Origin of the sequence: Acidiphilium sp. JA12-A1, from assembly GCF_000724705.2 — a bacterium.
Taxonomy (GTDB): Bacteria; Pseudomonadota; Alphaproteobacteria; order Acetobacterales; family Acetobacteraceae; genus Acidiphilium; species Acidiphilium multivorum.
Genome location: NZ_JFHO01000015.1, coordinates 1 through 88,926, shown reverse-complemented (window position 1 = coordinate 88,926; position 88,926 = coordinate 1). Strand labels below are relative to the sequence as shown.

The 88,926-nt window shown below is 68.2% G+C and carries 94 protein-coding genes; 22 read left to right on the top strand and 72 right to left on the bottom strand.

What is annotated here, in order from left to right:
- Nucleotides 1-80: 80 nt before the first annotated feature.
- Together RT91_RS03425 and RT91_RS03420 are read right to left on the bottom strand one after the other, a co-directional pair.
- On the bottom strand, nucleotides 81-1,511 hold the full coding sequence (locus tag RT91_RS03425; RefSeq protein ID WP_007423898.1) for an HlyD family type I secretion periplasmic adaptor subunit: 1,431 nt from the start codon (nucleotides 1,509-1,511) through the stop codon (nucleotides 81-83).
- The gene (locus tag RT91_RS03420; RefSeq protein WP_035185741.1) at nucleotides 1,477-3,705 is read right to left on the bottom strand and encodes a peptidase domain-containing ABC transporter; all 2,229 of its coding nucleotides are present in this window, start codon (nucleotides 3,703-3,705) and stop codon (nucleotides 1,477-1,479) included. The genes RT91_RS03425 and RT91_RS03420 overlap by 35 nt, the downstream gene beginning before the upstream one ends.
- Before the next feature lie 256 nt (nucleotides 3,706-3,961).
- Between RT91_RS03420 and RT91_RS03415 the strand changes: the two genes are divergently transcribed.
- The gene (locus RT91_RS03415) at nucleotides 3,962-4,465 is read left to right on the top strand and encodes a GNAT family N-acetyltransferase (RefSeq protein WP_007423896.1); all 504 of its coding nucleotides are present in this window, start codon (nucleotides 3,962-3,964) and stop codon (nucleotides 4,463-4,465) included.
- A 6-nt stretch (nucleotides 4,466-4,471) separates the two neighbouring features.
- Here RT91_RS03415 and motA read toward each other — a convergent pair whose 3' ends face one another.
- The 9 genes from motA to dapA form a co-directional block, all read right to left on the bottom strand.
- Complete coding sequence (motA, locus tag RT91_RS03410; protein WP_007423895.1) at nucleotides 4,472-5,341, bottom strand: flagellar motor stator protein MotA; 870 nt, start codon at nucleotides 5,339-5,341, stop codon at nucleotides 4,472-4,474.
- 39 nt (nucleotides 5,342-5,380) lie between these two features.
- On the bottom strand, nucleotides 5,381-6,496 hold the full coding sequence (locus tag RT91_RS03405) for a flagellar motor protein MotB (RefSeq protein WP_012039705.1): 1,116 nt from the start codon (nucleotides 6,494-6,496) through the stop codon (nucleotides 5,381-5,383).
- 68 nt (nucleotides 6,497-6,564) lie between these two features.
- Nucleotides 6,565-7,548: a threonine/serine dehydratase gene (locus RT91_RS03400; RefSeq protein ID WP_013640448.1), complete on the bottom strand. Its 984-nt coding sequence runs from the start codon at nucleotides 7,546-7,548 to the stop codon at nucleotides 6,565-6,567.
- Nucleotides 7,545-8,975, bottom strand: coding sequence for a glycosyltransferase family 39 protein (locus tag RT91_RS03395; RefSeq protein ID WP_035185740.1), 1,431 nt, complete (start codon nucleotides 8,973-8,975; stop codon nucleotides 7,545-7,547). The genes RT91_RS03400 and RT91_RS03395 overlap by 4 nt, the downstream gene beginning before the upstream one ends.
- 100 nt (nucleotides 8,976-9,075) lie before the next feature.
- Nucleotides 9,076-10,173 carry a glycosyltransferase family 2 protein gene (locus RT91_RS03390; RefSeq protein ID WP_013640450.1) on the bottom strand — a complete coding sequence of 366 codons (1,098 nt, stop codon included), beginning with the start codon at nucleotides 10,171-10,173 and terminating at the stop codon, nucleotides 9,076-9,078.
- A 10-nt stretch (nucleotides 10,174-10,183) separates the two neighbouring features.
- Nucleotides 10,184-10,669 carry a peroxiredoxin gene (locus tag RT91_RS03385; RefSeq protein WP_007423393.1) on the bottom strand — a complete coding sequence of 162 codons (486 nt, stop codon included), beginning with the start codon at nucleotides 10,667-10,669 and terminating at the stop codon, nucleotides 10,184-10,186.
- A 75-nt stretch (nucleotides 10,670-10,744) separates the two neighbouring features.
- Nucleotides 10,745-11,434 carry a sulfite oxidase-like oxidoreductase gene (locus RT91_RS03380; RefSeq protein ID WP_007423392.1) on the bottom strand — a complete coding sequence of 230 codons (690 nt, stop codon included), beginning with the start codon at nucleotides 11,432-11,434 and terminating at the stop codon, nucleotides 10,745-10,747.
- Between the two features lie 68 nt (nucleotides 11,435-11,502).
- Nucleotides 11,503-11,982, bottom strand: a complete 480-nt coding sequence (gene smpB, locus RT91_RS03375; RefSeq protein ID WP_007423391.1) for an SsrA-binding protein SmpB — start codon at nucleotides 11,980-11,982, stop codon at nucleotides 11,503-11,505.
- A complete protein-coding gene (gene dapA / locus RT91_RS03370; RefSeq protein WP_007423390.1) occupies nucleotides 11,982-12,860 on the bottom strand; it encodes a 4-hydroxy-tetrahydrodipicolinate synthase in 879 nt (292 codons plus the stop codon). The genes smpB and dapA overlap by 1 nt, the downstream gene beginning before the upstream one ends.
- A 100-nt stretch (nucleotides 12,861-12,960) precedes the next feature.
- Here dapA and RT91_RS03365 point away from each other — a divergent pair, with 100 nt between their 5' ends.
- The 4 genes from RT91_RS03365 (at nucleotide 12,961) to RT91_RS03350 (ending at nucleotide 17,767) form a co-directional block, all read left to right on the top strand.
- A complete protein-coding gene (locus RT91_RS03365; RefSeq protein WP_240314172.1) occupies nucleotides 12,961-14,985 on the top strand; it encodes a lytic transglycosylase domain-containing protein in 2,025 nt (674 codons plus the stop codon).
- A complete protein-coding gene (locus RT91_RS03360) occupies nucleotides 14,982-15,449 on the top strand; it encodes a phosphatidylglycerophosphatase A (RefSeq protein ID WP_231295247.1) in 468 nt (155 codons plus the stop codon). The genes RT91_RS03365 and RT91_RS03360 overlap by 4 nt, the downstream gene beginning before the upstream one ends.
- Nucleotides 15,446-15,919, top strand: a complete 474-nt coding sequence (locus tag RT91_RS03355; RefSeq protein WP_035185738.1) for a CinA family protein — start codon at nucleotides 15,446-15,448, stop codon at nucleotides 15,917-15,919. Before RT91_RS03360 ends, RT91_RS03355 begins: the two co-directional genes overlap by 4 nt.
- Before the next feature lie 183 nt (nucleotides 15,920-16,102).
- Nucleotides 16,103-17,767, top strand: a complete 1,665-nt coding sequence (locus RT91_RS03350; protein WP_012039712.1) for an EAL domain-containing protein — start codon at nucleotides 16,103-16,105, stop codon at nucleotides 17,765-17,767.
- Nucleotides 17,768-17,795: 28 nt separating this feature from the next.
- Here RT91_RS03350 and RT91_RS03345 read toward each other — a convergent pair whose 3' ends face one another.
- Together RT91_RS03345 and RT91_RS03340 are read right to left on the bottom strand one after the other, a co-directional pair.
- Nucleotides 17,796-18,308, bottom strand: coding sequence for a chromate transporter (locus RT91_RS03345; protein ID WP_007423461.1), 513 nt, complete (start codon nucleotides 18,306-18,308; stop codon nucleotides 17,796-17,798).
- Nucleotides 18,305-18,850: a chromate transporter gene (locus RT91_RS03340; RefSeq protein WP_013640454.1), complete on the bottom strand. Its 546-nt coding sequence runs from the start codon at nucleotides 18,848-18,850 to the stop codon at nucleotides 18,305-18,307. Before RT91_RS03340 ends, RT91_RS03345 begins: the two co-directional genes overlap by 4 nt.
- A gap of 63 nt (nucleotides 18,851-18,913) precedes the next feature.
- Between RT91_RS03340 and RT91_RS03335 the strand changes: the two genes are divergently transcribed.
- From RT91_RS03335 to pstA, 4 genes are all read left to right on the top strand, one after another.
- Complete coding sequence (locus RT91_RS03335) at nucleotides 18,914-19,438, top strand: hypothetical protein (protein WP_240314171.1); 525 nt, start codon at nucleotides 18,914-18,916, stop codon at nucleotides 19,436-19,438.
- 115 nt (nucleotides 19,439-19,553) lie between these two features.
- Entirely contained in the window at nucleotides 19,554-20,633 is a 1,080-nt protein-coding gene (pstS, locus tag RT91_RS03330) for a phosphate ABC transporter substrate-binding protein PstS (protein WP_007424204.1), read from the top strand.
- Nucleotides 20,634-20,714: 81 nt separating this feature from the next.
- Nucleotides 20,715-21,689: a phosphate ABC transporter permease subunit PstC gene (pstC, locus tag RT91_RS03325; protein WP_007424203.1), complete on the top strand. Its 975-nt coding sequence runs from the start codon at nucleotides 20,715-20,717 to the stop codon at nucleotides 21,687-21,689.
- Nucleotides 21,673-22,542: a phosphate ABC transporter permease PstA gene (gene pstA, locus RT91_RS03320; RefSeq protein ID WP_007424202.1), complete on the top strand. Its 870-nt coding sequence runs from the start codon at nucleotides 21,673-21,675 to the stop codon at nucleotides 22,540-22,542. The genes pstC and pstA overlap by 17 nt, the downstream gene beginning before the upstream one ends.
- Here pstA and RT91_RS03315 read toward each other — a convergent pair whose 3' ends face one another.
- From RT91_RS03315 to RT91_RS03120, 40 genes are all read right to left on the bottom strand, one after another.
- Nucleotides 22,543-23,019 carry a YbaK/EbsC family protein gene (locus tag RT91_RS03315; RefSeq protein ID WP_007424201.1) on the bottom strand — a complete coding sequence of 159 codons (477 nt, stop codon included), beginning with the start codon at nucleotides 23,017-23,019 and terminating at the stop codon, nucleotides 22,543-22,545. It lies immediately after the preceding gene.
- The gene (locus RT91_RS03310; protein ID WP_007424200.1) at nucleotides 23,016-23,414 is read right to left on the bottom strand and encodes an MAPEG family protein; all 399 of its coding nucleotides are present in this window, start codon (nucleotides 23,412-23,414) and stop codon (nucleotides 23,016-23,018) included. Before RT91_RS03310 ends, RT91_RS03315 begins: the two co-directional genes overlap by 4 nt.
- A 71-nt stretch (nucleotides 23,415-23,485) precedes the next feature.
- On the bottom strand, nucleotides 23,486-25,150 hold the full coding sequence (locus RT91_RS03305; RefSeq protein WP_035185736.1) for a M3 family oligoendopeptidase: 1,665 nt from the start codon (nucleotides 25,148-25,150) through the stop codon (nucleotides 23,486-23,488).
- A gap of 106 nt (nucleotides 25,151-25,256) precedes the next feature.
- Complete coding sequence (gene rplQ / locus RT91_RS03300) at nucleotides 25,257-25,697, bottom strand: 50S ribosomal protein L17 (RefSeq protein ID WP_007424198.1); 441 nt, start codon at nucleotides 25,695-25,697, stop codon at nucleotides 25,257-25,259.
- A gap of 50 nt (nucleotides 25,698-25,747) precedes the next feature.
- Nucleotides 25,748-26,767 carry a DNA-directed RNA polymerase subunit alpha gene (locus RT91_RS03295; RefSeq protein WP_007424197.1) on the bottom strand — a complete coding sequence of 340 codons (1,020 nt, stop codon included), beginning with the start codon at nucleotides 26,765-26,767 and terminating at the stop codon, nucleotides 25,748-25,750.
- A 134-nt stretch (nucleotides 26,768-26,901) separates the two neighbouring features.
- Nucleotides 26,902-27,294, bottom strand: coding sequence for a 30S ribosomal protein S11 (gene rpsK / locus RT91_RS03290; RefSeq protein WP_007424196.1), 393 nt, complete (start codon nucleotides 27,292-27,294; stop codon nucleotides 26,902-26,904).
- A gap of 78 nt (nucleotides 27,295-27,372) precedes the next feature.
- Entirely contained in the window at nucleotides 27,373-27,750 is a 378-nt protein-coding gene (gene rpsM, locus RT91_RS03285) for a 30S ribosomal protein S13 (RefSeq protein ID WP_007424195.1), read from the bottom strand.
- A 200-nt stretch (nucleotides 27,751-27,950) separates the two neighbouring features.
- Nucleotides 27,951-28,625 carry an adenylate kinase gene (locus tag RT91_RS03280; RefSeq protein ID WP_012039716.1) on the bottom strand — a complete coding sequence of 225 codons (675 nt, stop codon included), beginning with the start codon at nucleotides 28,623-28,625 and terminating at the stop codon, nucleotides 27,951-27,953.
- Nucleotides 28,622-29,971: a preprotein translocase subunit SecY gene (gene secY / locus RT91_RS03275; protein ID WP_007424193.1), complete on the bottom strand. Its 1,350-nt coding sequence runs from the start codon at nucleotides 29,969-29,971 to the stop codon at nucleotides 28,622-28,624. Before secY ends, RT91_RS03280 begins: the two co-directional genes overlap by 4 nt.
- A 137-nt stretch (nucleotides 29,972-30,108) precedes the next feature.
- Nucleotides 30,109-30,594, bottom strand: coding sequence for a 50S ribosomal protein L15 (gene rplO, locus RT91_RS03270; protein WP_007424192.1), 486 nt, complete (start codon nucleotides 30,592-30,594; stop codon nucleotides 30,109-30,111).
- Nucleotides 30,594-30,788, bottom strand: coding sequence for a 50S ribosomal protein L30 (gene rpmD / locus RT91_RS03265; protein WP_007424191.1), 195 nt, complete (start codon nucleotides 30,786-30,788; stop codon nucleotides 30,594-30,596). The genes rplO and rpmD overlap by 1 nt, the downstream gene beginning before the upstream one ends.
- Nucleotides 30,781-31,350 (bottom strand): 30S ribosomal protein S5, encoded by a 570-nt coding sequence (gene rpsE / locus RT91_RS03260; RefSeq protein ID WP_007424190.1) that lies wholly within the window; start codon nucleotides 31,348-31,350, stop codon nucleotides 30,781-30,783. The genes rpmD and rpsE overlap by 8 nt, the downstream gene beginning before the upstream one ends.
- Nucleotides 31,351-31,360: 10 nt before the next feature.
- On the bottom strand, nucleotides 31,361-31,723 hold the full coding sequence (gene rplR / locus RT91_RS03255; RefSeq protein WP_007424189.1) for a 50S ribosomal protein L18: 363 nt from the start codon (nucleotides 31,721-31,723) through the stop codon (nucleotides 31,361-31,363).
- Nucleotides 31,723-32,256, bottom strand: a complete 534-nt coding sequence (gene rplF / locus RT91_RS03250) for a 50S ribosomal protein L6 (protein WP_007424188.1) — start codon at nucleotides 32,254-32,256, stop codon at nucleotides 31,723-31,725. Before rplF ends, rplR begins: the two co-directional genes overlap by 1 nt.
- A 12-nt stretch (nucleotides 32,257-32,268) precedes the next feature.
- Nucleotides 32,269-32,667 (bottom strand): 30S ribosomal protein S8, encoded by a 399-nt coding sequence (rpsH, locus tag RT91_RS03245; RefSeq protein WP_007424187.1) that lies wholly within the window; start codon nucleotides 32,665-32,667, stop codon nucleotides 32,269-32,271.
- Nucleotides 32,668-32,678: 11 nt separating this feature from the next.
- Complete coding sequence (rpsN, locus tag RT91_RS03240) at nucleotides 32,679-32,984, bottom strand: 30S ribosomal protein S14 (RefSeq protein WP_007424186.1); 306 nt, start codon at nucleotides 32,982-32,984, stop codon at nucleotides 32,679-32,681.
- 77 nt (nucleotides 32,985-33,061) lie between these two features.
- Nucleotides 33,062-33,619: a 50S ribosomal protein L5 gene (rplE, locus tag RT91_RS03235; protein WP_007424185.1), complete on the bottom strand. Its 558-nt coding sequence runs from the start codon at nucleotides 33,617-33,619 to the stop codon at nucleotides 33,062-33,064.
- A 10-nt stretch (nucleotides 33,620-33,629) separates the two neighbouring features.
- Nucleotides 33,630-33,950, bottom strand: a complete 321-nt coding sequence (gene rplX / locus RT91_RS03230; RefSeq protein ID WP_012039719.1) for a 50S ribosomal protein L24 — start codon at nucleotides 33,948-33,950, stop codon at nucleotides 33,630-33,632.
- A 1-nt stretch (nucleotide 33,951) separates the two neighbouring features.
- Nucleotides 33,952-34,320 (bottom strand): 50S ribosomal protein L14, encoded by a 369-nt coding sequence (rplN, locus tag RT91_RS03225; protein ID WP_007424183.1) that lies wholly within the window; start codon nucleotides 34,318-34,320, stop codon nucleotides 33,952-33,954.
- Nucleotide 34,321: 1 nt separating this feature from the next.
- Nucleotides 34,322-34,594 carry a 30S ribosomal protein S17 gene (gene rpsQ / locus RT91_RS03220; RefSeq protein WP_007424182.1) on the bottom strand — a complete coding sequence of 91 codons (273 nt, stop codon included), beginning with the start codon at nucleotides 34,592-34,594 and terminating at the stop codon, nucleotides 34,322-34,324.
- A gap of 13 nt (nucleotides 34,595-34,607) precedes the next feature.
- Nucleotides 34,608-34,814, bottom strand: a complete 207-nt coding sequence (rpmC, locus tag RT91_RS03215; protein WP_007424181.1) for a 50S ribosomal protein L29 — start codon at nucleotides 34,812-34,814, stop codon at nucleotides 34,608-34,610.
- 1 nt (nucleotide 34,815) lies between these two features.
- Nucleotides 34,816-35,232: a 50S ribosomal protein L16 gene (gene rplP, locus RT91_RS03210; RefSeq protein WP_007424180.1), complete on the bottom strand. Its 417-nt coding sequence runs from the start codon at nucleotides 35,230-35,232 to the stop codon at nucleotides 34,816-34,818.
- Nucleotides 35,233-35,247: 15 nt separating this feature from the next.
- A complete protein-coding gene (rpsC, locus tag RT91_RS03205) occupies nucleotides 35,248-35,925 on the bottom strand; it encodes a 30S ribosomal protein S3 (RefSeq protein ID WP_007424179.1) in 678 nt (225 codons plus the stop codon).
- On the bottom strand, nucleotides 35,925-36,386 hold the full coding sequence (rplV, locus tag RT91_RS03200; RefSeq protein WP_007424178.1) for a 50S ribosomal protein L22: 462 nt from the start codon (nucleotides 36,384-36,386) through the stop codon (nucleotides 35,925-35,927). The genes rpsC and rplV overlap by 1 nt, the downstream gene beginning before the upstream one ends.
- 1 nt (nucleotide 36,387) lies before the next feature.
- On the bottom strand, nucleotides 36,388-36,666 hold the full coding sequence (rpsS, locus tag RT91_RS03195; protein WP_007424177.1) for a 30S ribosomal protein S19: 279 nt from the start codon (nucleotides 36,664-36,666) through the stop codon (nucleotides 36,388-36,390).
- 5 nt (nucleotides 36,667-36,671) lie between these two features.
- Nucleotides 36,672-37,505 (bottom strand): 50S ribosomal protein L2, encoded by an 834-nt coding sequence (gene rplB, locus RT91_RS03190; RefSeq protein ID WP_007424176.1) that lies wholly within the window; start codon nucleotides 37,503-37,505, stop codon nucleotides 36,672-36,674.
- Between the two features lie 14 nt (nucleotides 37,506-37,519).
- The gene (locus RT91_RS03185; protein WP_172637351.1) at nucleotides 37,520-37,816 is read right to left on the bottom strand and encodes a 50S ribosomal protein L23; all 297 of its coding nucleotides are present in this window, start codon (nucleotides 37,814-37,816) and stop codon (nucleotides 37,520-37,522) included.
- Between the two features lie 41 nt (nucleotides 37,817-37,857).
- Entirely contained in the window at nucleotides 37,858-38,508 is a 651-nt protein-coding gene (gene rplD, locus RT91_RS03180) for a 50S ribosomal protein L4 (RefSeq protein ID WP_007424174.1), read from the bottom strand.
- A 10-nt stretch (nucleotides 38,509-38,518) separates the two neighbouring features.
- On the bottom strand, nucleotides 38,519-39,193 hold the full coding sequence (rplC, locus tag RT91_RS03175) for a 50S ribosomal protein L3 (RefSeq protein ID WP_007424173.1): 675 nt from the start codon (nucleotides 39,191-39,193) through the stop codon (nucleotides 38,519-38,521).
- Between the two features lie 15 nt (nucleotides 39,194-39,208).
- Nucleotides 39,209-39,517, bottom strand: a complete 309-nt coding sequence (rpsJ, locus tag RT91_RS03170; protein WP_007424172.1) for a 30S ribosomal protein S10 — start codon at nucleotides 39,515-39,517, stop codon at nucleotides 39,209-39,211.
- 131 nt (nucleotides 39,518-39,648) lie between these two features.
- Nucleotides 39,649-40,836 carry an elongation factor Tu gene (tuf, locus tag RT91_RS03165; RefSeq protein WP_007424171.1) on the bottom strand — a complete coding sequence of 396 codons (1,188 nt, stop codon included), beginning with the start codon at nucleotides 40,834-40,836 and terminating at the stop codon, nucleotides 39,649-39,651.
- Between the two features lie 66 nt (nucleotides 40,837-40,902).
- A complete protein-coding gene (gene rpsG / locus RT91_RS03160; RefSeq protein WP_007424170.1) occupies nucleotides 40,903-41,379 on the bottom strand; it encodes a 30S ribosomal protein S7 in 477 nt (158 codons plus the stop codon).
- Between the two features lie 11 nt (nucleotides 41,380-41,390).
- Nucleotides 41,391-41,762, bottom strand: a complete 372-nt coding sequence (gene rpsL / locus RT91_RS03155) for a 30S ribosomal protein S12 (RefSeq protein WP_007424169.1) — start codon at nucleotides 41,760-41,762, stop codon at nucleotides 41,391-41,393.
- Between the two features lie 388 nt (nucleotides 41,763-42,150).
- Nucleotides 42,151-46,317: a DNA-directed RNA polymerase subunit beta' gene (gene rpoC, locus RT91_RS03150; RefSeq protein ID WP_012039721.1), complete on the bottom strand. Its 4,167-nt coding sequence runs from the start codon at nucleotides 46,315-46,317 to the stop codon at nucleotides 42,151-42,153.
- Nucleotides 46,318-46,387: 70 nt separating this feature from the next.
- Complete coding sequence (gene rpoB / locus RT91_RS03145) at nucleotides 46,388-50,590, bottom strand: DNA-directed RNA polymerase subunit beta (protein WP_012039722.1); 4,203 nt, start codon at nucleotides 50,588-50,590, stop codon at nucleotides 46,388-46,390.
- Between the two features lie 221 nt (nucleotides 50,591-50,811).
- A complete protein-coding gene (rplL, locus tag RT91_RS03140) occupies nucleotides 50,812-51,195 on the bottom strand; it encodes a 50S ribosomal protein L7/L12 (RefSeq protein WP_012039723.1) in 384 nt (127 codons plus the stop codon).
- Between the two features lie 72 nt (nucleotides 51,196-51,267).
- A complete protein-coding gene (rplJ, locus tag RT91_RS03135; protein WP_012039724.1) occupies nucleotides 51,268-51,792 on the bottom strand; it encodes a 50S ribosomal protein L10 in 525 nt (174 codons plus the stop codon).
- Nucleotides 51,793-52,049: 257 nt separating this feature from the next.
- Entirely contained in the window at nucleotides 52,050-52,742 is a 693-nt protein-coding gene (rplA, locus tag RT91_RS03130; protein ID WP_007424164.1) for a 50S ribosomal protein L1, read from the bottom strand.
- Nucleotides 52,743-52,744: 2 nt separating this feature from the next.
- Complete coding sequence (gene rplK / locus RT91_RS03125; RefSeq protein WP_007424163.1) at nucleotides 52,745-53,179, bottom strand: 50S ribosomal protein L11; 435 nt, start codon at nucleotides 53,177-53,179, stop codon at nucleotides 52,745-52,747.
- Between the two features lie 209 nt (nucleotides 53,180-53,388).
- On the bottom strand, nucleotides 53,389-54,042 hold the full coding sequence (locus RT91_RS03120) for an OmpW family protein (protein WP_240314170.1): 654 nt from the start codon (nucleotides 54,040-54,042) through the stop codon (nucleotides 53,389-53,391).
- A 194-nt stretch (nucleotides 54,043-54,236) separates the two neighbouring features.
- Between RT91_RS03120 and RT91_RS03115 the strand changes: the two genes are divergently transcribed.
- Nucleotides 54,237-55,217 (top strand): aldo/keto reductase, encoded by a 981-nt coding sequence (locus RT91_RS03115; protein ID WP_007424161.1) that lies wholly within the window; start codon nucleotides 54,237-54,239, stop codon nucleotides 55,215-55,217.
- A gap of 82 nt (nucleotides 55,218-55,299) precedes the next feature.
- Here the strand turns inward: RT91_RS03115 and gltX are convergent, their stop codons facing one another.
- From gltX to RT91_RS03090, 5 genes are all read right to left on the bottom strand, one after another.
- Nucleotides 55,300-56,700, bottom strand: a complete 1,401-nt coding sequence (gene gltX, locus RT91_RS03110) for a glutamate--tRNA ligase (RefSeq protein ID WP_013640466.1) — start codon at nucleotides 56,698-56,700, stop codon at nucleotides 55,300-55,302.
- A gap of 39 nt (nucleotides 56,701-56,739) precedes the next feature.
- Nucleotides 56,740-57,582, bottom strand: a complete 843-nt coding sequence (locus RT91_RS03105; protein WP_007424159.1) for a TIGR01459 family HAD-type hydrolase — start codon at nucleotides 57,580-57,582, stop codon at nucleotides 56,740-56,742.
- Nucleotides 57,579-58,643 carry a quinone-dependent dihydroorotate dehydrogenase gene (locus RT91_RS03100; RefSeq protein WP_035185734.1) on the bottom strand — a complete coding sequence of 355 codons (1,065 nt, stop codon included), beginning with the start codon at nucleotides 58,641-58,643 and terminating at the stop codon, nucleotides 57,579-57,581. The genes RT91_RS03105 and RT91_RS03100 overlap by 4 nt, the downstream gene beginning before the upstream one ends.
- Nucleotides 58,643-59,086, bottom strand: a complete 444-nt coding sequence (locus tag RT91_RS03095) for a hypothetical protein (protein WP_007424334.1) — start codon at nucleotides 59,084-59,086, stop codon at nucleotides 58,643-58,645. Before RT91_RS03095 ends, RT91_RS03100 begins: the two co-directional genes overlap by 1 nt.
- A 168-nt stretch (nucleotides 59,087-59,254) precedes the next feature.
- Nucleotides 59,255-60,100: a fumarylacetoacetate hydrolase family protein gene (locus tag RT91_RS03090; RefSeq protein ID WP_007424336.1), complete on the bottom strand. Its 846-nt coding sequence runs from the start codon at nucleotides 60,098-60,100 to the stop codon at nucleotides 59,255-59,257.
- A 195-nt stretch (nucleotides 60,101-60,295) separates the two neighbouring features.
- Here RT91_RS03090 and RT91_RS03085 point away from each other — a divergent pair, with 195 nt between their 5' ends.
- Together RT91_RS03085 and RT91_RS03080 are read left to right on the top strand one after the other, a co-directional pair.
- Entirely contained in the window at nucleotides 60,296-61,621 is a 1,326-nt protein-coding gene (locus RT91_RS03085) for an aspartate aminotransferase family protein (protein WP_012039728.1), read from the top strand.
- A gap of 37 nt (nucleotides 61,622-61,658) precedes the next feature.
- Nucleotides 61,659-63,089, top strand: coding sequence for an NAD-dependent succinate-semialdehyde dehydrogenase (locus RT91_RS03080; protein WP_007424338.1), 1,431 nt, complete (start codon nucleotides 61,659-61,661; stop codon nucleotides 63,087-63,089).
- 22 nt (nucleotides 63,090-63,111) lie between these two features.
- On the opposite strand, the gene RT91_RS03075 is transcribed toward RT91_RS03080, so the two are convergent.
- From RT91_RS03075 to RT91_RS03065, 3 genes are read right to left on the bottom strand one after another with little or no spacing between them, the layout of a single operon-like run.
- Nucleotides 63,112-63,909, bottom strand: coding sequence for a S49 family peptidase (locus tag RT91_RS03075; RefSeq protein WP_035185733.1), 798 nt, complete (start codon nucleotides 63,907-63,909; stop codon nucleotides 63,112-63,114).
- Nucleotides 63,906-64,331 carry a DUF1489 family protein gene (locus RT91_RS03070; RefSeq protein ID WP_007424340.1) on the bottom strand — a complete coding sequence of 142 codons (426 nt, stop codon included), beginning with the start codon at nucleotides 64,329-64,331 and terminating at the stop codon, nucleotides 63,906-63,908. Before RT91_RS03070 ends, RT91_RS03075 begins: the two co-directional genes overlap by 4 nt.
- The gene (locus RT91_RS03065) at nucleotides 64,328-66,640 is read right to left on the bottom strand and encodes a xanthine dehydrogenase family protein molybdopterin-binding subunit (RefSeq protein ID WP_035185732.1); all 2,313 of its coding nucleotides are present in this window, start codon (nucleotides 66,638-66,640) and stop codon (nucleotides 64,328-64,330) included. Before RT91_RS03065 ends, RT91_RS03070 begins: the two co-directional genes overlap by 4 nt.
- Before the next feature lie 186 nt (nucleotides 66,641-66,826).
- Between RT91_RS03065 and RT91_RS03060 the strand changes: the two genes are divergently transcribed.
- Entirely contained in the window at nucleotides 66,827-67,489 is a 663-nt protein-coding gene (locus tag RT91_RS03060) for a cupin domain-containing protein (RefSeq protein WP_035185731.1), read from the top strand.
- Nucleotides 67,490-67,493: 4 nt separating this feature from the next.
- Nucleotides 67,494-68,591 carry an FAD-dependent oxidoreductase gene (locus RT91_RS03055; RefSeq protein WP_035185729.1) on the top strand — a complete coding sequence of 366 codons (1,098 nt, stop codon included), beginning with the start codon at nucleotides 67,494-67,496 and terminating at the stop codon, nucleotides 68,589-68,591.
- Here RT91_RS03055 and RT91_RS03050 read toward each other — a convergent pair.
- From RT91_RS03050 to RT91_RS03030, 5 genes are all read right to left on the bottom strand, one after another.
- Nucleotides 68,588-69,796, bottom strand: coding sequence for a sugar ABC transporter permease (locus tag RT91_RS03050; protein WP_007421962.1), 1,209 nt, complete (start codon nucleotides 69,794-69,796; stop codon nucleotides 68,588-68,590). The two genes, RT91_RS03055 and RT91_RS03050, sit on opposite strands and share 4 nt — an antisense overlap.
- The gene (locus tag RT91_RS03045; RefSeq protein ID WP_007421963.1) at nucleotides 69,793-70,602 is read right to left on the bottom strand and encodes an ATP-binding cassette domain-containing protein; all 810 of its coding nucleotides are present in this window, start codon (nucleotides 70,600-70,602) and stop codon (nucleotides 69,793-69,795) included. The genes RT91_RS03050 and RT91_RS03045 overlap by 4 nt, the downstream gene beginning before the upstream one ends.
- 64 nt (nucleotides 70,603-70,666) lie before the next feature.
- Nucleotides 70,667-71,776 carry a sugar ABC transporter substrate-binding protein gene (locus tag RT91_RS03040; protein WP_035185727.1) on the bottom strand — a complete coding sequence of 370 codons (1,110 nt, stop codon included), beginning with the start codon at nucleotides 71,774-71,776 and terminating at the stop codon, nucleotides 70,667-70,669.
- Between the two features lie 164 nt (nucleotides 71,777-71,940).
- Nucleotides 71,941-72,180 (bottom strand): hypothetical protein, encoded by a 240-nt coding sequence (locus RT91_RS03035; protein ID WP_007421965.1) that lies wholly within the window; start codon nucleotides 72,178-72,180, stop codon nucleotides 71,941-71,943.
- A gap of 48 nt (nucleotides 72,181-72,228) precedes the next feature.
- A complete protein-coding gene (locus RT91_RS03030) occupies nucleotides 72,229-74,100 on the bottom strand; it encodes an ABC transporter ATP-binding protein/permease (protein WP_007421966.1) in 1,872 nt (623 codons plus the stop codon).
- A gap of 34 nt (nucleotides 74,101-74,134) precedes the next feature.
- Between RT91_RS03030 and RT91_RS03025 the strand changes: the two genes are divergently transcribed.
- On the top strand, nucleotides 74,135-74,992 hold the full coding sequence (locus RT91_RS03025) for an NUDIX hydrolase family protein (protein WP_035185725.1): 858 nt from the start codon (nucleotides 74,135-74,137) through the stop codon (nucleotides 74,990-74,992).
- 21 nt (nucleotides 74,993-75,013) lie between these two features.
- On the opposite strand, the gene RT91_RS03020 is transcribed toward RT91_RS03025, so the two are convergent.
- Nucleotides 75,014-75,682, bottom strand: coding sequence for a glutathione S-transferase family protein (locus RT91_RS03020; RefSeq protein WP_007421968.1), 669 nt, complete (start codon nucleotides 75,680-75,682; stop codon nucleotides 75,014-75,016).
- A gap of 181 nt (nucleotides 75,683-75,863) precedes the next feature.
- Here RT91_RS03020 and RT91_RS03015 point away from each other — a divergent pair, with 181 nt between their 5' ends.
- Nucleotides 75,864-77,114, top strand: coding sequence for a molybdopterin-dependent oxidoreductase (locus RT91_RS03015; protein ID WP_035185723.1), 1,251 nt, complete (start codon nucleotides 75,864-75,866; stop codon nucleotides 77,112-77,114).
- A 16-nt stretch (nucleotides 77,115-77,130) separates the two neighbouring features.
- Nucleotides 77,131-77,481 (top strand): hypothetical protein, encoded by a 351-nt coding sequence (locus RT91_RS03010; RefSeq protein WP_007421970.1) that lies wholly within the window; start codon nucleotides 77,131-77,133, stop codon nucleotides 77,479-77,481.
- A 6-nt stretch (nucleotides 77,482-77,487) separates the two neighbouring features.
- Here RT91_RS03010 and RT91_RS03005 read toward each other — a convergent pair whose 3' ends face one another.
- Nucleotides 77,488-79,299 (bottom strand): cation:proton antiporter, encoded by a 1,812-nt coding sequence (locus tag RT91_RS03005; RefSeq protein ID WP_035185722.1) that lies wholly within the window; start codon nucleotides 79,297-79,299, stop codon nucleotides 77,488-77,490.
- Between the two features lie 216 nt (nucleotides 79,300-79,515).
- On the opposite strand from RT91_RS03005, the gene gorA reads away from it, so the two are divergent.
- Genes gorA through RT91_RS02990 form a run of 3 tightly spaced genes read left to right on the top strand, consistent with a single transcriptional unit; the run spans nucleotide 79,516 to nucleotide 83,508 of the window.
- Nucleotides 79,516-80,901 carry a glutathione-disulfide reductase gene (gene gorA, locus RT91_RS03000; protein ID WP_007421972.1) on the top strand — a complete coding sequence of 462 codons (1,386 nt, stop codon included), beginning with the start codon at nucleotides 79,516-79,518 and terminating at the stop codon, nucleotides 80,899-80,901.
- 48 nt (nucleotides 80,902-80,949) lie between these two features.
- On the top strand, nucleotides 80,950-82,356 hold the full coding sequence (locus tag RT91_RS02995) for a class II 3-deoxy-7-phosphoheptulonate synthase (RefSeq protein WP_035185721.1): 1,407 nt from the start codon (nucleotides 80,950-80,952) through the stop codon (nucleotides 82,354-82,356).
- A complete protein-coding gene (locus RT91_RS02990; RefSeq protein WP_007421974.1) occupies nucleotides 82,357-83,508 on the top strand; it encodes a nicotinate phosphoribosyltransferase in 1,152 nt (383 codons plus the stop codon). It begins immediately after the preceding gene.
- Nucleotides 83,509-83,529: 21 nt separating this feature from the next.
- On the opposite strand, the gene RT91_RS02985 is transcribed toward RT91_RS02990, so the two are convergent.
- Both RT91_RS02985 and RT91_RS02980 read right to left on the bottom strand, forming a co-directional pair.
- Complete coding sequence (locus RT91_RS02985) at nucleotides 83,530-83,877, bottom strand: YidB family protein (protein WP_035185719.1); 348 nt, start codon at nucleotides 83,875-83,877, stop codon at nucleotides 83,530-83,532.
- Between the two features lie 90 nt (nucleotides 83,878-83,967).
- On the bottom strand, nucleotides 83,968-84,294 hold the full coding sequence (locus tag RT91_RS02980) for a hypothetical protein (RefSeq protein ID WP_007421976.1): 327 nt from the start codon (nucleotides 84,292-84,294) through the stop codon (nucleotides 83,968-83,970).
- Nucleotides 84,295-84,465: 171 nt separating this feature from the next.
- Here RT91_RS02980 and RT91_RS02975 point away from each other — a divergent pair, with 171 nt between their 5' ends.
- Nucleotides 84,466-86,130 carry an NAD+ synthase gene (locus tag RT91_RS02975; protein WP_205408950.1) on the top strand — a complete coding sequence of 555 codons (1,665 nt, stop codon included), beginning with the start codon at nucleotides 84,466-84,468 and terminating at the stop codon, nucleotides 86,128-86,130.
- Here the strand turns inward: RT91_RS02975 and RT91_RS02970 are convergent, their stop codons facing one another.
- Both RT91_RS02970 and RT91_RS02965 read right to left on the bottom strand, forming a co-directional pair.
- Nucleotides 86,131-87,630 carry a Hint domain-containing protein gene (locus RT91_RS02970; RefSeq protein WP_035185715.1) on the bottom strand — a complete coding sequence of 500 codons (1,500 nt, stop codon included), beginning with the start codon at nucleotides 87,628-87,630 and terminating at the stop codon, nucleotides 86,131-86,133.
- Between the two features lie 325 nt (nucleotides 87,631-87,955).
- Nucleotides 87,956-88,225, bottom strand: a complete 270-nt coding sequence (locus RT91_RS02965; RefSeq protein ID WP_007421979.1) for an HU family DNA-binding protein — start codon at nucleotides 88,223-88,225, stop codon at nucleotides 87,956-87,958.
- Between the two features lie 279 nt (nucleotides 88,226-88,504).
- Between RT91_RS02965 and RT91_RS02960 the strand changes: the two genes are divergently transcribed.
- On the top strand, nucleotides 88,505-88,926 hold a 422-nt coding region (locus RT91_RS02960), incomplete at its 3' end, for a DUF6444 domain-containing protein (protein WP_240314169.1).

Genomic DNA, 88,926 nt, shown 5'->3' with positions numbered 1-88,926 from the left:
CGCCGCGCCCGGCGGAGGGCCCTGGGCGGCGAAAGCGCCGCCAGATGGTCCAGCAGTCGCATCGGCGCGGGATGCCCCCCTCAGGGCTCGCGCATGCTGTCGGTCGCGACCGGCAGCAGCTTGGTCATGAAATAGGAGAGGATGGTGCGCCGGCCGGTCTTGATGTCGGCGGTGAGCGGCATGCCAGGGGTGAGGCGGAAGCTGGGCGGCACGCCGTGCAGCATCAGCCTGTCGATCGAGATGCGGGCCTTGTAGTAGAGGCCGCGCGGCCGGTTGGGCAGCGGCGAGGCGCCCTCCGCCGGCGGCTGGTCGGAGCTGAAACTGTCGGCGCTGACCGAACGGAGCGTGCCGCGGGCGGTGCCGTAGCGTAGGTAATCGAAGGTGGCGAATTTCACCGTGACCGGATCGCCGACATGGACATGGCCGGATTCGGCGCCGCTGATATCGGCCTCGACCTCGAGCGGGGCGTCCAGCGGCACCAGGGTGATGAACTTGGCCCCCGACCGCAGCACCGAGCCGACCGAGACATGGGCGACGGTGAGCACGATGGCGTCGCGCGGCGCGCGCATCACCACGAGCTGGCTCTGCAGCCGCGCCTTGGCGAGGTCCTGCTCGGTGGCGATCAGCTTGCTGTCGGTCTCGGCGAGTTTCTCCCCGACATCGGCGATCCATTTCTTTTCATAGGCGTCGCGCTCGGCCTGCTGGGCGGCGAGGTCGCGCTCGCCGGCGGCGGCGGTGGCCAGCGCGCTGGAGAGCGAGCTGGACACGGTCAGCCGGTCGTTCCGGGCAAGCAGGGAGTTGAGCTTGCTGCCGACCTGCATGCGCTGGAGCTGGTCGCGCATGTGCTCGACATCCTTCGCCACGCCGACCTGCTTGCGGTAGAACCCCGCCTCGCTGTCGCTCTTGGCGATGATCATGCGCAGCTCGGCGATCTTCTGGTCGTAATTCTCGATCGTGTAGATGCGCTCGGCCTTGCGGCTCTGGAAGATCGCGGCCTGGAGACGCTGCGCCGCGTTGGGATGCGCCGGCGCGTAGGTGGTGCCGCCCGCCTCGGCGGCGAGACGGTCGCGCCGGGCGGCGAGCTGGATCACCTCGGCGCTCAGCGCGCGCAGATTGGCGCTGGCGAAGGTGGGGTTCAGCTTCGCCAGGATCTCGCCCTTGTGGACGATCTCGCCCTCGTGGACGTCGATCGCCTGGACGATCGAGGTGTCGAAGGGCTGGAGCAGGACGTTCGGGGCGGTGGAGACCAGCCGGCCGGGCGCCGAGACCACCTTGGGGATGCGCACGACGGCCGCGACGGCGATCAGCGTCGCCACCAGGGCGGTGACGAGCAGCATGGTGTAGCGCGAGACGATCGACACCGGCGTCGCGATCACCGCCGCCGTCGGCGACTGGAATTCCAGCAGCGGCAGCGGCAGGTCCGACAGCGAGGCGGGATCGGCCAGGGCGAGGCTGCCGCCGGAGGGCGGCAGCCGGTCAGTCGCCTTGCGCGAGGGTCGGGGTCGGCGCATGGCGGCCTCCTTCGGGATTCATGTGGCGGTTCTGCTGGAGCCAGAGATGGCGGTAGATCGCGCAACGCTCGACGAGATCGGCGTGCCGGCCGATATCGACGACACGGCCGGCATCCATGACCAGGATCATGTCGCAATCGACCAGCGAGGCGAGACGGTGGGAGACGATCACCATCGTCCGGCCGCGGGCGATGCGCAGCAGGTTGGCGTTGATCAGCGCCTCGCTTTCGGGGTCGAGCGCGCTCGTCGCCTCGTCGAGGATGAGCAGGCGGGGGTCGGCGATCAGGGCGCGGGCGATGGCGAGGCGCTGCTTCTGGCCGCCCGAGAGGTTGGGCGAGCCCTCCTCGACGAAGGTTTCGTAGCCCTGGGGCAGGCGCTCGATGAATTCCTCGGCGCCGGCGAGGCGGGCGGCGCGGATCGCATCCTCGAAGGTGAGGCCGGGACGGCCGGCGAAGATGTTGTCGCGCACCGAGCCGCGGAAGAGGAAATTGTCCTGCAGGACGACGCCGAAGCTCTTGCGCAGATGACGGAGATTGATCTCGCGCAGTTCGGTGTTGTCGATCTTCACGGCGCCGAGATAGTCGCGGTTGATGCCCTGGAGCAGGCGCGTGATGGTCGACTTGCCCGAGCCGGAACGGCCGACGATGCCGAGCATGGTGCCCTCGGGGATCGAGAAGCTGACCTTGTTCAGCGCCGGCGTCTTGCCGCCCTCGTAGGTGAAGGTGACCTCCTCGAAGGCGACGGCGCCGCGGAAGGCGGGGCGCAGGCCGGTGTTCATCGCGCGGCGCTCGGTCGGCCGGTTCAGCACCTCGCCGACGATGCCGACGGCGGCGCGGGCCTCCTGCGCGTCCTGCACGAGGCGGGCGAAGGAGATCAGCGGGCCGGCGACGCGGCCGCCGAGCAGCATGAAGCCGACCAGCGAGCCGGCGGCGAGCGGGTTCTGCGAGGTGAGCGCGACATAGCCGCCGAGCAGCAGCACGCCGATCGTCGCGTAGCGCTCGAGCGGCAGCGACAGCACCTGCGGCCAGGCGGAGAGCCGGCCCATCTCGAGATTGAGCTGGCTGGTGAGCGCCACCCGGCCGTCCCAGTCATCGGAGCGGACCTTCTCGAGCGCCAGCGCCTTGACCGTGCGCACGCCGTAGAGGCTTTCGACCAGCACCGCGCCCTTCCGGCTCTCGGCCTCGATGATGCGGCCGGTCAGCCGGGCGAGCGCGGGCAGGAAGGCGGTGATGATGACGGCGATGGTGGCCGAGGCGATCAGCACCGTCCAGGCGAGGAAGGCGTTGAGGTAGAACAGGATCGGCAGGACCAGCGCGATCATGAAGATGTTGATGAAGGTGGTCAGCAGCCGGCCGGTGATGAAGTCGCGCACGCGGTAGATCTGGCCGACCTTGTAGCCGATCTGGCCGGCCTGGTTGCGCTCGAAGAACTCGATCGGGATCGTCATCAGCCGGTCGAAGATCATCAGGTTCAGCCGGGCGTCGAGCCTGGTGGAGAGCATCACCAGCATCATCTGCCGGCCCCAGGTGAGCACCGCCTCCCAGAGGATGGCGATGACGAAGACGATCGAGATCAGCGCCAGCGTGTTCATCGCGTGGTACTCGATCACCGAGTTGAGCACGACCATGACCAGCAGCGCCGGGATCACCTGCAGCACGGTGAGCGTGACCGAGCTGATCGCGATGTCGCGCAGGATGCGCTTCTCGCGCCAGACCATGCGGAAGAGGAGCGCGAAGTTGAAGACCGGCTCGGCATCGTCCTCGCCGCGCTCGCCGCGGACGAGGAGCACCGTGCCGTCCCACAGCTGGCCGAGCTGCAGCTCGTCGACCGGGACGGGCGCGGTACCCTGCGGGGCGCGGGGGTCGCGCAGGAACACGACGGCGCGCTCGCGGTCGGCGGCGACCATGATCGCCGCGCCGCCATCCTTCAGCAGCAGGATGACCGGCGCCGTCGTCTCGATCTTGAGGAGCTGGCGGAAATTGGCGCGGATCGCGCGGGCCCAGAGCCCGGCATCGCGCGTCCATTCGACGAGACCGGCGGAGGATGGCGGCGCGCCGCCGCCCTCCTTGCGCAGGAGTTCAGGATCGAGGTCGATTCCGTGGAACCGGGCCGCGGCCCTGACCGCCAGCACGCGCACGTGAAGCTCCCTGCCGCCATCCGGCGCGGCATCCACCGGCTCGATTGTCTCGCTCATCAGACAAGATCTTTCCCCGTTGCGATAGATCTTTCGTCCGGGGCGCGCCTGCCGGTCTGCCACGCCGTGAACCGGCGCCGCGGGGTGCCAAAACCGCACCCGGTTACGAAATCAAATATCAAATCAAACATTCAACACTCCGTTAGCACATGTGCGGACGCTTTTTCCATAGATTTGAACCCGCCGCGAAACGGGTCTTGCGTTTCGGCCCCGGCGGTGCTGGATCAGGCAGCGATCTGCCAAGGAGCACGCGACCATGGATATCCGCCCCGCCGCCCCGGAAGACCTGCCCGCCTGCCAGGCGATCTATGCCCATCACGTGCTGGAGGGGACCGGAACGTTCGACGAGGTGCCGCCCTCCCTCGAAGCGCTGACGGCGCGGTTTCGCGAGGTCACCGGCGCGGGACGCGCCTGGGTGGTCGCCGCCGATGCGACGGGCATTCTCGGCTTCGCCTATTTCGACCAGTACCGCGCCCGCTCGGCCTACCGGTTCACCGCCGAGGACAGCGTCTATGTGCGCGAGGACGTGCGCGGCCAGGGGGTGGGCAAGGCGCTGGTCGCGCGGCTGCTCGACGAGGCGCGCGCCGCCGGATTCCGGGAGATGCTCGCCGTGATCGGCGATTCGGAGAATGTCGGCTCGATCGGGGTGCATGCCAGTCTCGGTTTCCAGCGGGTGGGGACGCTCCGCGATGTGGGGTTCAAGTTCGGCCGCTGGATCGACGTGGTGATCATGCAGCGCCATCTCGGCGGCCAGGGTTGAGGACGGTCAGGCGGCGATCTTGAGGGACTCCACGGATTCCTCCAGTTCCTGGAAGGTCGGCATGAACAGGTTGGGCACCATCTTGCGGCCGACCTCGACGCTGACCTGCGGCGCGTTGCCGTGCAGATGCGCGACCAGCACCGCGCGGATCACCTCGAAATAACGGGAATCCTCCTCGACCACGCCGCGCAGCCGCACCGAGAGCGGCCCCACCACGCCATAGGCGAGCAGCACGCCGAGGAAGGTGCCGGTCAGCGCCTCGCCGATCATTTCGCCGAGCACGGCGGGCGGCTGGCTGATATGCGCCATCGTCTTGATCACGCCGAGCACCGCGGCGACGATGCCGAGCGCGGGCAGGCCGTCCGCCATCGTCTGCAGCGTGTGGGCGCCGTGCAGCTCCTCGGCCAGGGTCTTGCGCAGTTCGCGGGCCATCACGTCCTCGATCTGGTGCGGATCGTCGGCGTTCATGCCGACCATCCGCAGATAGTCGCAGATGATCGCGGTGGCTTCCTCGTTCTTGAGGATGGCCGGGAAGTGCTTGAAGACCGGGCTTTCCTCCGGACGCTCGATATGCGGCTCCAGCGCCATGGCGCCGCGCGTCGCGGCGAGGCGGACAAGGTAGAACAGCAGGCACAGCAGGTCAGTGTAGTCGGCCTTCTTGAAGGCGCCGCCGCGCAGCACCTTCTTGAAGCCGGCCAGCGTGTGCTTGATGTCGTGCATCGAGTTGCCGGCCACGAAGGTGCCGACCGCGGCGCCGCCGATCGTGATGAGTTCGAAGGGCATCGATTTCAGCAGCGGACCGATCGCCCCGCCCGTCACGATAAAGACGCCGAACACGCAGACGAGCAGGAATGCAACGCCTCCCAAAGTGAGCATATTTCACCGAAATCTCAGAACATTGCATCTCCGTTCGGGTCATGGCGCCTTGGCACCATCTGTTTTGACCCCTTCCGGCAGTGCCGGACGCACCACCAGTATTCCCACCCGCCGATTGGCTGCCGCCAGCGGATTGGATGGGATGAGCAGCTTGCGGTCGGCATAGCCGCTCACGCGCGCGATCAGCCGCTTCGGAAAGCCGGCCTTGACCAGGACCGCGCGCGTCGCGTTCGCGCGCTCGACGGACAGGTCCCAGTTGTCCTTGGGACCGGCGACATAGGGCCGGGCATCGGTGTAGCCGGCGATGCGGATCCGGTCGCCCAGCCGGGACAGGATCGGCGCGATCTTGGTGAGCAGTTCCAGCGTCATCGGGTTCGGCCGGGCCGAGCCGAGCGCGAACATCGGCCGCTTGTGCGCGTCCATGATCTGGATGCGCAGGCCCCGCGGCGTGACGTGGACGCTGACCTGTTTCGAGAGCGACGCCAGATCCGGGTCCTGCGCCATCATCTGCCGGATCTCGGAACCCGCGGTCCTGAAGCGGGCTTCGCCGAGATTGCCGGGGGCGAGGCCGCCGATGGCGCCGCCGGTGCCGGCGGCGGCCTTCTCGCCGGACGGCGCGGACCGCGCCCCGGCGGCGGGCGAAGCGGGCTTCTGCAACTCGGGCGCGGGCTTCGGCGCCGCGTTCGACGCGGTGGCGCCGGAGGCACGCGGCTTGTGGCCGGCGCCGGGCGAGGTGTTCACCATGTCGTTGCCGGTGGGATGATCCGGGCGGATCTGCTGGCCCTGCGGCGTGTGCGGCACCTGGTAGGAGACCGGGTTGTGGCCGACGGTGACGCGCACCGCCCCGCGATCCGACGAGAGGGCGCCCTTGTCGAACGGGGTGCTGCCGCCGAACGGCTTGCCCTCGCCGGAGGCGGCGCGGTTGAGCACGTTGGCCTGGCTGAAATAGTCGGCGAGGCCGACGCGCTGCGCCTCGGTCGTCGCGTTGATCAGCCACATCAGCAGGAAGAAGGCCATCATCGCGGTCACGAAGTCGGCATAGGCGACCTTCCAGGCGCCGCCGTGATGGCCGCCCTCGACGATCTCCTCGCGGCGGATGATCAGGTTGACCGCCTGATCGCCCCCCTTGCCGCCCTTCTTCTTGCGCTGCGCCATGAACCCCTTGCCACCTTTCGGGGCGGAGTATCGGGGGTGGGGGTTAAAAAAGGCTGAATCGGAGACCGTCAGCAGGTGACTTCGAGGGCGCGGGCCAGCGTTCCGGGATCGGCATTGCCGCCGGAGAGAACGACTCCCACCGCCAGGCCGTCGAGCGGCAGCGCCTCGGCCAGCACCGCCGCCAGCGCCACCGCGCCGCCGGGCTCGACCGCGAGCTTGAGATGGCGCAGCGCGAAGCCCATCGCGGCGAGCACCTGCGACTCGCCGACGGCGACGGCGCCGGCGAGGCGGGGCGCGTTGAGCGCGAAGGTGAGTTCGCCGGGCGTCATCGCCATCAGCGCGTCGCAGAGCGCGGAGCCCGCGCCGTCGTTGGCGAGGCGGGTGCCGGCGGCCAGCGAGCGGCCGGTATCGTCCCAGCCCTCGGGCTCGACGGCGATCAGCCGGGTCGCGGGCGAGGCGTGTTCGAGGGCGAGGGCGCAGCCGGCGGTCAGGCCGCCGCCGCCGGTGCAGACGAAGACGAGATCGAGTTCGGCGCCCGCTGCCCGCGCATCCTCCACCAGTTCGAGGGCGAGGGTGCCCTGCCCGGCGATCACGTCCGGATGGTCGTAGGGGGGGATCAGGGCGGCGCCGGTGCGGGCGGCGATGGCGGCGCCGATCGCCTCGCGGTCCTCGGTGCGGCGGTCGTACTGCACGATGTCGGCCCCCCAGGCGGCGGTCGAGTCGCGCTTGATGGCGGGGGCGTCGCGCGGCATCACGATGGTGGCGGGAATCCCGAGGGCGGCGGCGGCGCAGGCCACCGCCTGGCCGTGATTGCCCGAGGAATAGGCGACGACGCCGGCCGCGCGCGCCGCGGGGGCGAGCCGCAGGATCGCGTTGGTCGCGCCGCGCAGCTTGAAGCTGCCGGTGCGCTGCAGCGGCTCGGCCTTGATGAACACCTCCGCGCCGGTCCGCTCGTCGAGCGCGGGAGAGCGCAGCGCCGGGGTGCGGACGATGTGCGGGGCGATGAGGGCGCGGGCGGCGAGAACATCCTCGGCGGTGGGCAGGCGGGTCATTGCTTGGGCCTCATGAGTGCGGCGGGGGCGGCGGCGAGCCGGGCGGCGGACAGGACGTAGGATTCGATCGCGACGCCGGCGCGGCGGCGGGCGGCATGGCCGGCGGGGACGGCGGCGGCGACCTCGCTTGCGGCGAAGCCGGCGAGCCAGGACGGTTCGACCAGCAGGACCGGCGTGCCCGGCGCGGCCGGCGGGGCGGCGAAGAAGCGCCAGCGCGGGCCGAGTCCGACCACGGCGAAGCGGGGCGGCAGGTCGTGCGCGAGTTCGGACAGGGTGCTGTAGTCGGTGCTGGCGATCACGGTGAGGTGGCGCGACGCGGCGGCGCGGGCGACCTCGCGCGCCAGCGCCTTCCAGCCGGCGAGGCGGATCGCGGTCGGGTCGCGGTGCGGGGGCAGCGGGAACGGAGCGGCGGCGGCCTGGAGCCAGACGATCGCGGCGAGCAGGAAGCCGAGCGCCGCGGCGGCCCGCAGCCAGGCGCGGGCGATGCGCGGGGCGATGGCGCCGGCGGCGAGGGCGGCGCCGGGGTAGAGGATGGCGGGCCAGTTCGCCTGCACCGGGCCGGAGAGCGTGTGCTCGACAAAGACGGCGGCGGGCACCAGCACGGCGAGCAGGACCAGGCGGGCGGGGGCGGAACGGTCGCGCCGCAGCGACCAGACGCCCCAGGCCATCAGGCCGAGGACGATCGGGGTGGCGAGGCCGGCCTGCCCGCCGATCAGCCCGAGCAGGTGGCCGGGCGTCCCGGCCAGGTCGAGATGCGCGGAGCGGCCGCCCTGCTTGGCGAAGCTCGCCCAGCCATGCGCCGCGTTCCACAGGACCACCGGCAGCATCGCCAGCAGGCCGAGCAGCAGCCCGAGCCAGGGCAGCGGTCGGCGTAGCCCCGCCCTGCCCTCGCGCGTGGCGAGCATGAACAGGCCGATGGCGACGAAGAGCAGGGCGGCGGTATATTTGGCCTCGAAGCCGAGCCCCGCGGCGAGGCCGGCGGCGAGAAACCAGCGGTCGTCGCCGGTGGCGAGCCAGCGCGCCATCGCCCAGATCGCAGCGGTCCAGAACAGCAGGAGCGGCGTGTCCGGCGTGGTGATGATGGCGCCGGCATTCAGCACCAGGGTGGCGTTGAGCAGGAGCGCGGCGGTGAGGCCGGCGCGGCGGTTGGGAAAGAGATCCTCGCCGGCGCGCCAGAGCAGCAGCGTGCCGATCGCGGCGGAGAGCGGCGAGAGCAGGCGGATGCCGAGCGCGCCGTTGCCGGCGATGAACGTGCCGGCCCGGATCCAGAGCGCGATCAGCGGCGCGTCGTCGTAATAGCCGGTGGCGAGGTGCCTCGACCACAGCCAGTAATAGGTCTCGTCCGGGGAGAGCGGGATGAGGGCGGCGAGGACGAGGCGGAGGAGGGTAAGGCCGGCCAGGGCCGCCAGCCAGGCCTGGCGGCTCATCGCCCGGACCGGTCCGGCGCGCTCATCGCACGCATCGGTTCTGCGCGCTCATCGCACGCACGGCTTTTGCGCGCTCATCGCACGCACGACTTTTGCGCGCTCATCGCACGCGCCAGACCAGGGTGGCGGAGACCGCGTAGTTCCAGACCACGCCGATCGCCGAGCCGGCGGCGCTGGCGGCGAGGCCGTTGGCGTCGCCCCGATGATAGAGCGCGCCGGCGATGCCGATATTGGCGATGGCGCCGAGGCCGCAGACCAGCATGAACAGCACGAGACCCTGCCAGTAGCGCACGCCGCGCAGCTTCATCGTGCGGTAGGTCAGGCGGTTGTTCAGCTCGAAATTGGCGACCATGGCGACGATGGTGCCGAGCGTCTGCGCCGGGCCGAAACCGAGCCCGGCGGCGCGGCTCGCCTGCATTGCCGCGAGGTTCACGAAAATGCCGAACAGGCCGACCAGGGCGAAGGCGATGAAGCGCAGCGGCACCATGCCGCCGAGCGCGCGGTCGACGAACTGGCCGGCGAACTGGACCATCACCAGGATGTCGAGCTTGCTTTCGCCGGCGGCGCGGGGGCGGAAGCGGTAGGGGAGTTCGGCGACCTTCAGCGGGGTCGGCGCGGAGAGCAGCAGGTCGAGCAGGATCTTGAAGCCCTGCCCGTTCAGCCGGTGCGCCAGGTCCTCGAACAGCGACTGGCGGAGGAGGAAGAAGCCGCTCATCGGGTCGGAGATCGCAACACCGGCGAGTTTCCGGGCGAGGCCGATGCCGGCGGCGGAAAGGCGCTGGCGCAGCGGCGAGGCGAGGCCGGCGGCGTCGCCGCCGCCGACATGGCGGCTGCCCACCGCGATGTCCGCCCCCGCGCGCACGGCGTCGAGCATCGCGGGGAGGATGGTCTCGTCGTGCTGGAGGTCGCCGTCGATCACCGCGACGAAGGGGGCGGAACTGGACAGCGCCCCCTCGATGACGGCCGAGGACAGGCCGCGGCGGCCGACGCGGCGGAGGCAGCGGACGCGGGTGTCGGTCCGCGCCAGGGCGCGGGCGGCGTCGGCCGTGCCGTCGGGGCTGTCGTCGTCGACGAAGATCACCTCCCAGTCGATGCCGGCGAGGGCGGCATCGAGGGCGGCGACCATGGGGGCGACGTTCGGCTCCTCGCGATAGCAGGGAACGACGACGCTGAGGACAGGGCTGCGGCAGGCCGTCACGCGGGCAGGCTCAGCCGCCGAGCGCCTCCAGCACCGCCTCGGCCCGGCTGACCTCGAAGCCGCCCGGTTGCTCGATGGCGAGATGCGTCACCAGCCCGTCCTGCGCGACCAGGGCATAGCGCTGGCTGCGGACGCCGAGGCCGCGGGCGATGAGGTCGAGCTCGAGGCCGAGGGCGCGGGTGAAGGCGCCGGAGCCGTCGGCGAGGAAGGTGATCTTGCCGCCGGCCTTCTGGCTCTCGGCCCAGGCGGTCATCACGAACACGTCGTTCACCGCGATGCAGGCGATCTCGTCGACACCCTTCGCCTTCAGCGCGTCGTAATGCTCGAGGAAGCCGGGAACGTGCTTCGCGCTGCAGGTGGGGGTGAAGGCGCCGGGAACGGCGAAGAGCACCACCGTCTTGCCGGCGAACAGCTCGCCGGTGTCGATCTCCTGCGGTCCCTCGGCGCCGGGGGTCATCAGCTTCATGGCCGGGAGCCTGTCGCCCACCTTGATCATCGCGTCTCTCCTGATTGGATGGCCTGTTCGAGCAGACTGGTAGCCGAAGCCGGGCCGCGCGTGAAGGCGGGCGGTTCAGGCGTAGCGTTCCTCGGCCCAGGGATCGGCGTTGTTGTTGTAGCCGCGGGTTTCCCAGAAGCCCTTGCGGTCGGCCGTCGCGAAGGTGATGCGGCGGACCCATTTGGCGGATTTCCAGAGATAGTAGCGCGGCACCAGCACCCGCACCGGGCCGCCGTGCTGGCGGGTCAGCGGCTTTCCCTCCCAGCTGTGCACCAGGTAGCAGTCCTCGGCGGCGAACTGGTCGAGGCGGAGATTGGTCGTGTAGTCGTCATAGGATTCGAAGAGGACGTGGGTCGCCTCCGGGTGCGGCCGCACCAGGTCGAGGATGGTGCGGATCGACACGCCGCGCCAGTGATTGTCGTAGCGCGACCAGGTGGTGACGCAGTGCATGTCCGACACGCTGTCCTGCTGCGGCAGGGCCATGAACCCGTCCCAGTCGAGGGTGACGGGATTGGCGACGGCGCCGTCGATCGCGAGGCGGAAGGCGGCTTTCGGCACCTCGGGCTGGACGCCGAGATCGAGCACCGGCCAGTCGGTGACGAGGCGCTGGCCGGGCGGGAGGCGCTGCGCCGGCGGCGCGGTGGCGCCGGTCAGGCCCCGCCCCTCGCGCGACCAGTCCTGCTTGCGGCCGATCAGCTTGTCGCGGATCTGGCCGATCAGGCTGATTTCCGGTCCGTCGTTTCCCTGCTTGTCCGCTTCGTCCATCGCCGTTCTCCTTCCGGGCCGGACGATGATATGGGGTGAAGGGGCGCGCGGTCCAGCGCGCGGCGGGGTCAGCGGTTCTTGAGGATGCGGGCCTTGTCGCGTTCCCAGTCGCGCTTGGCGATGGCCTGGCGCTTGTCGTGCTGCTTGCGGCCCTCGGCGATGCCGAGCGTGACCTTGGCGAGGCCGCGCGGGTTGAAATGCACGTCGAGCGGGACGACGGTCGAGCCCTGGCGGGCGATGGCGCCGAGGAGCTGATCGATCTGCTTGCGCTTGAGCAGCAGCTTGCGCGGGCCCTTGGTGTCGAAGCGGGAGAGCACGCCGCCCTGGTATTCGGGGATGTACATGTTGAAGAGATACATCTCGCCGTCGCGCTCGCCGGCGAAGGCCTCGGACAGCGTGGCGCGGCCCATGCGCAGCGACTTCACCTCGGCGCCGCGCAGCACGATTCCCGCCTCGACCGTGTCCTTGATCGTGTAGTTGAACCGGGCCTTGCGGTTCTGCGCCGCGATCCCGTGGGAGATCAGCCCGGATTTCCGGGGCTCGGCCATCAGGCGAGCAGCCCGAGCCCGGTCATCGCGGCGCGCATCTGCGCCTTCGTCGCCTCGGCGAGCGGGGCGAGCGGCAGGCGGCAGAATTCCGAGCCGAATCCGAGCAGGGAGGCGGCGTATTTCGCCGGGGCGGGATTGCTCTCGGCGAACATCGCATCGTGCAGGGGCAGCAGGCGGGACTGGATCGCCATCGCGGTCTTCAGGTCGCCGGCGCGCCAGGCCGCCTGCATCTCGGCGCAGAGGCGCGGGGCGATGTTGGCGGTCACCGAGATGCAGCCGACGCCGCCGGCGGCGAGGAAGGCGAGCGCGGTGTGATCCTCGCCCGAGAGCTGGCAGAACGACGCGCCGCAGGCGGCGGTGGTGTGCAGCGGGCGGGTGAGGTTCGCCGTCGCGTCCTTCACGCCGACGATGTTGGGGTGCTGCGCGAGGCGCGCCATCGTCGCCACGCTCATGTCGATCACCGAGCGGGGCGGGATGTTGTAGATGATGAGCGGAATGCCGATCGCGTCGGCGACCGCGGTGAAGTGGCGGAGCAGGCCGTCCTGCGTCGGCTTGTTGTAGTAGGGGGTGACGACGAGAACGCCGTCGGCGCCGACGGATTCGGCGTGCTTCGCGAGGCCGATGGCCTCGCGCGTGGCGTTCGAGCCGGCGCCGGCGATCACCGGGACGCGTTTCCTCGCCACCTCGACGGTGATCTCGACCACACGCTTGTGCTCGTCATGGCTGAGCGTGGGGGATTCGCCGGTGGTGCCGACCGGGACGAGGCCGTTGGTGCCCTCGGCGATCTGCCATTCGATGAAACGTTCGAGCGCCGCCTCGTCGATGCGACCGTCTTCGTGCATCGGGGTGACCAGCGCGACCAGTGAGCCGTGAAACATTGTGTTCTCCGTGAGTGCGCGTAACCTATTCGCAGCATTCGGCGGCGGCAAGGTATGGGAGCGCGGGAGCAGTCCTGCTATTGGTTCGCGCATGGTCCGGATGTTGCTGCTGCTGACGTCCCTGCTCGCTCTCGGCGCCGCCCCCGCGCCGCTGGGCGCGGTCGCGATCGCCGCCCCGCTGCAGCCCGCCCCCGCCCTCGCCCGGATCATGAACGACATCCGCGCCAATCACTGGACCGAGGCGGAAACGCTGGCCGCCGCCCAGCCGGACCGGCTGGTGGCGCGGCTGGTGACCTATTACCGGGTGCTCGACCCCGGGGCGGCGAGCGAGACCGAGATCGCCGCGTTCATGGCCAGATATCCCGACTGGCCGGAGCAGGGAATCCTGGCGCGGCGGTGGAACGAGGCGCTGGCCGCCGACCCGGACGACGCCACGGTGCGGCGCGAATGCCGCACCCGGCTGCCCGAGACCGCCGCCGCCAATGCGCGCTGCGCCGCCGCCCTCGACCAGGTGGCGCCGCGCGAGGCGGCGCGCTTCGCCCGGCGCGCCTGGATCGACGGGTTCGACAGCCCGGCCGGCGCGGCGACGTTCGAGGCGAAATACGCCGCGCTGCTGACGCCGGAGACCAACTGGGCGCGGTTCTCGCGCCTCGCCATCGCCGGGAAGCTCGACGTGGCGACGATGCTGCTCGACCAGTTGCCGGCGGGCGAGGCCGCGACCGCGCGCGCCTTCATCGCCCTCGCGCATGGCGGCAGGCAGGCGCAGGCGGCGGTCGCGGCGCTGACCACGGCGCAGCGGGCGACGCCGTTCCTGTTCTTCGCGGAACTCGCCGCGGCACAGGATCAGGCCGCGCGGCTCGCGCTGTGGCAGGCGCTGGGGGCGGAGGCGGAGAAGCAGGCGACGGGGCTGGCGCGCGCGCTGCTCTGGCGGCGGCGGGAGAGTTTCGCGCGCGACCTGCTCGCCGCCGGCGATGCGAAGGACGCCTATGCGCTGGTCGCCGCCGCGCGGCCGCCGGGCGAGGACGCGCGGGCCAGCCGCGACTTCCTCGCCGGGTTCATCGCCCTGCGGATGCTGCACGAGCCGGCCGCGGCGCGGCCCTGGTTCGTTCGGCTGCGCGGGCTTTCGACCGCGGTGATCACCCGCGCCCGCGCCTTCTACTGGCTGGCGCAGACCGAGAGCGGCCAGGCGGCGCGGGCCGACCTGCTGCGCGCCGCCGCCTGGCCGGACACGTTCTACGGCCAGTTGGCCGCCCTTCAGGCGGGGGAAACGCCGGCGCAGCTGGCGGCGCGGATCCGCGCCCTCGGCCCGCCGCGGCTGACGACGGGGCAGGCCACCGCCTTCGCCGAGCGCGAATTGCCGCAGGCCGCCGTGCTGCTGGCCGAGATGGGCGCGCCGCGCCGGGCGCGGGCCTTCCTGCTGCGGATGGCCGAACTCAGCCCGAGCCTTGCCGACCGCTATCTCGACGCGCGGCTGGCCGACGGGATCGGCCAGGTTTCGGCCTCGGTGATGGTGGCGCGGATGGCCGGGACGGCGGGGGACATGCTGGTGCATCTCGGCTGGCCGATCCCGCCGGGGCTGCTGCCGGCGCCGGGGCAGCCGCGCCTCGAACCCGCCGCGGCCACGGTTCCGCCGCCGCCGGCGCCGCCGCCGCGCAGCGTGATCCTGTCGCTGATCCGCCAGGAGAGCAGTTTCGATCCGCGCGCGACCAGCCCCTCGGGCGCGGAGGGGCTGATGCAGCTGATGCCGGGGACGGCGCGGGAGGTGGCGCGGCAGTCCGGACTCGCGCTGCCGCCGGGCGCGCTGGTCGATGACCCGGCGCGGAACGTCGCCCTCGGCTCGGCGTATTTCGCCCGTCTGCTGCAGCGCTTCGGCGATTGCCTGCCGCTCGCGATCGCGGCCTATAACGGCGGGCCGCGCAACGTCGAGAAATGGATCGCCGCCAATGGCGACCCGCGCATGCCGAAGGCGCAGGGCGGCGTCGATCTCGTGACGTGGATCGAGGAGATCCCGTTCGGGGAGACGCGCAACTATGTGGAACGGGTGACGGAGGGGATCGTGATCTATCGCGCGCTGGAAGGGAAGCCGGCGACCGATCCGGTGGTGCGGTGGACCGCGTCGCGGTGAGCGCATCGGACGTGCTGGGAAGGGCGGTGGCCTCGGGCCTCGGCATCGGCTTCGTGCCCCGCGCGCCGGGCACCGCGGGCGCGCTGCTCGGGCTGCTCGCCGGCGGCATACTTTATACTTACGGCACCGTCGCGCTCGCCGCCGGGATCGTGATCGCCAGCGCGGCGGGGATGATCGCGATTCCGCGGACCGGCATGGCGGGGCGCGACCCCGGCTGGATCGTGATCGACGAGGTCGCGGGGCAGATGATCGCCCTGCTCGGCCTGCCCTGGCTGACCGGCTCGGGCGTGCTGCTCGCCTTCCTGCTGTTCCGCGTCTTCGACATCCGCAAGCCCTGGCCGATCAGCCTGGCCGATGCGCGGCACGACGCGCTGGGGATCATGGCGGATGACTGGATCGCCGGCGCATTCGCCGCGATCGTGCTGGCGGCGCTGCGCCTCGTCTGGCCGGGGACGGGGCTGTGAACCCGAGGGCGGCAGCCGTGATCGGGCGGGCGCGGGAGGCGGGGCGGACGATCGCGACGGCGGAGAGCTGCACCGGCGGGATGATCGCCGCGGCCCTGACCGACATCGCCGGCGCGTCCGCCGTGTTCGGCCACGGCTTCGTCAGCTACGCGAACGACGCGAAGGTGGCGATGCTCGGCGTCGAGCCCGGGCTGATCGCGCGGGAGGGCGCGGTGAGCGAGACGGTGGCGCGGGCGATGGCCGAGGGCGCGCGGGCGCGGGCGGGGGCCGATCTCGCGGTGGCGGTGACGGGGATCGCCGGGCCGGAGGGGGGATCGGCGGAGAAGCCGGTCGGCACGGTCTGGTTCGGCGTCGCCCGGAAGGACGGCGCGACGCTGGCCGAGCGGCGCGTCTTCCCCGGCGGCCGCGACGCGGTGCGGCGGGCGACGGTGGACCACGCGCTCGACCTGCTGGCCGCGGCGCTGGGATAGGGCATCGTCCGGTCGGACAAGGATGCTCTGGTGATCCTGTCGACCGGGTAGAGCGCTACGTCCGGTCCGGGAGGATCGGAACGCGCTCCGGATTGTTTCGATTTACTCGGGATTAACCGGAGTTCCGGATAGTGCGGCGAGATGCCGCCGCCTGGCGACGGCCTGGGCGGAGTTGGAACCGGGATGCTGAATACCGAAGCCGCCACGACTGCGCTGCGGCTGGAGCGGGACAGATACGCGCTGCTGGCGTTCTGCTGGGGCGACCTGCTTCTCACCCTCGATCCGCGCCTCAGGATCGAGACCGCCTCCGGCGCGAGCGAGGCGCTGACCGGACTGCCCGAGCAGGCCTGGACCGGCCGGAACCTCACCGACCTGATCGCCGCACAGGACCGCGGCCGCATTGCCGCGGTGCTCGAGTCGCTGACGCCGACGCGCCGGGTGCTGGCGGGGACGATCCGCCTCGCCGGGCGGGACGGCGCCGTGGGGGCGCGGGTGAGCGTCGCGGCGCACCGGCTGGATACCGCGCGGGATGCGATCTACGTGTCCATGCGCAAGCTGGCGGAGGACGCGCCGGACGAGCCGGAAGAGATCGAGGAGGTGCCGCGCCTCGCCGAACGCCTCGCCGCCGCCGGCGCGCAGGGGGCGGAAATGACGCTGTTCGCGATTCCGGGGATCGCGCAGGAGGGCGGCCAGCCGCTCGGCGAGACGCTCGGCGACCTGCTGCGCGCCCATTCGCTCGGCGGCGACACGGCGATGCGGCTGGATTCGGGGCATTATTCGGTGCTGCACGAGGCGGGACGGACCTTCGGCGCGGTGATCCACCAGATCGAGGCGATGATCCATGCCGCCGATCCGACGGCGCCGCCGCCGCGGATCGAGTCGATGACGCTGCCGATGCAGGCGGAGGGGATGAGCGAGGGCGACCTCGCCCGCGGGCTGGTCTATGCGATGCACCGGTTCGGCGAGGGCAGCGAACTGTCGCTGCACGAGGCGGGGCAGCGGCTGCGCGAGCGGCTGAGCGACGCGATGGGCAGCGTGACGCGGCTGCGCCGCGCGATCGATGACGGGGTGTTCGGCATCGCCTTCCAGCCGATCGTCGATATCCGCAGCGGCGCGATCCATCACTTCGAGGCGCTGACCCGGTTCGACGAGGCGGGCACCGGCTCGCCCTTCGAGACCATCCTGCTGGCCGAGGAAACCGGGCTGATCGAGGAATTCGACCTCGCGATGGCGCGCAAGGCGGTGTCCTGGCTCGGGACGCTGCCGCTGAACGACGAGCATGTCTGCATCGCGGTCAACATTTCCGGCCGGTCGATCAACAGCGCCGCCTATGCCGAGGGGCTGCACCGGCTGCTGGAGGAGAATATCTGGCTGCGCCGCCGGCTGTCGTTCGAGATCACGGAGAGTGCGCAGATCGCCGATCTCGACGCGGCGAACGGCTTCATCCAGGGGCTGCGGCGGCGCGGCTTCGGCGTGACGCTCGACGATTTCGGCGCCGGCGCCGCGTCGTTCCGCTATCTCTCGGTGCTGGAGGTCGACGCGGTGAAGTTCGACGGCGCGGCGATCCGCCACGCCCAGCGGGCGCAGAAGGGGCGCGCCTTCCTCAGCGCGCTGACCGAACTGTGCCGGCGCATGGGGATCTCGACGATCGCCGAGATGATCGAGACGCCGGAGGCGCTGGCCTTCGTGCGGGAGTGCGGCTGCAATTTCGTGCAGGGCTACCTGTTCGGCCAGCCGGCGGCGGATATCGGCCGGTTCGCGCAACTGCCCAATCGCGGCCTGCTGGTGCCGCCGCGCCGGGACCCGGTGGGCGCGGCCAAGGCAACGGCGCGCCGGGGGCGGCCGTAGAGCACTCTCCGATCCTTCCCGAGAGGCCCTAAAACAGCAGCGTGCCCAGGGCGGCGGCGACGGCGAGCAGCGCCAGCGGGTGCAGGCGGAAGCGGAGCGCCGCCAGCATGACACCGAGCGTGAGCGCCCAGGCCGGCGGCCCGCGATCCGCTGCGCGGACGACGACGGAGGCGGCGGCAAGGATCAGCCCGCCGGAGACCGGCGTGATCGCCGCCTGCAGGAGCAGCCGCCAGCGCGCGGTGCGGAACCGCTCCCACACGCCGGAGACCAGCACCGTCAGCACGCTGGACGGGCCGATCATCCCCAGCGTGGCGACCAGCGCGCCGGCGAGGCCGGCGACGTGCAGGCCGATCAGCGTGACGACCAGCATGTTCGGCCCCGGGCTAGTCTGGGCAAGACCGAACAGGGCGGCGAATTGCGGCGCGGTCATCCAGTGATGGGCGACGACGGCGCGGGCCATCGCCGGCAGGGTGCTGGCGACGCCGCCGATCGCGATCAGGGAGAGGCCGGCGAACAGGCCGAGTAGGACCAGCAGGATCATGCCCTGAACCGCCAGGCCAGCAGCACGGAGAGGGGCGTGGCGATGCCGATCACCACCGGCAGGGCGAGATGCAGCACGCCGAACAGGACGAAGGCGAGGCCGACGATGGCGGCACGGGCGGGGCGGTGCAGCACGGGCCAGGCGATTCGCAGCGCGGCGGCGGCGAACAGGCCGGCGGCGCCGGCGGCGAGGCCGAGCAGGGCGTGATGGACGAGGGGGATGCCGCCGATCCGCTCATAGACCGCACCCAGCGCGATGACGATGACGACCGGCGCCGCGAGCAGGCCGGCAATGGCGACCACCGCCCCCTTCGGGCCGCGCTGGCGGGCGCCGAAGGCGGCGGCGAGGTTGACCACGTTCGGGCCGGGCAGGAACTGGCAGAGGCTGAACAGGTCGGCGAACTCGGCCCCGGTGAGCCAGCCGCGGCGCTCGACCATGATGCGGCGGGCGAAGGGCAGCACGCCGCCGAAACCCGACAGGCCGGCCGCGAAGAAACCGGCGAAGAGTTCGGCAAGGCCGGGGCGGGGCGACTCGGGGTCCATCGCCGTTACTATGCCCCGGGGGGGATGATCGACAAACCGGCGGCGCTCCGGCAATTTGCGCAGATGAGCGATGACGGGAGCGACGATCGGAACCTGCTGGAGGACGACCTCGCGCTGCGCGCGGGGCCGGCGAAGACCAGCCCGCCCCTGCCGGTGGCGCTGATGATCCTGCTGCTCGGCCTCGCGGCGCCGTTCGTGTTCGTGCACACGGCCAGGCCCAGCCCGTTCCTGACCGCGATGGCGCTGCTGCTGCCGCTGTCGGGCACGATCGCGGTGATCGGCTCGGTCGAGTCGATGCGGCGGCGGCATGGCGACCGGGCGGTGCGGACGCGCGCGGTGATCGGGGCGGACGGCGTCGCGCTGCTGCGCCGGCCGGCGGAGACGGAGCACCATGTCTGGGCGGACATCGCCGCCGCCGAGGTGACGCCGACGACGCTCACGCTTCAGGTGCGCGGCGAGGATGGCAAGCGGCTGCGGCGGGCGATCCGCTACGCGGGACTGGAAACACCGGTTGAGATGCTGCGCGGACGGATCGCGCAAGGGTTGAAAAACGGCACCGCTGTCACAAAGGGCGATCGGTTGTCATAAAAGCTTAACCGACAGCCGGTCGCCTTGTCACACAGGATCATCTAGAGGGCGCGTCAGGACGCAGCGATGCGTTCAACCCACCTGCTGCCCATCGCAACCGACAGGGAGATCCATCGTGCGATCAGACAACAAACTTCGGCGCTCCGTCCTTCTGCGCTCCGGCGCCGCGGCGCTGCTCGTCGCCGGCATCGGCGCCGGCGTCGCCTCTGCCGCGCAGACCGTCACGCTGACCGAGACCGGCTCCACGCTGCTCTACCCGCTGTTCAACATCTGGGTGCCGCATTTCGAGAAGGCGCATCCGGGCATCCGCGTGACGACCCAGGGCACCGGCTCGGGCACCGGCATCGCGCAGGCGATCAAGGGTCTCGTGCAGATCGGCGCGTCCGACGCCTACATGTCGAACGGCCAGCTGAAGCAGAACCCCGGCATCCTGAACATCCCGCTGGCGATCTCGGCGCAGTCGATCAACTACAACATCCCCGGCCTGAACGGTCACCACCTGGTGTTCTCCGGCCCGGTGCTCGCCGACATCTATTCCGGCAAGATCACCAACTGGGATTCGCCGGCGATCGCGAAGCTGAACCCGGGGGTGAAGCTGCCGAACCACAAGATCATCCCGGTGCACCGCACCGACGGTTCGGGTGACACCTTCATCTTCTCGCAGTATCTGAGCTTCTCGACGCCGGAGTGGAACAGCAAGGTCGGCTACGGCACCAGCATCTCCTGGCCGGCGGTGCAGGGCGGGCTCGGCGCACAGGGCAACCCCGGCATGGTCGAGGCGCTGAAGGGCAACAAGTTTTCGATCGCCTATGTCGGCGTCAGCTTCACCAAGCAGATCGACGCGGCGAAGCTCGGCACCGCGAAGCTGGTGAACCGCGCGGGCAAGGCGCTGCTGCCGACCGCCTCGACGATCAGCGCCGCCGCCGCCGCGCTGGGCGACAAGACGCCGGCGGACGAGCGCATCAGCCTCGTCTTCGCGCCGGGGGCGAACAGCTACCCGATCATCAACTACGAATATGCGATCGTGAACAAGAAGCAGCCGAACAAGGCCACCGCCGATGCGGTGAAGACGCTGCTGACCTGGGCCTCGAACGAGGGCAACTCGGAGCAGTATCTGAAGCAGGTGCATTTCAAGGCGCTGCCGAAGAAGATCCGCGAACTCTCGGCGAAGCAGATCGCCCAGATCGGCAGCTGATCCGGGCGGCCGCAGGCCGGAACAAGCCTACCCTGCCCTTCCGGCTTCGCCGGGAGGGCAGTTTCGTGTAAAGGCACCCGCATGTCGAAGGTGAAACCGTTCAGGCTGGCCATGGCGGCGGTCGCCCTGGTGATTCCGCTCGCCCTTGCCGCCATCGTCTTCTTCCTCGCGCGCTATTCGTGGCAGGCGATCGGGTTCAACGGGCTGCGCTTCCTGTGGACGATCAACTGGAATCTCGGAAATCTCTACGGCAACACGGTGATGCGCCATGGCTACGAGGTGCCGCCGGGAGCGAATTACGGGATTCTCGCCTTCATCGTCGGCACGCTGTTCTCCTCCTTCCTCGCGATCCTGTTCGCCGTGCCGGTGAGCGTCGGCGCCGCGATGTTTCTTTCGGAAAAGGCGCCGGCGCGGATGCGGCCCTGGCTGACCATGCTGGTCGAGCTGGTCGCCGTGGTGCCGAGCGTGGTGTTCGGCCTGTGGGGCATTTTCGTGCTGGTGCCGCTGATCGCGAACTGGATCAGCCCGGCGATCACCGCGACGCTCGGCTTCATCCCCTTCTTCAACATGAGCAACAGCACCGGCAGCGGCTACGGGCTGCTCGCCGCCTCGATCGTGCTGGCGCTGATGATCACGCCGATCATCACCACGACGCTCTACGACGCGCTGAACCAGGTGCCGCGCGAGCTGCGCGAATCGGCCTATGCGCTGGGGGCGACGCATTTCGAGGTGGTCACCAGCACCATGCTGCCGACCGCGCGCGTCACGCTGATCGGCGGCATCGTGCTGGCGCTCGGCCGCGCGCTGGGCGAGACGATGGCGGTGCTGATGGTCTCGGGCGGCGCGCTCAACTACCTGCCGGGGACGATCTTCACCCCGATCAGCACGATGGCCGCCTTCATCCTCTCGCAGCTCGACAGCGCGTTGCAGGACCCGAGCAACATGGCGGTGAAGTCGCTCGCGGAAATCGCGCTGGTGCTGTTCGTCATCACCGTGCTGGTGAACGCCGCGGCGCGGCTGCTGGTCAGGAGGACGATCAATGTCCGCAATGCATGACGCCGCGCCGGCGCGGCTGACCACGCTGGAGCGGCGGCGCTACGCGACCAATATCGTCGGGTGGGGGCTGTGCACCCTCGCCTTCCTGCTGATCGCGGTGCCGCTGCTCGACCTCGTGCTGACGGTGACGCTCAAGGGGGCCTCGGCCTTCTCGATCGAACTCTTCACCACCTCGACCAACGGGGTGACCGGCGGGCTGCAGAACGCGATCATCGGCACGCTGGTGCTCTCGCTCGGCTCGCTCCTGATCGCCACGCCGATCGGGATCGGCGCCGGGATCTATCTCTCGGAATACGGCTCGAACCGCCTCGCCGCGACCGTGCGATTCCTGGCCGACACGCTGACCGGCACGCCCTCGATCGTGCTCGGCTATTTCTCCTACATCACGATGGTGATCGGGCTGGGCTGGAAGTTCTCGGCGCTGGCCGGGGCGATCACGCTCGCCATCATGGTCGTGCCCTATCTGGCGCGGATCACCGAGCTGTCGCTGCGGCGGGTGCCGACCAGCATGCGCGAGGCGGCCTACGCGCTGGGCGCGCGGGACCACACCGTGGCCTCGCGCATCGTGCTGGCGGCGGCGGCGCCGGGGGTGATCACCGGCGTGCTGCTCTCGCTCGCCATCTCGGTCGGCGAGACGGCGCCGTTGATCTATACCGCCGGGTGGTCGAACTATCTCTGGACCGGGAAGCTCACCAACGAGCCGATCGGCTACCTGACCTACGTGATCTGGACCTTCATCAACGAACCGAACCCGGAATCGCACGCCCTCGCCTTCGCCGCGGCGCTGCTGGTCATGCTCGTCGTGCTGGCGATCAATATCGGCGTGCGGATGGTGATGCGGCGCGATCCGTGATCAGCCCTCCTGCCTGATGTCGGCGACCAGGCCGCCAGTCAGGCGGACCAGGCCGTCAGGTGTGACCGGAAAGACGTGACGGGGCGTGCCGGCCGCGGCCCAGACCTCGGCGAAGGCGAAGAGATCGCGGTCGATGACGATGCGCATCGCCGGGTCGTGGCCGGCGGGGGACACGCCGCCGGGCGCGAAGCCGGTGGCATCGCGCACGAAATCGGGGCTGGCGGGGGCGAGTTTCGCGCCGAGGACGGCGGCGAGGCGGCTCTTGCCGACGCGGTTCGCCCCGGAGGCGATCGCGAGCACCGGCGCATCGCCGGCGCGGAAGACGATCGACTTGGCGATCGCGGCGACATCGCAGCCGAGGGCGGCGGCGGCATCGGCGGCGGTCGCGGTGCCGGCGGGGAATTCGCGGATCAGGCCATCGGCGAGGCCGGCGGCGCGCAGGGCGGCGCGGACCCGGGCCAGGGCGGCATCGCTCATCGCAGGCGCGCCAGCAGCAGGATCGCCTCCGCGCCGAGGACGAGCCAGGTGATGAGCGCGCCGGGCGCGCGGCAGAGGAATTGCTGCGGCGAATTCTCCGGCGCGATCATGCCGAACGGGTGGATGATGCGCGCGACCAGCAGCGGGAAGAGCAGCGCGTTCATCTCGAGCCGCCCGGCCCCGCTCGCCTCCAGCAGGGCGGCGAGGAGAAGGATCAGCGGGACGTATTCGGCGAAATTGGCATGGGCGCGGATGCGGCGGGCGAGGCGATCGTTGCCGCCATCGCCGTGGATCACCCGGAAGCCGAAGCGGCCGAAGCCGACCCAGAGCGAGAGGACGAGGTAGATCAGGGCGAGCAGGGCGCCATAGCCGGCGGCGACGGTGGGGAAGGTCATTCTTCGGCTCCCGGTCTGGAGCACTTTCCGGTCCTTCCGGATCGGATGTCGTGCTCCATCATGTTGATGCTCTATGACAGATCCAGCGCCTGCGCGGCGGCGCGCACGGCATCGCGCAGGGCGCCCGGGGTGAAGGGCGAGACGAGACCGGCGGCGGCCACGAGACCGCCGAAGGGGCGCGAGCCGCCGAGGGCGCAGAGGTTCACATAGGTGTCGAAGGCGGCGCGCTCGTCGCGCTGCGAGGCGACCCAGAACTGCAGCGCGCAGCACTGCGCCAGGGTGTAGTCGATATAGTAGAAGGGCGAGCGGTAGATGTGCATCTGCGCCTGCCAGCGGCCGCCTATCGCCGGATAGGCGAGGTCGCCCCAGTCCCGCCAGGGCAGATAGAGCTGTTCGAGGCGGCGCCAGATGGCGTGCCGATCGGCCGGCGTGAGATCGGGATCGGCGTAGATCTCGTGCTGGAAGTGATCGACGCAGACGCCGTAGGGCAGGAATTCCAGCGCGCCGATCAGGTGCATCCGCCGGTAGCGTGCGGTGGCGGCGCCGAACATCGGCGCGATATGCGGATGGGCGAGGAATTCCAGGCTCATCGAATGGATTTCCGCGGCCTCCATGGTCGGCCAGAAATAGTCGGAGACCGGCTGTTGCCGGCTCATGTAGTTCTGGAACGCGTGGCCCATCTCGTGGGTGAACACGTCGACATCGTGATGCGTGCCGTTGAAGTTGGCGAAGATGAACGGCATGCCGATGCTGGGAAAGCTGGTGCAGAAGCCGCCGCCGGCCTTGGCGGGGCGGTTGTCGAGATCCATGAAGCCGCCCTCGCGCATCGCGCGGTAGAAGGCATCAAGGCGCGGGTCCATCGCCGCGAACATCTCGGTGGCGGCCTGCTCCAGCACCGCCCGGCCGCCGACGGGTTTCGGATTGCCCTCGGGGTCGATCATCGGCTCGTCCCAGGCCATCAGGCGGTCGAGCCCGTTTTCGGCGCGGCGGCGTTCCATCAGCCGGGCGACGAGGGGGACGACGTGGCGGCGGACTTCCTCGCGATAGGTCGCGACCTCGGCGGGGCCGTAGTCGAGCCGGCCCATGCGGCGATAGGCGAGCGCGGTGAAGCTGGCGTCGCCCAGGGTGCGGGCGATGCGGTGGCGGAGCTTCACCAGCCGGTCGTAGAGGTCGTCGAGCGTGGCGCCGTGCTCGGCGAAGAAGGCCCAGCGGGCGGCGGCGGCATCGTGGCGGACCGCGCGGTCGGGGCTTTCGGCATAGGGGCCGAGGCCGGAGAGGTTCAGCGTCTGGCCGTCGAACGCGATGCGGGCACTGGCGAGCAGCGCCGTGTAGTCGGCGGCGAGGCGGGATTCGGTTTCGAGATCGGCGGCGATTTCGGGGCGGAAGGTGGTGACGTCGTTGCGCCACATCGCCAGCGCGTGGGCGCCGAAGCGGGCTTCGAGCGGGGCCGGATCGAGGCCCAGCAGGCGGGCCTTGAACGTCGTCTCGTGATCGGCGACGACGGGGCCGAGCGCATCGGCGAATTCCCGCGCCGCCTTGCGGGCCGGATCGGCGGTGTCCTGCGAGAAGCGCAGATGGACGAGGCTGGACCAGGTGCCGTGGTCCCGGCGCAGGGCCTCCCAGGCGTCGATCGCGGGGCCGACGGCGCCGGCGTCGAGCTCCGCGTGGAGCGCCCGGTAGGCGGCGGCGAGGCCGGACTCGGTCGGGGTTTCGGCGGTGATCTGGTCGAATCGCATCGTCACTCCGTGTCTGGATGTCGGGATGTGATGTGGGGCGACCGCGGAACGAAAAAAGGCGCGGCTGGCGCCGCGCCCTTCATCCGGACCGGAAATGCGGCGGCGATCAGGCCGCGGCCGCCTCGCCGGCTTCGTCCTCGTCGGAGGCAACCTCGGGCTTCGGCCCGCTGTCCTGCCCCTTGGCGGCGGGATCGCGGTCGACCAGTTCGATCACGGCCATGTCGGCCGCGTCGCCATAGCGCATGCCGGCCTTCAGGACGCGGGTGTAGCCGCCCTGGCGTTCCTTGTAGCGGTCGGCTAGCGAGTCGAAGAGCTTGGCGACGATGACGTCGTCGCGCAGCAGCGCATGGGCCTGGCGGCGCGCATGCAGGCCGCCGCGCTTGCCAAGGGTGATCAGCTTCTCGGCAACGGGCCGGAGCTCCTTGGCCTTGGGCAGCGTGGTGGTGATCTGCTCGTGCTTGAGCAGGGCGACCGCCATGTTGCGGAACATGGCCGCGCGGTGGGACGCGGTGACGCCGAGTTTACGTCCTGCAAGGCCGTGACGCATGGGAGTGACTCCGGATCAGTAAAGACGAAAAGCGTTGTGTGGAAAGGCGATCAGAACGGGTTGTCGGAGCGTTTGACCAGCTCCTCGATGTTTTCGGGCGGCCAGTCCTGCACAACCATGCCGAGGCCGAGGCCCATGGCGGAGAGGACTTCCTTGATCTCGTTCAGCGACTTGCGGCCGAAATTCGGCGTGCGGAGCATTTCCTGTTCGGATTTCTGCACGAGGTCGCCGATATAGACGATGTTGTCGTTCTTGAGGCAGTTCGCCGACCGGACCGAGAGCTCCAGCTCGTCGACCTTGCGGAGCAGGTTCGGGTTGAACGGCAGCTCGGGGCGCGGCTCCTCGGCGCGGAGGCGCTGCGGTTCCTCGAAGTTGATGAACATGCCGAGCTGGTCCTGCAGGATGCGGGCGGCGAGGGCCACTGCATCCTCCGGCGTGACGGCGCCGTTGGTCTCGATGTTCAGGATCAGCCGATCATAGTCGGTCACCTGGCCGACGCGGGTCGGCTCGACGCGGTAGGACACGCGGCGGACCGGCGAGTAGATCGAGTCGACCGGGATCAGGCCGATCGGCGCGTCTTCCGGGCGGTTGGCGGCGGCGGGGACGTAGCCGCGGCCGGACTCGACCGTGAATTCCATGCCGAGCGTCGCGCCATCGTCCAGCGTGCAGATCACCAGCTCGGGGTTCATGACCTCGATGTCGTGTCCGGTCTGGATCATGCCGGCGGTCACCTCGCAGGGGCCGGTGGCGGAGACGGTCATCCGCTTCGGACCGTCGCCATGCATGCGCACGGCGATCTGCTTGATGTTGAGCACGATGTCGGTCACATCCTCGCGCACGCCGGCGATCGAGGAGAATTCGTGCAGCACGCCGTCGATCCGCACCGAGGTCACGGCGGCGCCGTGCAGGGACGACAGCAGGACGCGGCGCAGGGCGTTGCCGAGGGTCAGGCCAAAGCCGCGCTCGAGCGGCTCGGCAATGATCGTCGCGACGCGCGTGTCGTCTGCGCCGGGTTCGATATCCAGTTTTTCCGGCTTGCGCAGCGACTGCCAGTTCCGCTGCAAGGCCAAGTGCGTGTCTCTCAACATCAGTCCCTCCGGTCGGGCGGCGATGCCACCCTCACCCCATCCAAAAACGTGCCGACTCTCCGGCGGCGCGGTGGAGCCGCGCGCTCCGGGCCGGGCCGCCGACGCGGCCCGCGCGGTCAGACGCGACGGCGCTTGCGCGGGCGGCAGCCGTTATGCGGAATCGGGGTCAGGTCGCGGATCGCGGTGATCGAGAAGCCGATCGTCTGCAGGGCGCGCAGCGCGCTCTCGCGTCCGGCCCCGGGGCCGCTCACTTCGATTTCCAGCGTCTCCATGCCATGTTCGCGCGCCTTGCGGCCGGCATCCTCGGCGGCAACCTGGGCGGCGTACGGGGTCGACTTGCGGCTGCCCTTGAAACCCTGGCTGCCGGCGGAGGACCACGAGATCGCGTTGCCCTGGGCGTCGGAGATCGTCACCATCGTGTTGTTGAAGCTCGCGAGCACGTGAGCGACGCCCGAGGAAATGTTCTTGCGTTCCTTGCGGCGGGGACGCGTGGAGGCTGCTTTGGCCATGGATAATCCTGTCTCTGTCTCGATACGCCGGCCCGTGGGCGGGCGGCGCGGTCAGTCGGTAGGGCGCGGCGGAAGGGCTTAGCGGGTCGCCTTCTTCTTGCCGGCGATCGCGACCGCCTTGCCCTTGCGGGTGCGGGCGTTGGTGTGGGTGCGCTGGCCGCGGACCGGCAGGCCCTTGCGATGGCGCAACCCGCGATAGCAGCCGAGATCGACCAGCCGCTTGATGTTCATGGCGACTTCGCGACGCAGGTCACCCTCGACGCGATAGTCCCTGTCGATCAGCTCGCGGATCTTCATGATCTCGTCTTCGGAGAGCTGGTTCACGCGCTTGTCTTCGCCGATCTCGAGGGACTGGCAGATTTCGCGCGCCTTGGCGGGCCCGATGCCGTAGATGTAACGCAGGCTGATCAGCACGCGCTTGTTCGAAGGAATGTTTACGCCGGCAATACGCGCCACGGTCTGCTCCTTAGATCGCCGCCGGATCGCGCCGGCGGCAGGGAAGATCATCCAACGGAAGGCGAAGCACGGGCCCGGCGGGCCGGCATCGCCTGAACAAAGTGCGGCGCCCCGCCAGGGAGCGCCGCAAGACTGGTTGTCTAAAGCCCGACCCGGTCAGAGTCAATCGACCTTGATCAAATTTGCGTGATCGGGGCCGTTCATGCCGTTGCCGGCGCGGCGACCCCGGCGCGGCGCAGCGCGCCCTCGATCTCGGCCGTCACCTGATCCATCGCGGCCATCCCGTCGACGACGTGAAGTCGGCCCTTCTGCTCGTAATAGGGCAGGATCGGCGCGGTCTGCGCATTGTAGGCGACCAGGCGGTCCTTCACGACCTCGGCCTTGTCGTCCGGCCGGCGGACGAAATCATGGCTGCCGCATTTGTCGCACACGCCGGGGACGCCGGTCGGGTGGAACTTGTCGTGATAGCCGGCGCCGCAATGCGCACAGGTGAAGCGGCCGGAAATGCGCTCGACCAGCACCGCCTCGTCGACCTTGAGCAGGATGACGGCGTCGAGATCGAATTTCTGCTCGGCGAGCATCGTGTCCAGCGCCTCGGCCTGCGGCACCGTGCGCGGAAAACCGTCGAGGATGAAGCCGTTGCGGCAGTCCGGCTGGGACAGGCGGTTGCGCAGCATGCCGATGATGATCTCGTCCGAAACCAGCGCGCCCGACTCCATCACCGCCTTCGCCGCGCGGCCCAGCTCGGTGCCCGCCTTCACCTCGGCCCGCAGCATGTCGCCGGTCGCGATCTGGGCAACACCGTAACGATCCTGCAGGATCTTGGCCTGGGTGCCCTTGCCGGCACCGGGTGGTCCCAAAAGAATGATGTTCATCGACCGCGTGTTCTCCCTCGGCCTTTTCGGATCAGGCCTTCATACTGGTGTGCCAGAAGGTGCGACTGGATCTGCGCTACCGTGTCCATCGTAACAGATACCACGATGAGCAGCGAGGTGCCGCCGAAATAATATCCCGCTGCAAGGTCGAACTGGCCGATCAGGAACTGTGGAATGAGACAGACGATCACGAGATAGGCCGCGCCGATCGTGGTGAGGCGCGTCAGCACCGTGTCGAAATATTTGGCTGTATTTGCGCCTGGGCGGATTCCTGGAACAAATCCGCCATATTTCTTGAGATTGTCGGCGGTTTCTTCCGGGTTGAACACGACAGCCGTATAGAAATACGAGAAGAAGATGATCAGGCCGGCATAGAGCAGCATGTAGCCCGGCTGGCCGTTGGAGAGTTCGCGGGCCAGCAACTGCAGCCAGCCGGGGCCGGTGCCGTGGCTGAAGCCGATCACCGTGGCCGGGATCAGCAGCAGGGAGCTGGCGAAGATCGGCGGGATCACGCCGGAGGTGTTCACCTTCATCGGCAGATGCGACGAATCGCCGCCGAACATCCGGTTGCCGACCTGGCGCTTCGGATACTGGATCAGCACCTTGCGCTGGGCACGCTCCATGAACACGACGAAGGCGACCACCGCGAGCGAGAGCACGAAGAAGCCGATGACGAAGCCGGTGGACAGGCCGCCGGAGGCGCCGAGCTGGAGCACGCTGGCGATCGCGCCCGGCAGGGCGGCGACGATGCCGGCGAAGATGATCAGGCTCGAGCCGTTGCCGATGCCGCGCGAGGTGATCTGCTCGCCCACCCACATCAGGAAGACGGAGCCGCCGGTCAGCGTGATCACGGTGGTGACGATGAAGAACAGGCCCGGATCGAGCACCGCGGGGCCGACCGTGGAGGTGATGCTCTCAAGTCCGATCGCGATGCCGTAGGACTGGGCGAGCGCGATCAGCACGGTCAGGTAGCGGGTGTACTGGTTGATCTTCTGCTGCCCGGTCTGGCCTTCCTTCTTCAGCGCCTCGAGCTGAGGCACGGCCGCCTGGAGCAGCTGCATGATGATCGAGGCCGAGATGTAGGGCATGATGTTCAGGGCGAACACGGTCATGCGGCCGAGCGCGCCGCCGCTGAACATGTTGAACATGCCGAGGATGCCGCCGCCGTTCTGGGCGAGCATGTGCTCCATCACCGTCGGGTCGACCCCGGGGATCGGGATATAGGTGCCAAGGCGGAAAACGATCAGCGCGCCGAGGGTGAACCAGATCCGCTTCTTGAGATCGGTCGCCTTCGACAGGGTTTCGAGGTTGAAGCTCGAAGCGAGTTGCTCAGCGGCGGACGCCATGAATATCCCTCATCCAACGGCAGCGTGCCGTATCTCCGGAAACCGGAACGGCGCCGCGGGTCAGTGAAAACTCACGACCTGCAGCGCCGTTCGTCAGGCTCTAGTGTGCCGCAACCTTGGTGGTCACGGCAAGTGGTTCAGGCAGATGCCGGCTCCGCGCGCGCGACCGTAGTGGTCACGCTGCCGCCGGCCTGCTCGATCGCCGCGATCGCGCTGGCGGACGCGCCGGACACCTCGATCTCGACCTTCTGCGAGATCTCGCCGCGGCCGAGCAGACGCACGCCGGCGAGCTTCGAGCCGGCATAGACGCCGGCGGCGCGCAACGTCGCCTCGGTGATCTTCTGGCCGGCGTCGATCTTGCCGGACTCGATCAGCGCCGCGAGGGTGCCGACATTGAGCGGCGCGTAGTCCTTGCGGTTGACGTTGTTGAAGCCGCGCTTCGGCAGACGCCGGTAGATCGGGAGCTGGCCGCCCTCGAACCCGTTCAGCGACACGCCCTCACGCGCCTTCTGGCCCTTGACGCCCTTGCCGGACGTCTTGCCCTTGCCCGAGCCGATGCCGCGGCCGAGCCGCTTCGACTTGGGACGCGCGCCCGGATTGTCGCGCAGTTCGTTCAGTTTCATTACGACAGCTCCTCGACCTTCAGGAGATGCTTGACCTTGCGGATGCGGCCGAGCGTTTCCGGGGTGGCGGCGAGTTCACGGCTCGCGTTCATCCGGTGCAGGCCGAGACCGATCAGGGTCTCCTTCTGGCCCGGCTTGCGGCCGATCGGCGATCCGACCTGGGTGACGCGCACCCGCTTCACCTGCTCAGACATCGGCCGGGGCCTCCTTCTCGCGCTTCGGGCCGAACAGGTCGGCGACCTTCTTGCCGCGACGCGAGGCGACGCTGCGCGGGCTCGCGCACTGCGAAAGCGCCGCGACCGTGGCCTTCACCATGTTGTGCGGGTTGCGGCTGCCGAGCGACTTCGCCACGACGTCGCCGATGCCGAGGGTCTCGAACACCGCGCGCATCGGACCGCCGGCGATGATGCCGGTGCCGGGGGGCGCCGCGCGCAGGACGACATGACCGGCGCCGAAACGGCCCTCGATGTCGTGATGCAGCGTGCGGCCTTCCTTCATCGGGACGCGGATCATGCCGCGCTTCGCGCGCTCGGTCGCCTTGCGGATGGCTTCCGGGACTTCCTTCGCCTTGCCGGCGCCGAAGCCGACCCGGCCCTTCTGGTCGCCCACCACCACGAGGGCGGCGAAGGCGAAGCGACGGCCGCCCTTCACCACTTTCGCGACGCGGTTGATGGTGACGAGCTTGTCGATCAGCTCGTCGCCATCGCGATCCCGCTCGCGCTCGCGGCCCCGGCCTTCTCTCGGTTCGCGTGCCATGCCCTGCTCCTCAGAAATCCAGACCGCTCTCGCGAGCGGCTTCGGCCAGGGCCTTCACCCGGCCATGATACATGTAGGCGCCACGGTCGAAGACGACCTGGGTGACCCCGGCCTCCTTCGCGCGCTCGGCGACGAGCTTGCCCACCGCCGCGGCGGCCGCCTTGTCGGCGCCGGTCTTCAGCGCCGAACGCAGCCCGGCATCGAGCGAGGAGGCCGCGGCCAGCGTGCGGCCGGCGGCATCGTCGATCACCTGGGCGTAGATGTGCTTGCCCGACCGGAACACCGACAGCCGCGGGCGGCCATGCGCCTTCAGGCGGATCTGGTAGCGGAGGCGCTGGCGGCGCCGCGCCTCGTTTTCGTGTACAGCGCTCATTACTTCTTCTTGCCTTCCTTGCGGCGGATCGCCTCGCCCTCGAACTTCACACCCTTGCCCTTGTAGGGTTCGGGCGGACGGAAGGCGCGGAGCTCGGCGCAGACCTGCCCGACCAGACGCTTGTCGATACCCTCGACCTTGATCGAGGTCGGCTTTTCGCAGGTGATCTTGATGCCCTGCGGCACCGGATAGACCACATCGTGCGAGAAGCCGAGATTCATCACCAGGTTGCTGCCCTGGACCGCGGCGCGGAAACCCGTGCCGTTGATCTCGAGCGTCTTGGCGTAGCCCTGCGAAACGCCCTGGACCATGTTGGCCACATTGGCGCGGGTGGTGCCCCACATCATCCGCGAGGCCGCTTCCTTGTCGCGCGGCGACACCGTCACCTTGCCGTCCTCGACCACCGTCGCGACCCGCTCGGACAGGGGCATCTTCAGCTCGCCCAGCTTGCCCTTCGCGGTCAGGATGCCGTCGACCACGGTGATCGACACACCCTGCGGCAGCGCGACCGGATATTTACCAACTCGTGACATGATGCTGCCTCCTCAGAAGACGCGGCAGAGCACTTCGCCGCCGACATTGGCGGTGCGTGCCTCGACATCGCTCATCACGCCGCGCGGGGTCGACAGGATCGACACGCCGAGCCCGGCATAGACGCGCGGCAGCTCCTTGATCTTGGAATACACGCGGCGGCCCGGACGGGAAACGCGTGTGATTTCCTTGATCACCGGCTCGCCGTCGTTGTACTTGAGCTCGATGCGCAGCTGGGCCACGCCGGGGCGAAGCTCTTCCTTGGAGAAGCCGCGAATGAAGCCTTCGCGCTTCAGCACGTCGAGCACGTTGGCGCGCAGGTTCGACGCAGGCGCGACGCACACCGCGTGGCGGGCGCGCTGCGCGTTGCGGATGCGGGTGAGCATGTCACCCAGGGGATCAGACATCGACATGTATTATCCCCTTACCAGCTCGACTTGACCATGCCCGGAATCTGCCCGGCGCTCGCGAGGTCGCGCAGCGCGACACGGCAGAGCTTGAACTTGCGATAGTTGCCGCGGGCGCGCCCGGTCAGTTCGCAGCGCAGCCGCACGCGGGTCTTCGCGCCGTTGCGCGGGAGTTGCGCGAGCTTCAGCGTCGCGTCGAACCGATCCTCCACGGGGAGGGAACGGTCGTTCACGATCGCCTTCAGCGCCGCGCGCTTCGCCGCATCACGCGCCGCCATCTTCTCGCGCCGCTTATTCCGATTGACCTGAGAGGTCTTCGCCATCGTCTTCTATCCTCCGGAACCTGCCGGCACTTCCCGGCGGTTTTCCACTAAATCCGTTTACGCGCCTGAAAATCCGCTCAGTTGACGAACGGAATCTCAAACCCTTTGAGCAGTGCCTTCGCCTCGGCATCGGTCGGCGCCGTGGTCACGAACACGATGTCCATGCCGCGCATGTCGTCGACCTTGTCGTACTCGATCTCGGGGAACACGATCTGCTCCTTGAGACCCATGGCGAAATTGCCGCGGCCGTCGAAACCCTTGCCCGAGATGCCGCGGAAGTCGCGCACGCGGGGGAGCGCGATCGTCACCAGCCGGTCAAGGAACTCGTACATCCGCGCGCGGCGCAGCGTCACCTTGCAGCCGATCGGCAGGCCCTTGCGGATCTTGAAGCCGGCGATCGCCTTCTTCGCCACCGTCTTGACCGGCTTCTGGCCGGCGATCAGCGTCAGCTCGGCCACCGCGGCGTCGAGCTTCTTCTGGTCCGCGGCCGCCTCGCCGACGCCCATATTGATCACGATCTTCTCAAGCTTCGGCACCTGCATCGGGTTCGTGTAGCCGAACTCCTTCTGCAGCGCCTCGCGCACCACGGTCTCGTAGTGCTGCTGAAGCCGGGTCTTGGCAATGGCCTCGCTCATCGCTCTATCCTCAACCATCGATCACGGAGTCGCTCTTGCGGGCGACCCGGACCTTGCGACCGTCCTCGAGAACGCGGAAGCCCACGCGGGTCGGCTTCTTCGTCTCCGGATCGATCAGTGCAATATTCGACAGATGGACCGGCATCTCCTTCTGGATGATGCCGCCCTGCTCGCCCATGCCACGGGCCTTGGTGTGGCGCTTCGCCACCGCCACGCCCGAGACCACGGCCTTGTTCTCGGCCGGCAGCACGCGCAGAACCTCGCCTTCGCGGCCCTTGCTCGCGCCGGCGATCACGACCACCCGGTCGCCCTTACGGATACGCGCGGCCATATTACAGCACCTCCGGCGCCAGGCTGATGATCTTCATGAACTTGCGCGCGCGCAGCTCGCGGGTGACCGGCCCGAAGATACGGGTGCCGATCGGCTCCATCTGCTTGTTGATCAGCACGGCCGCATTGCGGTCGAAGCGGATCACGCTGCCATCGGCGCGGCGCACCGGGTAGGCGGTGCGAACGACGACGGCCTGGTGCACATCGCCCTTCTTCACCTTGCCGCGGGGGATCGCGTCCTTGATCGAGACGACGATGACATCGCCGACCGAGGCGGTGCGACGCTTCGAGCCGCCCAGCACCTTGATGCACTGCACCCGGCGCGCGCCCGAATTGTCGGCAACGTCGAGATTGGATTCAACGATGATCATCTCACGCTCCCTGGGCTTCGGCGGCGGCGCCGACCGGCTCGCCGTTGCGCGCGGTCACGAGCCAGGCCTTGCGCTTGCTGATCGGCGGGCACTCCTCGATCCGCACCAGATCGCCCATCGCGCAGACATTGCCTTCGTCATGCGCCGCATACTTCTTCGAGCGGCGGATGAATTTCTTGTAAAGCGGATGCATGACGCGACGCTCGACAAGCACCGTGACGGTCTTGTCCATCTTGTCGCTCACGACCCGTCCGGTCAGGACGCGCTTCGGCATAACTCTAAACCCCTCAAGCCTTGGCCGCGGCGCGGGCGCGCTCGGCCTGAATCGTCTTCACACGTGCCACGTCCCGACGCGCCTTGCGGATCTGGCTGGTGTTTTCCTGCTGGCCGGTGGCCCGCTGGAACCGCAGGTTCAGCTGCTCGCGCTTCAGTTCGAGCAGCATGTCGTTCAGTTCGTCCGGCGTCTTGGTCCGGATGTCGGTCGCCTTCGTCATCTCAGGCCTCTCCGATACGGGTGACGATCTTGGTCTTGATCGGCAGCTTCGCGGCGCCGAGCTTCAGTGCCTCGCGCGCGATGCCTTCGGCAACACCGTCGATCTCGAACATGATGCGGCCCGGCTGGACGCGCGCCACCCAGTATTCCGGGGCGCCCTTGCCCGAGCCCATGCGGACTTCGGCCGGCTTGGTGGAGACCGGCAGGTCCGGGAAGATGCGGATCCACACGCGGCCGGCGCGCTTCATCTGGCGCGTGATGGCCCGGCGGGCGGACTCGATCTGCCGCGCGGTGATCCGCTCCGGCTCCAGCGCCTTGAGGCCGAACTGGCCGAAATTGAGCTGCGTGTTCCCCTTGGCGGTGCCGTGGATGCGGCCCTTGTGCGCCTTGCGGAATTTCGTTCGCTTCGGTGACAACATGTTATCTGCTCCGGCTCAGCGCTGCGGCGCCTGTTCGGCGGCGCGGCGGTCCTGCGCCATCGGGTCGTGAGCCATGATCTCGCCCTTGAAGATCCAGACCTTCACGCCGCAGGTGCCATAGGTGGTCTTCGCGGTGGCGACGCCGAAATCGATGTCGGCGCGCAGCGTGTGCAGGGGCACACGACCTTCGCGATACCACTCCATGCGGGCGATCTCGGCGCCGCCGAGACGGCCGCTGCAGTTGATCCGAATGCCCTGGGCGCCGAGGCGCATCGCCGACTGGACCGCGCGCTTCATGGCGCGGCGGAACGCGACGCGGCGTTCGAGCTGCTGGGCGATGTTCTGGGCGACCAGCGCGGCATCGATCTCGGGCTTGCGGATCTCGACGATGTTCAGCGACACGTCGGCCTTCGCCATCGAGGAGAGCTCCTTCTTGAGCACCTCGATGTCCTGGCCCTTCTTGCCGATGACCACGCCGGGACGCGCGGCATAGATCGTCACGCGCGGCTTCTTCGCCGGACGCTCGATCAGCACCTTGGAGACGCCGGCGCCGGACAGGCGGCCGAGAAGATGTTCGCGCAGCTTGAGGTCGTCATGCAGCAGCGACGCATAGTCGGCGCCCGCGAACCAGCGGCTGTCCCAGGTGCGGTTGATGCCGAGCCGCAGCCCGACCGGATTGACTTTGTGACCCATTACGCAGGCACCCCTTCATTCGCCGCCGGGCTGGCACTTGCCGCCGGCTTGGCCGCGGCGCGCCGGGCGCGGCGGTCGGCCTTGGTCTCGATGTCGCGCTCGGCCACGACGATGCGCAGATGGCTGAACCACTTCTCGACCCGCGCCGCGCGGCCACGGCCACGGGCATGGAAGCGGCGCATCACGATCGAGCGGCCGACATCGGCGGTGGTGACGACCAGGCGGTCGACATCCAGCTGATGGTTGTTCTCGGCGTTGGCAATGGCCGACTCCAGCGCCTTCTTCACGTCCTTCGCAATGCGGCGCTTGCTGAAGGTGAGGTCGGCCACGGCCTTGCCCGCCGGCTTGTTGCGGATGGATGCCGCGACGACATTGAGCTTGCGCGGGCTGCAGCGCAGGTTGCGCAGAACCGCCTCGGCCTCGGAGTCGGCCAGCGTGCGCGGATGATTCGGTTTGCTCATGTCAGCCTCGCTTCGCCTTCTTGTCGGCCGCGTGGCCATTGAACGTGCGGGTCGGCGAGAACTCGCCGAACTTGTGACCCACCATGTTCTCGGTCACCTGCACCGGCAGGAACTTCCGGCCATTGTAGACGCCGAAGGTAAGCCCGACGAACTGCGGCAGGATGGTCGAGCGGCGCGACCAGATCTTGATGATCTCGTTGCGGCCCGACGCGCGCGAGGCGTCGGCCTTGTTCAGCATGTACCCGTCGACGAACGGGCCCTTCCAGACGGAACGTGTCATCTCGATCAGCCCTTCCCGACCTTGCGACGGCGGATGATAAGGCCGTCAGTCCGCTTGTTCGCACGCGTCTTCGCACCCTTGGTCGGCTTGCCCCACGGCGTGACCGGGTTGCGACCACCAGAGGTGCGCCCCTCGCCACCACCCAGCGGATGGTCGACCGGGTTCATCGCGACGCCGCGGTTGTGAGGACGCCGGCCCAGCCAGCGCTTGCGACCCGCCTTGCCGAGCTGCTGGTTGGAGTGATCGGGGTTCGACACCGCGCCGATCGACGCCATGCACTCGCCGCGGATCAGACGCAGCTCACCGGACATCAGCTTCACCTGGGCATAGCCCTGGTCCTTGCCGACCAGCTGGGCGAAGGTGCCGGCCGAACGGGCCAGCTTGCCGCCGGCGCCGGCCTTCAGCTCGATATTGTGGACGATCGTGCCGACCGGGATCGCCGAGAGCGGCATCGCATTGCCCGGCTTCACGTCGACCTTGACGCCGGCGACGACCTGGTCACCCACCTTCAGGCGCTGCGGCGCCAGGATGTAGGCCAGTTCGCCGTCCTCATACTTCACGAGGGCGAGGAAGGCCGAACGGTTCGGGTCGTATTCGAGGCGCTCGACCGTCGCCGCCACGTCGAACTTGCGGCGCTTGAAGTCGACGACGCGATAGGCGCGCTTGTGTCCGCCGCCACGGAACCGGACCGTGGTGCGGCCATGGTTGTTGCGCCCGCCAGAGCTGGTCAGCCCTTCGGTCAGGCCCTTGACCGGCTTGCCCTTCCAGAGCTCGGACCGGTCCACCAGCACGGTGCCGCGAAGGCTCGCCGTGACCGGTTTAAAATGCTTGAGTGCCATGTTTCAGTCTCGCCTTACGCCAGCCGCGTCGTGAAATCGATCGACTGACCCTCGGCCAGCGTCACGAACGCCTTCTTGAAGTCCGAACGCCGGCCCGGGCGGCCCTTGAAGCGCTTTGTCTTGCCCTTCTGGACGAGCGTGTTCACGCTCAGCACCTTCACGCCGAACAGGGTTTCGACCGCCGCCTTGATGCCGGGCTTGGTCGCATCGAGCGACACCTTGAAGCCGACTTGGTTCTTTTCCGACAGGGCCGTCGCCTTCTCGGTGATCAGCGGCCCGCGGATGATGTCGAACATCGCCTCGCGCGACAGCACCGGCTTCTTCGGCGCCGCCTTCTTTTCAGCGGTCTCGCTCATGCCGCGATCTCCTCGTTGGCGCCGGCCTTGATGCCGTCAAGACGCCGCTTCAGTCCCTCGAGCCCGGCGGCGGTGATCGCCAGCGTGTCGTGCTGGAGGATGTCGTAGACGTTGGCGCCGACGACCGGCAGCACGTCGATCCCGATCAGATTGCGGCTGGCGCGGGCGAAGCCCTCGTCCACCACCGCATCCACCACCAGCGTGCGGCCCCAGCCGAGCTTCTTCAGCTTGACGTTCAGTTCGCTCGTCTTCGAGACGCCGGCGACCGTGTCGAGCACGACCAGCTTGCCCTCGGCCAGCTTCTGCGACAGCGCCGAGATCAGGCCGAGACGGCGGACCTTCTTGTTCAGCGAATAGCCATGATCGCGAACGACCGGGCCGTGCACGGCGCCGCCGGTGCGGAACTGCGGCGCGCGCAGCGAGCCCTGGCGGGCGTTGCCGGTGCCCTTCTGGCGATACGGCTTCTTCGTCGTGCCGCTGACCTCGCCCATGCCCTTCACCTTGTGGGTGCCGGCACGGCGCTTCGCGAGCTGCCAGTGCACCACGCGGGCCATGATGTCGGCGCGCGGCGTGGCGGCGAAATATTCCTCGGGCAGCTCGGCCTTGCCGGCCGAGCCGGCATCGAGGGTTGAAATGTCGATCTGCATGTCGCTCTCCTCAGGCCTTCAGCGCCGCCGGATAGGCAGCATCGGCCGGGCGGGCCGTCTTGACCGCGTCGCGCACCAGGACGTAGCCGTCCTTGGCGCCCGGCACCGCGCCCTTGATCATGATGAGGTTGCGCGCCTCATCGATCGCCGCGACCTCGAGATTGAGGGTCGTGATGCGCTCGCCGCCGAGATGGCCGGCCATCTTCTTGTTCTTGAAGGTCTTGCCCGGATCCTGGCGGTTACCGGTCGACCCCAGCGAACGATGGCTGATCGAGACGCCGTGCGAGGCTTCAAGGCCGCGGAAGTTCCAGCGCTTCATGCCGCCGGCGAAGCCCTTGCCCTTGCTGATGCCGGCGACATCGACCTTCTGGCCGACGGTGAAATGCGCCGCCGAAAGCACCTGACCGGCTTCCAGCACCGCATCGTCCGCGACGCGGAACTCGACCAGCCGGTTCGCCGGCTCGACCTTCGCCGCGGCGAAGTGGCCCTTCATCGGCTTCGTCACGTTCTTCGTCTTGGCATGGCCGAAGCCGAGCTGAACGGCCGCGTAGCCGTCACGTTCCTTGGTGCGGGCGGCAACCACGCGCACATCGTCCATGTGCAGCACGGTCACCGGCACATGGGTGCCGTCTTCCCTGAACAACCGGGTCATGCCCAGCTTCTTCGCGATAATACCGGTGCGCATCACACTCATCTCTGCTCAGATCTTGATCTCGACATCGACGCCGGCCGCGAGGTCGAGCTTCATCAGCGCGTCCACGGTCTGCGGGGTCGGCTCGACAATGTCGAGCAGACGGCGATGGGTCCGGATTTCGAACTGCTCGCGGCTCTTCTTGTCGACATGCGGCGAACGGTTCACGGTGAACCGCTCGATATGCGTCGGCAGCGGAATCGGTCCCCGCACCTGGGCGCCCGTGCGCTTCGCCGTGTTCACGATCTCCCTGGTGCTGTTGTCCAGCACCCGGTGATCGTACGCCTTCAGGCGAATGCGAATATTCTGACTGTCCATCGTCGAAACCTGCAATCTTTACACGGAACGCCCGGTCCGCCCATTCGGGCCGCGCGCTAGTCCGAACCAAATCCAGCGGCCGCCACCCGGTTGAGACCGGATGGCGGCCGCCTCGCTAACCAGCCAGGCGGTTACTTCGTGATGCTCGCGACGACGCCCGAACCAACCGTCCGGCCGCCTTCGCGGATCGCGAAGCGGAGACCTTCGTCCATCGCGATGGGCGCGATCAGCTCGACGCTCACCGTGACATTGTCACCCGGCATCACCATCTCGACACCTTCCGGCAGCGTGACCACGCCGGTCACGTCGGTGGTGCGGAAATAGAACTGCGGGCGATAGTTGGTGAAGAACGGCGTGTGGCGCCCGCCTTCTTCCTTGTTCAGGATGTAGACCGAACCGGAGAAGTTGGTGTGCGGGGTGATCGAGCCCGGCGCGGCGAGAACCTGGCCACGCTCGACGTCTTCACGCTTGGTGCCGCGCAGCAGCGCGCCGATGTTGTCGCCGGCCTCGCCCTGGTCGAGCAGCTTGCGGAACATTTCGACGCCGGTGACCGTCGTCTTCACGGTGGCCTTGAGGCCGACGATCTCGACTTCGTCGCCAACCTTGATGATGCCGCGCTCGACGCGGCCGGTCACCACGGTGCCGCGGCCGGAGATCGAGAACACGTCTTCGACCGGCATCAGGAACGGCTTGTCCTTCGGGCGCTCCGGCTGCGGGATGTAGCTGTCCACCGCTTCCATCAGCTTCAGGATCGCCTCGCGGCCGAGCTCGGCATTGCTGTCCTCGAGCGCGCAGAGAGCGGAACCCTTGATGATGGGGATGTCGTCGCCCGGGAACTCATACTTGCTCAGCAGGTCGCGGACTTCCATCTCGACCAGCTCGACGAGGTCGGGGTCGGCCATGTCCATCTTGTTGAGGAACACGACGAGCGCCGGCACGCCGACCTGGCGGGCGAGCAGGATGTGCTCGCGGGTCTGCGGCATCGGGCCATCGGCGGCGGAGACGACCAGGATCGCGCCATCCATCTGCGCCGCGCCGGTGATCATGTTCTTCACGTAGTCGGCGTGGCCAGGGCAGTCGACATGCGCGTAGTGGCGGTTCGCGGTCTCGTACTCGACATGCGCGGTCGCGATCGTGATGCCGCGGGCGCGCTCCTCGGGAGCGGCGTCGATGCTGTCATAGGCGCGGAAGGTCGCACCACCGGATTCGGCCAGCACCTTGGTGATCGCCGCGGTGAGCGAGGTCTTGCCATGATCGACGTGGCCGATCGTGCCGATGTTGCAGTGCGGCTTCGTCCGCTCGAATTTAGCCTTGGCCATGGGTTTCTCCGTAACGTATCTGCTTCAGCGCCGTGCTGGCGTGATGGGGTGGAGTCTGACGGTTGCTTACCAGCGGTAGTGGCTGAACGCCTTGTTCGCCTCAGCCATGCGATGCGTGTCCTCACGCTTCTTCACGGCCGCCCCGCGATTGTTCACCGCATCGAGCAGCTCGTTCGAAAGACGGTCTTCCATCGTGTGCTCGCCGCGCTTGCGGGCGGACTCGATGATCCAGCGGATCGCGAGAGCCTGGCGGCGCTCGGAGCGCACCTCGACCGGAACCTGGTAGGTCGCGCCGCCGACGCGGCGGGACCGCACCTCGATGGCCGGCTTCACATTGTCCAGCGCCTCGTGGAACAGGCGGACCGGATCGGCATTCTGCCCGCCGCGCTTCTTGAGGCTGTCCAGGGCACCGTAGACGATGGACTCGGCGACCGACTTCTTGCCGTCGTACATCAGCACGTTCATGAAACGGCTGATCACCACGTCGCCGAACTTCGGGTCCGGCAATACTTCGCGCTTGACGGCGGAATGGCGTCTGCTCACGGAAACTCTCCTTACTTCGGCCGCTTGGCGCCGTAGAGCGAACGACGCTGCCGGCGCTTGGCAATGCCCTGCGTATCCAGCACGCCGCGCAGGATGTGGTAGCGCACGCCCGGAAGGTCCTTCACGCGCCCGCCGCGGATCAGCACGACCGAGTGTTCCTGAAGGTTGTGCCCCTCGCCAGGGATGTAGCTCACGACCTCGTAGCCGTTGGTCAGGCGAACCTTGGCAACCTTGCGGAGCGCCGAGTTCGGCTTCTTCGGGGTCGTCGTGTAGACGCGGGTGCAGACGCCGCGCTTCTGCGGGCAGCCCTGCAGCGCGGGCACCTTGTTGCGCTTGGCCCGAACTTCGCGCCCCTTGGCGATCAACTGGTTGATAGTCGGCATGCTCGATCCTGATCCTTCTTGCCGGTTACGCTCTGCCGGGCGCTCATAACAATGCCGCAGGGCGGAGTAATCCCCGCCTGCGGAAACCCAGACCTGCGACCTAAGCCACCCGTTGGGCCGGGTGGCGGCGCCGCAAGCGTGAGAGTAAATGAACGACGCGGCCGGGCGTTACCGGGCCTCGCTGAGGTCGCCACCCTTAAGAGGAGAGCCGCGGCAAGTCAAGCGTTCTGCCCGTCCTGAATCCGTGCGGGGCATGAAAATCGGCAGAATGACCGGCCGTTCTGGCTGCCATGAGCGGAGGAAAAGCCCGCTCCCGCCGGGCGGGAACGGAAAAACGGCTCCCGGTTGCCCGGGAGCCGTTCCGATCGAAGCCCGGTCGGGCCGGAGATCAGTCCGCCGAGACCTCGTCGCGCGCCGGCAGGGCCGGGCGAGTCGCCGCGAGGGTCGAGCGGTCGCGGCCGGCGGCGATGGAGCGCAGACGGCTCATCACGCTGCCGGTGCCGGCCGGGATCAGGCGGCCGACGATCACGTTCTCCTTGAGGCCGAGCAGCTGGTCGGTCTTGCCGGCCGTCGCCGCCTCGGTGAGGACGCGGGTGGTCTCCTGGAAGGAGGCCGCCGAGATGAAGCTGAGCGTCTGCAGGCTCGCCTTGGTGATGCCCTGCAGCACCGGCAGGCCACCCGCCGGGCGTTCGCCCGCGCGCAGCCGGCGCTCGTTCTCCTCGTCGAACTCGATCCGGTCGACCAGCTCGCCGACCAGGTAGGTGGTGTCGCCGGGCTCGGTGATCTCGATCTTCTGCAGCATCTGGCGGACGACCACCTCGATGTGCTTGTCGTTGATCTTCACGCCCTGGAGCCGGTAGACGTCCTGGATCTCGTTGATGAGATATTCGGACAGCGCCTCGACGCCGAGCACGCGCAGGATGTCGTGCGGGACGCGCGGGCCGTCGACCAGCGGGTCGCCGCGGTGGACGTAGTCGCCCTCCTGCACCGAGACGTGCTTGCCCTTCGGCACCAGATACTCGGTTTCCTCGCCGGTCTCGTCGTTCTTCACGATGATGCGGCGCTTCGCCTTGTAGTCCTTGCCGAATTCCACGCGGCCGTCGGTTTCCGCGATGATCGCGTGATCCTTCGGACGGCGGGCCTCGAACAGTTCGGCCACGCGCGGCAGACCGCCGGTGATGTCGCGCGTCTTGCTGCCCTCACGCGGGATGCGGGCGAGCACGTCGCCGGCATGCACGCTGGCACCGTTCTCGACCGAGAGGATCGAGTCGGGGCTGAGGAAGTAGCGGGCCTCGGCGCCGTTGGCGAGGCGCAGCACCTCGCCGCGTTCGTCCTTCAGGATCAGGCGCGGACGCAGATCCGCCCCCTTGGCCGACTGCTTGTAGTCCACCACCACCTTGGAGGTCAGGCCGGTCACCTCGTCGACCCGCTCGACCAGGGTCACGCCTTCCAGCAGGTCGGCGTATTCCACGAGGCCGGCGCGCTCGGTGATGATCGGCAGGGTGTAGGGATCCCACTCCGCGAGCTTCTGGCCGCGCGTGACCGTCTGGTCCTCGTCCACCAGCAGGCGGGCGCCGTAGGGAACGCGGAAGCGGGCGCGCTCGCGGCCGGAGGCGTCGTTCAGCGCGATCTCGCAGTTGCGGCTCATGACGATCGGCGCGCCGGCCGAGTTCGACACCACGTTGCGGTTGCGGATGGTCACCGTGCCGTCATGGCTGGCCTCGACGCTCGACTGCTCGGCGCCACGCTGCGCGGCACCGCCGATATGGAAGGTGCGCATGGTCAGCTGGGTGCCCGGCTCGCCGATCGACTGCGCGGCGATGACGCCCACGGCCTCGCCGATATTGACCGGCGTGCCGCGTGCGAGGTCGCGCCCGTAGCACTTGGCGCAGACGCCGACCTTGGCCTCGCAGGTCAGCACCGAGCGGATCTTCACGCTCTCGACCCCGAGCTTCTCGATATGCATCGAGTCGATCTCGCCGATCAGCTCGTTCGCCTTGACGATCACCGAACCGTCGGCCGGGTCGAGCACGTCTTCCGCCGCGGTGCGGCCGAGGATGCGCTCGGAGAGCGAGGAGACCACCTCGCCGCCATCCATCACCGCGCGCATGGTCAGGCCGCGCTCGGTGCCGCAATCGGCGGTGACGATGATGCAGTCCTGCGCCACGTCGACCAGGCGGCGGGTGAGGTAGCCGGAGTTCGCCGTCTTCAGCGCGGTGTCCGCGAGGCCCTTGCGGGCGCCGTGGGTCGAGTTGAAGTATTCGGCGACGGTCAGGCCTTCCTTGAAGTTCGACAGGATCGGCTGCTCGATGATCTCGCCCGACGGCTTGGCCATCAGGCCGCGCATGCCGGCGAGCTGGCGCATCTGGGTCGGCGACCCGCGGGCGCCGGAATGGCTCATCATCCAGACCGAGTTGGTCGGCTTGCCGGGATCCTGGCGCGAGATCTCGCGCATCATCGCGGCCGCGACCTCGTCGTTACAGCGCGACCAGGCGTCGATCACCTTGTTGTAGCGCTCGCCGGCGGTGATGAGACCGTCGTGATACTGCGCCTCGTATTCCTTGACCTCGGCCTGGGTCTTTTCCAGCAGGCCGTATTTCTCGGCCGGGATGACCATGTCGTCCTTGCCGAAGGAAATGCCGGCCTTGGCCGCCTGGCGGAAGCCGAGGCCCATCAGCCGGTCGCAGAAGATCACCGACTCCTTCTGGCCGCAATGACGGTAGACGGCGTCGATCACGTCCGACACCTTCTTCTTGGTCAGCAGCTGGTTGACCAGGGCGAACGGCACGTCGTGATGCTTGGGCAGAAGCTGGCCGATCATCATGCGGCCCGGCGTGGTCGGGACCACTTCGGTGGTGCGGCTGCCGTCCGGATGGGTGCGGACGACGCGGGCGCGGATCTTGTCGTGCAGCTTCAGATAGCCGGAATCGAGCGCGTGCTCGATCTCGCCCATCGTGCCGAAGAGCGGCGCTTCCTTGTCCTCGACACCGGTGAAGGCCGGAGTTTCGAGCGAGAGGTAATAGAGGCCGAGCACGATGTCCTGGCTCGGCACGATGATCGGCTTGCCGTTGGCCGGGTTGAGGATGTTGTTCGTGCTCATCATCAGCACGCGGGCCTCGAGCTGCGCCTCGATCGAGAGCGGCACGTGGACCGCCATCTGGTCGCCGTCGAAGTCGGCGTTGAAGGCGGTGCAGACCAGCGGGTGCAGCTGGATCGCCTTGCCCTCGATCAGGATCGGCTCGAAGGCCTGGATGCCGAGACGGTGCAGCGTCGGCGCGCGGTTGAGCAGCACCGGATGCTCGCGGATCACCTCCTCGAGAATGTCCCACACCTCGGGACGTTCCTTCTCGACCATGCGCTTCGCCGCCTTGATCGTGGTGGCGAGGCCGTATTTCTCGAGCTTGGCGTAGATGAAGGGCTTGAACAGCTCCAGCGCCATCTTCTTCGGCAGGCCGCACTGGTGCAGCTTCAGCTCCGGCCCGACGACGATGACCGAACGGCCGGAATAGTCGACGCGCTTGCCGAGCAGGTTCTGGCGGAAGCGGCCCTGCTTGCCCTTCAGCATGTCCGACAGCGACTTGAGCGGGCGCTTGTTGGTGCCGGTGATGGCCCGGCCGCGGCGGCCGTTATCGAACAGCGCGTCGACCGATTCCTGGAGCATGCGCTTCTCGTTGCGCACGATGATGTCCGGCGCGCGCAACTCGATCAGCCGCTTGAGGCGGTTGTTGCGGTTGATGACGCGGCGATAGAGATCGTTCAGGTCCGACGTCGCGAAACGACCGCCATCGAGCGGGACGAGCGGGCGCAGTTCGGGCGGAATGACCGGGACGACATCCATGATCATCCATTCCGGACGGGTGCCGGATTCGATGAAGGCCTCGACCAGCTTCAGGCGCTTGACCAGCTTCTTGCGCTTCGCCTCGGAGGTCGCCTCCTTCAGGTCGGCACGCATGATCGCCCGCTCGGCCTCGAGATCGATGCCGGCGAGGATCGACTTGACCGCCTCGGCGCCGATGCCGGCCTTGAACCCGTCCTCGCCGAACTCGTCCTGCTTCGCGTAGAGATCGTCCTCGGAGAGGAGCTGGTAGCGCTTGAGGTCGGTCGTGTAGGGGTCGAGCACGATGTAGTTCTCGAAATAGAGAACCTTTTCGAGATCCTTCAGCGTCATCTCGACCATCGTCGCGATGCGGCTCGGCAGCGACTTCAGGAACCAGATATGCGCGACCGGCGAGGCGAGCTCGATATGGCCCATGCGCTCGCGGCGCACCTTGGCCAGCGTGACCTCGACGCCGCATTTCTCGCAGATGATGCCGCGAAACTTCATCCGCTTGTACTTGCCGCAGAGGCACTCGTAGTCCTTGATCGGCCCGAAGATGCGCGCACAGAACAGGCCGTCGCGCTCGGGCTTGAAGGTGCGGTAGTTGATGGTCTCGGGCTTCTTGATCTCGCCATACGACCAGGAGCGGATCTGCTCCGGCGAGGCGATCTGGATACGGATCTGGTCGAACGTGGCGGCCTGACCGGTCTGGCCGAGAATCTTCATCAAATCGTTCATGCGATAGTCCCTTTCATCAGCGCGGGACGGGATTGCCGCCCCGCGCCATGACAAATCCGAACGGTCCTGGTCAGTCCACGGACAGGTTGAGATCGACGTTCAGGCCGAGCGACTTCAGTTCCTTGGTGAGAACGTTGAAGCTCTCGGGCACGCCGGCCTCGAAATTGTCCTGCTCGCGCACGATCGCCTCGTAGACCTTGGTGCGGCCGGAGACGTCGTCCGACTTGACGGTGAGCATTTCCTGCAGCGTGTAGGCCGCGCCATAGGCCTCGAGCGCCCAGACCTCCATCTCGCCGAAGCGCTGGCCGCCGAACTGCGCCTTGCCGCCCAGCGGCTGCTGGGTGACCAGGCTGTAGGGGCCGATCGAGCGGGCATGGATCTTGTCGTCCACCATGTGGCCGAGCTTGAGCATGTACATATAGCCCACCGTCACCTTGCGCTCGAACTGCTCGCCGGTGCGGCCGTCGCAGACGGTCATCTGCCCGGAGACGTCGAGGCCGGCCTTGGCCAGCATGTCCTCGATGTCGGTGATGCGGGCACCGTCGAACACCGGGGTCGCGATCGGCACGCCCTTGCGGATGTTGCCGCACAGCTCGCGCAGCTCGGCATCCGACATCGAGGCGATCTGCTCGTTGTAGATCTCCTCGCCATACACGCTCTTCAGCATCGCGTGCAGGCGCTCGCGCTCGGCGACGTCACGCTGATAGGCCTCGACCGCCTCGCCGATCTGCCGGCCGAGATTGGCGCAGGCCCAGCCGAGATGGGTTTCGAGGATCTGCCCGACATTCATGCGCGAGGGCACGCCCAGCGGGTTGAGCACGACATCGACCGGCGTGCCGTCTTCAAGGAACGGCATGTCCTCGATCGGCACGACCTTGGAGACGACACCCTTGTTGCCATGGCGGCCGGCCATCTTGTCGCCCGGCTGCAGCTTGCGCTTCACCGCGATGAAGACCTTGACCATCTTCATCACGCCGGGCGGCATCTCGTCGCCGCGCTGCAGCTTCTCGACCTTGCTCTCGAAACGCTGCTGCAGCTTGTGGACCGAAGCGTCGAACTCGCGCTTCAGCGTCTCGATCTCGGCCATCACCCGGTCGTCCTGGACGGTCAGGTTGCGCCAGGCGCCGCGCGGGATCTCGGCGAGCAGCTCGGTGGTGATCTCGGTGCCCGAGCGCACACCCTTGTAGCCGGAGCCGGCCACCTGGCCGAGCAGCTTCTCGCGCAGGCGGTTCAGGAAGGCGCGCTCCTGAATGGCCCGCTCGTCGTCCCGGTCCTTGGCGAGGCGCTCGATCTCGGCGCGCTCGATCGCCAGCGCGCGCTCGTCCTTGTCGACGCCGCGGCGGTTGAACACCCGCACGTCGACCACCGTGCCGTTCACGCCCGGCGGCAGCTTCAGCGAGGTGTCGCGCACATCCGACGCCTTTTCGCCGAAGATCGCGCGGAGCAGCTTTTCCTCCGGCGTCATCGGGCTCTCGCCCTTCGGCGTGACCTTGCCGACCAGGATGTCGCCGGGGTTCACCTCGGCGCCGATATAGACGATGCCCGCCTCGTCGAGATTGCGGAGCGCCTCCTCGCCGACATTCGGGATGTCGCGCGTGATCTCCTCCTGGCCGAGCTTGGTGTCGCGGGCCATGACCTCGAATTCCTCGATATGGATCGAGGTGAACATGTCCTCGCGCGCGACCCGCTCGGAAATCAGGATGGAGTCCTCGAAGTTGTAGCCGTTCCAGGGCATGAAGGCGCAGAGCACGTTGCGGCCGAGCGCGAGTTCGCCGAGCTCGGTCGACGGGCCATCGGCGATGATGTCGCCGGCGCCGACACGGTCACCCACGCGGACCAGCGGGCGCTGGTTGATGCAGGTGGACTGGTTGGAGCGCATGAACTTGCGCAGGCGGTAGATGTCGACGCCCTGGGTCGTGCCGTCCTCGCCGGTGGCGCGGACGACGATGCGGGCGCCGTCGATCTGGTCGATCACGCCGGCCCGGCGGGCGACGATGGTCGCCCCCGAGTCGCGCGCGACCGGCGCTTCCATGCCGGTGCCGACCAGCGGGGCATCGGACTTGATCAGCGGCACCGCCTGGCGCTGCATGTTCGAGCCCATCAGCGCGCGGTTGGCGTCGTCGTTCTCGAGGAACGGGATCAGCGCCGCGGCGACCGAGACGAGCTGGCGCGGCGAGACGTCGATCGCCGTGACCTCGTCGGGTTTGACCAGGCGGAAATCGCCGTTGCGGCGGACCGAGACAAGGTCTTCGGTCAGCGTGCCGTCGGCGAGCTTCGGCGCATCGGCCTGGGCGACGGTGAGGCGCTCTTCCTCCATCGCCGAGAGATACTTGTATTCGTCGAGCACCTTGCCGTCCTTCACGAGGCGGTAGGGCGTCTCGATGAAGCCGTACTTGTTCACCTTGGCGAAAGTGGCGAGCGAGTTGATCAGGCCGATATTCGGGCCTTCCGGCGTCTCGATCGGGCAGATGCGGCCATAATGCGTCGGGTGCACGTCGCGCACCTCGAAGCCGGCGCGCTCGCGGGTGAGGCCGCCCGGACCGAGGGCCGAGAGGCGGCGCTTGTGCGTCACTTCCGAGAGCGGGTTGGTCTGGTCCATGAACTGGGAAAGCTGCGACGAGCCGAAGAACTCGCGGACCGCGGCGGCCGCCGGCTTCGCGTTGATCAGGTCGTGCGGCATCACCCCGTCGATATCGACCGAGCCCATGCGCTCGCGGATGGCGCGCTCCATGCGCAGCAGGCCGATGCGGTACTGGTTCTCCATCAGCTCGCCGACCGAGCGGACGCGGCGGTTGCCCAAATTGTCGATGTCGTCGACCTGGCCGCGGCCGTCCTTCAGCTCGCACATGATCTGGATGGTGCGCAGGATGTCTTCCTTGCGCAGCACGCGCACCGTGTCCTCGCATTCAAGGCCGAGGCGCATGTTCATCTTCACCCGGCCGACGGCCGAAAGGTCGTAGCGCTCGGCATCGAAGAACAGGCCGCGGAACAGCGCCTCGGCGGTCTCCGAGGTCGGCGGCTCGCCGGGGCGGATGACGCGGTAAATGTCGATCAGCGCGTCCTCGCGGCTGGCATTCTTGTCGGCGGCGAGGGTGTTGCGGATCCAGGGCCCCTTGGCCTGGTCGATCGCGAGGGTCGGGATCTCGTCGAGCCCGGCATCCTCAAAGGTCTTGAGCTTGGCCTCGGAGATCTCCTCGCCGGCATCGGCGAAGATCTCGCCGGTGTTGGGGTCGAACAGATCCTCGGCGACGTAGCGGCCGATCAGGTCGGCGCGGCTGACCAGGACCGTGCGGGTCTTCACGGCGATCTGGCGGGCGACGCGCGCGGTCAGCTTGTCATCGGCCTTGGCAACGACCTCGCCGGTCTCGGCGTCGACCAGGTCCTCGACCAGCTTGGCGCCGCGGAACGTCTCCGGCTCGAAGGGACGCGCCCAGGCGGTTTCGCCGTCCCTGGTCCGGGTGCGGGTGAAGGGCACCTTGCCGTAGAAATAGGTAAGGATTTCCTCGGCATCCATGCCGCGGATCTCTCCGATCTCCAGCGACTCGCCCTTCGCCTCGCGGGCGGCGCGCAGCGCCTCGGTGGCGCGGCCTTCCAGCGCATAGAGCAGCGTGGTGACCGGCAGCTTCCGCTTGCGGTCGATGCGGACATAGATGAGGTCCTTGGCGTCGAACTCGAAATCGAGCCAGGAGCCGCGATAGGGAATGACGCGGGCGGCGAAGAGATACTTGCCGGAGCTGTGGGTCTTGCCCTTGTCGTGGTCGAAGAACACGCCGGGGCTGCGGTGCATCTGGCTGACGATGACGCGCTCGGTGCCGTTCACGACGAAGGTGCCGTTGTCGGTCATCAGCGGCATGTCGCCCATGTAGACGGGCTGTTCCTTGATGTCGCGGATCGAGCGGGCGCCGGTGTCTTCATCGACGTCCCAGACGATCAGGCGCAGCACCACCTTCAGCGGGGCCGCGTAGGTCATGCCGCGCTGGATGCATTCCTCGACGTCGTATTTCGGCTCCTCGAGCTCGTAATAGACGAATTCGAGACGGCCGCGGCCGGCGAAGTCGTCGATCGGGAAAACCGACTTGAAGACTTCCTGCAGGCCGGAATTGGTGCGGGAGTCGGGCGAGACGTGCATCTGCAGGAACGCATCGTAGCTTGCGCGCTGCACGTCGATCAGATTGGGCATCGGCGTGGTTTCAGGGATACGCCCGAAGCTCTTGCGGATGCGCTTGCGATTGGTGAAGGAAACTTTGTTCAGGCCACCCGAAATCGCATTCATGCTCAGACCCCGATCTATATTCCAGTGACCGCGCCGCGGCCCGGGGCTACCATCAGCCCGGGCGTCGCCGCGTCAGCGGCGGGAAACCCCGCCAGTCATCAACCGCCGCTCCGCCCTCACCCGAGGCACGCAACGGCAAACGGGCGGAGCGCCAGGGGGCGCCCCGCCAGTTTCAGTCCTGTCGCGCCGCCGGCCCGAAGGCCGTGCGGCGCGGGGTAACATCACTCGATGCCGACAGATGCGCCCTGCTCTTCCAGAACCTTCTTGATCTTCTCGGCCTCGTCCTTGTTCACGCCTTCCTTCACGGTCTTCGGCGCGCCCTCGACCAGATCCTTGGCCTCCTTCAGGCCGAGACCGGTGATCGTGCGGATTTCCTTGATCACGTTGATCTTCTTGTCGCCAGAGGACTTGAGGATCACGTTGAATTCGGTCTTCTCCTCGACCGGCGCGGCGGCAGCGCCACCGCCGGCGGGTGCAGCCGCCGCGACCGCGACCGGAGCCGCAGCCGAAACGCCCCACTTCTCCTCGAGCAGCTTGGAAAGCTCCGCCGCTTCGAGAACCGTCAGGCTCGAAAGCTGTTCAACCAGATTTGCCAGATCAGCCATTGTTCAATTCCTTAGAATAGTCGTTCAGTTGGTTCCATGCAAGCCGGGAGTGCCGGCCCGCCTCATGTCGTCTCAGGCCGCGTCGGCCTCATCCGCCCTGGCATAGGCCGCAAAGACCCGCGCGAGCTGGCCGGCCGGCGCCTGCAGCACACCCGCCACCTTCGTCGCCGGCGCCTGGATGAGACCCAGGAGCTTGGCGCGGAGCTGATCGAGCGACGGCAGTTCGGCGAGCGCCTTGACGCCGGATGCATCGAGCATCTGCGTCCCCAGCGCGCCGCCGACCAGCACGAACTTCTCGTTGGTCTTGGCGAACTCGACGGCCACCTTCGCCACCGCCACCGGGTCCTGAGACCACGCAAGCGCGGTCGGCCCCTTCAGCATCGGCTTCAGTCCGTCGAATCGGGTCCCTTCCAGAGCGAGGTGAGCCAGACGGTTCTTCGCCACCTTGTACTGCGCGCCCGCTTCCCGCATCTTCACGCGCAGCGCCGTGACATCGGCCACGGTCAGACCGTCATTACGGCTGACCACGACCATCGACGTCTCGGCGAACACCGCGGCGAGTTGGTCCACGAATTCACGCTTCTGTGCGCGATCCACGTCGATCTCCACTCGTCAGGCGGGGTGCGTTTGGACCGCATCCCGCCGGGTTGCCCAAGCGGCCGGGACCATCCCGGCCGCCGTTCGCCTGTCCTCAGATCGGAACCATCGGAACGAAACGCTCCGATCCCCGTCTCCGGTGTGCGGGAGAACTCCCTTCAAGGCTTGCGCCACATACCGTCTTGGACAGGTCCGGAACCGCCGGCGTGAACCGGCCGATCCCGTCATGGCCGGGGCCGAGGCCCCGGCGCATCTCGTCAGGCTGTCAGGCTGCTGACATCCACCCGCACGCCGGGCCCCATCGTCGACGACAGGGCGGCTTTCTGCAGGTAGGTGCCCTTCGCACCCGTTGGCTTGGCCTTCTGGATCGCGTCGACCAGAGCCTTGGCGTTCTCGATCAGTTTTTCGGCCTCGAAGCTCGCCTTGCCGATACCGGCATGGATGATGCCCGCCTTCTCGGCGCGGAACTCGACCTGGCCGGACTTGGCCGCGGTGATCGCGCCCTTCACGTCCATCGTCACGGTGCCGAGCTTGGGGTTCGGCATCAGGCCGCGCGGGCCGAGGATCTTGCCGAGCCGGCCGACCAGGGCCATCATGTCCGGCGTCGCGATGCAGCGGTCGAATTCGATCGTGCCGTTCTGCACCAGTTCGGCGAGGTCTTCCGCGCCCACCACGTCGGCACCGGCGGCCTTCGCCTCCTCGGCCTTGGGGCCGCGGGCGAACACGCCGACGCGCAGCGTCTTGCCGGTGCCGTTCGGCAGGGAGATCAGGCCACGGACCATCTGGTCGGCGTGACGCGGATCGATGCCGAGGTTGAGCGAGAGCTCGACGGTTTCGTCGAACTTCGCGGTGGCATTCGATTTCACCAGCGCCATCGCCTCCACCACCGGGTAGAGCTTCGCGCGATCGACGGCGGACTGAGCCTTCGCGAGCCGCTTGTTCTTTGCCATGATCAGCCCTCCACCACCGAAAGGCCCATCGAGCGGGCCGAACCGACCAGCATGCGCACCGCGCCGTCGACGTCGTTCGCGTTCATGTGCACCATCTTGGTCTGGGCGATCTCGCGCAGCTGGCTCATCGTCACCTTGCCGACGGTGGCGCCCTTGCCGGTCGCGGTCGAACCCTTCTGGATGCCCGCGGCCTTCTTGAGGAAATAGGTGTTCGGCGGCGTCTTGGTGATGAAGCTGAAGGTGCGGTCGGCATAGGCGGTGATCACCACCGGCACCGGCATGCCCACTTCCATCCCCTGCGTGGCCGCGTTGAAATCCTTGCAGAACTGCATGATGTTGAGGCCGCGCTGGCCGAGCGCGGGGCCGACGGGCGGCGACGGATTCGCCTTGCCCGCAGGAATCTGCAGCTTGATATAGCCGACGACTTTCTTCGCCATGAGGCGCACTCCTGATCCGAAGGCGTGCCGCCGGGCGAGCCCGGAACACGCCAATGGACCGCGGTTCCAACGGCCCAGCCACCCGTGGCCGAGCCTCCCGCGTTCCGATTGAGAGGCGCGCTATACAGGGCGGCGGCGCGTCTGTCGAGTCGGGAAGCGCGCCTCGGGCCGGCGTCAACGCCAGCGGGCGCCGGCCCGTGCGGTGCGGTTCAGAACCGGTAGCCGATGCCGGCGCCGACAATCGTCGGGTTGATCGCGGCATGCGCGACGATCGTGCCATGGCCGACGCTCGCCCGCGTGCCGGCGAAGATCTGCTTGACCACGAAGTTCGCATACCAGCGTCCCTGCACGTGCCAGTCGAACCCGGCCTCGATCGCCGGGCCGATGCCCGTGCGGTAGGTTACCGAGTCGAGCCCGAGGGACTTGAGGTCGGAGGCGGTCCTCTGGCCGTAATAGAACAGGACCGACAGGCCGGCACCGACATAGGGGACGAAATCCCCCATGCCGCCGAAATGGTATTGCAGGGTGACGGTGGGCGGCAGCACCCAGACGCTGCCCACCTTCACCGTGCCGAGCGCCGAGCCGGTGACCTCGACATTGTGGCGCGAGGTGCCGGCGATCGCCTCCACCGCGATGTGGGGCGTCAAGAAATAGGAGAGGTCGATCTCGGGAATCGCGGTGTCCGACGCCTTCACATGACCGCCGATGACCGATACGTCGCTCGATGAATTGCGCGGCAGGACGCCATCCGCCCGCAGGCGGACGAGGATGTCGCCGGCGTGAAAGCCGGTCGGGCCAGTCACCTGTGCGGCGGCCGGCAGCGCCGAGGCGAGGAGCAACGCAGCGACGCTGGCAGCCGTCATGCAAGCCTTCATGATGGTCGGATCCTTCTCGAAGTGCCGGCGCACGACGGGCCGGGCATGGCACCATGTTGCTGCACCGCAACAAGCCGAGCCTTGATCGGGATCAAGGACAAGTTGCACCATTGGCCGGCACGGGGCTGCATGACGGGGCGGAACGCCCCATATGGGCGGCGGATCAACTGACGGAGAGACGCATGAAGACAAGGAAACTCGGATCACTCACGGTTTCCGCCCTGGGCCTCGGCTGCATGGGCATGTCGGATTTCTATGGCGGACGCGACGAGGCGGAAGCGCGCGCGACGTTGGAGCGCGCGCTGGAGCGCGGCATTACCTTCTTCGATTCCGCCGACATGTACGGCTTTGGCGACAACGAGCGCCTGCTGTCGGATTTCGTGAAGGCGAACCGGAGCAGGATCGTGCTCGCGACCAAGTTCGGCAATGAATTCACCGAGGACCGGCAGCGGGTCGGCATCAACGGGCGGCCCGACTATGTGCGCCGCGCCTGCGACGCCTCGCTCAAGCGGCTCGGGATCGACACGATCGATCTCTACTATCAGCATCGCGTCGATCCGAACGTGCCGATCGAGGAGACGGTGGGCGCGATGGCGGACCTCGTGAAGGCCGGCAAGGTGCGGCATCTCGGCCTGTCCGAGGCGGCGCCGGCCACGATCCGCCGGGCGCACAAGGTCCATCCGATCACCGCGCTGCAGACCGAGTATTCGCTCTGGTCGCGCGAGCCGGAGGGCGAGATTCTCGCCACCGTGCGCGAGCTCGGAATCGGCTTCGTGCCCTATTCGCCGCTCGGCCGCGGCTTCCTGACCGGGGCGATCGCAAGGCCCGAGGATCTCGCCGCCGATGACTGGCGGCGCCACGCCCCACGCTTCCAGGGCGAGAATTTCGCGAAGAATCTCGAACTGGTCGGGAAGGTGAAGGCGCTTGCGGCGGAGAAGAAGTGCACCGCCGGGCAACTCGCGCTGGCCTGGGTGCTGGCGCAGGGCGAGGACATCGTGCCGATTCCGGGCACCAAGCGGCGGGCCTATCTCGACGAGAATATCGGCGCGCTCGACGTGACGCTGACACCGGAAGACCTCGCCGCGATCGAGCGGATCATGCCGGCGGATGCGGTGGCGGGAACGCGCTATCCGGAAGCGGGGCTGAAGGCGGTCAATCGCTGATGTTCTGTTCCCTCCCCGGCTGAAACGCGAATGGCGGGCGGCCTTGCGGCGCCCGCCATTTTTTCGGACGGCAACGGCGGCGCTATTCGCCGAGGACGGCAAAGATCCGCTTGCGGACCTCGATCGGGCCGAGCGCTTCCATCACCGCGTCGATCGGCGGGCTGACGGTGCTGCCGGTCAGCGCCGCGCGGAGCGGCTGGGCAATGGCGCCGAGCTTTTTCTCCTCGCGCTCGGCATAGGCCTTCATCGCCTCGTGCAGCGCCGCCTTCGAGAAATCGGTCTTGTCGAAATCGAGCAGCAGGGCGGCGAGGTCGTCGCGCGCCGCCTCGGTGAGCAGGGCTTCGGCCTTCTCGGTCATTGGCAGCGGCGCCTCACGAACGACGAACAGGGCGGATTCCGCCAGTTCGGCCAGGGTGCGGGCGCGGTCCTTCAGCCCCGGCATCAGCATCGCGATGCGGCCCGCCGCCTCGGTGCTCACCGGAAAGCCGTGATCGCGTTCGAGCCGGGCGACGACATCGGCGGCAAGGCGTTCGTCCTCGGCGGCGCGGAGGAAGACGGCGTTGACGTGGAGCAGCTTGGCATAATCCATCCGGCTCGCGGCGCGGCCGACGCCATCGAGGTCGAACAGCGCGACCTGCTCCTCGCGGGGCAGGATCTCGGCATCGCCATGGCCCCAGCCGAGGCGGAGCAGGTAGTTGCAGAGCGCCTCGGGCAGATAGCCCTCGTCGCGGAACTGCAGGACCGAGACGGCGCCGTGACGCTTCGAGAGTTTCGCACCGTCCGCGCCGTGGATCAGGGGGATATGGGCGAAATTCGGCCGCGCCCAGCCCATCGCGTCGTAGATCTGGGCCTGGCGGAACGTGTTGGTCAGATGGTCGTCGCCGCGGATGACATGGGTGATGCCCATGTCGTGGTCATCCACCACGACGGCGTGCAGATAGGTCGGCGTGCCGTCGGAGCGCAGCAGGATCATGTCGTCCAGCTCGGCGTTCTTCACCCGCACCTCGCCCTGGACGAGATCGTGGATCACGGTCTCGCCCTCGCGCGGGGCGCGCAGGCGGATGACCGGATCGACGCCGGCCGGCGCTTCGGCCGGATCGCGGTCGCGCCAGCGCCCGTCATAGCGGAACGGTTTTTTGCTCCGCTCGGCCTCGGCGCGCATCTCGGCAAGCTCCTCGCGGGAGCAGTAGCAGCGATAGGCCTGGCCGGCGGCGAGCATCTGCTCGGCCACCTCGCGATGGCGGGCATAGCGGGTCGACTGGTAGACCGGCGGTTCGTCGGGCTTCAGGTCGAGCCAGTCGAGCGCGTCGAGGATGACCTTCGTTGCCTCGGGCGTGCTGCGCTCGCGGTCGGTATCCTCGACGCGGAGCAGGAACTGGCCGCCGTGATGGCGGGCGAAGAGATAGTTGAACAGGGCGGTGCGGGCGCCGCCGATATGGAGCATGCCGGTGGGCGACGGCGCGAAACGGACGCGGATTGTCATGACCCCGGCGCTATCACGAAACGGCGCGGGGATGAACCCTTACCAGCGGAACCCGCCGATGATGGCGCGCGGATCGAGCCCGGCGGCCGCGCAATCCGCCCGCGCCTCGGCCGGCGTGGCGACGTGGATGCCGGACAGCACGAGCACCGAGGCGATGCCGGCCGCCTTCGCGCCGGCGATGTCGGTGCGCAGCGAATCTCCGAACGCGATGGTCCGGCCAGGTTCGGTGCCGAGCAGGTCTAGGGTCGGGCGATAGACGGCGGGATCGGGCTTGCCCCGCCAGATCACCCGCCCGCCCCAGGCGGCGTAGCGCTGGGCGAGCGTGCCGGCACAGATGATGCGGCGCCCGTCGCGAATCACCTCCAGGTCCGGGTTGGCGCAGACCATCGGCAACCCGGCCCCGAGGGCCTCACGCAGCAACGGATCGAAGGCGGCGGGATCGTCGGGCGGCGCGAGATCGTCCGGGCCGGTGTTGAGCAGGAAATCGGCGGCGCCGGGGCGGTCGGCCTCGGCGAGGCCGAGATCATCGAACAGGTTGCGGTCACGCGGCGGGCCGAGATGGAACAGACGGTCGCCCAGGGCCGCGAAATCGGGCTCGGTGCGTGAGACCAGCGCAGCGCGGACGGCTTCGCCGCTGGTCATGATGCCGTCGTATAGCTCGGGGCCGATGTCCATCGCGGCCAGGGCGGCGGCGACCGGCGCGGTGCGGCGGGGCGCGTTGGAGAGGAAGACGACGCGCTTGCCGGCCTCGCGCAGGTGGCGCAGGCAGGCGGGAACGCCGGGATAGGGGCGCACGCCGTCATGCACCACGCCCCAGAGATCGACGATGAAGCCGTCGTGATCATGGGCGAGGGTTTCGACGCTCATCGTATCGGCGGTCATGGAGCGATCTCCGCGAGGCGGTCGGCATCGCGGCCGACGAGCTCGGCGAGGGTGGCGGCGCCGTACTGGTCGAGCAGGGCGGACAGGCCGGCGGCGAGGCGGGGCAGCAATGACGGCCCCTGATAGACGAAGGCGGTATAGACCTGCACGAGGCTGGCGCCGGCGCGGAACTTGGCGAGGGCCTGTTCCGGCGTCGCCACGCCGCCGACGCCGATCAGCAGAAGCCGGTCGCCGGCGAGCAGGCGGACGCGGGCGAGCATGCGCGTCGCCCGGTTGAACAGCGGCGCGCCGGACAGGCCGCCGGCCTCGCCGCGCGCCGCGCCGCGCAGGCTCTCGGGCCGGGCGAGCGTGGTGTTGCTGACGATCAGCCCGGCCACCGCGCGGCCGACCGCCATGTCGACCAGCTCGGGCAGCGCCGCCTCGTCGAGATCGGGGGCCAGCTTGACGAAGAGCGGCGGCGCGTTGGGCACGGCGGCGCGGATCGCGTCGAGGATCGCGGCCAGACGGTCGGCGGCCTGCAGGTCGCGCAGGCCAGGCGTGTTCGGCGAAGAGACGTTGATCGCGACGTAGTCGGCATGCGGGGCGACCGCGGCGACCAGGGCGGGGTAGTCGGCCAGCGGATCGGCGCCCTCCTTGTTGATGCCGAGATTGGCGCCGAGCGCCGTGAGCGCGCGGTCAGCCCTGGCAAGGCGGGCGGCGAAACCCTCGATTCCGAGATTGTTGAAGCCCATGCGGTTGATCAGCGCGCCGTCATCCTCGAGGCGGAACAGGCGGGGCTTCGGATTGCCCGGCTGCGGCCGGCGGGTGACGGTGCCGGCCTCGACGAAGCCGAAGCCGAGGCGGGACAGGCCGGCGAGGGCGGCGGCGTTCTTGTCGAACCCGGCGGCGAGGCCGATCGGCAGGGCGATGGTCCGTCCGAAGGCCGGCATGGCGAGGCGCGGATCGGCGGGAACACGCTGCCTTCCGGCGAGGCCGAGGCGCAGCGCCGCAATGGCGGCGTTGTGCGCCGTCTCCGGTTCGAGAAGGCGCAGCGCGGCCGTCGCCAGATCAGCGACGGGCATTACTTCGCGAAGACCACGATCTCGGGTGTTGCGGGCGGCGGTACCGCGTGCAGCGGCGCCGAGGCGCCGAGCGAGACGTGATCGGGCGCGACACCGTCGGCGACGATGGCATCCGCGACCTGGGCCGCGCGCGGCGCGAGGCGCGCCATCGCCATTTCGGCGGCGGCGGGACCGCCCGCCGTCGGGCCGGTGACATAGACGCGGAAGCGCGCCTTGGGATTGATCTTCAACGCGGCATCCACCGCGTATTTCACCGATGGCGACCAGATTTCCGTGGATTCGGGGATGGTGACCAGCGGCAGGCGGCCGTTGAAGCTGGTGAGGGCCGCAACGTCGACCAGCGACGGCGCCCCGGCATAGGGTCCGGGCGTTCTTCGGCCGGGCACGGCACAGCCGGCGAGAATCGCGGGGAGGAGAACAAGGGTGAGGGTCGAGCGGCGCATGATCGGCCTTTACTGAAGCTTGGCCCCGGCGGCAATGGCAGGAGAATTAACGAAAATCCAGATCGCGCGGCACGGCGTCCGGATGGCCGGGCCCGGTGCCGCCGGGGTGCAATACAGCCCGCGCGCGGCACCGGGCAATCCGGCCTTTCCGGTCATGCCGGGCGCGAATCAGCCGCCGGTCGTCTTCTGCGTCTGCTCGCCAAGCCCGGCGATGCCGAGGCGCACGGTCTGGCCGGGCCGCAGGAAGACCGGCTCAGGCTTGATGCCCATGCCGACGCCGGGCGGTGTGCCGGTGGCGATGATGTCGCCCGGTTCGAGCCGGATGAAGCGGCTGACATAGGAGACCAGCGTCTTCACGCCGAAGATCATCGTCCGCGTGTTGCCGTTCTGCATCCGCTTGCCGTCGACCTCGCACCAGAGATCGAGAGCCTGCGGATCGGGCACCTCGTCGCGGGTGACGAGGAAGGGGCCGGTCGGGCCGAAGCTCGGGCAGCCCTTGCCCTTGTCCCACGTGCCGCCGCGGCGGATCTGGTATTCGCGTTCGCTGACATCGTTGACCACGCAGTAGCCGGCGACGTGATCGAGCGCCGCGTCCTCGGCGATATGGGAGCCGCCGGTGCCGATGATCACGCCGAGTTCGACCTCCCAGTCCGTCTCCTTCGAGCCGGGCGGGATCACGATATCGTCGTTCGGGCCCGAATACGCGCTGCCGGCCTTGAGGAAGATGATCGGCTCCTCCGGCACCTTGAGCCCGGATTCGGCCGCATGGTCGGCATAGTTGAGGCCGATGCAGATGAAATTGACCGGCCGGGGAACCGGCGCGCCGATCCGCGTGCCGGCGGGCACCAGCGGCAGCGTCGCGGCGTCGAGCGCGGCGAGGCGCGCAAGCCCGGCATCGGAGAGAACGGTGGCGTCGATTTCGGCAATGACGCCGGAGAGGTCGCGCAGCGCGCCGGAGGCATCGACAATTCCCGGACGTTCGGCGCCGCTGGCGCCATGCCTGAACAGTTTCATATATTTAAACTCCCATTATAGTCGAGCACCGCTTTTAGGCCCGGCGGCGGCGCGGGCCAAGGGGCGGCGAAACGACGGTGATGTGTTCAGGATAATCGACAGACTGTCACGAAACGGCACATCAACCGCCAGGCTTGCGCGTGTTCCGATTAAAATAATAAGCTGACGATATTTCCTTTCTGCGAGGACCGTTCCATGAACCAGCCCGCTTCGCGCTCGAACGAGCCGCTGATCCATCACTGGATGCCCTTCACCGCCAACAAGCAGTTCCATGATGCGCCGCGCATCATCGCCCGCGCCGAGGGGGTGCATTACTGGAATACGGCGGGCGAGAAGCTGCTGGACTCGGTCTCCGGCCTCTACACCACGCCGGCCGGACACGGGCGGCGCGAGATCCGCGACGCGGTGGCGCGGCAGCTCGAGGAGCTGGATTACGCGCCGGCCTTCCAGTTCGGCGTGCCCGGCTCGTTCCGGCTGGCCACCGAACTGGCGCAGATGCTGCCCGCCGGGCTGAACCGCGTGTTCTTCGCCGGCTCGGGGTCGGAAGCGGTCGAATCCGCGCTCAAGGTCGCGATCCAGTATCACCGCGTGCGCGGCCAGGGGCAGCGGCAGCGGATCATCGGCCGGGCGCGCGGCTATCACGGGGTCAATTTCGGCGGCTGGTCGGTCGGCGGCATGGTGAAGAACCGCGAGGCATTCGGCCTCGGCCTGCCGGGTGTCGCGCATATGCGGCACACGCACATCCCCGAGAACCGCTTCCAGATGGGCCAGGGCGAGCATGGCGGCGTCGATCTCGCCGACGATCTGCAGCGCATGATCGATCTCTATGGCGCCGACACCATCGCCGCCTGCATCGTCGAGCCGATCGCGGGATCGACGGGCGTGCTGGTGCCGCCGAAGGGCTATCTGGAGCGGCTGCGCGAGATCTGCACGAAGCACGGCATCCTGCTGATCTTCGACGAGGTGATCTGCGGCTTCGGCCGCACCGGCGCGCCCTTCGCGGCGGATGCGTTCGGCGTGGTGCCGGACATGCTGACCATGGCCAAGGCGATCACCAACGGCAACATCCCGATGGCCGCCGTCGCCGTGCGGGAAGACGTGCAGCAGGCGATTCTCGATGCCGCCGGGCCGGAGGCGGTGGAGTTCTTCCACGGCTACACCTATTCGGCGCATCCGGTGGCCTGCGCCGCCGCGCTGGCGACGCTGAAGATTTTCCGCGAGGATGACCTGTTCGCGCGCGGCGCGGCGCTGGCGCCGAAATTCCTCGAACGCATCGCGGCACTGCGCGACGTCCCGATCGTCATCGACACCCGCGGTTTCGGCCTGCTCGGCGCGGTCGATCTCGCGCCCGAGGGCGGGCCGGGCAAGCGTGGCTTCGCCGTGCTGCGCCGCGCCTTCGAACAGGGGTTGGTGCTGCGGGTTGCCGGCGATACGGTGATCTTCGCCCCGCTCTTCATCACCACCGACGACCAGCTCGACGAGATGTTCGACAAGCTGCGCAAGGTGCTGGCCACCGTCTGAACCGGCGGCCAGACAGGACACAGAGACAGGATCATAGATGTACAAGGACGTTTTGCTGCATATCGGCGGGGCATGGACGAAATCCGCCTCGGGCCGCACGCTCGACGTGATCAACCCGGCGACCGAGGAGGTGATCGGCACCGCCGCCCATGCGGGGCGCGAGGATCTCGACGCCGCGATCGCAGCGGCGGAGGCTGGCTATGCGACCTGGCGGGCGACGCCGGCATTCCAGCGCGCGGCGCTGCTGCGCAAGGCCGCCGAGCTGATCCGGGCGCGGATTCCCGAGATCGCCACGATCATGACGATGGAACAGGGCAAGCCGCTCGCCGAGGCGAAGGGCGAAACCACGGTCGCCGCCGACGTGATCGACTGGTTCGCCGAAGAGGCGAAGCGCACCTATGGCCGGGTGATCCCGGCGCGGGCGGCGGGCGTCTACCAGCTCGTGGTCAAGGAGCCGGTCGGCATCGTCGCCGCCTTCACGCCGTGGAACTTCCCGATCAACCAGGCGGTGCGCAAGGTCTCCGCCGCGCTGGCCGCCGGCTGCGCGGTGATCCTGAAGGGGCCGGAGGAAACGCCGGGCGCCTGCGCCGAGCTGGTGCGCGCCTTCGCCGATGCCGGGCTGCCGCCGGGCGTGCTCAACCTCGTCTACGGCGTGCCGGCCGAGATTTCCGAATATCTGATCCCGCACCGCGCGGTGCGGAAGATCTCCTTCACCGGCTCGACCGCGGTGGGCAAGCATCTCGCCGCCCTCGCCGGGGCGCACATGAAGCGGGCGACGATGGAACTCGGCGGCCACGCGCCGGCGATCGTCTTCGAGGACGCCGATCTCGACGCGGCGGCGAAGATCCTCGCCGCCAACAAGTTCCGCAATGCCGGCCAGGTCTGCGTCGCGCCGACGCGCTTCCTCGTGCAGGAGAGCGTCTATGACGGGTTCATGGAGCGCTTCCTCGGCGCGGTCCGGAAAATCAAGGTCGGCAACGGGCTCGAGGAGGGCACGACGATGGGGCCGCTCGCCAACGAGCGCCGCATCCCGGCGATCGAGGGCTTCATCGCCGACGCGACGAAGCACGGCGCGAAGGTGGCCGAAGGCGGCGAGCGGATCGGCAACAAGGGATATTTCTTCCAGCCCACCGTGCTGACCGACATTCCGACCACGGCGCGGGTGATGAACGAGGAACCGTTCGGCCCGCTCGCGCTGGTCAACCGTTTCTCGACCTTCGAGGACGCGGTGACCGAGGCCAACCGGCTGGAATACGGCCTCGCCGCCTACGCCTATTCGCGGTCGGCCAGAACGGTCACGGCGCTGGGCGACCGCATCGAATCGGGGATGATCTCGATCAACCATCACGGCATCGCCCTGCCCGAGACGCCGTTCGGCGGCATGAAGGACAGCGGCTATGGCTGGGAAGGCGGCGCCGAGGCGATCGAGGCCTATCTCGCCACCAAGTTCGTGACCCAGGCGTCGTAAGACGCCGAAGCGACCGGGGCGCTCAGCCGAGTTTCGGCGTGAGCGCCTCGGCCTCCATCGCATTGGCGAGTTCGATCAGGCTGGAGCGGCCAAACAGCCGCAGCAGCGAGAATTTCCGCTTCGGGCCAAGAAAGACCGGCTTCGCGCGCGGGCCGCAGCGCCCGGTGATCAGGCCGCGCACATCGCCGAATCCGTCGATCAGACCGCGTGCCTTCGCCGCGCTACCCAGCATGTAGGAGCCGTCGAACACCGTGTCGTCGCCTTTCAGGGCGGCGCCGCGGCGCTCCCGCACCCACGCCTTGAAGGCGTCGTGAATGTCGTCGAGCAGCGCCTGGTTGAATGCGGCGTCCCCCGGCCGTTCGGGCGAGAACGGATCGTTGCGCAGCTTGTTGGCGCCGGCGGTGACGATGCGGCGCTCGATCCCGAAGCGGCGGATCAGGTCATGCAGGCCGAAACCGCCGCCGACCACCCCGATCGAGCCGACGATCGACATCGGATTGGCGAAAATCTCGTCTCCCGCACAGGCGATCCAGTAGCCGCCGGACGCGCCGACATCGCCGATCACGGCGAGAACGCGCACACCCGTCTCCCCGGCCTTGCGGCGGATATGCCGGCCGATCAGGTCGGATTGCACCGGCGAGCCGCCGGGGCTCTCGATCGCGAGGATCAGCAGCTTCGTCCCGCCCTTGGCGAGGTCGAAACCGCGGTCGATGGCCGGAGCAAAGCGTTCGAGATTGACCGCCCCCTCGCGCGGCGAGATCAGCCCGGCAAGCCGGATCACCGGCACGCACGGGCGCGACCACGGCAGGCGGAACGTCATGGCAGCAGCGCCAGGGCGCGCAGGTCGCGCCGCAGCGCCGGCGGCAAGTCCTCGATGCCGGAAGTGCGGCCGCCTTCCGGCAGGTCGGCGGGCGCGTCGTCCGGCGCGAGGTAGCGCCAGCCCTGGAAGGGCTTCATCGGCCGCGCCTCGACCCGGACGAGCGTCGGATCGAGCACGAGGCCGGTGCAGCGCGTGCCGTCATCCCAGACATCCTCGGTGACGTCGAGCACACGCTGGCGAACCAGCACGGCGCCGGTGATGACCCAGTAGATCGACCCGCCATCGGTCAGCTCCGCCGCGCGCTTGGGAAAGCTGCGGGTCTGGTGGCGCAGCGGCGGATCGGCCACGGCGCGGCGGCGCTGGATCTCGGCCAGGTGGCCGGGATCCTTCACGCCGACCGCGAGCTTGACCAGGTGGATCAAGCGGCCTGCCGCGCCGAGATCGCCTGCCAGACGCGCTCGGGCGTCGCCGGCATGTCGATCTCGCGGATACCGTCGACGGCAAGCGCGTCGATCACCGCGTTGATCAGCGCCGGCGGCGAGCCGACGGCGCCGGCCTCGCCCGCGCCCTTCACGCCGAGCGGGTTCGAGGCGCAGGGCACCGAGACGAACTCCACCTCGATATCCGGCAGGTCGTCGGCGCGGGGCAGCGCATAATCCATCAGGCTGCCGGCGACGAGCTGGCCCGACTCCGGGTCGTAGGCGGTGTTCTCCAGCAGCGCCTGCCCGAGCCCCTGGGCGACGCCACCATGCACCTGGCCGCGCACGATCATCGGATTCACGATGGTGCCGACATCGTCGCACACCAGATAGCGCAGCACCGAGGTCACGCCGGTTTCCGGATCGATCTCGACTTCGGCGATGTGGCAGCCGTTCGGGAAGGTGTGCTTCTCGATCTTGGCGATCTCGGCGGTATCGAGCGCGTTGCCCTGATCGCCGTGCAGCTCCGCCGCCAGGGTGATGACGTCGACCGCCCGGTCGGTGCCGACGATGCGGAACGCGCCGTCCTGGAACACGATGTCGGCCTCCGCGGCCTCCAGATGATCGGCCGCGGCCTTGCGGCCCTTTTCGAGAATGGTCGCGGTGGTCAGCGCGATGGCCTGGCCCTCGGAATAAAGGCTGCGCGCGCCGCCGGTGCCGCCGCCCTGCGGGATCGTGTCGGTATCGCCCTGGCGGACGCGGATCTTGTCAGGATCGATGCCGAGCCGGTCGTTCACCAGCTGCACATAGGCGGTTTCATGGCCCTGGCCGGTGGACTGGGTGCCGACATAGACATCGACATGCCCATCCCTGGTGAAGCGGATCTCGGCGCGCTCCTCCGGCGCGCCGCCGGTCGCCTCGAGGTAATACGCCATGCCGATGCCGCGCCGCTTGCCGGCGGCAGCCGACTTCGCGCGGCGGACGGGGAAGCCCTTCCAGTCGATCATGTCGAGCGCATGGTCGAGCACCTTGTGGAAATCGCCCGAATCGTAGGTCTGCGCCATCGCGGTGGTGAAGGGCATGGCGCTCGCCGGCACCATGTTGATGCGGCGCAGCTCGGCGCGGTCGATCCCGAGTTCGCGGGCGGCGGCGTCGATCAGCCGCTCGACGAGATAGTTGCTCTCCGGGCGGCCGGCGCCGCGATAGGCGTCGACCGGCACGGTGTTGGTGAACACGCCGAACACCCGCGCATGGATCGCCTTCATGCCATAGACGCTGGCCAGCACCTTGGTGCCGGCGAGGGTCGGGATGAAGGGACCGAAATTCGAGAGATAGGCGCCCATGTTCGCCGTGTCCGTCACCCGCATGGCGGTGATCCGGTGATCGGCGTCGAGCGCCAGCTCGCCGATGGTGATGTGGTCGCGCCCATGCGTGTCGGAGAGGAACGCCTCGCTGCGCTCGGAGGTCCATTTCACCGGCCGGCCCAGCTTGCGGGCGGCGTGGCAGACCATGACATGCTCGGGATAGACGAACAGCTTCATGCCGAAGCCGCCGCCGACATCCGGGGTGATGACGCGGAACTTTGCCGGCTCCACCCTGAACACGGCGCCGGCGAGGCAGTCCTTCAGCAGCCAGCCGCCCTGGGTGTTGGTGGTCAGCGTCCAGCGGCCGGACGCCGCGTCGAACTCGGCGCGGGCGGCACGGGGCTCCAGCGAGTTGACGACGATGCGGTTGTTGACGATGCGCAGCTTCGTCACATGCGCGGCGGCGGCGAACAGCTCGTCCACCTTCGCGGCGTCGCCCACCGCCCAGTCGAAGACGCGGTTGGCCGGCGCGTCCTCGTGCACGCGCGGCGCGCTGTCGGACATCGCGCTGGCCAGATCGGTGATCGAGGGCTTCGTGTCGTAGCGGACGTCGACCAGCTCGGCGGCATCGCGCGCGGCCTGCGCGGTTTCGGCGACGATATAGGCCACCGGCTCGCCGACATGGCGCACCGCGCCCAGGGCGAGGGCCGGGCGATCGGCCTGGGCGCGCGGCGTGCCGTCCTGGTTCTTGATCGGCACCATGCAGGGAATCGGCGCGATGCCCTCGGCGGCGAGATCCGCGCCGGTGACGATGGCGACGACGCCCGGCACCGCGCGGGCGGCCTCGGCGTCGATCCCGGTGATCGTCGCGGCGGCGTGCGGCGAACGCAGGACGTGCAGGTGCAGCGCGCCCTCGCCCGGAACGTCGTCGGTATATTGTCCAGCGCCGCGCAGCAGCCGCGAATCCTCGACGCGCTTGACCGGCTGGGCAAGACCGAATTTCACCATGATCGATTCCTCATCTTCCAGTTGCTGACGGCGGCCGCAGCGCGCCTTCCCTGCGCTCAGGATATGGGTCGGTCGGGAAAATACAATAGACCGGCAAGGCAACAGCGGTTTGCCCTCGGCACGAAACAGGCCATATGCAGGCGATAGAATGTGTTTGGGACCGGCCACGGGCCGAAAGGAGCAGACATGCAGATCAACGCCGATCTTCGCCAGCCGGCGCTCGTCGATTCGGCGGCGCTCGACTGGATCGCCTCGCCGATGGCCGGCGTGGAGCGACGGATGCTGGAGCGCGACGGCGGCGAGGTGGCGCGGGCGACCTCGCTGGTGCGCTACGCGCCGGGTTCGGCCTTCAGCCCGCACCGGCATGACGAGGGCGAGGAATTCCTGGTGCTGGAGGGCGTGTTCTCGGACGAGACCGGAGATTTTCCGCGCGGGCATTACGTGCGCAATCCGCCCGGGTCGCGGCACACGCCCTCCAGCGCGCCGGGGGCGACGATCCTGGTGAAGCTGCGGCAGATGCCGCCGGAAGAGGCCGCGCCGGTACGCATCGACACCACCGATCCCGGGCTGTGGCGCGAGCGGGCGCCGGGGTGGTCGGAGGCGCTGCTGTTTTCGGCGCCCTGGGAGCAGGTGGACATGATCCGCCTCGCCGCCGGGATCGAGAGCGCGGAGCAGGCATATCCGCGCGGGGTCGAGATTTTCGTGGTCGAGGGGTCGATCGCGCGGGACGGCGCGACGCTCGGCGCCGGCACATGGCTGCGGCTGCCCGCCGGCAGCCGGCTCGCGCTGGCCAGCGCCGACGGGGCGCTGCTCTACCGCAAGAGCGGCCATCTGCCGGCGGCCGCCTGACGCCATGCACGACCTGATCGTGGTCGGGGCGGGCCTTGCCGGGCTCGCCCTCGCGGCACGCGCGCAGGAAGCGGGCCAGGATGTCGCGGTGATCGAGGCGCGTTCGCGGACCGGCGGACGAAGCCTCGGACACCGCACCGCTTCAGGCTGCTACGATCTCGGCCCGGCCTGGATCTGGCCGGCCATGCAGCCGCGCGTGGCGCGGGCCGCCGCGGCACTCGGCCTCCGGCTCTACCGCCAGGCGGATGAAGGCGGCTTCGTGTTCCAGGACAGCGACGGGACGGCCCAGCGCCTGCCCCACGGCTTCGCGCAGGAGCCGCCGAGCATGCGGGTCGAGGGCGGGATCGCCGCCCTCGCCGAAGGATTCGCCGCCCGCCTCGCCCCCGGCACGATCCGGCTCGGCACCCGGGTCGAGCGGCTGGTCCTGGAGTCGGATGCGGTCGGCGTCGAGACCGGGGCGGCAGCGCTGCGGGCGCGGCGCGTGGCGCTGGCGCTGCCGCCGCGACTGGCGGCGACGATCGGCTTTGCGCCCGCCCTGCCCGCCGCTTCGCTGCGGCAGTTCGAGGCGGTGCCGACCTGGATGGCCGGGCACGCCAAGGCGCTGGCGATCTACGACGCGCCGGTCTGGCGCGCTTCCGGCCTGTCCGGCGGGGCCTTCAGCCGGTGCGGGCCGCTGGGCGAGATTCACGATGCCAGCCTGCCCGGTGCCGCGGGCGAGGCGGCGCTGTTCGGCTTCTTCGCCTGGCCGGCCGCGATGCGGGCGGCGCGCCGGGCAAGGCTGGAGGATGCGGTGCGCGCCCAGCTCGCTTCGCTGTTCGGCCCGGCGGCCGGATCACCGCGCGCGCTGCTGATCCAGGACTGGTCGACCGACGAGCTGACCGCGACTCCGGCCGACGCCCCGCCGCTGGCCGGGCATCCGGCCTATGCGCCGCTCGCCCTGCCCGCGCCGTGGCGCGACCGCGTCCTGCTTTCGGGATCGGAGAGCGCGCCGGAATTCGGCGGCTATCTCGAGGGCGCGCTGGCCGCCGCCGAGGCAGCCGCCGCCATGAATGCGCAACATGGCGGCGGCCTTCCCGCGGCTGGCGTGGCAGCCGGGCGTTAGGCCCGGCCGCTGCGCATCCGCCGGAGGCGGAGGATGGTGTCGATGGTGATCGCGGCCAGCAGGATCAGCCCCTCGACGATGAAGCGCACCGATGAGGCGGCGCCGAGCAGGTTCATGCCGTTGCTGACACTCGCGATCACCAGTGCGCCGAACAGCGCGCCATAGACGCTGCCGCGCCCGCCGAACAGCGAGGTGCCGCCGATCACCGCCGCGGCGACGGCGTTGAGCATGATGTCGCCATTGCCGACCGAGGCGGAGGCGACGCCGAGGCGCGCCGCATCGAGATAGCCGGCGAGGCCGACAAGGAAGCCGGCGATGATGAAGACGGCGAGCTGAATCCCCTTCACCGAGATGCCGGCGCGGCGCGCCGCCTCGGCATTGCCGCCGACCGCGTAGAGATGCCGGCCGAAGCGGGTGGACTTGGTGACGAAGGCCGAGGCGAACAGCGCGATCAGGAAGATCATGAGCAGGAACGGCACGCCGCGATAGGCGTTCAGCATGAACACCGCGCCGAACAGCATGATGGCGACGCCGACCAGCCGCATCGTCGCGGCGAACCCGCCCTCGTGGCCGCTCGCCGTGCGCTTGCGGATGCCGTTCAGCGTGACCGCGGCATAGGCGCCGAACAGCAGCAGGCTCAGCACCCACGACCACAGCGGATCGAGATTGAGCGTGCCGATCGCGGTGGTGAAATTGTCCGCCAGCGGCACCGATCCGCCATGCGGCGTCAGGATCGCGAGCGTCAGGCCCTCGGCGATCATGCCGCCGCCGAGGGTGACGACGAAGCTCGGCACGCCGATCCGCGAGACCACCATGCCCTGGAGGAAACCAAGGCCGGTCGCCAGCGCGATTCCAAGCACGATGCCGACGCCGACCGGCAGGTGAAAGAACACCGTGGCCAGCGAGAACACCGACGCGGCGAGAACCGAGTTCCAGCCGATCGACAGGTCGATCATGCCGAGCAGGATGATGTAGATTTCCGCGAGCGCCAGCGTGCCGGTGACGACGATCTGGGCCGCGAGATTGGAGAGGTTGCGCGGGGTCAGGAAGTTGGCGTTCAGCGTCTCGAACACGATCCAGATGACGATGAGTGCCGCGATCACCGGCAGCATGCCGAGATCGGTCGATTGCGCGACCCCGGTCAGCCAGCGCCTGAACGGGGATTTCTGCTCGGATTTCTGCTCCGGATGCTGCACGCTGCTCATGCCATGGCTCCTGCCGCGCCGGTCCCGGGAATGGCGAGCGTGCCGGTGATGGCGCCGACCACCTGCTCCGGCGTCACGTCGCTCTTGCGGGCTTCCATCACCGTGGCGCCGAGGCGCAGCACGGCGATGTTGTCCGCCACCTGGAAGACGTTCTGCATGTTGTGGGTGATGAGAATGACGCCATAGCCCTGCTCGGCGAGGTCGCGCACCAGGCGGAGCACCTCCGCCGTCTGGGCGACGCCGAGGGCGGCGGTGGGTTCGTCCATGATGACGAGCTTCGAATCCCACAGCACGGCGCGGGCGATGGCGACCGCCTGGCGCTGCCCGCCGGAGAGCGAGGCCACCGGCGTATCGAGCGCGGGCAGGTTGATCCGCAGCGTCTTCAGCACCCGCCGCGCTTCGAGTTCCATGTCGACATCGCGCAGCACATGCGGGCCGAGCGCGGTCGGCGTGCTGACGAGTTCGCGGCCGAGATAGAGATTGGCGCAGATGCCAAGATTGTCGCAGAGGGCGAGATCCTGATACACGGTCTGGATGCCCAGCGCCGTCGCCTCGGACGGGTGGCGGATCGAGACCGGCCTTCCCTCGAGCAGGATTTCTCCCTCGTCGATCGGCGCGACGCCGGCGATCGCCTTGATGGTCGTGGATTTGCCCGCACCGTTGTCGCCAAGCAGGGCGGTCACCTCGCCGCGGCGGACGGTGAAGTTCACGTCGCGCAGGGCGACCACGGCGCCGTAGCGCTTTTGCAGGCCGCGCACCTCAAGCAGGGGTGCTGCGGCGGGTTCAGCCGCGATTGCCGCACTCATCTCTCGTCCTCCCAAGCAAACGGCGGACGCGCGGGGCGTCCGCCGCGCCGTCAATGGTCCCGGATCAGGCGCCGTGGGCCTTGCAGATCTTGCCCTGGGCCGCGGGGCCCACACAGATCGCCTTCCAGGTGGTATAGCCCGACTTGATCACCGAGCCGGCGATATTCGCCTTGGTGACCACGAGCGGCTTCAGCAGGACCGACGGGACGTCGATCATCTTGTTGTTGGTCTTGCCGTTCAGCAGGCCGGCCGGCGGCTTCGTGTCGGTCGCCACCGCCACCGCGAGTTCCGCCGCCGCGGCGGCTTCCTCGGGGACGTATTTGAACACGGTCATCGACTGCAGGCCTTCGAGGATGAAGGTCAGGCCGCCATTGGTCGCATCCTGGCCGGTCACCGGCACCTTGCCGGCGAGGCCGACCGCCTGGAGCGCGCGGATCACGCCGGAGGCGGTGCCGTCATTCGCGGCGAGGACGGCGTTGACCTTGTTGTGCAGCCGGGTGAGCGCCTGCTGGCTTTCCTCGAACGCGTTCTGCGGGCTCCAGTCCGGCGTCATCACCGAGTAGGCGAGGTGCAGCTTGCCGGATTTGAAGAGCGGGCCGAGCACGTTCATCGCGCCCTTGCGGAAGTCGAACGCGTTCGGATCGGTCGGCGCGCCGTTGATCATCATCACGCTGCCGCCGGGCTTGGTGTGCCTGGCGATATACTCGCCCTGCAGCTCGCCGACCTTCGTGTTGTCGAACGAGACGTAGTAATCGGGCTTCGAATCCTGGATCAGACGGTCGTAGGAAATGACCTTGACGTGGTTGCGCGCGGCGTAGTTGACGATCGCGGCACCGGCCTTGCCGTCGACCGGATCGACGACGAGAACGTCCGCGCCGTTCGAGATCGCGGATTCGGCCTGGTTGAGCTGGGTGTCGGGGCTCGAATTGGCGTTGCTGACGATCAGCTTGGCGTTCGGATCGGCCGCATGCGCCATCTTGATGAACCAGGGACGGTCGACCTGCTCATAGCGCGGCGAGGAGTTCTCGGGCAGCAGGAAGGCGATCGTCGTCTTCTTGCTGCTGATCTGGTGCACGGAAGGCTGGGTGACCGACTGGGCGTGCGCGGCCGTCAGGCCGAAGGCGCCAACCGCCAGCGCGGACGCGGCAATAATCGTCGGGAACGCGATTTTCATGGTGTTTCCTCTTCCAAGAAATGATGGATCGAATTCCGGTCCTCCGCCGAACCGCGGAGCTCCAATTAATTTGACCCTTGTAGTAAATCGGTTGCTATCGTGAAGCCCGAACCATTGTCAAGCGGGAAATGCAGACTTGTCGCGGACGCTCGGCCGGCGGGGCCCTATTGCTTGGGTTCGTCGATCTCGCGCAGCGCGCCGGAACGCACGCTTTCCATCGCATTGTCGAGGATCCGCAGGATGGCCTCGTCGGGCAGCGAGGCGCTCAGCAGGTTCAGCGCGCCGCCGAGCAGGGCCGAGGCGATGGCGATGGTCGGGATCTCCTTCTCGACCATATGATGAACCAGCTGGTCGATGATCTGGCCGGCCTCGAGGATCTGCGCCTCGGTTGCTTGTTGGTGCATCTGATCATTCCCTTGCGTCATGAAATCGTTATGGCGGCGGCCGGCCCCTCAGGCCGGAGTCGTCGCGGGGCGGAGGGGAAGCTCGCGGGTGCGCGGGCCGGTGGCGAGGTCCTGTTCGGCCGAGGCCGCCTCGATCTGCTCGGACTGCGCGGCCCACATCGCGGCGTAGATGCCGCCGGCGGCGAGCAGCGAGGCATGGGTGCCGCGCTCGACGATGTTGCCGTCGCGCAGGACGAGGATCTCGTCGGCGTCGATCACCGTGGACAGGCGATGGGCGATCACCAGCGTGGTGCGGTCGCGCGCGACCTGCCGCAGCGCCGCGCCGATATCCTGCTCCGTCGCCGTGTCGAGGGCGCTGGTCGCCTCGTCGAGAATCAGCAGGCGGGGATCCTTGAGGATGGTGCGGGCGATGGCGACGCGCTGCTTCTCGCCGCCCGAGAGCTTGAGGCCGCGCTCGCCCACCGTGGTCGCATAGCCCTGCGGCAGCGACATGATGAAATCGTGGATCTGGGCGAGGCGGGCCGCACGCTCGACCTCGGCATCCGACGCGCCGGGGCGGCCATAGGCGATGTTGTAGCGGATGCTGTCGTTGAACAGCACGGTGTCCTGCGGCACGACGCCGATCGCGGCGCGCAGGCTCGCCTGTGTCAGGTCGCGCACGTCGATGCCATCGACCAGCACGGCGCCCTCGCTCACGTCGTAGAAGCGGAAGAGCAGCCGCGAAATGGTCGACTTGCCCGACCCCGTCGGCCCGACCAGGGCGATCTTGCGGCCGGGTTCGGCGCGGAAGGAGATGCCGTGCAGGATCTCCCGATCGGGGCTGTAGCCGAAGCGGACATCCACGAACTCGACCGGCACGGGAGCACCCCGCGCCGGCAGGGTTTTCGCATCCGCCCGGTCGGAGATCTCCTGCGGGGTGCGGAGGAGTGAAAACATCTGCTCCATGTCGACCAGGCCCTGCTTCAGCTCGCGATAGACGAAGCCGACGAAGTTGAGCGGCTGGTAGAGCTGGATCAGGTAGGTGTTCACCAGCACGAACTGGCCGACATTCAGCCGCCCGGCGACGACGCCGTTCGCCGCCATCAGCATCAGCACGGCAAGGCCGACGGCGATGATCGCGGCCTGGCCGAGATTGAGCGCGTTGAGCGTGACCTGCGAGCGGACCGCCGCCGTCTCGTAGGCGGCAAGGCTCGCGTCGAAGCGCACGCTTTCATGCGCCTCGTTGCCGAAATACTTCACCGTCTCGAAATTCAGCAGGCTGTCGATCGCCTTGGTCTGGGCGGCGTTGTCGGTCTCGTTCATCTGGCGGCGGAACTTGATGCGCCAGGAGGTGAAGCCGAAGGTGAAGCCGAGATAGCCGCCGACCGCGACCAGCGTGATCGCGGCATAGATCCAGTTGAACATGTGCCAGAGGATGCCGACCGTCAGCAGCAGTTCGATCAGCGTCGGCACCACGTTGAACACGGCAAGGCGCAGCACCGTCTGGATGCCGGTGGTGCCGCGCAGGATGATGCGCGAGAGCCCGCCGGTCTGCCGGTCGAGATGAAAGCGCATCGAGAGGTTGTGCAGATGCTCGAAGGTCTCGCGGCTGATCACCCGCGCCGCGCGCTGCTGCACGGCGGCGAAGAGCGCGTCGCGCAGTTCGCCGAAGCCGGACGAGGCGATGCGCACCAGCGCGTAGGCGACGATCAGCGCCGCCGGCACGGCGAGCGGGCCGGCCTTGGCCGACAGCACGTCCACCGCCCGCGCATAGAGGATCGGGATGATGACGGTCGCGACCTTGGCGAGGACCAGGCACAGGGAGGCGAGCACGACGCGGACGCGCAATCCGGGCTCGCGCTTGGGCCAGAGATAGGGCAGCAGGGAGCGCACGGTGGCGAGACTGCTTTCGCTCTTGGCAATGTCGACGGTTCGGGCCATGTCCGGCAGATGGCATGCAGTTCACGAAATGCAAATGGCCGGCACTGAGGAGCAGGTATCGGCCGCGCTGCTCGAACGTATCGCACGGTGCCGCACGGCGGTTCTGCCGGGACGGCGGATTCCGCTCCTTATCGGCGACGAGCCGGTCGGCTATGTCGGCGCCGCCCTGGCCGCGGACCTTGCGTTCTATGCGCGTCCCCATCCCGGCGGGCTGAGCATTCCGCCGGAAGAGGCCGCGCGGCTGAACGCGGTGGCGACCCCGCTCGGCCCGGCGCACGGCTTCCGCACGCGGGGCGAGTTGTTCGACGTGCGCAGCCGGATCGACGGACCGGTGCTCGCAACGCTCGACCGCGGGGCGCTGCCCGCCTTCGGAGTCATCGGCGTCGGCGTGCATCTGAACGGCTATGTGCGGCGGGCGGACGGGCCCCATCTGTGGATCGGCCGGCGGAGCGCGACGAAGAAGCTCGATCCCGGCAAGCTGGACAACCTGGTCGGCGGCGGCGTCTCTGCCGGAATGGGCGCGTTCGACACGCTGGCGAAGGAAGCTGCCGAAGAGGCGAGCATTCCCGCCGGCACGATCGCCCAAGCGCGGGCGGTGGCGCGGATCGCCTATGACATGGAGCGGCCGGAGGGGCTGCGGCGCGACCTGCTGGTCTGCTACGACCTCGAGCTGGACGAGTCGTTCCGCCCCGAAGCGGCGGATGGCGAGGTGGAATCCTTCAGCCTCGTCCCGGCCCGGGAGATGCTCGGCATCGTCGCCGGGACCGATGAGGTAAAGTTCAACGTCAATCTCGTGATCATCGATTTCCTGCTCCGCCACGGCGTGCTCGCCGATCCGAGCGACCGGGTGCGGGCGGCGCTCGCCGCCCAGCCGCCGGCGGCGGCGGATTGACGCGCCGCCGGGTGGCAGGGATCAGAAATCGAGGTCGGCGTAGTGCGGCGGCGGCGTGAAGCCGGAGACACGATCGTTCAGCAGCGGGCGGAAGGCCGGGCGGGACTTGATCCGCGCATACCATTCGCGGGCGGCCGGATTCACCGACCAGTCGATATCGCCAATGAAATCGAGGGCCGAGAGATGCGCCGCGGCGGCGAAATCGGCCAGCGAGAGATTGGCGCCAGCAAGATATTTCCGCCGCTCGGCGAGAAAGCCGATATGGCCGAGATGGGCGCGTAACGCCGCATAGCCGTCGCGGATGCGCGAGGGGTCGGGGGCGCCGCGCTTGGCCGCCGGCTTCATCACCTTCTCGTAAAGCAGGTTGCGCGACACTTCGGTGGCGAAGCGCTCGTCGAACCAGGCGGTGACGGCGCGGATCTCGGCGCGCTCGGCCAGCGTGCGGCCGATCAGGGAAATGTCCGGGTACGCCTCGTCGAGATATTCGCAGATGGCGTTGGAATGGGGCACCACCAGCCCGTTCTCCTCGACCAGGGTCGGCACCGTGCCGGCCGGGTTCATCGCGAGGTATTCCGGGCGGCGCTCCCATGTCCGTTCGAGCTTGAGTTCGAAGGGCAGCCGCTTTTCGGCCAGCACGAGCCTGACCTTGCGGGCAAAGGGCGAGAGCGGGAGGTGATGTAGAATGCGCATGAACCGGCGTTATCGCAGGACGGCACCGGCGTGCAAGACGCGGCGGCGCCGTGCACCGCACGCAACCGTCCGTAGCATGTCATCACATTTATTCACTTTCGAGAATATCACAATTCCGTTACACTCAAAAGGCTGACGGACACACCCGTTGGGCTCAAGAAACGATATTTGGAGACACGCCATGAAACAAAGCTTTTCCAGCGAGGGCGGCGCCACGCGTCGTGCGACCCTGCTGGGCACCGCCTCGATCGCCGGACTTGCGCTTGCCTCGCGCGCCGGCGCGGCGGCGCCGCAGACCGTCACCCTGCCCTTCGCCAATGGCGAGCGGCCCGTCGTGCCGGCGGGAACGTTTCCGCAAAAAGGCGAGATGATCCTGCAGCGGACCCGCGCGCCGCTGCTGGAAACGCCGTTCGAGGTGTTCCGGGACAACCTGTTCACACCGAACGACCGCGCCTTCGTGCGCTGGCACATGGCCGACTTCCCGGAAAGCATCGACACGGCGAAATACCGGATCAGGGTTTCGGGCCTCGTCGACAAGCCGGTCGAGATCACGCTCGACGAGCTGATGCACGGCTTTCCGATCCGCAAGATCGCTGCGGTGAACCAGTGCTCGGGCAACAGCCGGGGCTTCATCGAACCGCGGGTGCCCGGCGCGCAATGGGCGCATGGCGCCATGTACAATGCGATGTGGACCGGCGTGCCGCTCAGGCATCTGCTGGCCCGCGCCGGAGTGAAGGCCGGGGCGACGCATGTTGCGTTCCGCAGCCTCGAGCAGGGCGGCGGGCTGTATCCGGCGGATGTCAGATTCGAGAAGGCCATTCCGCTGTCACGCGCCAATGACGGCGAGGTGATGATCGCCTTCCAGATGAACGGCGCGAATCTGCCGCTGCTCAATGGCTACCCGGTCCGCCTCATCGTGCCGGGATGGTATTCGACCTATTGGGTGAAGATGCTCACCGAGATCGAGGTGATGGATCACCCCTCGACCGATTTCTGGATGGCAACCGCCTACAAGATCCCTGACACGCCGACCGGATCGATGACACCCGGTGAGCCGGGGATCAAGATGGTGCCGATCAACGAGATGAAGCCGCGCAGCTTCTTCGGCAGCGTCACCAACGGCGCGCGGCTGCCCGCCGGCAGACCCGTCGTGGTTCGCGGCTTTGCCTTCGGCGGCGGCAGCGCCCTGAAGTCCGTTGCCGTGTCGATCGACGGCGGGGCGAGCTGGCGCCCGGCCAGGCTCGGGCAAAACCATGGTGCCTATGGCTTCCGGGACTGGCAAATTCCGGTGCGCTTCCCGAAACCGGGGGCCTATCGGCTGATGGTCCGGGCCACCAACGCGGCAGGGCACGTGCAGCCCGCGAAGGCAGGCTGGAATCCGGGCGGGTTCCTCTACAACGCCATCGAACATGTCGACGTCACGGTCGCCTGAGAAAGGACGGCAAGCCATGAAGATCATCAGCACATATTCCGCGCGCGCCGCTCTTGTTGCGCTCGCGGCGGCGACCGTCTGCGGCACCATTGCACTGGCGGCTGCACCCGGACCGACGCTGGGGCCGCTCTCGGTCAACGTTCCTTCTCCGGGTGGCTATTTCCAGGGCACGGGGGCGGAAATCCTGAACCAGCACTGCGTCACCTGCCACTCGGCGGGATTCGTTGAGCGGCAACCGAAGCTTTCCGCATCGACCTGGACAGTGGAGGTGACGAAGATGAAGAAAGCGTTCGGCGCGCCCTACGCGGAGGCCGACATCCCGAAGATCGTCGACGCGCTGGTGGCCCGGCAGAAGGCGATGAAATAGCCCAACTCAGCCGCCGCGATCGGCCTCGAAGAGGGACTGCAGTTCGGCGACGCTCTGCTCGATGCTGGCGACCACGCGCGACGGGTCGCCGGCAAAGCCGAGGGTTTCGGTGAGCAGCGCCTCGTCCCGCTGCCGGAACGTGAAGATGGTGCGCGCCGCCTCCTCGGCCGGAATGCCGAGTTCGCGCAGCGCGCGTTCGCCGAGTTCGAGGCTCGATGCAAAGGTTTCGCGCACGATGTGCTCGACGCCGCGATCCATCAGCAACTGGGCATGGCGGCGGTTCCGCGCCCGCGCCAGGATGGTCAGGTGCGGCAGGTGGCGGCGCGCGAGGTCGGCCACCCGGAGCGCCGCATCGGGATCGTCGAGTGCGATGACCAGCAGCTTCGCATTGCCCGCGCCGGCGGCGCGCAGGACGGTGAGCCGGGCCGGATCGCCGAAATAGGCCCGCGCGCCGAAGCGGCGGACGAAGGCGACATGTTCGGCGTTCTGGTCGAGGGCGACGAAGGGAATCCGTCGCACCGAGAGCAGCCGGCCGACGATCTGGCCGACCCGGCCGAAGCCGCAGATCAGCACCGGGACGACGGCGCCCTCCTCGATCGGGGTGCTCGGCGGCGTCTGCCGGCGGGCGATGCGCGGCATGACCCAGCGCTCGATGCCGGCGAAACCGAGCGGCACCACCAACATCGACAGGGCGACAGTGAGCGTCGCCAGCCCAGACTGGGCCCGGTTCAGCACCCCGGCACCGACGGCGGCGGCGAAGACCACAAAGCTGAACTCGCTGCCTTCCGGCAGCGCCGCGGCAAAGCGCAGCGCGGTGGCCACGTTGCGACGCTTCGCGAACGCGACCACGAACCCGACCGCGGTCTTCACCACAAGCAGCGCGGCCACGGAAGCGACGATCAGCAGCGGTTCGCTATGAAACAGCGAGAAATCGACCGACATGCCAACCGAGATGAAGAAGAAGCCGAGCAGCAGGCCCTCGAACGGCTCGATATCGGCCTGGATGGCGTGACGGAACTCCGAATCCGACAGCAGCGCGCCCGCCATGAAGGCGCCGAGCGAGGCCGACAGTCCGGCCCAGTGGGCCAGAGCCGCCGTGCCGACGACGATCAGCAGCGTCATCGCGGTGAACACCTCGGGGGTGCGCGCACCGCCGATCAGGCGGAAGACGCGGTCGGCGAGGACCATGCCGCCGAACAGGATCGCCGCCACCGCCAGCACCGCCCGCCCGACCGCGAGCCAGGGGACATTGTGGGCGAAATGCGCGGCGACATCCGCCGGGGCCGCGCCGGCGGCGAGATGGCTCGCCAGCGTATTGCCGACGAGCAGCGGCACCAGGGCGACCAGGGGGATGAAGGCCATATCCTGGAACAGCAGGACGGCGAAGGCATCGCGGCCGGAGGCGGCGCTGAGCAGGTTGCGCTCGTTCAGCATCGGCAGGACGATGGCGGTGGAGGAGAGCGACAGGCCGAGGCCGACCACCGTCGCCGCCGGCCAGCCGAGTCCGGCGAAATGGGCAAGGACGGCCAGAATGGCGGCGCTCGGGATCATGTGACCGAAACCGAGGCCCAGGATGGTCTTGCGCAGGATCCAGAGCCGGTGCGGGCGAATCTCCAGCCCGATCAGGAACAGCAGCATGGTCACCCCGAGCTCCGACACGCTGCGGATTTCGGAGATGCCGGTGACGAGGCGCAGGCCGGCCGGACCGATGATGAGCCCGGCGAATAGATAGCCCACGATGCTGCCGACCCCGAGGCGACGCGCCAGCGGCACCGTGACGACCGTGGCCGCGAGCAGTGCGACGAGGGTGATGATCATTGGGCCGGTTCCCCGAAACAGGCATGAGCGTGGATTGTGGGCCGCGGATGGTCAGGCAGTACCGGCGCGCGGAAGCGGACCGGCGGAATGACCCTGCCACCGGCCGGCGCGCCCGCCAACCGGCCCGATCGCGACAGGGCGGCCATTCCGTTTCCATCCCATGCCAATCGTGCGACAAACCCTTACGTAAGGCGGCGTGAGAACAGGATGATCGGGATGAACCACGATTTCGACCTTTTCGTCATCGGCGGCGGCTCGGCGGGGGTGCGGCTCGCGCGGATCGCGGCGGGGCATGGCGCGCGCGTCGGCATCGCCGAGGACCGGCACTGGGGCGGCACCTGCGTGAATATCGGCTGCGTGCCAAAGAAGCTGATGGTGATGGCGGCGGAGTACGGACTTGGCGCCGCCGATGCGCGCGGCTTCGGCTGGGACATGCGCGCCGTCGCGCATGACTGGCCCGGTTTCATCGCCGCCAAGGACCGCGAGATCGGCCGGCTGAACGGCGCCTATACGGGACTGCTGGAGCGGGCCGGCGCCACGATCTTCAATGCGCGGGCGCGGTTTCTCGGCCCGCATACGCTGATGGTGGGCGAGCAGCACGTCACCGCCGACCGGATCGCGATCGCGACCGGCGGCCAGCCGCTCCGGCCCGCCATTCCCGGCGCGGACCTCGCGATCGTCTCGGACGACGCCTTCCACCTGCCGGCGCGGCCGGAGCATGTCGTGATGGTCGGCGGCGGCTATATTGCTGTGGAATTCGCCGGAATCCTTGCCGGCCTCGGCTCGAAGGTGGACATCGTCTACCGCCAGCCACTGCCGCTGCGCGGGTTTGACCCCGACCTGCGGGCGGGGCTGGCGGAGGCGCTGGCGGCGAACGGCATCGGCGTGCATCACGGCGTCGAGCCCGTGCGGATCGAGGCGGCGGGCGCGCGGCGGCGCCTGCATCTGTCGAACGGGCACATGATCGAAGCGGATTGCGTGTTTTTCGCCACCGGAAGGGCACCGAACGTGGCGGGCCTCGGGCTGGACAAGGCCGGCGTGACGGCCGGGCCCGGCGGCGCGATCCCGATCGACGAGGATTATCGCACCAATGTCCCGCACATCTTCGCGCTCGGCGACGTGACCGACCGGCTGAACCTCACCCCGGTCGCCACCGCCGAGGGCCACGCCCTGGCGGACACGCTGTTCGGCAACCGGCCGCGCCGCATCTCCCTCGCCAATGTGGCGAGTGCGGTCTTCTCGATCCCGCCGCTCGCCACCGTCGGCGTGACGGAGGACGCGGCACCCGACGGCGCGAAAGTGTTCGTCGCGCGGTTCACGCCCATGCGTCACACGCTCAGCGGACGCGCGCGGAAAACGATGATGAAGCTGATCGTCGACGCGGAGACCGACCAGGTCATCGGCGCGCATATGCTGGGCGAGGACGCCGCCGAGATCATGCAGGGGCTTGCCGTGGCCATCACTGCCGGGGCGACCAAGGCGGATTTCGACCGCACGATCGGCATCCACCCGACTGCGGCGGAGGAATTCGTAACCCTGCGGACGGAGACACGACGGGTGAACCGCGGCGGCGAATCGGCGAAGCCGCGGGCGGCGGAGTAGCGCGCCCGCCCGGTTTTGGCTTATAGGCCCTTCTCCAAGGAGATCGCCATGAACGACGCTGACACGACGATGCATGATCCGGCGGGCTGGAGCCCGGAATCCTGGCGGGCGAAGCCGATCAAGCAGGTGCCGACCTATCCCGACGCGGCGAAGCTCGCTGCGATGGAGGCCCGCCTGCATGGCTATCCGCCGCTCGTCTTCGCCGGCGAGGCGCGCCGCCTGAAGGCCTCGCTCGCGCTGGCGACGGAAGGCAAGGCGTTCATCCTGCAGGGCGGCGACTGCGCCGAGAGCTTCGGCGACTTCACCGCCAACGTCATCCGCGACACGTTCCGCGTGCTGCTGCAGATGGCGGTGGTGCTGACCTTCGGCGGGTCGATGCCGGTGGTAAAGCTCGGCCGCATGGCCGGCCAGTTCGCCAAGCCGCGCAGTTCGGACAGCGAGACGATCGACGGCGTCACCCTGCCCTCCTACCGCGGCGACATCATCAACGGGCCGGATTTCACCGCCGAAGCCCGCATTCCCGATCCGGCGCGGATGGAGTTCGGCTATTTCCAGTCGGCCGGCACGCTCAACCTGCTGCGCGCCTTCGCCTCGGGCGGCTATGCCGACCTGCACCAGGTGCATCGTTGGAACCTGGATTTCGTGCGCCGCTCGCCGCTCGCCGAGCGCTACCGCGACCTCGCGGCGCGGATCGACGAGACGCTGCAGTTCATGGCCGCCTGCGGCATGACCAGCCAGTCGACCCCGCAGATCCACGAAACCGAATTCTACACGAGCCATGAGGCGCTGCTGCTGCCCTACGAGCAGGCGCTGACGCGCGTCGATTCGACGACAGGCGATCATTACGCCTGCTCGGCGCATTTCCTCTGGATCGGCGACCGCACCCGCCAGCTCGACGGCGCGCATGTCGAGTTCATGCGCGGCGTGAAGAACCCCATCGGCATGAAGGTCGGCCCGAGCATGGACGAGGACGACATGCTGCGCCTGATCGAGCGCCTCGATCCGGCGAACGAGGCCGGGCGGCTGACGCTGATCGCGCGGATGGGCGCGGAGCAGATCGCCGCCAAGCTGCCGAAACTGGTGCGGGCGACAAAGCGGGAGGGCCGCAATGTGGCCTGGCTGTGCGACCCGATGCACGGCAACACGATCACGACATCCGGCAAGGTGAAGACCCGCCGGTTCGATGCGATCCTGTCGGAAGTGCGCGGCTTCTTCGACATTCACGAGGCCGAGGGAACCACGCCGAGCGGCGTGCATGTCGAGATGACCGGGCAGGACGTGACCGAGTGCGTCGGCGGCGCGCGGCAGCTTTCCGAGGCCGATCTCGGGGCCCGCTACGAGACGTTCTGCGACCCGCGGCTGAATGCCGAGCAGTCGCTCGAACTCGCCTTCCTGATCGCGGCGGAACTGAAGACCCGTCGCGCGCCCCGCGGCACCGCGATCGCCGCCGAGTAAATGACCCGCGCCGCACGCCGGGCGGTCCCGCGCCCCGATCTCGACGCCGGGATCGCGGCGCGGACCGATGCCTATTTCAACCGGACCAGGGCGATCGTCGCCCGGTTCGGCGATGCGCGGGTCACTTACGCCCTGTTCATGCGCCGCCCCGTTGTCTCCGCGCCGATGCTGATGCTGCGCTGGCTCGACGAGGTGATGGAGGCGCGCGGCGAGCATGTCGAGGTCGAACTCGCCCGGCCCGAGGGATCCTGGGTAGGCGCAGGCGAGCCGATTGCCTATGTGACCGGCAGTTTCGTGGCCCTGGTGGATCTCGAGACGATCCTGCTGCAGAAGCTCGGCCCGGCCTGTGTGGCCGCGCACAATGCCTATCAGATGTGCGCCGCCCTGCCGAAAGCCGCCTTTCTCGCGATGGAATCCCGCCACTGCGCGGGCGCCGAAATGGAAGAGATGATGGCCTATGCGGCGTCGGTCGGTTCGCGGGCGGCGCGGGCCGAGGGCGCGCGCGGCTTCATCGGCAACGCCACTGACGAGACCGCGCATTATTTCGGTGCGCCGCATGGCTATGGGACCATGCCGCATGCGTTGATCGGATATGCCGGCAGCACCGTGCGCGCGGCCGAGATGTTCCACGAGACCTTTCCCGAATCCGACCTCACGGTGCTGACTGATTATTTCGGCCGGGAAGTGACCGATGCGCTTGCCGTCTGCCGGCGGTTTCCCGAGCTGGCCGATGCGGGCCGGCTGTCGATCCGGCTCGACACCCATGGCGGCCGCTTTCTCGAAGGGCTTGACCCGCAGGAGAGCTACGCGGTGATGGAGCGGCACGCGCCCGGCGCGATCCGCCGTTACCGCAGCCATAGCGAATTGCGCTACCTGATCGGCACCGGGGTGTCCGCCGCCGCGATCTGGCGGCTGCGCGAGGTGCTGGACGATGCGGGTTTCGTGCGGGTGAAAATCGTCGCATCGTCCGGCTTCGGTGTCGAGAAGTGCAGCGTGATGGCGGATGCGCATGTGCCCGTCGACGTCGTCGGGACAGGGAGCTTCATTCCCGAGACATGGAGCGAGACTTACGCAACGGCGGATGTCGTCGCCTATGACGGCGAGCCGCGGGTCAAGCTCGGCCGCGAATTCCTGCTGCGCGAGCGGGCCTGACGCGGCGAGCTCGGACGTCTCTCACTCGTCGTCTGTCGTTTCGTCGCCGGGCGCAGCCTGGCTGACCGCGGCGGGAAGGTGCTGCGCGAGAAGTTGAGCCGCCGCCGACGTATCGATCCCGAATTGCGCCGCGATCCTTTCCACCAGCGGGTCACCGAGTGCCTGCCGCACATCTTCGGCGCTGACCGGCAGGTTCTCTCCCGCGCCGAGCCAGGAAGCGACATGCGGGCCGAGATCGCTTTGCCGGAGTGTTTGCGTGAGGTCGGACAGACTGATGCCACTGCCCTCCAGCGCCTCCGCCAGGGAGCCGGCCGGCTGCCCCTCGGCAAGGCCGCTGATCAGACCGGAAATTCCGTTGAACAGACCCATTTGAAATCTCCCTAACCAAATACGGCCGGAAACGTTGCACACGTTCCGGCCGCGAATCAAGCAATCCCTGTCGGGATCGTGGTCAGGGACTCAGTATTTGCTGGCGTGCAGATGATGTTCGAGAGCCACCTTCTCGCACACATAGGCACCGCGCTTGGTCTTGCCGAAATACTTCGACTTTTCGCCATGGAAGACCTTGCTGCCCGTCGCGTGCCAAACCACCGTCCCGTGGCAGGCGGCCTTCGCCGCGCCGAGCGTCTTGTAGCCCGGCAGGGCGGCGGCGTGGGCGACATGATGCGTCTTCGCCTTGCTGTCCGGCGCCTTCTTGGTGGCGGCCTGGGCGGTGCCGGCGGCGCTCATGGTGAAGGCGAGCGCGAGCGCGGGAATTGTCGCGCGCAGGATCGTGCCGATGGTCATGGGAGATCTCTCCGATAAGAGGTTGGCTTGTCTTGCGGCCTGGCGATTCGGTCCGCCAGGCCGTGAGAGGGCGGTAACCAGACGTTGAGGCCAAATGATGGCAGGTTCGTAACAATCCGTCATAATCCGGCACGCGGTGACGACGGCACCAAAACCGCCTATCTAGCCGGCATGACCGACACACTCACGCTCGCCATCGCCCAGCTCGACCTTCATGTCGGCGCGATCGACCGCAATCTCGCGGCGATCCGCGCGGCCCGCGCCGAAGCCGCGTGCCGCGGCGCCGACCTGCTGGTCACGCCGGAACTCGGCATCGCCGGCTATCCGCCGGAAGATCTCGTGCTGAAGCCAGCCTTCGTTGCCGCCTGTGAAGCGGCTGCCGCCGAACTCGCCGCCGATACCGCGGATGGCGGGCCGGGCGTCATCGTCGGGCTGCCCTGGAGGGCGGAAGGCGCGCTGCATAATGCGGCTTTCGTGCTTGATGGCGGACGGATCATCGCCCGGCGGGCCAAGCACGAGTTGCCGAATTACGGCGTATTCGACGAAAAGCGGGTCTTCGCGCCCGGCCCGGCCCCCGGCCCGGTGATGTTCCGCGGGTTTCGCCTCGGGGTGATGATCTGCGAGGATTGGTGGCTGCCGGCCGTGTCGGAAACCCTGGCGGAGACCGGCGCGGAACTGCTCGTCTCGATCAACGGCTCGCCGTTCGAGGACGGCAAGCTGGGCGTGCGGTTGCAACTCGCGCTCAATCGCGTGGTGGAGACCGGCCTGCCCTTCGTCTTCGCGGCGATGACGGGCGGGCAGGACGAGATCGTTTTCGACGGCGCATCCTTCGCGCTGAATGCCGACCGCTCGCTGGCGCTGCGGATGCCGCATTTCCGTGCGGCAATCGAGACGCTCGTCTGGAAGCGGACAACCACGGGCCTGGTCGCGGAGCCGCACGTTCTGCCGCCCGAGCCTGAGCGGCTCGACCTGGTCTACCGGGCAATGGTGATGGGACTGGCCGATTATGTGAACAAGAACGGGTTTCCCGGCGTCATCCTCGGCCTCTCGGGCGGGATCGACAGCGCGCTTTCGGCGGCGGTCGCGGTGGATGCGCTCGGGCCGGCGCGGGTGCGCGCGGTGATGATGCCGAGCCGCTATACCAGCGCGCACAGCCTCGAGGATGCCGCCGCCTGCGCGGATCTGCTCGGCATCCGCTGCGACACGGTGCCGATCGGCGGCGCCACCGAGGCTTTCGCCGCCGTGCTGGAACCGCTCTACGAGGGCCGGACACCGGATATCACCGAGGAGAACATCCAGTCCCGCGCGCGCGGACTGATCCTGATGGCGCTGTCCAACAAGCTTGGCCACATGGTGCTGACCACCGGCAACAAGTCGGAAATGTCGGTGGGTTACGCGACTCTCTACGGCGACATGTGCGGCGGCTATTCGGTGTTGAAGGATGTCTACAAGACGACGGTCTTCGCGCTGTCGCACTGGCGCAACGCCAATCGCCCGGCGGACGCGCTGGGGCCGGCCGGAGCAGTGATGCCCGAACGCGTGATCACCAAACCGCCCTCGGCAGAGCTGCGGGAGAACCAGACCGACCAGGATAGCCTGCCGCCCTACGACGTGCTCGACGCCGTGCTGGAAGGACTGGTTGAGGGCGAGAAATCGATCGAGGAACTGGTCGCGGCCGGGCATGATCGGGCGACCGTGGCACGCGTGTGGAAGCTGCTCGACCGTGCTGAATACAAGCGGCGCCAGGCGCCACCCGGCGTGAAGATTACCGCGCGCGCCTTCGGCCGCGACCGTCGCTATCCGATCACCAACGGATTCACCCGCCTGGTCGGCTGATCAGGATCCGACCCCGGCGGCAATGGCGCCGGCAACCGGGTAGCTCGTCTGCCCGGCGAGGCGCACCAGCAGCGTCTTGGCGCCGGCCGTCAGTGAAGCCGGGATGATGGCATCGCCATTGGTCCAGCGATGCCCGGACTCCAGCGCGTACCAGCCTTCCCCCAGCATTTCGCTCTCGAGCGGCACATGAACCATCCGCCCCTCGTTCATTATCAGCAGCTGGACGACGTCGAGACCGAGGCGACGGCGATCCTCGGCGTCCGGATGGAGTTCGGCGGGGACGACGACATTCGACATCAGCCGCAGATCGGTCGGCGACGCAGGCAGCTGCACGGCATAGGTCGTCGGATCGAGTGACGAGACGGGCAGGAAACGCCCGTTCGCGAGCACGCGCAGGCCGGGATCGGTCGTTATCTCGGCAGCGGGCAGCCGCGCATCGATGCGCGCCCGGATCGCGGCCAGCATCGGCCCCGATTCGACAAAGGGCGCACAACTGCGGGTTTCGCGCATCGTCTGTGCGAAATCGGGATGAAGGGTCATCGCATCATCGTCGCTTTCGAAGAAGCGGCGATTGCCCGTGTCGAGATAGGACTCGGTGGGCAGTCCTTCCGCGAGCAGGATGTCGTGGGTCTCGAGTTCGATGTGATAATAGGTGAAGTTGCGGCGTTGCTCCTGGACGATCGAGCGGCCGTTCACCAGCGCCTTGGCTGGCACGAGGCAACCATCGAGATAGATCGCATGATCGGGTGAGAGATAGAGTGTGCGCTCGGGCAGACCATCGTCGATTGCGCCGCGCTCGATCCGCACGGGCCAGACTGTTTCGGGCCGGGGATGGCGCTGGCTGTCGATCGTCCGGCGTCCGACCCAGCGCACCGGCCGCATGGCTCCGGATTTGGTGATCAGCCGATCGCCACGGTTCATGGTCTCAACCGGGATGTCGCCATTCAGGCCGAAGATCCTGGTTCCTTCGAGGAAACAAACCGAGGTGGTGACGCCGGCATTCCTGTCACTGGCCGGCTGCGGCGCGAGATCCACAGACCCGGCGGAAGCGGCCGTCTGGTCCGCAACGCCTCTGGGCGCCAGATCGAAGGGAGACATCGCGGCTTGCGGTGAGGCAGCCTCCGCGGCGAAACGCGTCAGATCGACAAGGCCGGTCGTGCCGTGCATGTCCGTCTGCTGCAACGGTGCAACCGTGCTGACCTGGTCTTCCGCGTGTTCGTGAAGATCATTTTGCTCGATATCGAACGACTCGTCCGGATCATCGGACGGATCGGAATCGATGCGCGGCATGGCAATGGGCGTCAGGACCGACAGCAGGAGTTCATCGGCATATTCGACATCGGCGGTTCCGCCGATAGTGCCGCTGATCGTGATCGGATCAACGGATGTGAACTGGAGATCCAGGACACCAAACGTCCTGGCTTCGGGATCGCGATTGCGCACTGCCGCGGACCGTGCCGGTTCCGGAGCCTTTCCGCCCGGCTTCGTCATCCTGCTCATCTTCTTCTCCCACCGGAACGTCGTGCCTGGCCCATAACAGGCATAAAAATCCGGGTAAGTTCAAAATTTGAAAAATTTTCAGTTTTATCTTTTTTTTATACTTGATAGTATCGTATATGATTTCTGAAATTTGATCAAATTTATTATCGGTTATTTGAAGATGGCAACGCAAAACATTTTCGTTACAAAACTTTCTTTCTTATTTCGATCTCCCGGGTAGCGAGACAAATGCCGCAGGGTGAAAGCATGAAACACAACCGGAGCGACCCGCTCGGCGGATCGCTCCGGTCACAATACGCAGAAACTGGACCCCGGAGCTGAAGGGTCAGACCATCTTCTTGAGCGACGGCGATGCCTTGAATCGCACAGTCTTACCTGCTTTGACCTTGATTTCCTCGCCGGTGCGGGGGTTCACACCCTTGCGCGCCTTGGTCTTGCGGACGGTAAACGTGCCGAAGCTCGGCAGCGTGAACTTCCCGTTCTTTTTCAGTTCCTTAACGATTGCTTCCATCAGGTCCGTCGCGGCGCGGTTGGCGGCCACGCCCGTGATTTCGGCGGAGCCCTGAATGACCTCGGCGATAAACGCTTTCGACATGGTCGAAGCCTCTTTCCTGTCTAAGATCGGCTTTCGGGCCGATGCCGGCGTTTCCGGCAGGTTGGATAAATTGACGAATCGACCAACAACGAATCGATCGGCGGCGAATCTTGTAGCGATTCGCCGTATTATTCAACATACGAAAATGCGTTGACTGCCAATTTGCGCGCTCGTGGCGAAGTTGCGACGACACCGCAGTATCTGCTCATCCTGGTCCGTCGATAAGTTGAATCGATTGTGAATTGACGTGACCACGGCGGATACGATTCGACGGGAGGCGTGAACGAGCTTCCTGACCTGTCTCTCCTATCGCACGCTGAGAAAGACGCGCTGATCCGCGCGCTATGGGACGCGTTGCAATCATCCGAGCGCAGGAACGCGGAACTGGCAATCCGGCTTTCGGATGCGGAACGCCGGATTGCGGAGTTGGAGGCGCGGCTAAACGAACCGCCGAAGCGGCCGGACAATTCGAGCCTGCCGCCATCGCGCGGGCAGAAGCCAAACCGGCCCGAGAAAAGTCCGCGCAAGGGGCCCCGCAAAGGCAGTCTCGGCCGTGAGGGTGGCGGTCGCTTGCTTGCCGAGAACCCCGATCAGACGGTGATCGCGAAGGCGGCGCATTGCCAGCACTGCCGTGCCGGGCTGACTGACGCGGATCAGCGCCTCGCGCAGCGCTACGACAAGATCGATCTGCGCCGATCAAG

Bases quoted from the DNA above. Each gene is read 5' to 3' on its own strand.
- RT91_RS03425 (WP_007423898.1), bottom strand. From the start codon at position 1,511: ATGCGCCGACCCCGACCCTCGCGCAAGGCGACTGACCGGCTGCCGCCC.
- RT91_RS03420 (WP_035185741.1), bottom strand. From the start codon at position 3,705: ATGAGCGAGACAATCGAGCCGGTGGATGCCGCGCCGGATGGCGGCAGG.
- RT91_RS03415 (WP_007423896.1), top strand. From the start codon at position 3,962: ATGGATATCCGCCCCGCCGCCCCGGAAGACCTGCCCGCCTGCCAGGCG.
- motA (WP_007423895.1), bottom strand. From the start codon at position 5,341: ATGCTCACTTTGGGAGGCGTTGCATTCCTGCTCGTCTGCGTGTTCGGC.
- RT91_RS03405 (WP_012039705.1), bottom strand. From the start codon at position 6,496: ATGGCGCAGCGCAAGAAGAAGGGCGGCAAGGGGGGCGATCAGGCGGTC.
- RT91_RS03400 (WP_013640448.1), bottom strand. From the start codon at position 7,548: ATGACCCGCCTGCCCACCGCCGAGGATGTTCTCGCCGCCCGCGCCCTC.
- RT91_RS03395 (WP_035185740.1), bottom strand. From the start codon at position 8,975: ATGAGCCGCCAGGCCTGGCTGGCGGCCCTGGCCGGCCTTACCCTCCTC.
- RT91_RS03385 (WP_007423393.1), bottom strand. From the start codon at position 10,669: ATGATCAAGGTGGGCGACAGGCTCCCGGCCATGAAGCTGATGACCCCC.
- RT91_RS03380 (WP_007423392.1), bottom strand. From the start codon at position 11,434: ATGGACGAAGCGGACAAGCAGGGAAACGACGGACCGGAAATCAGCCTG.
- smpB (WP_007423391.1), bottom strand. From the start codon at position 11,982: ATGGCCGAGCCCCGGAAATCCGGGCTGATCTCCCACGGGATCGCGGCG.
- dapA (WP_007423390.1), bottom strand. From the start codon at position 12,860: ATGTTTCACGGCTCACTGGTCGCGCTGGTCACCCCGATGCACGAAGAC.
- RT91_RS03365 (WP_240314172.1), top strand. From the start codon at position 12,961: ATGTTGCTGCTGCTGACGTCCCTGCTCGCTCTCGGCGCCGCCCCCGCG.
- RT91_RS03350 (WP_012039712.1), top strand. From the start codon at position 16,103: ATGCTGAATACCGAAGCCGCCACGACTGCGCTGCGGCTGGAGCGGGAC.
- RT91_RS03345 (WP_007423461.1), bottom strand. From the start codon at position 18,308: ATGATCCTGCTGGTCCTACTCGGCCTGTTCGCCGGCCTCTCCCTGATC.
- RT91_RS03340 (WP_013640454.1), bottom strand. From the start codon at position 18,850: ATGGACCCCGAGTCGCCCCGCCCCGGCCTTGCCGAACTCTTCGCCGGT.
- RT91_RS03335 (WP_240314171.1), top strand. From the start codon at position 18,914: ATGAGCGATGACGGGAGCGACGATCGGAACCTGCTGGAGGACGACCTC.
- pstC (WP_007424203.1), top strand. From the start codon at position 20,715: ATGTCGAAGGTGAAACCGTTCAGGCTGGCCATGGCGGCGGTCGCCCTG.
- pstA (WP_007424202.1), top strand. From the start codon at position 21,673: ATGTCCGCAATGCATGACGCCGCGCCGGCGCGGCTGACCACGCTGGAG.
- RT91_RS03315 (WP_007424201.1), bottom strand. From the start codon at position 23,019: ATGAGCGATGCCGCCCTGGCCCGGGTCCGCGCCGCCCTGCGCGCCGCC.
- RT91_RS03310 (WP_007424200.1), bottom strand. From the start codon at position 23,414: ATGACCTTCCCCACCGTCGCCGCCGGCTATGGCGCCCTGCTCGCCCTG.
- RT91_RS03305 (WP_035185736.1), bottom strand. From the start codon at position 25,150: ATGCGATTCGACCAGATCACCGCCGAAACCCCGACCGAGTCCGGCCTC.
- rplQ (WP_007424198.1), bottom strand. From the start codon at position 25,697: ATGCGTCACGGCCTTGCAGGACGTAAACTCGGCGTCACCGCGTCCCAC.
- rpsK (WP_007424196.1), bottom strand. From the start codon at position 27,294: ATGGCCAAAGCAGCCTCCACGCGTCCCCGCCGCAAGGAACGCAAGAAC.
- RT91_RS03280 (WP_012039716.1), bottom strand. From the start codon at position 28,625: ATGAACATCATTCTTTTGGGACCACCCGGTGCCGGCAAGGGCACCCAG.
- secY (WP_007424193.1), bottom strand. From the start codon at position 29,971: ATGGCGTCCGCCGCTGAGCAACTCGCTTCGAGCTTCAACCTCGAAACC.
- rplO (WP_007424192.1), bottom strand. From the start codon at position 30,594: ATGAAACTGAACGAACTGCGCGACAATCCGGGCGCGCGTCCCAAGTCG.
- rpmD (WP_007424191.1), bottom strand. From the start codon at position 30,788: ATGTCTGAGCAGGTGAAGCGGGTGCGCGTCACCCAGGTCGGATCGCCG.
- rpsE (WP_007424190.1), bottom strand. From the start codon at position 31,350: ATGGCACGCGAACCGAGAGAAGGCCGGGGCCGCGAGCGCGAGCGGGAT.
- rplR (WP_007424189.1), bottom strand. From the start codon at position 31,723: ATGAGCGCTGTACACGAAAACGAGGCGCGGCGCCGCCAGCGCCTCCGC.
- rplF (WP_007424188.1), bottom strand. From the start codon at position 32,256: ATGTCACGAGTTGGTAAATATCCGGTCGCGCTGCCGCAGGGTGTGTCG.
- rpsH (WP_007424187.1), bottom strand. From the start codon at position 32,667: ATGTCGATGTCTGATCCCCTGGGTGACATGCTCACCCGCATCCGCAAC.
- rpsN (WP_007424186.1), bottom strand. From the start codon at position 32,984: ATGGCGAAGACCTCTCAGGTCAATCGGAATAAGCGGCGCGAGAAGATG.
- rplE (WP_007424185.1), bottom strand. From the start codon at position 33,619: ATGAGCGAGGCCATTGCCAAGACCCGGCTTCAGCAGCACTACGAGACC.
- rplX (WP_012039719.1), bottom strand. From the start codon at position 33,950: ATGGCCGCGCGTATCCGTAAGGGCGACCGGGTGGTCGTGATCGCCGGC.
- rplN (WP_007424183.1), bottom strand. From the start codon at position 34,320: ATGATCATCGTTGAATCCAATCTCGACGTTGCCGACAATTCGGGCGCG.
- rpsQ (WP_007424182.1), bottom strand. From the start codon at position 34,594: ATGCCGAAGCGCGTCCTGACCGGACGGGTCGTGAGCGACAAGATGGAC.
- rpmC (WP_007424181.1), bottom strand. From the start codon at position 34,814: ATGACGAAGGCGACCGACATCCGGACCAAGACGCCGGACGAACTGAAC.
- rplP (WP_007424180.1), bottom strand. From the start codon at position 35,232: ATGTTGTCACCGAAGCGAACGAAATTCCGCAAGGCGCACAAGGGCCGC.
- rpsC (WP_007424179.1), bottom strand. From the start codon at position 35,925: ATGGGTCACAAAGTCAATCCGGTCGGGCTGCGGCTCGGCATCAACCGC.
- rplV (WP_007424178.1), bottom strand. From the start codon at position 36,386: ATGAGCAAACCGAATCATCCGCGCACGCTGGCCGACTCCGAGGCCGAG.
- rpsS (WP_007424177.1), bottom strand. From the start codon at position 36,666: ATGACACGTTCCGTCTGGAAGGGCCCGTTCGTCGACGGGTACATGCTG.
- rplB (WP_007424176.1), bottom strand. From the start codon at position 37,505: ATGGCACTCAAGCATTTTAAACCGGTCACGGCGAGCCTTCGCGGCACC.
- rplD (WP_007424174.1), bottom strand. From the start codon at position 38,508: ATGCAGATCGACATTTCAACCCTCGATGCCGGCTCGGCCGGCAAGGCC.
- rplC (WP_007424173.1), bottom strand. From the start codon at position 39,193: ATGCGCACCGGTATTATCGCGAAGAAGCTGGGCATGACCCGGTTGTTC.
- rpsJ (WP_007424172.1), bottom strand. From the start codon at position 39,517: ATGGACAGTCAGAATATTCGCATTCGCCTGAAGGCGTACGATCACCGG.
- tuf (WP_007424171.1), bottom strand. From the start codon at position 40,836: ATGGCCAAGGCTAAATTCGAGCGGACGAAGCCGCACTGCAACATCGGC.
- rpsL (WP_007424169.1), bottom strand. From the start codon at position 41,762: ATGCCGACTATCAACCAGTTGATCGCCAAGGGGCGCGAAGTTCGGGCC.
- rpoC (WP_012039721.1), bottom strand. From the start codon at position 46,317: ATGAACGATTTGATGAAGATTCTCGGCCAGACCGGTCAGGCCGCCACG.
- rpoB (WP_012039722.1), bottom strand. From the start codon at position 50,590: ATGAATGCGATTTCGGGTGGCCTGAACAAAGTTTCCTTCACCAATCGC.
- rplL (WP_012039723.1), bottom strand. From the start codon at position 51,195: ATGGCTGATCTGGCAAATCTGGTTGAACAGCTTTCGAGCCTGACGGTT.
- rplA (WP_007424164.1), bottom strand. From the start codon at position 52,742: ATGGCAAAGAACAAGCGGCTCGCGAAGGCTCAGTCCGCCGTCGATCGC.
- rplK (WP_007424163.1), bottom strand. From the start codon at position 53,179: ATGGCGAAGAAAGTCGTCGGCTATATCAAGCTGCAGATTCCTGCGGGC.
- RT91_RS03120 (WP_240314170.1), bottom strand. From the start codon at position 54,042: ATGACGGCTGCCAGCGTCGCTGCGTTGCTCCTCGCCTCGGCGCTGCCG.
- RT91_RS03115 (WP_007424161.1), top strand. From the start codon at position 54,237: ATGAAGACAAGGAAACTCGGATCACTCACGGTTTCCGCCCTGGGCCTC.
- gltX (WP_013640466.1), bottom strand. From the start codon at position 56,700: ATGACAATCCGCGTCCGTTTCGCGCCGTCGCCCACCGGCATGCTCCAT.
- RT91_RS03105 (WP_007424159.1), bottom strand. From the start codon at position 57,582: ATGACCGCCGATACGATGAGCGTCGAAACCCTCGCCCATGATCACGAC.
- RT91_RS03100 (WP_035185734.1), bottom strand. From the start codon at position 58,643: ATGCCCGTCGCTGATCTGGCGACGGCCGCGCTGCGCCTTCTCGAACCG.
- RT91_RS03095 (WP_007424334.1), bottom strand. From the start codon at position 59,086: ATGCGCCGCTCGACCCTCACCCTTGTTCTCCTCCCCGCGATTCTCGCC.
- RT91_RS03090 (WP_007424336.1), bottom strand. From the start codon at position 60,100: ATGAAACTGTTCAGGCATGGCGCCAGCGGCGCCGAACGTCCGGGAATT.
- RT91_RS03085 (WP_012039728.1), top strand. From the start codon at position 60,296: ATGAACCAGCCCGCTTCGCGCTCGAACGAGCCGCTGATCCATCACTGG.
- RT91_RS03080 (WP_007424338.1), top strand. From the start codon at position 61,659: ATGTACAAGGACGTTTTGCTGCATATCGGCGGGGCATGGACGAAATCC.
- RT91_RS03075 (WP_035185733.1), bottom strand. From the start codon at position 63,909: ATGACGTTCCGCCTGCCGTGGTCGCGCCCGTGCGTGCCGGTGATCCGG.
- RT91_RS03065 (WP_035185732.1), bottom strand. From the start codon at position 66,640: ATGGTGAAATTCGGTCTTGCCCAGCCGGTCAAGCGCGTCGAGGATTCG.
- RT91_RS03060 (WP_035185731.1), top strand. From the start codon at position 66,827: ATGCAGATCAACGCCGATCTTCGCCAGCCGGCGCTCGTCGATTCGGCG.
- RT91_RS03055 (WP_035185729.1), top strand. From the start codon at position 67,494: ATGCACGACCTGATCGTGGTCGGGGCGGGCCTTGCCGGGCTCGCCCTC.
- RT91_RS03050 (WP_007421962.1), bottom strand. From the start codon at position 69,796: ATGAGCAGCGTGCAGCATCCGGAGCAGAAATCCGAGCAGAAATCCCCG.
- RT91_RS03045 (WP_007421963.1), bottom strand. From the start codon at position 70,602: ATGAGTGCGGCAATCGCGGCTGAACCCGCCGCAGCACCCCTGCTTGAG.
- RT91_RS03040 (WP_035185727.1), bottom strand. From the start codon at position 71,776: ATGAAAATCGCGTTCCCGACGATTATTGCCGCGTCCGCGCTGGCGGTT.
- RT91_RS03035 (WP_007421965.1), bottom strand. From the start codon at position 72,180: ATGCACCAACAAGCAACCGAGGCGCAGATCCTCGAGGCCGGCCAGATC.
- RT91_RS03030 (WP_007421966.1), bottom strand. From the start codon at position 74,100: ATGGCCCGAACCGTCGACATTGCCAAGAGCGAAAGCAGTCTCGCCACC.
- RT91_RS03025 (WP_035185725.1), top strand. From the start codon at position 74,135: ATGGCCGGCACTGAGGAGCAGGTATCGGCCGCGCTGCTCGAACGTATC.
- RT91_RS03020 (WP_007421968.1), bottom strand. From the start codon at position 75,682: ATGCGCATTCTACATCACCTCCCGCTCTCGCCCTTTGCCCGCAAGGTC.
- RT91_RS03015 (WP_035185723.1), top strand. From the start codon at position 75,864: ATGAAACAAAGCTTTTCCAGCGAGGGCGGCGCCACGCGTCGTGCGACC.
- RT91_RS03010 (WP_007421970.1), top strand. From the start codon at position 77,131: ATGAAGATCATCAGCACATATTCCGCGCGCGCCGCTCTTGTTGCGCTC.
- RT91_RS03005 (WP_035185722.1), bottom strand. From the start codon at position 79,299: ATGATCATCACCCTCGTCGCACTGCTCGCGGCCACGGTCGTCACGGTG.
- gorA (WP_007421972.1), top strand. From the start codon at position 79,516: ATGAACCACGATTTCGACCTTTTCGTCATCGGCGGCGGCTCGGCGGGG.
- RT91_RS02995 (WP_035185721.1), top strand. From the start codon at position 80,950: ATGAACGACGCTGACACGACGATGCATGATCCGGCGGGCTGGAGCCCG.
- RT91_RS02990 (WP_007421974.1), top strand. From the start codon at position 82,357: ATGACCCGCGCCGCACGCCGGGCGGTCCCGCGCCCCGATCTCGACGCC.
- RT91_RS02985 (WP_035185719.1), bottom strand. From the start codon at position 83,877: ATGGGTCTGTTCAACGGAATTTCCGGTCTGATCAGCGGCCTTGCCGAG.
- RT91_RS02980 (WP_007421976.1), bottom strand. From the start codon at position 84,294: ATGACCATCGGCACGATCCTGCGCGCGACAATTCCCGCGCTCGCGCTC.
- RT91_RS02975 (WP_205408950.1), top strand. From the start codon at position 84,466: ATGACCGACACACTCACGCTCGCCATCGCCCAGCTCGACCTTCATGTC.
- RT91_RS02970 (WP_035185715.1), bottom strand. From the start codon at position 87,630: ATGAGCAGGATGACGAAGCCGGGCGGAAAGGCTCCGGAACCGGCACGG.
- RT91_RS02965 (WP_007421979.1), bottom strand. From the start codon at position 88,225: ATGTCGAAAGCGTTTATCGCCGAGGTCATTCAGGGCTCCGCCGAAATC.